The 114,086-nt window shown below is 59.0% G+C and carries 104 protein-coding genes, 1 CRISPR repeat array and 1 riboswitch (1 of these 106 cut by a window edge); of the genes, 36 read left to right on the top strand and 68 right to left on the bottom strand.

Annotated features, from left to right (window positions below; genetic code table 11):
• On the top strand, positions 1-1,027 hold the 3' portion of the coding sequence (locus tag ACR2TX_RS03610; RefSeq protein ID WP_240506846.1) for a sensor histidine kinase. It extends 446 nt beyond the left edge of the window; only the last 1,027 of its 1,473 coding nucleotides appear in the window; its start codon lies beyond the left edge, outside the window; the stop codon is at positions 1,025-1,027.
• Positions 1,028-1,639: a hypothetical protein gene (locus ACR2TX_RS03605; protein WP_240506844.1), complete on the top strand. Its 612-nt coding sequence runs from the start codon at positions 1,028-1,030 to the stop codon at positions 1,637-1,639.
• Between the two features lie 244 nt (positions 1,640-1,883).
• On the opposite strand, the gene ACR2TX_RS03600 is transcribed toward ACR2TX_RS03605, so the two are convergent.
• Both ACR2TX_RS03600 and ACR2TX_RS03595 read right to left on the bottom strand, forming a co-directional pair.
• Complete coding sequence (locus ACR2TX_RS03600) at positions 1,884-2,333, bottom strand: hypothetical protein (protein ID WP_077731714.1); 450 nt, start codon at positions 2,331-2,333, stop codon at positions 1,884-1,886.
• Between the two features lie 186 nt (positions 2,334-2,519).
• Positions 2,520-3,197: a TetR/AcrR family transcriptional regulator gene (locus tag ACR2TX_RS03595; protein WP_168175482.1), complete on the bottom strand. Its 678-nt coding sequence runs from the start codon at positions 3,195-3,197 to the stop codon at positions 2,520-2,522.
• A 77-nt stretch (positions 3,198-3,274) separates the two neighbouring features.
• Here ACR2TX_RS03595 and ACR2TX_RS03590 point away from each other — a divergent pair, with 77 nt between their 5' ends.
• Complete coding sequence (locus ACR2TX_RS03590; protein ID WP_434131236.1) at positions 3,275-3,955, top strand: DUF3280 domain-containing protein; 681 nt, start codon at positions 3,275-3,277, stop codon at positions 3,953-3,955.
• 148 nt (positions 3,956-4,103) lie between these two features.
• Positions 4,104-4,613: a DUF2380 domain-containing protein gene (locus ACR2TX_RS03585; protein ID WP_133717856.1), complete on the top strand. Its 510-nt coding sequence runs from the start codon at positions 4,104-4,106 to the stop codon at positions 4,611-4,613.
• A gap of 46 nt (positions 4,614-4,659) precedes the next feature.
• Here the strand turns inward: ACR2TX_RS03585 and ACR2TX_RS03580 are convergent, their stop codons facing one another.
• From ACR2TX_RS03580 to ACR2TX_RS03560, 5 genes are all read right to left on the bottom strand, one after another.
• Positions 4,660-6,156 (bottom strand): ABC transporter permease/substrate-binding protein, encoded by a 1,497-nt coding sequence (locus ACR2TX_RS03580; RefSeq protein ID WP_434110301.1) that lies wholly within the window; start codon positions 6,154-6,156, stop codon positions 4,660-4,662.
• Positions 6,153-6,905 (bottom strand): ATP-binding cassette domain-containing protein, encoded by a 753-nt coding sequence (locus tag ACR2TX_RS03575; protein ID WP_156880847.1) that lies wholly within the window; start codon positions 6,903-6,905, stop codon positions 6,153-6,155. The genes ACR2TX_RS03580 and ACR2TX_RS03575 overlap by 4 nt, the downstream gene beginning before the upstream one ends.
• A 128-nt stretch (positions 6,906-7,033) precedes the next feature.
• On the bottom strand, positions 7,034-7,297 hold the full coding sequence (locus ACR2TX_RS03570) for a hypothetical protein (protein ID WP_434110299.1): 264 nt from the start codon (positions 7,295-7,297) through the stop codon (positions 7,034-7,036).
• Between the two features lie 108 nt (positions 7,298-7,405).
• Positions 7,406-7,675 carry a hypothetical protein gene (locus tag ACR2TX_RS03565; RefSeq protein WP_156880796.1) on the bottom strand — a complete coding sequence of 90 codons (270 nt, stop codon included), beginning with the start codon at positions 7,673-7,675 and terminating at the stop codon, positions 7,406-7,408.
• A gap of 948 nt (positions 7,676-8,623) precedes the next feature.
• A complete protein-coding gene (locus tag ACR2TX_RS03560) occupies positions 8,624-9,589 on the bottom strand; it encodes a helix-turn-helix domain-containing protein (protein ID WP_434110297.1) in 966 nt (321 codons plus the stop codon).
• 178 nt (positions 9,590-9,767) lie between these two features.
• Between ACR2TX_RS03560 and ACR2TX_RS03555 the strand changes: the two genes are divergently transcribed.
• Positions 9,768-10,214 carry a hypothetical protein gene (locus ACR2TX_RS03555; RefSeq protein WP_077731761.1) on the top strand — a complete coding sequence of 149 codons (447 nt, stop codon included), beginning with the start codon at positions 9,768-9,770 and terminating at the stop codon, positions 10,212-10,214.
• 25 nt (positions 10,215-10,239) lie between these two features.
• Here ACR2TX_RS03555 and ACR2TX_RS03550 read toward each other — a convergent pair whose 3' ends face one another.
• The 7 genes from ACR2TX_RS03550 to ACR2TX_RS03520 form a co-directional block, all read right to left on the bottom strand.
• Complete coding sequence (locus tag ACR2TX_RS03550; protein WP_077731704.1) at positions 10,240-10,764, bottom strand: DinB family protein; 525 nt, start codon at positions 10,762-10,764, stop codon at positions 10,240-10,242.
• Positions 10,765-10,831: 67 nt separating this feature from the next.
• A complete protein-coding gene (locus ACR2TX_RS03545; RefSeq protein WP_434110295.1) occupies positions 10,832-11,752 on the bottom strand; it encodes an EamA family transporter in 921 nt (306 codons plus the stop codon).
• Positions 11,749-12,399, bottom strand: coding sequence for a glutathione S-transferase family protein (locus ACR2TX_RS03540; protein WP_434110293.1), 651 nt, complete (start codon positions 12,397-12,399; stop codon positions 11,749-11,751). The genes ACR2TX_RS03545 and ACR2TX_RS03540 overlap by 4 nt, the downstream gene beginning before the upstream one ends.
• Before the next feature lie 30 nt (positions 12,400-12,429).
• Positions 12,430-13,629, bottom strand: a complete 1,200-nt coding sequence (locus ACR2TX_RS03535; protein ID WP_434110291.1) for a PLP-dependent aminotransferase family protein — start codon at positions 13,627-13,629, stop codon at positions 12,430-12,432.
• Positions 13,626-14,435: a PhzF family phenazine biosynthesis protein gene (locus ACR2TX_RS03530; protein WP_434110289.1), complete on the bottom strand. Its 810-nt coding sequence runs from the start codon at positions 14,433-14,435 to the stop codon at positions 13,626-13,628. Before ACR2TX_RS03530 ends, ACR2TX_RS03535 begins: the two co-directional genes overlap by 4 nt.
• A gap of 280 nt (positions 14,436-14,715) precedes the next feature.
• The gene (locus ACR2TX_RS03525; RefSeq protein WP_434110287.1) at positions 14,716-15,309 is read right to left on the bottom strand and encodes a glutathione S-transferase family protein; all 594 of its coding nucleotides are present in this window, start codon (positions 15,307-15,309) and stop codon (positions 14,716-14,718) included.
• Complete coding sequence (locus tag ACR2TX_RS03520) at positions 15,296-16,276, bottom strand: DMT family transporter (RefSeq protein WP_347258675.1); 981 nt, start codon at positions 16,274-16,276, stop codon at positions 15,296-15,298. The genes ACR2TX_RS03525 and ACR2TX_RS03520 overlap by 14 nt, the downstream gene beginning before the upstream one ends.
• A 128-nt stretch (positions 16,277-16,404) precedes the next feature.
• Here ACR2TX_RS03520 and ACR2TX_RS03515 point away from each other — a divergent pair, with 128 nt between their 5' ends.
• A complete protein-coding gene (locus ACR2TX_RS03515; RefSeq protein ID WP_133717865.1) occupies positions 16,405-17,835 on the top strand; it encodes a PLP-dependent aminotransferase family protein in 1,431 nt (476 codons plus the stop codon).
• 262 nt (positions 17,836-18,097) lie between these two features.
• Here ACR2TX_RS03515 and ACR2TX_RS03510 read toward each other — a convergent pair whose 3' ends face one another.
• Positions 18,098-18,901 carry a helix-turn-helix domain-containing protein gene (locus tag ACR2TX_RS03510; RefSeq protein WP_168183764.1) on the bottom strand — a complete coding sequence of 268 codons (804 nt, stop codon included), beginning with the start codon at positions 18,899-18,901 and terminating at the stop codon, positions 18,098-18,100.
• A 143-nt stretch (positions 18,902-19,044) separates the two neighbouring features.
• On the opposite strand from ACR2TX_RS03510, the gene ACR2TX_RS03505 reads away from it, so the two are divergent.
• The 3 genes from ACR2TX_RS03505 (at position 19,045) to ACR2TX_RS03495 (ending at position 22,285) form a co-directional block, all read left to right on the top strand.
• Positions 19,045-20,139 (top strand): DUF3047 domain-containing protein, encoded by a 1,095-nt coding sequence (locus tag ACR2TX_RS03505; RefSeq protein WP_347259229.1) that lies wholly within the window; start codon positions 19,045-19,047, stop codon positions 20,137-20,139.
• Positions 20,140-20,196: 57 nt separating this feature from the next.
• The gene (locus ACR2TX_RS03500) at positions 20,197-21,087 is read left to right on the top strand and encodes a LysR substrate-binding domain-containing protein (RefSeq protein WP_434110284.1); all 891 of its coding nucleotides are present in this window, start codon (positions 20,197-20,199) and stop codon (positions 21,085-21,087) included.
• Between the two features lie 412 nt (positions 21,088-21,499).
• Positions 21,500-22,285, top strand: a complete 786-nt coding sequence (locus ACR2TX_RS03495; RefSeq protein WP_347258852.1) for a methyltransferase domain-containing protein — start codon at positions 21,500-21,502, stop codon at positions 22,283-22,285.
• 460 nt (positions 22,286-22,745) lie between these two features.
• Here ACR2TX_RS03495 and ACR2TX_RS03490 read toward each other — a convergent pair whose 3' ends face one another.
• The 3 genes from ACR2TX_RS03490 to ACR2TX_RS03480 form a co-directional block, all read right to left on the bottom strand.
• Positions 22,746-23,177 carry a hypothetical protein gene (locus ACR2TX_RS03490; RefSeq protein WP_077732799.1) on the bottom strand — a complete coding sequence of 144 codons (432 nt, stop codon included), beginning with the start codon at positions 23,175-23,177 and terminating at the stop codon, positions 22,746-22,748.
• A 32-nt stretch (positions 23,178-23,209) separates the two neighbouring features.
• Complete coding sequence (locus ACR2TX_RS03485) at positions 23,210-23,737, bottom strand: GNAT family N-acetyltransferase (RefSeq protein WP_434110281.1); 528 nt, start codon at positions 23,735-23,737, stop codon at positions 23,210-23,212.
• A gap of 77 nt (positions 23,738-23,814) precedes the next feature.
• On the bottom strand, positions 23,815-24,783 hold the full coding sequence (locus tag ACR2TX_RS03480; RefSeq protein ID WP_156880804.1) for a LysR substrate-binding domain-containing protein: 969 nt from the start codon (positions 24,781-24,783) through the stop codon (positions 23,815-23,817).
• Between the two features lie 119 nt (positions 24,784-24,902).
• On the opposite strand from ACR2TX_RS03480, the gene ACR2TX_RS03475 reads away from it, so the two are divergent.
• A complete protein-coding gene (locus ACR2TX_RS03475) occupies positions 24,903-25,706 on the top strand; it encodes an SDR family oxidoreductase (protein ID WP_434110279.1) in 804 nt (267 codons plus the stop codon).
• A 560-nt stretch (positions 25,707-26,266) separates the two neighbouring features.
• Here ACR2TX_RS03475 and ACR2TX_RS03470 read toward each other — a convergent pair.
• The 6 genes from ACR2TX_RS03470 to ACR2TX_RS03445 all read right to left on the bottom strand — a co-directional run bounded on the left by ACR2TX_RS03470 (position 26,267) and on the right by ACR2TX_RS03445 (position 33,838).
• Entirely contained in the window at positions 26,267-26,857 is a 591-nt protein-coding gene (locus tag ACR2TX_RS03470; protein ID WP_434110277.1) for a hypothetical protein, read from the bottom strand.
• 167 nt (positions 26,858-27,024) lie between these two features.
• Entirely contained in the window at positions 27,025-28,698 is a 1,674-nt protein-coding gene (locus ACR2TX_RS03465) for a hypothetical protein (RefSeq protein WP_434131234.1), read from the bottom strand.
• Positions 28,695-29,498, bottom strand: a complete 804-nt coding sequence (locus ACR2TX_RS03460) for a VPLPA-CTERM sorting domain-containing protein (RefSeq protein WP_156880807.1) — start codon at positions 29,496-29,498, stop codon at positions 28,695-28,697. Before ACR2TX_RS03460 ends, ACR2TX_RS03465 begins: the two co-directional genes overlap by 4 nt.
• 119 nt (positions 29,499-29,617) lie before the next feature.
• Positions 29,618-30,454 carry a hypothetical protein gene (locus tag ACR2TX_RS03455; RefSeq protein ID WP_434110272.1) on the bottom strand — a complete coding sequence of 279 codons (837 nt, stop codon included), beginning with the start codon at positions 30,452-30,454 and terminating at the stop codon, positions 29,618-29,620.
• Between the two features lie 82 nt (positions 30,455-30,536).
• Positions 30,537-30,615, bottom strand: a riboswitch (cyclic di-GMP riboswitch).
• A gap of 706 nt (positions 30,616-31,321) precedes the next feature.
• Entirely contained in the window at positions 31,322-32,077 is a 756-nt protein-coding gene (locus tag ACR2TX_RS03450) for a class I SAM-dependent methyltransferase (protein WP_434110270.1), read from the bottom strand.
• A 48-nt stretch (positions 32,078-32,125) separates the two neighbouring features.
• Complete coding sequence (locus ACR2TX_RS03445; RefSeq protein ID WP_434131231.1) at positions 32,126-33,838, bottom strand: hypothetical protein; 1,713 nt, start codon at positions 33,836-33,838, stop codon at positions 32,126-32,128.
• A 467-nt stretch (positions 33,839-34,305) separates the two neighbouring features.
• Here ACR2TX_RS03445 and ilvB point away from each other — a divergent pair, with 467 nt between their 5' ends.
• The 3 genes from ilvB to ACR2TX_RS03430 all read left to right on the top strand — a co-directional run bounded on the left by ilvB (position 34,306) and on the right by ACR2TX_RS03430 (position 37,189).
• On the top strand, positions 34,306-35,973 hold the full coding sequence (gene ilvB / locus ACR2TX_RS03440; protein ID WP_434131228.1) for an acetolactate synthase large subunit: 1,668 nt from the start codon (positions 34,306-34,308) through the stop codon (positions 35,971-35,973).
• A 3-nt stretch (positions 35,974-35,976) separates the two neighbouring features.
• Positions 35,977-36,285 (top strand): acetolactate synthase small subunit, encoded by a 309-nt coding sequence (gene ilvN / locus ACR2TX_RS03435; protein ID WP_077732769.1) that lies wholly within the window; start codon positions 35,977-35,979, stop codon positions 36,283-36,285.
• 451 nt (positions 36,286-36,736) lie between these two features.
• Positions 36,737-37,189 (top strand): beta/gamma crystallin domain-containing protein, encoded by a 453-nt coding sequence (locus ACR2TX_RS03430; RefSeq protein ID WP_077732770.1) that lies wholly within the window; start codon positions 36,737-36,739, stop codon positions 37,187-37,189.
• Positions 37,190-37,481: 292 nt separating this feature from the next.
• Here the strand turns inward: ACR2TX_RS03430 and ccmI are convergent, their stop codons facing one another.
• From ccmI to ACR2TX_RS03395, 7 genes are all read right to left on the bottom strand, one after another.
• Positions 37,482-38,675: a c-type cytochrome biogenesis protein CcmI gene (gene ccmI / locus ACR2TX_RS03425; RefSeq protein ID WP_434131226.1), complete on the bottom strand. Its 1,194-nt coding sequence runs from the start codon at positions 38,673-38,675 to the stop codon at positions 37,482-37,484.
• 6 nt (positions 38,676-38,681) lie between these two features.
• Entirely contained in the window at positions 38,682-39,134 is a 453-nt protein-coding gene (locus tag ACR2TX_RS03420; RefSeq protein ID WP_086133613.1) for a cytochrome c-type biogenesis protein, read from the bottom strand.
• A complete protein-coding gene (locus ACR2TX_RS03415) occupies positions 39,131-39,664 on the bottom strand; it encodes a DsbE family thiol:disulfide interchange protein (RefSeq protein WP_434132399.1) in 534 nt (177 codons plus the stop codon). The genes ACR2TX_RS03420 and ACR2TX_RS03415 overlap by 4 nt, the downstream gene beginning before the upstream one ends.
• 354 nt (positions 39,665-40,018) lie before the next feature.
• Positions 40,019-41,995, bottom strand: coding sequence for a heme lyase CcmF/NrfE family subunit (locus tag ACR2TX_RS03410; protein WP_434131224.1), 1,977 nt, complete (start codon positions 41,993-41,995; stop codon positions 40,019-40,021).
• Entirely contained in the window at positions 41,992-42,447 is a 456-nt protein-coding gene (gene ccmE / locus ACR2TX_RS03405; protein WP_086133611.1) for a cytochrome c maturation protein CcmE, read from the bottom strand. The genes ACR2TX_RS03410 and ccmE overlap by 4 nt, the downstream gene beginning before the upstream one ends.
• Complete coding sequence (gene ccmD, locus ACR2TX_RS03400; RefSeq protein ID WP_077732806.1) at positions 42,444-42,614, bottom strand: heme exporter protein CcmD; 171 nt, start codon at positions 42,612-42,614, stop codon at positions 42,444-42,446. Before ccmD ends, ccmE begins: the two co-directional genes overlap by 4 nt.
• Positions 42,615-43,142: 528 nt before the next feature.
• Positions 43,143-43,982 (bottom strand): class I SAM-dependent methyltransferase, encoded by an 840-nt coding sequence (locus tag ACR2TX_RS03395; protein WP_086133610.1) that lies wholly within the window; start codon positions 43,980-43,982, stop codon positions 43,143-43,145.
• A gap of 221 nt (positions 43,983-44,203) precedes the next feature.
• Between ACR2TX_RS03395 and ACR2TX_RS03390 the strand changes: the two genes are divergently transcribed.
• Positions 44,204-45,220 carry a methyltransferase gene (locus ACR2TX_RS03390; protein WP_434131222.1) on the top strand — a complete coding sequence of 339 codons (1,017 nt, stop codon included), beginning with the start codon at positions 44,204-44,206 and terminating at the stop codon, positions 45,218-45,220.
• Here ACR2TX_RS03390 and ACR2TX_RS03385 read toward each other — a convergent pair.
• The 18 genes from ACR2TX_RS03385 to cyoE all read right to left on the bottom strand — a co-directional run bounded on the left by ACR2TX_RS03385 (position 45,201) and on the right by cyoE (position 69,328).
• Positions 45,201-47,900 (bottom strand): PAS domain-containing sensor histidine kinase, encoded by a 2,700-nt coding sequence (locus tag ACR2TX_RS03385; RefSeq protein ID WP_434131220.1) that lies wholly within the window; start codon positions 47,898-47,900, stop codon positions 45,201-45,203. The two genes, ACR2TX_RS03390 and ACR2TX_RS03385, sit on opposite strands and share 20 nt — an antisense overlap.
• Before the next feature lie 1,448 nt (positions 47,901-49,348).
• A CRISPR array of direct repeats spans positions 49,349-51,821; the repeat unit is 29 nt; unit sequence CGGTTCATCCCCACGTATGTGGGGAACAG.
• A gap of 91 nt (positions 51,822-51,912) precedes the next feature.
• Positions 51,913-52,224: a type I-E CRISPR-associated endoribonuclease Cas2e gene (cas2e, locus tag ACR2TX_RS03380; protein ID WP_434131218.1), complete on the bottom strand. Its 312-nt coding sequence runs from the start codon at positions 52,222-52,224 to the stop codon at positions 51,913-51,915.
• Entirely contained in the window at positions 52,205-53,125 is a 921-nt protein-coding gene (gene cas1e / locus ACR2TX_RS03375) for a type I-E CRISPR-associated endonuclease Cas1e (protein WP_434131216.1), read from the bottom strand. Before cas1e ends, cas2e begins: the two co-directional genes overlap by 20 nt.
• A gap of 12 nt (positions 53,126-53,137) precedes the next feature.
• A complete protein-coding gene (locus ACR2TX_RS03370) occupies positions 53,138-53,626 on the bottom strand; it encodes a DUF3368 domain-containing protein (protein WP_434131214.1) in 489 nt (162 codons plus the stop codon).
• The gene (locus ACR2TX_RS03365) at positions 53,607-53,945 is read right to left on the bottom strand and encodes a type II toxin-antitoxin system prevent-host-death family antitoxin (protein WP_077732527.1); all 339 of its coding nucleotides are present in this window, start codon (positions 53,943-53,945) and stop codon (positions 53,607-53,609) included. The genes ACR2TX_RS03370 and ACR2TX_RS03365 overlap by 20 nt, the downstream gene beginning before the upstream one ends.
• Before the next feature lie 39 nt (positions 53,946-53,984).
• The gene (cas6e, locus tag ACR2TX_RS03360; protein ID WP_434131212.1) at positions 53,985-54,776 is read right to left on the bottom strand and encodes a type I-E CRISPR-associated protein Cas6/Cse3/CasE; all 792 of its coding nucleotides are present in this window, start codon (positions 54,774-54,776) and stop codon (positions 53,985-53,987) included.
• Positions 54,766-55,533, bottom strand: coding sequence for a type I-E CRISPR-associated protein Cas5/CasD (gene cas5e / locus ACR2TX_RS03355; RefSeq protein WP_434131210.1), 768 nt, complete (start codon positions 55,531-55,533; stop codon positions 54,766-54,768). Before cas5e ends, cas6e begins: the two co-directional genes overlap by 11 nt.
• 17 nt (positions 55,534-55,550) lie before the next feature.
• On the bottom strand, positions 55,551-56,657 hold the full coding sequence (cas7e, locus tag ACR2TX_RS03350) for a type I-E CRISPR-associated protein Cas7/Cse4/CasC (RefSeq protein ID WP_434131207.1): 1,107 nt from the start codon (positions 56,655-56,657) through the stop codon (positions 55,551-55,553).
• A gap of 42 nt (positions 56,658-56,699) precedes the next feature.
• Positions 56,700-57,245 carry a type I-E CRISPR-associated protein Cse2/CasB gene (gene casB, locus ACR2TX_RS03345; RefSeq protein ID WP_434131205.1) on the bottom strand — a complete coding sequence of 182 codons (546 nt, stop codon included), beginning with the start codon at positions 57,243-57,245 and terminating at the stop codon, positions 56,700-56,702.
• Between the two features lie 21 nt (positions 57,246-57,266).
• The gene (gene casA, locus ACR2TX_RS03340) at positions 57,267-58,862 is read right to left on the bottom strand and encodes a type I-E CRISPR-associated protein Cse1/CasA (RefSeq protein ID WP_434131202.1); all 1,596 of its coding nucleotides are present in this window, start codon (positions 58,860-58,862) and stop codon (positions 57,267-57,269) included.
• A 136-nt stretch (positions 58,863-58,998) separates the two neighbouring features.
• A complete protein-coding gene (locus ACR2TX_RS03335; protein ID WP_434131200.1) occupies positions 58,999-59,157 on the bottom strand; it encodes a hypothetical protein in 159 nt (52 codons plus the stop codon).
• A gap of 225 nt (positions 59,158-59,382) precedes the next feature.
• Entirely contained in the window at positions 59,383-62,133 is a 2,751-nt protein-coding gene (gene cas3, locus ACR2TX_RS03330; RefSeq protein ID WP_434131197.1) for a CRISPR-associated helicase Cas3', read from the bottom strand.
• 50 nt (positions 62,134-62,183) lie between these two features.
• Positions 62,184-62,450: a type II toxin-antitoxin system RelE/ParE family toxin gene (locus ACR2TX_RS03325; protein WP_434131195.1), complete on the bottom strand. Its 267-nt coding sequence runs from the start codon at positions 62,448-62,450 to the stop codon at positions 62,184-62,186.
• A 64-nt stretch (positions 62,451-62,514) separates the two neighbouring features.
• On the bottom strand, positions 62,515-62,787 hold the full coding sequence (locus ACR2TX_RS03320) for a type II toxin-antitoxin system Phd/YefM family antitoxin (protein WP_434131192.1): 273 nt from the start codon (positions 62,785-62,787) through the stop codon (positions 62,515-62,517).
• A 799-nt stretch (positions 62,788-63,586) separates the two neighbouring features.
• Positions 63,587-65,950 (bottom strand): endopeptidase La, encoded by a 2,364-nt coding sequence (lon, locus tag ACR2TX_RS03315; RefSeq protein ID WP_434131190.1) that lies wholly within the window; start codon positions 65,948-65,950, stop codon positions 63,587-63,589.
• An 8-nt stretch (positions 65,951-65,958) separates the two neighbouring features.
• Positions 65,959-66,363 carry an Hsp20/alpha crystallin family protein gene (locus ACR2TX_RS03310; RefSeq protein WP_086135113.1) on the bottom strand — a complete coding sequence of 135 codons (405 nt, stop codon included), beginning with the start codon at positions 66,361-66,363 and terminating at the stop codon, positions 65,959-65,961.
• Positions 66,364-66,580: 217 nt separating this feature from the next.
• The gene (gene recJ, locus ACR2TX_RS03305) at positions 66,581-68,323 is read right to left on the bottom strand and encodes a single-stranded-DNA-specific exonuclease RecJ (protein ID WP_434131187.1); all 1,743 of its coding nucleotides are present in this window, start codon (positions 68,321-68,323) and stop codon (positions 66,581-66,583) included.
• Positions 68,324-68,413: 90 nt separating this feature from the next.
• Positions 68,414-69,328, bottom strand: coding sequence for a heme o synthase (gene cyoE / locus ACR2TX_RS03300; protein ID WP_077732518.1), 915 nt, complete (start codon positions 69,326-69,328; stop codon positions 68,414-68,416).
• 83 nt (positions 69,329-69,411) lie between these two features.
• On the opposite strand from cyoE, the gene ACR2TX_RS03295 reads away from it, so the two are divergent.
• The 5 genes from ACR2TX_RS03295 to ACR2TX_RS03275 all read left to right on the top strand — a co-directional run bounded on the left by ACR2TX_RS03295 (position 69,412) and on the right by ACR2TX_RS03275 (position 73,649).
• Positions 69,412-70,794: an insulinase family protein gene (locus ACR2TX_RS03295; protein ID WP_086135115.1), complete on the top strand. Its 1,383-nt coding sequence runs from the start codon at positions 69,412-69,414 to the stop codon at positions 70,792-70,794.
• Entirely contained in the window at positions 70,784-72,097 is a 1,314-nt protein-coding gene (locus ACR2TX_RS03290; RefSeq protein WP_434131185.1) for a M16 family metallopeptidase, read from the top strand. The genes ACR2TX_RS03295 and ACR2TX_RS03290 overlap by 11 nt, the downstream gene beginning before the upstream one ends.
• Complete coding sequence (rsmD, locus tag ACR2TX_RS03285; protein WP_210023749.1) at positions 72,094-72,663, top strand: 16S rRNA (guanine(966)-N(2))-methyltransferase RsmD; 570 nt, start codon at positions 72,094-72,096, stop codon at positions 72,661-72,663. Before ACR2TX_RS03290 ends, rsmD begins: the two co-directional genes overlap by 4 nt.
• Positions 72,660-73,157: a pantetheine-phosphate adenylyltransferase gene (coaD, locus tag ACR2TX_RS03280; protein ID WP_077732514.1), complete on the top strand. Its 498-nt coding sequence runs from the start codon at positions 72,660-72,662 to the stop codon at positions 73,155-73,157. Before rsmD ends, coaD begins: the two co-directional genes overlap by 4 nt.
• A gap of 243 nt (positions 73,158-73,400) precedes the next feature.
• A complete protein-coding gene (locus ACR2TX_RS03275; protein WP_077732513.1) occupies positions 73,401-73,649 on the top strand; it encodes a YfhL family 4Fe-4S dicluster ferredoxin in 249 nt (82 codons plus the stop codon).
• A gap of 278 nt (positions 73,650-73,927) precedes the next feature.
• Here the strand turns inward: ACR2TX_RS03275 and ACR2TX_RS03270 are convergent, their stop codons facing one another.
• Positions 73,928-76,282 carry a Lon protease family protein gene (locus ACR2TX_RS03270; RefSeq protein WP_434110242.1) on the bottom strand — a complete coding sequence of 785 codons (2,355 nt, stop codon included), beginning with the start codon at positions 76,280-76,282 and terminating at the stop codon, positions 73,928-73,930.
• 41 nt (positions 76,283-76,323) lie between these two features.
• Positions 76,324-76,734, bottom strand: a complete 411-nt coding sequence (locus ACR2TX_RS03265; RefSeq protein WP_077732511.1) for a hypothetical protein — start codon at positions 76,732-76,734, stop codon at positions 76,324-76,326.
• A gap of 305 nt (positions 76,735-77,039) precedes the next feature.
• Between ACR2TX_RS03265 and gap the strand changes: the two genes are divergently transcribed.
• Genes gap through ACR2TX_RS03250 form a run of 3 tightly spaced genes read left to right on the top strand, consistent with a single transcriptional unit; the run spans position 77,040 to position 80,566 of the window.
• A complete protein-coding gene (gene gap, locus ACR2TX_RS03260; RefSeq protein ID WP_210023750.1) occupies positions 77,040-78,053 on the top strand; it encodes a type I glyceraldehyde-3-phosphate dehydrogenase in 1,014 nt (337 codons plus the stop codon).
• A gap of 18 nt (positions 78,054-78,071) precedes the next feature.
• Complete coding sequence (gene pyk, locus ACR2TX_RS03255; RefSeq protein WP_434110239.1) at positions 78,072-79,508, top strand: pyruvate kinase; 1,437 nt, start codon at positions 78,072-78,074, stop codon at positions 79,506-79,508.
• A gap of 59 nt (positions 79,509-79,567) precedes the next feature.
• Positions 79,568-80,566, top strand: coding sequence for a class 1 fructose-bisphosphatase (locus ACR2TX_RS03250; RefSeq protein WP_434110237.1), 999 nt, complete (start codon positions 79,568-79,570; stop codon positions 80,564-80,566).
• A gap of 277 nt (positions 80,567-80,843) precedes the next feature.
• On the opposite strand, the gene ACR2TX_RS03245 is transcribed toward ACR2TX_RS03250, so the two are convergent.
• Positions 80,844-81,092, bottom strand: a complete 249-nt coding sequence (locus tag ACR2TX_RS03245) for a twin transmembrane helix small protein (RefSeq protein ID WP_077732507.1) — start codon at positions 81,090-81,092, stop codon at positions 80,844-80,846.
• A gap of 63 nt (positions 81,093-81,155) precedes the next feature.
• Between ACR2TX_RS03245 and ACR2TX_RS03240 the strand changes: the two genes are divergently transcribed.
• The 3 genes from ACR2TX_RS03240 (at position 81,156) to ftsY (ending at position 84,734) form a co-directional block, all read left to right on the top strand.
• Entirely contained in the window at positions 81,156-81,881 is a 726-nt protein-coding gene (locus tag ACR2TX_RS03240; protein ID WP_434110235.1) for an SURF1 family protein, read from the top strand.
• Positions 81,882-81,909: 28 nt separating this feature from the next.
• Positions 81,910-82,512 carry a hypothetical protein gene (locus tag ACR2TX_RS03235; protein ID WP_133717581.1) on the top strand — a complete coding sequence of 201 codons (603 nt, stop codon included), beginning with the start codon at positions 81,910-81,912 and terminating at the stop codon, positions 82,510-82,512.
• A 209-nt stretch (positions 82,513-82,721) separates the two neighbouring features.
• On the top strand, positions 82,722-84,734 hold the full coding sequence (gene ftsY, locus ACR2TX_RS03230; RefSeq protein ID WP_434110233.1) for a signal recognition particle-docking protein FtsY: 2,013 nt from the start codon (positions 82,722-82,724) through the stop codon (positions 84,732-84,734).
• 109 nt (positions 84,735-84,843) lie between these two features.
• Here ftsY and gspD read toward each other — a convergent pair whose 3' ends face one another.
• From gspD to gspE, 11 genes are all read right to left on the bottom strand, one after another.
• Positions 84,844-87,195, bottom strand: a complete 2,352-nt coding sequence (gspD, locus tag ACR2TX_RS03225) for a type II secretion system secretin GspD (RefSeq protein ID WP_347257317.1) — start codon at positions 87,193-87,195, stop codon at positions 84,844-84,846.
• A 425-nt stretch (positions 87,196-87,620) separates the two neighbouring features.
• Entirely contained in the window at positions 87,621-88,301 is a 681-nt protein-coding gene (locus tag ACR2TX_RS03220; RefSeq protein WP_077732503.1) for a hypothetical protein, read from the bottom strand.
• Between the two features lie 3 nt (positions 88,302-88,304).
• A complete protein-coding gene (gspM, locus tag ACR2TX_RS03215; protein ID WP_077732532.1) occupies positions 88,305-88,937 on the bottom strand; it encodes a type II secretion system protein GspM in 633 nt (210 codons plus the stop codon).
• Positions 88,861-89,967, bottom strand: coding sequence for a PilN domain-containing protein (locus ACR2TX_RS03210; RefSeq protein WP_077732502.1), 1,107 nt, complete (start codon positions 89,965-89,967; stop codon positions 88,861-88,863). Before ACR2TX_RS03210 ends, gspM begins: the two co-directional genes overlap by 77 nt.
• Positions 89,968-89,983: 16 nt before the next feature.
• Positions 89,984-90,898 carry a general secretion pathway protein GspK gene (locus ACR2TX_RS03205; RefSeq protein ID WP_166642577.1) on the bottom strand — a complete coding sequence of 305 codons (915 nt, stop codon included), beginning with the start codon at positions 90,896-90,898 and terminating at the stop codon, positions 89,984-89,986.
• 5 nt (positions 90,899-90,903) lie between these two features.
• Positions 90,904-91,548 (bottom strand): prepilin-type N-terminal cleavage/methylation domain-containing protein, encoded by a 645-nt coding sequence (locus ACR2TX_RS03200; protein WP_077732500.1) that lies wholly within the window; start codon positions 91,546-91,548, stop codon positions 90,904-90,906.
• The gene (locus tag ACR2TX_RS03195) at positions 91,548-91,964 is read right to left on the bottom strand and encodes a type IV pilus modification PilV family protein (RefSeq protein ID WP_077732499.1); all 417 of its coding nucleotides are present in this window, start codon (positions 91,962-91,964) and stop codon (positions 91,548-91,550) included. The genes ACR2TX_RS03200 and ACR2TX_RS03195 overlap by 1 nt, the downstream gene beginning before the upstream one ends.
• Positions 91,954-92,553: a GspH/FimT family protein gene (locus tag ACR2TX_RS03190; protein ID WP_276205421.1), complete on the bottom strand. Its 600-nt coding sequence runs from the start codon at positions 92,551-92,553 to the stop codon at positions 91,954-91,956. Before ACR2TX_RS03190 ends, ACR2TX_RS03195 begins: the two co-directional genes overlap by 11 nt.
• 6 nt (positions 92,554-92,559) lie before the next feature.
• Positions 92,560-92,997 carry a type II secretion system major pseudopilin GspG gene (gspG, locus tag ACR2TX_RS03185; RefSeq protein ID WP_077732498.1) on the bottom strand — a complete coding sequence of 146 codons (438 nt, stop codon included), beginning with the start codon at positions 92,995-92,997 and terminating at the stop codon, positions 92,560-92,562.
• A 61-nt stretch (positions 92,998-93,058) separates the two neighbouring features.
• On the bottom strand, positions 93,059-94,276 hold the full coding sequence (locus ACR2TX_RS03180) for a type II secretion system F family protein (protein WP_077732497.1): 1,218 nt from the start codon (positions 94,274-94,276) through the stop codon (positions 93,059-93,061).
• Positions 94,277-94,281: 5 nt separating this feature from the next.
• Positions 94,282-96,042, bottom strand: coding sequence for a type II secretion system ATPase GspE (gene gspE / locus ACR2TX_RS03175; RefSeq protein ID WP_133717586.1), 1,761 nt, complete (start codon positions 96,040-96,042; stop codon positions 94,282-94,284).
• 657 nt (positions 96,043-96,699) lie between these two features.
• On the opposite strand from gspE, the gene lpxD reads away from it, so the two are divergent.
• Together lpxD and xth are read left to right on the top strand one after the other, a co-directional pair.
• Positions 96,700-97,761: a UDP-3-O-(3-hydroxymyristoyl)glucosamine N-acyltransferase gene (gene lpxD / locus ACR2TX_RS03170; protein WP_077732733.1), complete on the top strand. Its 1,062-nt coding sequence runs from the start codon at positions 96,700-96,702 to the stop codon at positions 97,759-97,761.
• A 1-nt stretch (position 97,762) separates the two neighbouring features.
• Positions 97,763-98,530 carry an exodeoxyribonuclease III gene (xth, locus tag ACR2TX_RS03165; RefSeq protein WP_156880831.1) on the top strand — a complete coding sequence of 256 codons (768 nt, stop codon included), beginning with the start codon at positions 97,763-97,765 and terminating at the stop codon, positions 98,528-98,530.
• Positions 98,531-98,571: 41 nt separating this feature from the next.
• On the opposite strand, the gene ACR2TX_RS03160 is transcribed toward xth, so the two are convergent.
• The 4 genes from ACR2TX_RS03160 to ACR2TX_RS03145 are packed head-to-tail and all read right to left on the bottom strand — an operon-like array spanning position 98,572 to position 104,391.
• A complete protein-coding gene (locus ACR2TX_RS03160) occupies positions 98,572-98,892 on the bottom strand; it encodes a P-II family nitrogen regulator (protein WP_077732735.1) in 321 nt (106 codons plus the stop codon).
• Between the two features lie 13 nt (positions 98,893-98,905).
• Positions 98,906-102,007: a CusA/CzcA family heavy metal efflux RND transporter gene (locus ACR2TX_RS03155; RefSeq protein ID WP_156880832.1), complete on the bottom strand. Its 3,102-nt coding sequence runs from the start codon at positions 102,005-102,007 to the stop codon at positions 98,906-98,908.
• A 3-nt stretch (positions 102,008-102,010) separates the two neighbouring features.
• Entirely contained in the window at positions 102,011-103,141 is a 1,131-nt protein-coding gene (locus ACR2TX_RS03150) for an efflux RND transporter periplasmic adaptor subunit (protein ID WP_077732737.1), read from the bottom strand.
• Positions 103,138-104,391, bottom strand: coding sequence for a TolC family protein (locus ACR2TX_RS03145; RefSeq protein ID WP_086135126.1), 1,254 nt, complete (start codon positions 104,389-104,391; stop codon positions 103,138-103,140). Before ACR2TX_RS03145 ends, ACR2TX_RS03150 begins: the two co-directional genes overlap by 4 nt.
• A 252-nt stretch (positions 104,392-104,643) precedes the next feature.
• Here ACR2TX_RS03145 and ACR2TX_RS03140 point away from each other — a divergent pair, with 252 nt between their 5' ends.
• Positions 104,644-104,823, top strand: a complete 180-nt coding sequence (locus tag ACR2TX_RS03140) for a hypothetical protein (RefSeq protein WP_139841141.1) — start codon at positions 104,644-104,646, stop codon at positions 104,821-104,823.
• A gap of 329 nt (positions 104,824-105,152) precedes the next feature.
• Here the strand turns inward: ACR2TX_RS03140 and ACR2TX_RS03135 are convergent, their stop codons facing one another.
• On the bottom strand, positions 105,153-105,845 hold the full coding sequence (locus ACR2TX_RS03135; protein WP_077732740.1) for a ComF family protein: 693 nt from the start codon (positions 105,843-105,845) through the stop codon (positions 105,153-105,155).
• 74 nt (positions 105,846-105,919) lie between these two features.
• On the opposite strand from ACR2TX_RS03135, the gene bioB reads away from it, so the two are divergent.
• The 8 genes from bioB (at position 105,920) to ctaD (ending at position 113,932) form a co-directional block, all read left to right on the top strand.
• A complete protein-coding gene (gene bioB, locus ACR2TX_RS03130) occupies positions 105,920-106,936 on the top strand; it encodes a biotin synthase BioB (protein ID WP_077732741.1) in 1,017 nt (338 codons plus the stop codon).
• Between the two features lie 35 nt (positions 106,937-106,971).
• Positions 106,972-108,207, top strand: coding sequence for an 8-amino-7-oxononanoate synthase (bioF, locus tag ACR2TX_RS03125; protein WP_434131179.1), 1,236 nt, complete (start codon positions 106,972-106,974; stop codon positions 108,205-108,207).
• A complete protein-coding gene (gene bioH, locus ACR2TX_RS03120; protein ID WP_347257319.1) occupies positions 108,204-109,010 on the top strand; it encodes a pimeloyl-ACP methyl ester esterase BioH in 807 nt (268 codons plus the stop codon). The genes bioF and bioH overlap by 4 nt, the downstream gene beginning before the upstream one ends.
• Positions 108,997-109,842, top strand: coding sequence for a malonyl-ACP O-methyltransferase BioC (gene bioC, locus ACR2TX_RS03115; RefSeq protein ID WP_240507097.1), 846 nt, complete (start codon positions 108,997-108,999; stop codon positions 109,840-109,842). Before bioH ends, bioC begins: the two co-directional genes overlap by 14 nt.
• Positions 109,833-110,540, top strand: a complete 708-nt coding sequence (gene bioD / locus ACR2TX_RS03110) for a dethiobiotin synthase (protein ID WP_077732744.1) — start codon at positions 109,833-109,835, stop codon at positions 110,538-110,540. Before bioC ends, bioD begins: the two co-directional genes overlap by 10 nt.
• Before the next feature lie 125 nt (positions 110,541-110,665).
• Positions 110,666-111,154 carry a DUF2244 domain-containing protein gene (locus ACR2TX_RS03105; RefSeq protein ID WP_434131175.1) on the top strand — a complete coding sequence of 163 codons (489 nt, stop codon included), beginning with the start codon at positions 110,666-110,668 and terminating at the stop codon, positions 111,152-111,154.
• A 40-nt stretch (positions 111,155-111,194) separates the two neighbouring features.
• Positions 111,195-112,316 carry a cytochrome c oxidase subunit II gene (gene coxB / locus ACR2TX_RS03100; protein WP_077732746.1) on the top strand — a complete coding sequence of 374 codons (1,122 nt, stop codon included), beginning with the start codon at positions 111,195-111,197 and terminating at the stop codon, positions 112,314-112,316.
• Between the two features lie 29 nt (positions 112,317-112,345).
• A complete protein-coding gene (gene ctaD, locus ACR2TX_RS03095) occupies positions 112,346-113,932 on the top strand; it encodes a cytochrome c oxidase subunit I (RefSeq protein ID WP_086135132.1) in 1,587 nt (528 codons plus the stop codon).
• Positions 113,933-114,086 lie beyond the last annotated feature (154 nt).

Genomic DNA, 114,086 nt, shown 5'->3' with positions numbered 1-114,086 from the left:
CGACGACCAGGCATTTCAAGGTTTGCATGCGGCGGCTAATGCTTTGTGGCAGGAAATCTCGGAACAGGTCGACCGGGAGGCGAAACAGCTCTACGCACAGTCGAGATCGGTTCAGCAGGATCTGGTGATCAAGGCAGGATTTCTCTTGCCTACTTCGGTTGCCGTCATCCTGTTCTTGCTGACCTTGCTCAGCCGCTCGGTCCGGCAGTTGGACGAAGCGATCCGAAGGCTGACGGCGCGGGATTTCGGAAAGCCTATCAGCGTGGCGGGGCCGCAAGATCTTCGGTATCTCGGCGATCAATTGGAATTGTTGCGGACGCGCCTGCGCTCGCTCGAAGAGTCGAAACGGCAGTTGATGGATAATGTGTCGATCGAGATCGAGACGCCGCTGGCCCGGATCGTCGAAAGCGCGGAACAGCTCGAGATGATGAGTGACGAAGCCGGTCCTGAACAGCGCGAAATCGGCCGGACGCTGACCACGAACATTCAAAAGCTGCAAGAGTTGTTGGCGGAGCTGACCCGCTACAACCGGCTTCACGAGGAACCGGAACAGAATGTCGCCGAAAGCGTTAAGATGCAGGATCTGTTAAGGTCCGTCATCGCGGATCACCGGCCTCGCCTGCAAGCGAAGTCCTTGACGGTCAAGGAATTGGTCCAGCCGGTCGAGGTGTCCGGCGATCGGGACCAGCTACAAACCATTATTGACAACCTGATTTCCAATGCCGTGAGCTACTCGCCCGTAGGCGGCGAAATTCGAATCATTCTCCGCGCCGTGGGGGGCAACATGGAGCTGGAGGTCGAAGACGACGGGCCCGGTATCGACGAAGAGGAAAGCAAGCATGTATTCGAACCGTTTTACCGGGGCAAGGCCGCGTCCAGCCTCGCCACCGAAGGTACCGGAATGGGATTGGCCATCGCCAGCGAGTGCGTCGCCAATCAGCGCGGAAAGATCGAGGTTCTCGAACCGCGGCAGGACAAACAAGGCGCTCGCATCCGGGTTCAATTACCGCTGGTCGAGGCTGCCTGAATGAACATGCTTGTCCGCAGTACAGTTTTAATGGGGCTCTCGGTGTTGGCCGGCTGCGCGGAATTCTACCCGGACCGCTACCGGGCTTCGTATTACACACCTTCCCACGATGCCTATTCGCGATCGGATATCGACGAACTGCTGGGCTTCGGCGCCGCGTTCGCCAATAAAACCGCCGCATCTCGCGCCGAGGAATGCCGGCGGATGCTCAAGCATTACCGGCAAAATCCGGACGTCGGCGTGCGCTTGCACCTTCTGATTGCGCGAACGCTTTCCGAAGCCTGCGGCGACACGACCAAGATCTTGGCGTCCGTGGGGGCCATACCCCCCGAGCGGATGCCGGACGGAAGGGTACAGAACCTGGTTGCCATTCAAATGGAGACTCTGAAGCGGGCCGGGAGTCTGTCGAGAAAAGCGGTAGCCGCGGAACGAAAACCGGACCGCAAACAGGCGACGGTTTGTGCCCCGGACTCGAAGACGGTCGATAAGACCAATCCCCCGACCGACGAGGCGAAAATTCTTCGGGAGAAACTGGAAGCCATCAGGGCCATCGAGAAGAGCATGGACGCGCCGACGATCGACACCGAGGGTGGCGAGGGGGGAGGGAAGTAGCCAGGGGCTTTGCCGTACCCCTCGGGCACTGCGCTGTTCGCCGGCTCCCTGCTGGCCGGTGCAGCGCCTTGACACCCTTGCGACAAAGGCGTGCGAGAAATGTGGGCTAATAGTAGGTCGGCAACCCCTTGCCGACGAAGCCGTTTTTCCGACGGTTGCGTCGGGAAAGGATTCCCGACCTACTCTCCCTTGGACCGCTAAACCGGACCGGAAAGTATTGTAAGGCCGTAACCCGCCGAGCGGCCTAGCCTTTGCCGCCGACAAGCGCATCGATCTTCGCAAGCAGCCTTCCGAGCGGGGTGCGGCTGAGCGCCAGGCCGAGGCAAACGCCGATGCCGTTGGCGACCATGTCGACCGGATCGAATGTACGCACGTTGCTGAGTCCTTGAAGAAATTCCAGTCCGATCCCCAGGAAAAGGAGAAACAGCGGCCAGCGCCAACGGGGCAGGAAGGCCTGTCGAAACCAGTACGTCAGCGAGGCATACGCCAAGGCATGTTGCGCCTTGTCCCAAGCGAGCAACGGCGTGGGCGGCTGAGGCGGTTCCGGCGTCAGGCTCAGCCAGACCACGACGGCGACCATCAGCCAGCCGATGCCTTGCCAGAGGCGGGGAAGGTGTAAGGGGCGGCGTGCTTCGCCGCTGGCCGGAGGTCTATGTTTGCGACGCCCGACCGTTTTCCGAAGTCCTGTTCCCATGCAGATGAATGCTTTCCTGGAGTTAAACGGCGGATTCTAGCAATTCTGCGGACGCGGAACTTGCTGGACATTTCGAATAGGGACGTCTCCGTCGGCTGGTTGCACAGGCTGAGGTGGAGGCACCGGAGGCGGCGATCGAAGCGCCACCTAGCGAAGCCGCTGCTCTTTCAGAACGATAAAACGATCTCAGCGTGCCGCGATCGCCGCCGCTTCCTCGGGAAAGATTTCGCGCATGATGCGCTCCGCCGAAGCGGTGTAGTCGTGCCGGGTCGAGACCGGTTCCCAGGGAAGCCCGTCCAGCAGGGTCCGCAAAACCAGCCGGACGTTGTTCTCCAGGTCGCCGATCCCCATGTTCCGGTAAGGGAAGTTGAAGGTTTCGAACATGAGTTCGCCGTAATGCAATGCCCAGAAACCGTAGACCAGGTCCTGCGGCGCCATGGTCCCCGGCAGCTTCAAGTCGCCGTTTTCGATGGCTTCGTCGATGACGATGACGACCCGGTCGATCACGTCCTTCATGAGCTCGTTTTGAGCCGCGTGGCTCTCCGGCGAGATTTTTTCCCGGACGCCGGCGGACTTGACCGTGTAAATGCTTTCGTATTCCACCGGGTACAGCTTGGCGTAGAAGTGGTGGGCCAGGTGTATGGCCAGCAGCCGTTCGCGGCTGTTGCCGCGGAGCTTCAGCGCGCGATCGAAAAAGTCGCGCCAGGTTCGGAGTCCGCGTATGCAAAGGTGCATCAGCACCTCCTCCTTGCACTGGAAGTGCTGGTAAATGGTGCCCTTGGAGTACTCGGTCAACTCCGCTATCCGGTCCATCCCGAAGTTGCTGAAGCCCTGTTCGGCGATCAGCTTCGCCGATATGTCCAAAATTAACTCCTTCCGGGCGATGATTTCACGTTGCTTTCGGGTTAATTTCGTCATGATTTTGACGGTATGGATAAATTTTGACGAAACGTCAATTGTTATGCTGTAATCTGAGCCGTAGCTTGGGCGAAGAACTCGCTGTGACCCAAGCAGCGTACCCGGTAAGAAGGCTGGATTTCAATGAGGCGATTCCGATGCATCGTTCCCCGTTCGTTCGGCTGATCTCGATTTTTGCAGTTCTGGTGCTAGTCCATTCCCCCGTCTGGTCTCAGAACAGTCCTCCGGCCGAGCGGGCGTCGACGGGTGAAAGTCCTGATCTTAAGACGCTCGCAGTGCTGGACTTGGAACTCACCGGCGATCTCGGCGACAGCACGCGGGAGGCCGAGTGGAGCAGGCGGCTCGCTGTCATGACCGAGGTTTTGCGGGACGATCTGAGCCGCAGCGGGTTGTACCGGGTGGTGGATCATGGGCCGGCTCCCGAACTCGTCGCCGAGCTGAAGTCGGCCCGCTATCTGCATGCCTGCAACGGCTGCGAGCTGGACATCGCCCGGCGGCTCGGCGCCGAGCGGGTTCTCGTCGGATGGGTGTTCCGAATGAGCAATCTGGTCCTCAGCCTGCACATCCAAATCCGCGACGTCGCCACGGGGCAAACCCTGATCAACCGCGCCTTCGATTTTCGGGGTGACAAGGACGAATCCTGGCGCCGGGCCATAGCCTATTTCGTCCAAGACCTGCGGGAAAGGCCGCCAAGAAGGCAATAGCTGTCCGCCTTGGGCTTTCCGGTCCAACTTCCGGAGAAAGCAAGCATGCTCGAAAAGCTGAATGTGACGAAAGCGATCGATGTGCCCGGCCACGAAGTTTGAACAGCGATCAGCGGCATCGAGCAGGATTTACGATAGGAGCATAGTCATGTCTGTCTTAAGCAAGATCATTTCAGTCCTTACTCTCGCGATCCTCGTTTCCCTTCCGGTACGCGCGAATTCCAGTATTGGGGTTCTGGATTTCGAGTTGAACGATGTCACCTCGAATCCGGGCGTTGCCGAAGAAGTGGAAAGAACGGCCTCGCTGAAACGGTTACTGGAGGAACATTTGAGTGGCAAGGGCTATCGCATCGATGCGACCGACCCGGCCGCTCAAGCCGCCGCCACCAAGGGGTTCGGATACCTCTGGGATCATTCGGACGAAGCGGCGGAGCTCGGGAAAAATAGCGGGAGCGAGTTCGTCGTGGTCGGACGGTTGCACAAGCCGAGTTTCCTGTTCGTCTATCTCATGGCGCATTTGATCGATACCAAGACCGGCAATGTCGTCGGCGACTTCATCGTCGAGGTCAAGGGCCAACAGCAGAACTTCACCGCCAAGGGCATCGAGAACCTGGCTCGGCAGATCGATACGAGACTCAAGACGGTTAGCGGGTCGTAAGCCCCGGCGGGCTGCGAAAGGTTGTGCAACGCCGGGCGGTTTCCGGTCACCCGCGCAACCCCTTTGGTACCAGCCGGCGTTCGGCGAGCTCGAAGACGCCCTCGATCAATAGCGCAAGCAGGGCCGCAGGGACAGCCCCTTGGAGGATCAATCCCGTATCGTCCAGGCGAATGCCCGTGAGAATCGGCTGCCCATATCCTCCCGCACCGATCAGCGCGCCAAGGGTCGCCATGCCGACGTTGATCACGGCAGCCGTCCTGACTCCGGAGATGATGGTGCGCAAGGCCAGGGGCAACTCCACCAGTCGTAGCCGGGCGAAGCGGGGGAGGCCGAGCGCATCGGCCGATTCGAGCAGCGGACCGGGAATGTTCTGAAGCCCGGTACAGGTATTGCGCACGATGGGCAGGAGGCTGTACAGGAACAGAGCGGTGATGGCCGGCCAGGCTCCGATTCCGAGCAGCGGGATCATGAACACGAGGAGCGCCAGCGACGGTATCGTTTGAAGAATCCCGGTGGCTCCAAGTACCAGCCTTCCCAGGCGCGGTCTACGCGCGCACAGAATACCCAGCGGAATGGCCACGAGGATGGCGGCGGCCAGCGAGATTGCGACCAGAGAGAGATGTTCGAGCGTGTGGCGCCACAGGCTGGCAGCCAAGCCCTCGACCTCGCCGTCGGACGCGATGGCTAGCCGTTTCCGCAGGAAGTCGGCGGCCACCTTGCGCTCCGATACCTTGCCGAGCTTGGCCGCCGCGTTCATGGCGGTCATCTCTTTCTCCGAAATCCGGCCTTCCAGTTGCCGGAGTACCGGAAGGACGGCCGGCAGGCGTTCGGCGAGGTCGGCCCGGTAAAGAAACACGGCGCGATAGTCGGGGAAATAGCCTCGGTCATCCTCTAGCACCCGGAGCGAGTAGTATTGAATCTCCGCGTCGGTGGTATAGAGGTCGGTCACATCCAGGCGGCCGCCGGCAAGGCCGCGATAGGCGAGCCCATGATCCAGACCCACGACCGCTTGCTGGGGTAAGCGGTAGGCTCGTTTGAGCCCGGGCCATCCATCCGCCCTAGCCATGAATTCGTTGCTGAAACCGAACTTGAGCTCCGGGTGGTCGCGCAGCTCGGAGATGGTGGTGATTCCCAAGCGGTCCGCGCGAGCGGTCATCATCCCGAGGGCATAGGTGTTGTTGAATCCGAGCGGCTCGGTCATCGACACGCCCTGTTCCGCCAGGACCCTGCGCAGCGTCGCCAGGTCCCGCTTCCCTTGTAGCCGGCCGCCCAGAACCTCCTCGATCAGAGTCCCGGTATATTCGGGATAGAGGTCGATCTCGCCATCGATCAAAGCCTGCCAAAGGAACCGGGTCCCGCCGAGCTGCTTTCGGTGTTGCACGTCGATCCTCGCGCTTTCGAGGATCTGGGCGGCGATCTCGCCGAGGATCACCGATTCCGTGAACTCCTTGGAACCCACGGCCACACCTGTCGTCTCCCCGGCTTCAGGAGCCGAGCCGTAACCGATCCACAAGCTCAAGAGCAGGATCAGCCGGTAGATCATGTCGCCCGTTGCACAAGTCCGTCGACCAGGCTGCGCTGCGCCCGCACGAAGCGCGCGACGTACTCGGTGGCCGGCGAATCGATCAAAGCCGTCATCGGCCCTTGCTGTTCGATGGAGCCCTCGCGCAGCAGCACGATCTCGTCGGCAAAATGGCCGGCCTCGCTCAGATCGTGCGTCACCATCAGAACGGTTTTCCCGAGAGCGGTGAACAGCGTCTTGAGATCGGTCTGGAGTTCGTAGCGGATCAGCGGGTCCAGTGCGCCGAGCGGTTCGTCCAGCAGCAGGATCTCGGGGTCCAGCATCAGCGCCCGCATCAGGGCCACTCGTTGCCGTTCGCCTCCGGAGAGTTGGGACGGGTAGCGGTCGAGCGCTCCCGTAGGCAGGCGGACCAGTTCTGCGAGTTCGATCATCCGCGCCTCTGTTCGCGCGGATGACCAGCCGAGCCGGCCCGGCATCAAGGCCACGTTGCCGCGGGCGGTCAAGTGCGGAAACAGTCCGCCCTCCTGGATGACATAGCCCATTCGGCGGCGCAGTGCCAGAGCCGTCGAGGCGGTGACCGGCGTGCCCATCAACTCGACGGTGCCTCGGTCCGGGAGGACCAGGCCGTTCGCCAGCCGGAGCAGAGTGGATTTGCCGCAGCCGCTCGCGCCGATGATCACCGCCACCTGCCCCTCGGGAATCGAGAGATCGATGTCGCGAAGCACGGCAACGCCGTCATAGCTTTTGGTGACCCGTGACAGTTTGAGCATGCGGCGATAATACCGGTTAATAGCCTGAATTTCGTGGACCCGCCCTCTAAATTTGTTCCGCGACAGGACAGGGTCGATTGTCGCCGGCTTCCGATGCGCGACTCGAAACGGTTCGCGGGTCGTGTAGCTCATTTTGGCACTGCGAGTTTGCGCAACGCCTCGCGAGTTCGTTCATCGGCCACGGATAAGCGCAGTTTCCGTTCAGTCGCCGCGGCAAACCGCGGAGAGGCCGCCCCCGAAGCGATCATGTGGAGCGCGGTTCGCAGCTCATCGATCAAAGACCAGTCGGCATCGGTCATGCCGGATGAATCGGGATGTCGCGAGCCCCGAATCCAGCCATCGATGTCGCCGTCGAATCGTTGGTATATCTCGAGCTTTTCAAGGGTAATCATGATCTATGAGAATGCGTTTTGAACTCAGCACCAAAAGTAATATCGCAAATAGATTGATACCAAGCCCTCTCGGGTTTGCGACATCTTGTATGGAACCTTCCAGCATATTCAAAGGTATGGCGAATCCGGGATCCAATTTGAAAACGAAGTTTTCACCATAAATGAAAACCACCTGTAATGAATAAAAACCATTACGAGCTGTCTTCCGATGGAAAGGCGAACCGCGGTTAAAATCCCGCCGGAAAATCCGATAATCCCGAATATAAGACATGGGATATTGAGATGTTGATGATCGCGGATGGAAATAAAGCTGCCGGATAATGCGGATGCGGAAAGCAGGAGCGTGATTGCCGAAAGTGCAAGTTGTTTCTTTTTCATGGATCTCTCTGCAAGGCAGGACGACGCAATAGCGAACTCAATTCCACTTCTCCATTCACCCGATGCCGAATTTTTTCGATGGAACGATCAATCGTGCCGAATCTGCGCGCAGGCATTTAGAGCGTTTTCATCTCGCTCGTACGGCAAAACAGGCCTGGCAGGAGTCGTTGGCGCCTTCGGCTCGGGTGAATGGATTCAAGCATTTGTAGGTCGGCAATCCTTTCCCAATCGCAAACGGTCGCTTTAGTCGCGACCCTTCCGACGAAGACGCTCCGGCCGGGACGTGGCGTCGGGAAGGGATTCCCGATCTACGGGGATGCACGGTCGTAGGTCGGCAATCCCTTCCCGACGAAGACGCTCGGCCGGAGCATGGCGTCGGGAAGGGCGGCTTCGGCGCTCCAATCGCAAACGGTCATCCCAGGAGCGCTGGGATGACCCTTCCAATTGCAAACGGCCTGGCCGGGAGCGCCGGCCACGCCCTTCCCGAAAACGCCGTTTGCGATTGGAAGGGGGACTTTGGTGCTCCCAAAGTTCCCGTTTGCGATTGGAAGGGTCGCGACTAAAGCGACCGTTTGCGATTGGAAGGAATTCCCGACCTACTCGCCAGTGCCCGTACAGTAGGTATGAAAATGCTCTATTAACCCGGCCTATAAATATAGGCCGGGTTAATCCGGGGCAGGGATGCCCCGGCGCGGCGACAAGCCGCGTGAGCCCAGGCCGGGCGTGTACCGGCCTGGGCGGCGGCCCGAAATACCAGGAGGGTATTTACGGGCCTGATTAATAAGTACATTCAGGGAAGTCTTGCGGCATAGGCAACCTGCAGGACAACCCCGCCAGTCAAGCCAATCTGTCGAGATCCCGCAAATATTTGCGGAATGTACTTAGGCCTATTCCTGTAGGTCCCAAAAACCCTTCGACTCGGGGCGAACGGTCTACCGAGATAGGCTCTTAGAGTTCCCGCTGTCGATATTCCCGCGGCGAGCAGCCGAAGCGCTGCTTGAAAGCCCGGCTGAAATGCGACAGATCGTTAAACCCCCAGCGGAGCGCGATTTCGGACAAGCTGTGGCCTACATGCGCCGAGTCGAGCAGGTTTTTCGCGCAATTTTCCAGCCGGCGCCGCCAGACATGGCGCATCAGGGAGGTCTCCTCGTCCTTGAAAAGATCGTTGATATAGCGGGCCGACAAGCCCACGCCGCTCGCGACCGATTCGACATTCAGGCCGGGGTCGGAAAGGTGCCGCTCGACGAACGCCTTGACCCGGTAGAGGGAGAGCGAACGGCTGCGGGAGAGATGAAAGTTCGCGGGACGCACCGAATTTATGGCGAGGGTCAGCAGGCCGAGCGACTGTTCGGCAAGGGCGGAGAACTCGTGCGGATTCAAGCGGCCCGCCTGGCTGGCGGACCCGCGAAGGAACATGGACGCCACGGCGCCGATGCCGTCTTTTCCGGGAATCCGGCGCGCCGTGCAGTGCTCGATTCCGGCAATTCTGTCTCTCAGCATCGTGCGCGGAATAGAGACGATCAGTTTCGAAAAAGTCCGCGGGCAGTAGATGCGGTGGGGCCGGGTGGCATCGTAGAGGGTGATGTCGCCGGGTCTTAGAAAAACCTCCCGTCCCTGCTGTTCCAGGGAGTATTGGCCCGAGAGCAACACCACCGCGAAATAGGCGTCCTGATCGGATCGATACGGCTCGCCCGGCAGCCGTTCGATGCCGATGGCGTTGGACCGGATAGCGGAGAGGCGCAGGTCTTCCCACGGATATATCGTCATCTCGTTGAACAATGCGCCGTCGGCGGGTGGGCTGATTTCCACCTTGACGTACTCCCGGCCAATGACTTCCCGCAGCCAGCCCTGCCTCTCGCTTCTGGGCACATCGGCTGTGGATAGCGTTAAGGCCTTGGTATTCGATGTGTGCATGGATCAGGTTCGCGTTTTTCTCGATGGCTCCGGATAGTAGGCGTGCGGCAAACGGCTGTAAACGGCGAAACCGCCGTTTCAGTCAAGTTTTCTTTCCGTCCCGATCCAGCGGACAAAGGCGGAAATATTCATACTGCGCGGCACCGATTTGTAACCGGAATTCACGATGAGATTGACGATGCAGCAAGATTCAGGACTCGCGGGAAACATGATATTGCTCAGAGGCGCCGCGCTGTGGCTGTTGATGGCTCTGGTTCTGGCCTGGTGCATGGTCGGCCTGGGATTCGGTCTGCCCGTGCTGCCGGCCATTTTTCCGGGCAAGTTCACCCGCCTCTTGCAGGCGCATCTGGATTTCCTGCTCATGAGCGCCCTGATTTTCGGCTTCTATGCCGCCAGAGTGCCGCTGCCCTGGCATGTGCGCTGGGCCATGGTGGTCGGTGCCTTCACCAATTCCAGCCTGTTTTTGATGCAGGCGATGTTTCCGGTGCTGGATACTCCCACGCCCTCGGACGGTTTGTTTCCGGCGGCGTTTCGGCTGTTTTTGCTGGCTAGTATCGTCCTCACCAGCTACGGTTTCGGCAAGGGGGCGGTCATCGTATTGCGATCGACATTCAGGAACGATTGAAGCTCGACGGACGCCCTCCGGCGCATCACCCTGACTCGGCCGGATCGAGTTCGCAGAGGCTGGGCAGCCAGGGGAGGTCAGTGACGCCGTAGTCGAGCCCCAGTTGGCTCAGCAAGGTCGTCAGTTGTCCTCGGTGGTGGGTCTGATGGTTGAAGAGATGTGCGACCAGCAGCCAGAAGGGCCGGGTGCGCGTTTTACGGTCCGAAAGGCTGGTATAGGTGAAGGGCTGAGCGAGACGTTCGGGAGAGAGTGTCCGGGTCCAGTCGAGAATCTTCCGGTCCATCGTCTCGCGCTCCCGCCGCAAGTCGTCGAACGCGGAATAAAGTTCCTGGCCCAGGGCTGCCGTTGTCAACGGCAGCCCAGCCAAGCGTCCCATCCAGATGAGGTCGGCATGGAGCAGGTGATTGAGCGTGCCGTGAATCGAGCCGAAAAAAGCGCCGAGATCCTTTTTCCGGAGTTCGTCGGGAATTTCGGCGCACACCCGGTAGAGCTTCTCGTTCATCCAGGCGTTGTATTCGGCCATGGTTTCGTAATAGCTGAGCTCGTACATGAGACTATTGCTCCAATCTGCGTTTTCGTAGCCCGTATGCAGCGCAGCGGAATACGGGGAAAGAGGATTATTCGTTCACCGCGACCACCGCTTCCTTGCGGGCTCTCGACCGGCCGGTGCTATTGATGAACACCACCGATCCGATGATGATCGCCGATGCCGACAGGATGCGCGGGGTCAGCGGTTCCTGCGCGAACCAGTTGCCGAGGAACACCGCCACCAGCGGATTGACGTAGGCGTAGGTCGCCACCAGCGGAATCGGCGCGTTTTGCAAGAGCCAGGCGTACGCGACGAAACCGATCATAGACCCGAAGGCGATGAGATATGCCAATGCCAGCCACGAGTCGGTGGAAACCTCCGAAAAGCTGAATCCCTTCAATTCGCCGTTCATGGCGCTCGCGGCCATTAGGGCGCAACCGCCGGCCAGCATTTCCGCGCCCGTCGTCATCAAGGCGGACTTCGGCAGATTCATGGTTTTGCCGCAGATCGAGCCGAGTGCCCATAGAAATCCGGCGATCAGGAGCGCCGCCACGCCGAGAGCGTCCAAATGCAGGTCGTCCGAGAATTCCGACGGGCCGACCAGCAAGTAAATCCCGGTGAAGCCGATGGCCAGCCCGGCGATCACTCGGGCCGTCGGTCTGACGCCGTTCGGCCTGAGCGCGTCGGCGATCACCATGAACATCGGCACCGCGCCGATAATCAGCGCTGCAATGCCCGATGGAACGGTCTGCTCGGCCCATGAGACCAGCCCGTTGCCGCCGAGGAGGAGCAAGGTGCCGACGATGGCTGCCGATCGCCATTGGCGAAGGGTCGGCATGGCATCTCCGGCCGCGCGTCGCCAGATCAGCAAGATCACGCCTGAAACGAGGAAGCGGAGCCCGCCCGACAGAAACGGCGGAAGCGTTTCCACCGCGAAGCGGATCACCAGATAGGTCGAGCCCCAAACGAAATAAACCGCCAGCAACGCTAGCCAAATCCTCGTTTTCATTCCTCGAACGCCTGGATGACCTCGGTTTCCGATTTGCCGGCCTCGATCCATTCAACCATGGCAGGATGGCCGAGCACCGTATTCACGTAGTCCTGCGCCACGGGACCTGCATCGAGCCGATAGGTCCAAAAACGCAAGGCCACCGGTGCGTACATGGCATCGAGGACGGTGAAGCGGCCGAACAGCCAAGGACCGTCATTCGCGTGCCGCTCCCGGCAGTCCTGCCAGATTTGCCCGATTCGGGCGACGTCCTTTTGAGCGTCCTCGGGCAATTCCTTGGCAACCGGTTGTCGCCGGCAGTTCATGCTGCAATGTATGCGCAAGGCCTGAAAGCCCGCGTGCATTTCCGCCGCGAGCGAGCGGGCCTTTGCCCGGTCGGAAAGAGCTTCAGGCCATCCGCCGGTCTTCGGGAATCTTTCGGCCAGATATTCGAGTATGGCCAGGGAATCCCAGACAGTAACCCCATCGTTCACCAGTACGGGCACTTTTCCGGACGGCGAATAGGCGGTGATGCGGCTTGCCGTGTCTTCTCGATAGAGGGGAATCCGGACCTCTTCGAAGGGAATGCCGTGGTGTTTCAGAAACAGCCAGGGGCGCAGCGACCAGGAGGAATAATTCTTGTTGCCGATGACCAGGGTCAGATTCATGAGAGACAACTCCTTTTCGATGAAAAAAGTTCAGATGGACAAGGACGGGCTGTTCGTGCGGTTTCCACCGCGGTCGGTGATTTCCCCCAGAATTTCCGCGATCAGGCCGATGCCCCGCTCGATGTTTTCCGGAGCCGCATGGCTAAAGTTCAGGCGCAAGGCCGGGTAACGCTGGTCTCTTGCGGGAAAGAACGGTTCGCCCGGCATGAACGCCACGTCGCGCGTGAGGGCCGCCTGGAGCGCCGCCAGGGTATCGCACTCGCGGGTCAGACGCAGCCAGAAGAACAGGCCGCCGGCAGGCGCCCGCCACTCGGCGAGCCCCTCGAAATGGCGCAGGAGGGCGGCCTGCATGGCGTCGCGCCGTTCCCCGTAGACCCGGATCATCCGCGCCATGTGTTCGTCGAACCCGGCCGAGCTCAGAAACCGCGTGAGCCAGGCCTGGCCGATGCGGTTGGTATGCAGATCGCTCGACTGCTTCAGCCGCACCAGTCCGGAGAAGAGTTCCGGCGACGAAGCGAGATAGCCCACCCTGAGGCCCGGCGCGGTGATCTTGGAAAAGCTCCCGAGATAAACCCAGGGCGCCCGTTCCAGATAGGCGCAGATCGGGGTACGGTCGACCGTCTGGTAGACCAGGTCCCGGTACGGATCGTCTTCGATCAGGGGCACGCCGGTTTCGTCCAGAACCTGGGCTACCGCGCGCCGGACTTCGTCCGAGTAGCAATACCCGGAAGGGTTCTGGAAAGTCGGGATCAAATAGACGAAAGCCGGTCGGCGACGGTCTATGGCCAGGCGCAACGTATCCGGATCGACGCCGTCGGCGGACAGCGGAAGTCCTTCGAATTCCGCGCCGTACACGCCGAGCGCCTGGATCGTGGCGAGATAGGTGGGCGCTTCCAGCAAGACCTGCGAGCCTTCGTCGACGAACAGCTTCCCGACCAGGTCGATGCCCTGCTGCGAGCCGGATGTCACCAGCACCCGATCCGCGTTGCAATCCACCCCCAATGTGGACAGGTTCTGCGCGATCAGGCTCCGCAAGGCAGGTTCGCCTTCGCTGGGGCCGTACTGGCGGTAGTCGTCGGCGAGGCCTTCGAAATCCAGGGACGGCATCAGTTCGTCCGCGGGCAATCCGCCGGCGAAGGAAATCACGCCGGGCCGCTGGGTGACTTGCAGGATGTCGCGGATCAGGGAACTGGTGAGCCGCTCGGCACGGCGGGACAATCGAAGCGTCATGGGATCGTTGATTCCTCGGTAAAGGATTGAAGCAGTATTTCGCCTTGCAGGTATTTTACGGCCCGGCCCGAGATGAGAACGCGTTCCCCCCGCAGTTCGCATTCCAGTTCGCCGCCCCGGCTGGACAGTTGTCTCGCGGAGAAGCGGGTTTTCCCGGTGCGCTCCGCCCAGTAGGTCGTCAGCAGGCAGTGGGCCGCGCCGGTCACCGGATCTTCCGGAATGCCGACCTTGGGTGCGAACATGCGCGAAACGAAATCCACCGAGCGGCCCGGCGCCGTGACGATGACGCCCATGAGGTCGAGCTTGGCCAAAGCCGAGAAGTCGGGCTGCAAGGAGCGTATGTCCTCTTCGTCGGCAAAAACGCAAAGGTACATGGCGCCGCGCAGGACTTCCAGGGGATTGCGTCCCAACCCTTCGGCCAGGAGGTCCGGGCAATCGCAAATCATGCCGTGACTCGCCGGAAAATCCAGCGTCATGAACTCGTTCTCGCGGCGAACCCGGAGCTCGCCGCTGCGGCTGTCGAAGATCACTTCCCGCAAGGCCGGCTCCATTTCCCGGAACACCACATGGGCCGCGGCCAGAGTCGCGTGGCCGCACAGGTCCACCTCGACCGTGGGCGTGAACCAGCGCAAGCTGTAACGCCCGTTCCCGCCGACCAGGAAAACGGTCTCGGAAAGATTGTTTTCCGCGGCAATCGATTGCAGCGCGGAATCGTCGAGCCAGCGACCGAGCACGCACACGGCGGCCGGGTTGCCGCCGAACAGGCGATCGGTGAATGCATCGATCTGATAGATGGGAATACGCATGGATTTTTTTACCTTCCTAGAGCGTTTTTTATTGCGGCTTGGCGGCGAGCATCGGAGATGCGTGGGTCGGCAATCCTTTGCCGACAGAGCTCCCGCCGACGGGCTGCGTCGGCAAAGGATTGCCGACCTACTTCGTGCGCTACGCCAAACCGAAAAATGTTGGTTTAGTAGGCCGGGAATCCTTTCCCGGCGTAACGGCTCGACCAAGCCACCTTGAGTCGGTGGGTTACGTTCCGCTAAGCCACCACAATAAATGTTCATTCAAATGCCGAATGGACTATCAGAGACCGGACATGCCCACGTAACCGGGCAAGGACCGGATGCGTGCGATCCATTGCCCGATGTGTGGAAATTCGTCCAGTACGACGCCGCCTTCCGGAGCGAGAGCGACGTACGGATAACAGGCGATATCCGCTATGGTTGGGTGGTCGGCGGCGAGCCATCGATTTTTTTCGAGATGATTCTCCATGACGCCCAATCCGGATCTTCCCAGATCCTGGCATTGCGCCAGATCCCAGGGACGGTTGAATTTGGTTACCGCCCGAGCCCGTGCAAGCCCGTACAGGATTTCGTTTTCCGACAAGGCCAGCCACTGCATGACCCTGGCCATCGTTTCCGCCTCGGTAGGGAGCCACCGTTCGCCCCCGTATTTTCTGGCCAGGTACACCAGAATCGCCATGGAGTCCCATACGACGGTGCCGGCATCGTCCAGCACCGGAACCTGGCCGCGCGGATTTAAGGCCAGGAAGGCCGCCTGCTTGTGTTCCCCCTTCATCAGGTCGACGGGTATGGATTCGTAGTTCACCCCTGACAATGAACAAAACAGCCTTATCTTGTAGCAGTTACCCGATAATTCCATGTCATAAAGCTTCATGATCGTTCCTCATTAAGATTTGATTTTTCTCGGTCCGTAATGTCATTGAATGGCGAATTCGGCGGCCTTCGCGCTTGATTTCCGCCGACTGCCGCATCGGAGAGTGCTGACTGACCCAAAGGCTTGTCACTACGACGGCAGCCACGCCGAGCAGCGAACCGCTCAACGCCTCCCCCAGCCATAACGCGGAGGCGCCCAAGGTCAGGAATGGCTGCAGCAGTTGTATCTGGCCGATCTTTGCGATACCGCCCACGGCCAGACCGCGATACCACAATATGAATGCCAGGAACTGGCTGACCACGGCGACATAAGCGAACCCGGCCCAAGCGTCGAACGGCGCCGAGAGATCGGTATGCGCCATGATCCAGCACAGCGGTCCCAGCAACCAAGGCACCGACAGCACCAGGGCCCAGCTGATCACCTGCCAGCCCCCCAGAATGCGGGTCAGCCTGGCGCCCTCGGCATAACCGAGCGCGGCCAGCAAAGACGCCACGAACAGCCAGAGATCGCCCGAGCGAAGGCTGCCGCCCCCGGCTTCGAAGGCGAACGCGAACACCGCGGCCGCACCGATCAGCGCCGCGATCCAAAAGCGTCCGGGCAGCCGCTCGCCCGCCAACCACGCGCCGAAACAGGCCGTGGCCAAGGGCGTGACCGAAAGCGCGATGCCGCCGTGGGACGCCGGCAGTTCGCGCATGGCCCAGGCCGAAAGCACCGGGAAGCCGATGATGACCCCCAATGCGACCAAGGCTAAGCCTCGAAGCTGATGACGCTTCGGCCAAGGTTGCCGGGTGACCAGCAAAGCGATTGCCGCCAGTCCAGACGCAAGCACGCCGCGTCCAAAGGCAACGAACCAGGGATCGAGATGCAGGACGGCGACGCGCGTTGCGGGCAAGGTCAGACTGAAGCCGGCAATTCCCAAAATAGCGAGAAGCCAACCCCGGCGTATCTTCGACGTGTTCGACTGCATGACAACCGATTCCCCGAGCGTGTTTTCGTAGCGTGGTGGCCGTACAATAAATTGCCGCCGGCGGACAATACAGATACAGTTGACGATCCGTTCGGCCATCCTGTACCGGTCGCGGAGCCATAACAATCATGAATTCCCTCAACCTCGATCCCCACGACAGCCGGCCCTTGATCGAACAGATCGTGGCGGGCATCAAGCAGCGCGTCGACGAGCGCGCCTTGCGGCCCGGCGCGCGCCTGCCGTCGATCCGGCATTTCGCGAACGAGCACCGGGTCAGCAAGTTCACCGTGGTCCAGGCCTTCGACCGGCTGGTGGCGATGGGCTATCTGAAATCCCGGCAGGGGTCGGGTTTTTACGTGGCTCAACGCTCGGAATCCGGCGCTGCGGTGAATCAGTCCTGCCGGCTCGAGCGGGCCATGGACGTGCTCTGGCTGCTCCGCAACGCCTTGCAGGAACAGCCGCACATCGCCATGCCCGGCGCCGGCTGGCTGCCCGGCGAATGGATGGACGGCGAGGGCATTCAGCGCAGCCTCCGCACCCTCGCCCGCAAGAGCGGCACCTATCTGACCGGATACGGTCTGCCGGCCGGCTACGAACCGCTGCGGTCCCTGCTGGCGCGGCGGCTCGACGATCAGGGCATCGGCTGCTCTCCCCGGCAGATCGTCACCACCCGCGGGGCCACTCATGCCCTGGACCTGATCAGCCGGCTGTTCGTCAAACCGGGCGACGCCGTGCTGGTGGACGATCCCGGCTATTACACCCTGTTCGGTTACCTGAAGCTTTCGGGGGCGCGGCTGGTCGGCGTACCCTGGACTACTCAGGGGCCGGATACCGCCGCGATGGAAAGCCTCATCGAGGAGCACCGGCCCAAGGTGTTTTTCACCAACACGCTGCTCCACAACCCGACCGGCGTCAGCATTACCCAGGCGGTGGCCTACCGGGTTTTGCAACTGGCCGAGCGCTACGATCTGATGATCGTGGAGGACGATATCTACGGCGATTTGTTGACCGGACAGGCGACGCGCCTTGCGACGCTCGACCAGCTGGAGCGGGTGCTGTTCGTCAGCAGTTTTTCGAAAACCGTTTCCGCAAGTCTCCGGGTCGGTTTTCTGGCCTGCAAGTACGAAATCGCCGAGAGTCTCACCGATCTCAAGCTCCTGACCAGCCTGACCACCTCGGAAATCGACGAGCGGCTGGTCTACGAACTCCTTACCGACGGCTATTACCGGAAACACCTGGAAAAACTGCGCTCACGCCTCCGCAAGGCGCGCGGCGAGGCGGTCAGAAACCTCGAAAGCAGCGGGCTGGAAATTTACCAGGACGCGGAGGACGGACTGTTCATCTGGGCTCGCCGCGATGCGTCCGAGAATGCCACGTCGCTGGCCGCGGCGGCGGCCAAGCAGGGCATCATGCTGGCACCGGGCGCTCTGTTCAGACCTCAGCAGGAAGCCTCGCCCTGGCTGCGCTTCAATGCCGCGGGTTGCGGGAATCCGGCCATTTTCCGGTTTCTGGATGAGGGGCTTGCCGGCCGGGATTCCGGAACGGATTTCGACGACTGAAACGTGCCCGGCGGAAGTCGTTGGCGCCTACAGTCAGGATAGATCGACTCAAACCTTCGTAGGTTGGCAACCCTTTGCCGACGAAGACGCTCGGTCGGGATGCGGCGTCGGGAAAGGATTCCCGACCTACCGGGCGGCACGGTTGTAGGTCGGCAACCCTTTGCCGACGAAGACGCTCGGTCGGCAGGTGGCGTCGGGAAAGGATTCCCGACCTACGGGGCGACACGGTTGTAGGTCGGCAATCCCTTGCCGACGAAGACGCTTATCGTTTATCCACCATTTCGGGGCTCACTTCGAAGCGGCCGATATTCCTGAAAACGGGCGCGGGGTTCACGCCGAAGGTATCGCGAAAGCTGTGGCTGAAATGCGTCGCGTCGGCGAAACCCGCGTCCAGCGCGGCGCGGGTCAGAGTGTCGCTGGCATGCAGCAGTTCCAAGGCCGACACCATCCGCTTCCACAGACGGAATCGACGGTAAGGCAGGCCGGTGCACTGGCGGAACAGATGAAGGAAGCGGGAGGGTGAAAGGTCGACCAGCTTCGCCAACTCCTCTTGCGAGAAATTCCGGTCCGGCTCGCGGCAAATTCGCTCGATGACCTGCCGAATGCGTTCATCCAACTCGATCGGCGGCTGATCGCGGGTATTCAGCAGCCGATCCAGGCGCTGTTCGACGGCGATACGGTTCGGGTCTTCCTCGTGGACCCAGCGAAAGCATTCGATCGTTTCCGCATCCTCGAAAAACCTTACTGTCGTTTCCGAATACGGAAAACGCTTCCGGAATCCTGTCGCGTCGGGGCCGTTTCGCTCCACGAACAGCTTTCCGTGCACGCCGCCGGCCATATCCAGGGCATGCCGAATCCCCGCGGGCACCACCGCGCAACGGCAACTCCGCCATTCGCCGTCTGCCAGCCTGATCCGAAACGGGCGATAGATGCCCACGTGCAGCACGTTGGCGCCATAGACGTGGGTTTCCAGATGCTGGATCGGACCGCAATAGAGTACCCGTCCGTGTCCCATGTAAAGCTGCGAAGTCCCGGGATAAAGCGCGCGCATAGCCAGTTTATGCAAGTCCTGTCGGCGAGACGTGAGTACAATCCCGAGCGCCGGCCATAGGCGGAGACGGTCTGGCGGCTCGGCAATCCATAGTGATACGCCGTCCATCATAATGAACCGGAACCGGCGTTTTCCAGAACTTTTCCGGGAGGATTTCCATGAACGACACATTGACACGCACGGAATTTCAATCGCGTTTCGAGGCTTTGCTGAGCCAGCTCTCAAAGGACAATATGATCGATTACGCCTTCATCGATATTCCCTCGGATCGAAAACCCTGGCTGGATACCGGCATCGACTTGTCCGCGGGCGAGCGGGTGACCACCTTTGCCGTGGGCAAGACCTGCCTCAAGGGCACCGATCTCTGGTTCGGCGCCGATTTCCAGCTATGGTGCCGAATCGGTCCGGACGGCGAAATCTTCCGCGGCACCCGAGCGAGCAATACCTTCGCCGTAGAAAAGCCGGATCGGCTGTATCTCGCCAGCTATTTTCCCGGCGAATGGGCCACCCGAACCGGCGAGTTGGCGACGCCGGACGAAGTCTACGAGCAGGCGAGCGGTTGCCTGGCGGCCTTGATCGTACGCTGGCGGGTCGAACCGATCGAAGGGCTGAAAAGGCTGGCGGCGCTCGGCGACGTGGACGGCCTAGTCGCGTCCGAAATCGACCGTTTGACCGATCCGGTCGTCCCGCCGCCAGGTTGGAACTATCTGTGGTTCGTGGGGCCTGCGGAAATCTACCGATCCTGCCGGACTCCGGAAAAGGAACCGGCCATCTGCTGCCACACCCATCGCGATGTGGGTTTGTTGCAGAAGGACGTTTCCCTGCCATTCGAGCCGAACACGCGCTTGCGCTGGGCCTGGCGCATGGATCGCCTGCCCTCGGAGGTGCGCGAGGACACGCTCGCGACCCACGATTACATGAGCATCGCCGTGGAATTCGACAACGGCCAGGACATCACCTATTACTGGAGCGCCGAGCTGCCCGTGGGCACCGCCTACCGCTGCCCGATTCCCACCTGGACCGCGCGCGAAACCCATGTGGCGATCCGTTCCGGCCGCGAGGGTCTGGGCGATTGGTTCAACGAGGAGCGCGATGTCCACCGCGATTACCTGGACTTCATCGGCGGCCCGCCGCCGGCTCGCATCGTGCGGGTGTGGCTGATCGCAGTGAGCTTCTTTCAGGGGCGGGAAGGAGAATGCCGGTATTCCGGCATCGAGTTCGTGACGAGGGAAGGGGTGACGTCGATACAATAAGCCCGGCTGCGTCGTGGCGGCTTAACGCAACGGCGTTATCGTTGACGGGACCAATCCATGCATTTCGATTTACGCGATCTCGAACTGTTTGTCGCCGTGGCCGAGGCCGGCAGCATTGCCAAGGCGGCCGAGCACTGTCATACGGTCGCTTCGGCCGTCAGCAAGCGGCTGTCGGATCTCGAAGCGGGGTACGGTACGGCGCTGCTGGTGCGGAGCAGCAAGGGCGTCGCGCCGACGCCGGCCGGCCTTGCATTGCTCGTACGCGCCCGCGCCGTCCTGCATCAGGCCGGGCAACTGGACCGGGAGCTGCGCGGCTATTCGGCGGGAGTTCGAGGGCAGGTGCGGGTATTCGCCAACATCTCGGCCATCGTGGAATTCCTGCCTTCGGCGCTCGCCTCGTTTCTGTCGGCCCATCCGGAGATTCAGGTACACCTGGAAGAGCACGTGAGCGGCGTCGTCGTCCGGGCCGTAGCCGACAATCTTGCCGATTTGGGCATCGTGAGCGAGATAGCCGCCGAGGACGGGCTCATGATGATTCCGTTCCGCGAAGACGAACTGGTCTTGATCGTTCAGCCGGACCATCCGCTGGCTTCGCGCGAGCGCGTCGATTTTTGCGAGACGCTGGACTCGGATTTCGTCGGGCTCCACAGCGACAGCTCGCTGCACTACCGGCTACTCCGCGCCGCCGCCGATGCGGGCCGGCCGCTCAATCTCAAGATACGGGTTACCAGCTTCGACGCCGTCTGCGCCATGGTGGCGGCGGGGCTCGGCATCGGCGTGGTGCCGCGGGCCGCCACGACGCCTTATACCGCATCGCTGGGACTGGTGCCGGTCGTTTTGAACGATGACTGGGCAAAGCGCCGGCTTCATCTCTGCGTCCGTTCGCTGGAGGGGTTGTCAGGGGCGGCGCGGCTGTTGTTGGATCATCTCGCCGGAGGAGCGGCTTAGAGCATCCACGGTCCTATGGGGCGGCCGGCTGCCGCAGGTCGGAAATTCCTTTCGGACACAGCTCAGTCGGCAAAGGATTGCCGACCTACGATCGTGCCGCTGTGGCATCTACGGTTCTGTGCGGCGCCACAGCTGCCATAGGTCGGAAATTCCTTTCCGACACAGCTCAGTCGGCAAAGGGTTGCCGATCTACGACCGTGTCGCTCTAGGTCGCGAATCCCTTCGCGACATTAGGCCGCTCGGCCCGCGGCTTGATTTCCAAGGCGGTATCCGCGACCGGATCATCTCGCCGGCGGGGCGGTTTGATTCGGGCCATCGCGAGACGCGATGGCGACATCGCCAAACATCGTTTTTCCTCCATGCGTTCTTTCGGCATTCTTGCTCACACCTGTTCATTACGAGGAGAAAAACGATGTATCGCTGGAACCCGGAAGACTATGCCCGCCATTCGGCCGGTCAGGAAGCTTGGGCGCGCGAACTGTTGAGCGGCCTGAACCTGCGCCCGGACGACCGGGTGCTGGACATCGGCTGCGGCGACGGCCGAATCACGGCGGAACTGGCGCAGCGGGTGCCGTTCGGCGGCGTGGTCGGCGTCGATCTTTCGGAAGACATGATCGGCTATGCAGCAAGACGGTTTCCGGCGTCGGATTACCCTAACCTCGAGTTCCGGCAGGCGGATGCCCGGACGCTGCCTTTCGACGAGGAATTCACCGTGGTCTATTCCAATGCCGCTTTGCACTGGGTCCGGGATCATGAGCCGGTATTGGCCGGCATCGCCCGTGCGCTGAAGCCGGGCGGCCGCTGCCGGATGGAGATGGGCGGCCGGGGCTCTGCCGCCGCGCTGATCGCGGCGTTCGAGGCCGTGGCGGACGGTCCCGTGTGGCGGGAGAATTTCGAGAACTTCGAATCGACCTTCGGTTTCCACGATGCGGAGAGCTATCGCCGCTGGCTAGGGGAGGCGGGGCTCGACGCCGAGCGGGTCCGGCTGACCGACAAGGACATGGTGCATGCCGGCCGCCAAGCCTTCATCGGTTGGCTGCGCACCGCCTGGCATCCCTACACGTCGAGAGTCCCGGCGGAGCGGCGGGGGCTCTTCATCGACGCTGTCGCCGAGCGCTACCTGGCCGGAAATCCTCCCGACACCGCGGGACGGGTCCATGTCGCCATGGTGCGGCTCCAGGTGGAAGCGAAAAAATGAGCCGCTTTTGGCTGAAGGGCAAAGGTAGATGGAAATTAGAGCTGCGACTCTGAAGGATGCGCCGTTTATCAGCTCAGCGCACTTCTTCGCGAGCTTGAGCGTTTTCATCTCGCTCGTACGGCAAAACAGGCTTGGCGGAAGTCGTTGGCGCCTTCGGCTCGGGTGAATTGCTTCAAGCATTCGTAGGTCGGCAATCCTTTGCCGACGAACCCGTTAGCCCAACTTCACCGTCGGGAAGGGATTCCCGACCTACTCGCGAGTTCCCGTACAGTAGGTATGAAAATGCTCTTACCGGCAGGTTCATCGCGCATGAGCTGTCCGAAGAGGCGGCGGGCCGTTTGCTCGAATCGATGGATGAATGGGCAATCCGCAGCGGTCGACGTTTCAGGGGTGATTTGTATACCCATGAAGCTGGAGCTGGCGGCCAGACGCTTCGGAAGTGAGGAAACCCGTGGGCAGCCTACGATGTTTTCGGGTAAAGCCAGCCGGCCAGAATCCCATAAACGGCGAACTCGACCACGCCGAACAGAAACCATTGTGCCGCCAGGCTTCCCGGAATGGGGTACAGCAGGTATTGATTGAGATCCACCAAGAGTCCGGCGAGAACGGCGAAGGACAGGCCGTGAACCAGCCCTTCCTTGATGCCGCCGTTCCGTGCGCAGCGAATGTAGCTCAGGACGAAGAGCAATGCGATGCCGGCCGTGAGCAGCAGCGACAGCCACAAGCTCCTTTCCGCCTCCGGCCTGGCGATACCGGCCAACGCGGCATCGGCGTCGCGGAGAATCACCATGTGGACCAGACCGTTCCAGAGCAATGCGAATACGAAGATGGCGGCGGTCGCGAGAAGAAGACGTCTTGGGTTCAGGTTCATGTCTTGGTTCGGTTTGAGCATGATGGATTCGGGAGAAGGAAACGGCAGGCCGATTATACGTCGATGTTTTCCTCGACATAGGCGTAGAGGACCTGGTCGATAAGGACGCCGTCCTTGAAGGCGGCACGCCGCATTACCCCTTCCCGTTTGAACTCGGCTTTCTCCAGCACCCGCATGGAGGCCGGATTCCACGCAAACACGCGGGCTTCCAGGCGAATCAGGCCGAATCGCGACATAATTTCCGGCACGAGCGCGCGGGCCGCGGCCGTAGCAATCCCCCGTCCCCAATACGGCTCGCCGAGCCAATAGCCGAATTCGGCGGATTTGGCATAAATGCCCTCCCGCGGGTCGATGCCGATTCCGCCGATGGCGCGGCTGTCCACTTCGATGGCCCATGAGGTGCGGACGGGCATCCCGGCGACATGAGCTATCCACCAGTTCGCGTCTCTTTCCGTGTAGGGATGGGGGAATCGGTCGGTCAGATTCCGCCATATCTTGCGATTATTGGCGAGCGCCACGAGATCGGCCTTGTCGTGCTCCGACCAATCGCGGATCACGCCATGCTCGAATTCGGTCCGCATGGGTTTTCTCCTGGGTAAAAACCAACAATATCTATTCACTGCATAGGGGAGCGTCGGTGTTGGCTCTCAAACCGGCTTTACGTGCCCTGAACTCGATGGGTGTCGTCTATCGACGGATTCGCCTCGACCCGCACGATGCTTTTCACCGCCTCGCGCAGCCAGATGTGGCCGGGGTCCCGGTCGTGGCGGGCGTGCCAGAGCATCGAAACCGTGAAGGTCTCGATCTCGATCGGCGCGGGGCTCAGGGTGAGCTTGAACGCTTCTGCGCAGCGCCGCGCCATGGACGCCGGCAGGGTGGCGATGGCGTCGGCCTCCTTGAGGATGAAGGGCAGGGCGGAGAAGCGCGTGGTTGAAAGTAAAACCCGCCGTCGCAAATTTCGGCGCGCGAGCGCTTCGTCCACGACGCCTTCGAAGCCTCCGGAGAAGGACATCAGGAGATGGGGCAGGGCGAGATAGTCTTCCAGGCCGATGGGCGAGGGTATGCCCAGCCGCGCGCCGTCGAACAGGCACACATAGCCTTCCCGGTAAAGGTTCTCCTGGCGGTGCCAGCTCGCCACGTCCGTGAATCGCGAGACGCCGAGGTCTATTTCCTGGTTGTCCAGTAGTTTCGCTCCCTGTTCATGCCCCGCGAGACGGATCGCGACACGCACACCGGGCGCCTCGCGCTGGATGCGCTCGATCAGGCTCGGGGAGAGCGCCACCTCGATGCTATCCGGCATGCCGAGGCGGAAGCTGCGCTCGGCGGTGGCCGGATCGAAGCGCGGAGTCCCGTACATTTCCCGATGGATGATTTCGAGCGCCGGACCGAGCTGTTCCGCAAGTTCCAAGGCCCTGGCAGTCGGCTCCATGCCTTTCGCCGTTCTCAGGAAAAGCTCGTCCTTGAACATTTCCCGTAGTCTCATCAGCGCCGCGCTCACCGCAGGCTGGCCGAGATATAGGCGGCCGGCCGCCCGCGTCACGCTCCGTTCCTTCAGGAGAGCGCTGAATACCGGCAGCAGGTTCAGGTCCGCCTTTCTAAAATCGATTTCGTTGATGTTTTCAATCATAACAATCGATTTGAATAATAGAAAAACGATCCTCAGAATTCAAACCGCGGCGGAAAGCTCTAAGAGCTCTAAACAGTGCTTTTAGAGCGACCCGCAGTCTCTATCGTTCGGAGGTCACCATGTCTTATCGCAAAAAAGCCCTGATTACGGGCAGTTCCCGTGGCATCGGGAAGGGTATCGCTCTCAAACTCGCCGCTCAGGGCGCCGATGTCGCCATTCATTATTACCGCAACCGGGAGGCTGCCGACGACACCCTGGCCGAAGTGCGCCGGCGCGGCGCGGACGGATTCATCGTCCAGGCGGACATTTCGAACCCGGCCGAAATCGCCCGGATGTTCGATGAAGTCGGCGAGCGATTCGAGGGGCTCGACATATTTGTAGCCAACGCCCGGCCCGAAGCCGCCGAATTCTTCTATCCGCCCCTCGAAATCACTCCCGTACAGTGGGATTCGGCCTTCGATTCCCAGGTCAAAGCCTTTCTCGTCGCAGTGCGGCAGGCAGTGCAGCTCATGCGCGACGGCGGCCGAATCGTCGCCATAACCCACTCGCCCGGTGGCCGCACAGGGAGCCTGCAACCCTGGGTTGCCATGGGTTCGGCCAAGGCGGCGCTGGAGTCGCTCGTCCGCTACTTTGCCGTGGCTTTGGCCAAGCGAGGCATCACGGTGAATGCGGTCAGTCCCGGCTGGATCGAGGACAGCGTGCTGAACAGCCTGCCCGAACCGGCACAGGGCGCCATCCGGCGCTGGCATACCCGCGGCTGGACTCCCATGGGCCGGCTCGGCACGCCGGCCGACATCGGCAATGCCGTGGCCCTTCTCTGCTCGGAGGATGCCGGCTGGATTACCGGCCAGGTACTCTTCGCCGACGGCGGCGCGTCCCTGATGGACGCCGGACATCCGCCCGAGCTGCAGCTCGGCTGGTGACCATAGCCCTGCTATTCGTTTCTCCGGCGTGAGCCGAGCGAACTCGGTATGGCGGAGCGTCGCCGAGAAATCGTACGGGGAAACAATCTCGCGGGCTGCGGATGCGCTTCCGGCGAAACCGGTTGCGAGGATGCCGGATTTTCCTATCCGCCTTTGGGTGGGGAATTCCGGCGTTCTCGCCGTCAGGCCGGCCGTTCATAGTTCCAGGCGCACGCCGGCTACGGGATTCATGCCCCGCGCATCCGCTCCGGAGCCGGGTTCCCGGTAGTTCTTGTCCAGCCTGCTCTCCAGGTCCAACTGTGACGCCCGGTGCCGATTCGGCTACCGGCGGGCGCGCAGATTCAGGGTTGCCCGGCTGGCTCGGAAACAAACCGTGCGGTCCTTTATTGATCAGGCCCGTAAATACCCTCCTGGTATTTCGGGCCGCCGCCCAAGCCGGTACACGCCCGGCCTGGGCTCACGCGGCTTGTCGCCGCGCCGGGGCATCCCTGCCCCGGATTAACCCGACCTATATTTATAGGCCGGGTTAATAAACACCTATCTTCGGTGCTGAGAGCCGATCAATTCGTTGTACGCGCCCGGCCGCGAAAAACCGCGGCCAAACCGGTGGCCATCAGCCAGAACGCGGAAGGCAGCGGAACCGGGGAAACCGTCGTGGACGAGACACTGGCCGCCAACGCATTTCCGTCCGCGTCGCCGAGTGCGTTGACGGCCAGTCTCAATGGGCTGCTGCCGGCTTGCCGGAAATTAAAATTAACTACCGCCAGGGTAAAACTGTCGGCCTGCAGGGTATTCAAGTCCTCCGGCGAATCAAAGGACAGTTCGAACAGGTTCAGCACCCCGCTACCGCTTGACCCGACCGAAGTGACGTTTGCCCCGAAATCGAGAACATCCAGTTCGTCCCCTAGCACCGGATCGCCGAAACTGGTACCGACATATTCCAAATGGCTGCTATCGAAATTGAGATCCAGATCGTAGCTGCCTAGCGAGGGCGCTTCGCCGGCGCCTAGTCCGGATATCGTGATGCCGACCGCGACCGACCACCCGGTTCGGCCCACCGGCATGACCCCCAGTGTGATCGCGGACTCGGCGAGTCCCGATGCGGACAGCAACAGCGCAGCTATTAAAGGCTTACAGTAACGGTCGAGCATCTTGATAGTTTCCTGTTAACGAGTTCCTTGAGGGAAAGATTTCGGGAAACTCCGATCCGGTTCTTGGCCAAGTTCAGGACGAACGATCGCTCGTCGACGACGCGAACCATGGGCAGAAACCGGGTTTTCCGAGTTTCCGTCGATGGATAGGGCGAGGTATCCATGCCTCACTCGGCTGCGCACCGAGGACGGGTACACGACAAGGTCAGCTTGCGGGCATCGAGCGCGTCGATCGTACCGTTCTTGTCGATATCGCGGGGATCGTCCGGACCGGACGCGGATTGATTCCGCACGGCGAGGATCAGGTCGATATCCAGGCGATCGATATCCCCGTCGCCGTCCAGATCGCCGGCCAGCGGGGTCGTTTCGCACGAATCGGGAATATGATCGGCATCGGCGTCACCGGCCCGGCCTTGTTCGATATCCAGAACGTCCGACACGCCGTTTTCGTTGCAGTCCGGAAACACGTTCAGATAGTACACGTCCTGCTCGCCGTTGAAGGTTGCGGTATAGGCAACGCTTGCGCCGTCCCTCCTGGAAACCAGGGTCGAATAGTCCCCCATCTTTTGGGAAGCGTGCGGATAGCCGATCGTGGTATCGAAAGGCTGGCTGACCGGAACGTTTTTGCTCCACGTTGCGCCGCCGTCCCATGAATACGCGTAATACAACCGCGAGACGTTATAGCTGCCGCTATCGCGCGTGTCGTACCAAACGGCATCGATGCGCGAGTTCGGAGCTACCCCCATCATGCCGAACCATTGCCACGAATCTTTATTGGGTTCGTCGTCGTTGACCCTGATCGGCGCCGACCAGGTCTCGCCGCCGTCGCTGCTTCGGACGAATTTGATGTCCAGATTGTCTTCGCCGGGCGGATCCACCGTCGCCAGCACATAGACCTTGCCGCGCAACGGCCCGTTGGATCGGTCGACGTCGACTTGAACGTCGCCTATGGGACCGTACCGATTCGGATTGTTTCGAAAATTGAATAAAGGCGCGGGACCGCCGATATCCAGGATCTGCGTCGTAAAGGTGGGTGTCGAATCCGGATCTCGCGCGTCCAAGGACTTCGAGAAAATGTGCTGGTAGTGGTTTCGATTCTGGGTCTCTTCGTCCCATTCACTGGGTTCGAGCCGTCCGGCGATATACAACTCGCCTTCCGGCCCCACCGCCATGGTGCCGAAACTCGGGTTACCGGGAATCCCCACCGGTAGTTCGAAGCTCGCTCCGCCGTCGATGGAACGGGTGAAACAGTAGTCATCGCCGGTTTCGCGCCAGTTGACGTAGACATGGCCATCGCCGATTCCGCCGCTACGGTCTACCGCGAGCTGGCCTTTGTCGCCGCCTCGTCCGTGGGCGAATACCGGTTCTTGCCAACTGCGCCCGCCGTCGGTCGACTTGATGACTTGAATGTCTTCGATATAGATGCCTTGCTCGTCGAAACGCAGACTCTGAAAGTAAAAGTTCCCCTGAGCATCCACATCGATGACCGGATTGCTTCGGCCTTGTCCCGGCGTCAACGATCCCGGAAAGGTCCAGCTGGAACCGCCATCCTGGCTATGCGCCCAGCCGCCTTGGCGAAAGGAGGACTGCACGGAGTCGAACTGACGCCAGGCGATGACGATGTTGCCGGGGTCCAGCGGATTGATGGCCATGGTGGGCTCGTTGGCCGCATCGCCGGTAATGTTTTGACCGGCCGCGTCGACGTTGACCTGGATGCTGATGTAAGGACCAAAAGCGGAATGCGTCGCTGCGGCGTCGGCGCATGCGAACGCCAGTATCCATCCGGACCACACCGCGGCATGCCGTCCCGGATGTGGATTGCGTAAACCGGACCGTATCATGCGCGGTAACTCCGGGATCTGCCGAACAGGCCGAATCCGGCGAGACCCGATACGAACAGCCACACCGCGGCCGGAACCGGTACCACGGTGGTTTGAAAACTGAAATCGCCGACGATCGCGCCCACGGTGCCGCCAAAATGCTCCCATCCCGGCCCGACCCCGAGTTCGCCCGACAGGGTGAACGAATTCGGGTCGAGCCCCATCGCCACGTTGAACAAGTTGAAGGATTCCGATCGGAAAGAATAATGGTTATAGAGCGTCCAGCCCGATTGGCCGGTATCGGCATCGATGTTGGCCGCATCGAATTCCAACGTGTAGTCTCCGGAGACGATGCGGTTGCTCGGCGATCCGGTATCGATCCGGAAACGGCTGACGCCGCCAAGACCGATCGCGCCGGTGACGCTGCCCGCGAAATCGCCCGGATCGAACGTCAACGTGGTCGGCTTGGTTCTCCGGCCGACCGGGACGTCGACGGTAGCGCCGTTGACGGCGAATTCGAGACCCGTGGCCGGGATTTCGCCGACGCCCGGCACAATATGATCTTCCAAAATTTGCGCGTTGTTGCGCACCGCCGCGGCTTGTGCATCGAAAAATTCCTCCAGATATATGGAAGGCGCATCGGTCGCGTCCAAGGAGACGGCGGCGGCCAGCGCATCCCGGTCCAGGTTCATGATCAATGCGCCGCCGGAAACGGTGGCGGCGGTCGCCGTTGCCGGAAGGAATGCCAACCATGCGGCTAGAAATGTCAAACAGGGTGCAAGAGTTTTGCCGAATCGCGAGAGTCGGTGGCGTGTAGTCATGAGGATAAGTCCGTAACAGGTCGAAGGTGGGAGCGTTTATCCGGCCGATTGGCCGGATAAACGCGATAAACGGCCCCCGGGCGGCTCGGCAGCCCGGGTCGACGGCCTCTATTCGGCGATCAAGCGGATAAAGCCGCCTGGACCGACTTTCGGCGGGCGCCGGCCAGCAGGCTTAACAAGCCGCTGCCGAACAGCCAGACCGCTGCCGGCACCGGAACCACGGCAGGCGAAACCAGAGTGAAGGTAGCGGCTTTACCGGCGGAGTTCGAGCCGTCGCCGCCGAACAGGAAAGCGGTCATATTGGGTGACCACCAGAGTTCCCCGGTCATGAGCAATTCATCGCCATTGGTGGTAACGCTGATGTTGCGGGCATCGTAAGTGGACGTTCTGAAGCTCGTGTTGTTCCACAAGGTCCAGCCGCTGTTGACGCCGTCATTTCGATTCGCGTTGTATTCGAAGGTGTAATCTCCGGACGTCAATGTACCCGTGAAACTGCCACGGGTCATCACGACACCGTTCAACCCGATCTGGCCGTTGGCGATAAAGGCGGACGAGTCGACCAAAGCATCCTGACTGGCGTCCCAGGTCAACGTGGTGGGCTTGTTGGCGCGGCCGCCGGCGCCCGTTGGAATTCCGGTGCCGGTCAGATCGGCGGGATTGACGACGTATTCGAGCGTTGACGGCGCGGGGTAGGTGTTGGTGGGCACCGTTATGATATCCGCAATGGTCGAGTAAGTATCGGCCACCGCCTTGGGAAAGAAGTTCGCGACATAATATTCGGTTAACCCGCCAGGACCGATGGTTAGTCCTTCCAACAGGTTGTTCGGGTTGTCATAGGTAACGCTGAAAGTTCCCCCGTGCAACACACCGGCATCGGCCGAATTGGCCATGATCAGGGCAGCCGCTGCGAGAATGGTCTGTCGGATCTGCATTTTCTTGACCCCAAATTTTTGCATGGATTTTTTCCTGTGATTTGAAACATCGAGAGGTTGTGCGGCAGGCTCGAGAAATCCATAGCCCTTGAATAACTCTCACAGGAGAGGCGGCCCGGCCGTCTTGAATACCAAGACCCGCGGCTTTCCGAGTCCGCCTCGCGGCGGAGGTGGCGAAGGCGTCTCGTCCCTGAGACCGATATCATCCTGGGCCAACGGACAGGCATGCGCCCAACCGCCAGTCGTCGCTGATAAGAACCGCCGAAATGACAATGACAATAAGGCTCGAAAACTGGCGTTCTTATCGGGCAAGTCAAGCTGCTAAAGCAGATACCGTGCCAGTGAGCAGGGGTATTCCGAGACTAACAAGCTGTAATTTGAAAATACCGGGGAACGGTGGAAGCAAAGCGTAATTTACCTGGGAACACATGCCAATTTACAGGCATGTCACGGGAAAGAGGCAGCGAGTATCAGTGCATTAACAAATGTATCGTTAATGCGTAGGTATCCCGGCGCCCATGGCGGATATCAATGCGCGACAAACCGCATTATGTGGGGAGCAGGTTAAATGCCACAATTCAATGCGCATGACATCATCATAATCTGTTGTCTTATTTGACATTAATCGTCTGTCCTGTGAAATCCCGCAAGGCTTAAGGCATACAACGTAATTATTCGATGGCAATCGACAAATACACCAGGGATATTCGGGACAAACTGCGAGATTCATGCTTTTGCGGGAATATTTCCCGATATTTGTAATCCATGGACTACGTTCAGCGGACCATGGATTATTGGACTTCGTCTGGGCCGCCAAATCAGCATCATTTGCCGGCCGCACAAACGGTCGCTGCGTGCTTGAAGATACCTTGGTTTCTTCGGTTCTCGTGCCTATCCTTCAGGAAGCAGTCCTTCATCCGATCTCTTGTAGGCGATGTATGCCAAGCGTCGTTGAGCCAGAGGATGGCGGCCGTAATGGGGTGAGACGGTCACCTCGAAACCGGCGCCGGCGAGAAGACGTTCGATTTGGGCGCCGCCCAAAACGCCGATCCGGTGCCGCTCCTCGGAACGGCGGTAGCCGTGGCCGCCTTTCCTGAACACGGTAATGTCCCGAATCAACAGGTTTTCCTGCGGCTGTTCGGATATCTCCACCAACACCGCCCAATCCGGCCCTTTGCGCCAGGAGCGATAGTGCATGGGTTCGCCGTCCGAGCGGACAAGGATGTCGAATGCGAAAACGCCGCCTTTCGGCAGACAGGAAGCGATGTTCCGGAACAAGCGGTCAAGGCGCGCTTCCGACGGCGCTCCGTCGGCACAATAGTTCAGGGCTTCGCCCAGGGCCGTGACCGCGGCGCAAGGGCGGAAGTCCACATCGTACAGCGATGCGGTTTGAAACTGTGCTTCGGGCGCTGTACGCCGGGCCAGTTCGATCATCGGCGCGGAAACATCGACGCCCAAAACCGAATATCCGTGCTCCAGCAGTTTCCTCGCCCAGGTTCCGCTTCCGCAACCCAGATCGATTATCAGGCCGGAATCGAGACCCGCGGCGCGGAACAGCGCCAGCAACTCATCGCCGGCGCCATCCACCAGATCGGGGAAGCCGACGTGATGAACATAGGCGAGATCTTCCTCATAGAACGGCATCATCGTTTCGAAGCATTTTTTCGACTGGAATTCCGCCAACCCATGGGGCGGTCAAAGCCGGTCCATCCCGATGGGTTCGCCGTTATCGGCACGGGTTTTGGTCAATCGCCGTTCCGCGTCTGCTGCGGCGCTGTCCTTGCCCTGCTTTCGATACACCTCGGTCAGCGCCCAGAGCGCCCAGGCGTCATTCGGCGCTTCTCGGAGCGAAATATCGAGCTCCCGCTCCGCCCCCGCCAGATCGCCCTGGAGAAACCGCAGCGCGCCTACCGAACGGCGTATCGGGTAGTACCAGTAGGGCGGTTCCATATAGGGCAGCTTTTCCTGAAGCGCCGCCGCTCTTTCGAAGGCGGCGGCGGCGTTTCCGAGATCGCCTTCGGCCTGGGCGATGCGCGCCGAAAGCACGTCCTGGGCAATCCGAACAATGTCCGCCGCCGGGACGCCGGCTTCCGTCAATCCGGAAAAATCCGCCGTTTTGGCGATCCCGGTCAAGGCGTCGAGTTCGAGCCGCGCGTCCTGCGGCGCTCCCTTGGCCGCCGCCGCAACGCCACGGGTATAGCGCCACATGGCTTGTACGTACGGGAACTCCGAGCCCGGATCGGCCATTTTCAGGACCGTTTCGGGCGGACTGAACTGGGCGTGGGCGAAGTATGGCGCGGCCTTGACCGGTTGTACCCACGGCACCGCACGGACCGTCTCGTCGGACAGCACGCCGGCGAGTTTCTCCGCCGCCGCGAGAGCGGTTTTGCCGTCGCCCGCCATCTGCGCCGAAACCATCAGGAAATGAACGTTGTGCGGATAATAGCCTTGCGCGTAGATGCCCTTTGCGCCGGTCTCCTTCAAATAGGCCTCGTCGACTTCGATGGCGGCGCGATTGGCTTCGAGAGCGTCCCGATAGCGGCCCAGCCGGTAGTAAAGGTGTCCCGGCATGTGGACCAGATGTCCCGCGCCCGGCATCAGACCGGCGAGGCGTTTCGCATAAGCTTCCGCCCGTTCGGGCCGGTCGGAAGCCTCCATCATGTGGATGTAATAATGAACCGCGCCGGGATGGTCGGGGTTGTTCGCCAGCACCCGCTCCAGGACCTCTACGATTTCCGCCGTGCGCCCCTTGGGTTTGCGGCCTTGGTCAGCCCAGTAGTCCCAGGGCGCGAGATCCATCAGGCTTTCCGCGTACAACGCGGCGATCTCGTCATCCTCGGGGAAACGCTGGGCGAGTTTGCCCATCGCCGTGGCGTAGGCTTGGTCCAGGCGCTTCCGGTCGGTCTTCGGATTCTTGTCGTAGCGTTTCGCGAGCGCCTCGATCAAGGCTTGCTCCTTGGGGCTCGCGTGCTTGGCAAGGGCTTTCGCCCGCTCGATCGCGGCCCAGGCCGGGCCGACCGCGGAAGGCTCCATCGGCGCATTGATATTCGGTCCCAACACCAAGGCTTCGCCCCAGAAACACATGGCGCACTGGGGATCGAGTTTCTGCGCCATGCGGAAGGCCCGTTGCGCCTCCAGATGGTTGAAGGCATAGGCCAATCTCAAACCCTGATCGAAATATTGCTGGGCGCGGGTGTTGCTCGTGGTGATCTTGTAGCTCAGCGTGCCGAGGTTGTCCCACAGGGGCGGTTCGCTATCGACGTAGACAGCCTGGGCGGCAGCCGTGTCCTTGGGATAATGCCCCGCTTCGGTGTGAACATGGCCCGTCGTTTCGGCGGCAAGTGCCGGTTGCGTGCCGATCAGCAGCGAGGCCAGCAGGCCGATGCCGACGGTATCGGAAAATTTCATGATCCCCTCCTCGTTAAGCTTAGGCTTGAATGCGTTCCGTCGAACGGGAAACGCGATTATCGTAAAAACGACCGTTCATTGCTTAGGCGTAAAAACCAAACTCTCGGGTTCCGGGTTTGGTGATTTCCGCTCGCTTTTGTTTGCCGTTATACCGAAGCGGTCACATTGTGGCAGTGAAATTGTAACAACGGCTTGCGCGAAGAGGCCTCGCTGAGCCAGAATAACCTTTCGACACGCTCTGAATATTTACTCGTACCCGATCCGATCCATGAATCTCCGTCACTTCGCCATTCGTCGCATCGTCGCCCTCGTGGTGGTCGTCGTCGTGCAAGTGGTGATGTGCGCGCCGTCGTGGGTTGGAGATGAGTAAGTAAACGACCTGATTCAACAACCCCCGCCGGCGCAAGCCGACGGGGGTTTCTTTTTTGGGGCCTCCGCCGGACTCCGGCTCTACCAAGGAGAACCCCATGACGATACTATCCGGCGCCCAACTCACCGTTCGCCTCCTCGAGCGGCAGGGCGTGCGCGTCGTTGCCGGCATTCCGGGCGGCGCGAATCTGCCGATCTACGATGCCTTGTCGAAATCCGCGCAAATCCGCCACGTCCTCGCCCGGCACGAACAGGGCGCGGGCTTCATTGCCCAAGGCATGGCGAGGGTCACCGGCGTTCCCGCGGTGTGCATGGCCTCGTCCGGACCCGGAGCGACCAATCTGCTGACCGCTATCGCCGATGCCAAGCTCGACTCGATCCCGCTGGTGGCGATCACCGGCCAGGTGCCGCGCGGGATGATCGGCACCGACGCCTTTCAGGAGGTCGACACCTACGGCCTGACGATTCCGATCACCAAGCACAATTTTCTGGTGGACTCGGCGGCGGAACTGCTCGAGGTGATGCCGAACGCCTTCCGCATCGCGGCTTCGGGACGTCCGGGGCCGGTGTTGATCGATATTCCCAAAGACGTGCAGACGGAGTCGATCGACGTGAACGCATGGCCCGAACCCGGCGCGCCGGACCCGGCTCCGCCGGTCGATATCGCGCTCGTCCAGCGGGCGGCGGATCTGATCGAGGCGGCGGAGCGGCCGATTCTGTACCTCGGCGGGGGCATCATGCACGCGGGGGCGTCGGAAACGGCGTCGGCCCTGGCCGAAAAATCGTCGCTGCCGACCGTGATGACTTTGATGGCGTTGGGCGCATTGCCGGTGGACCATCCGCTGTCGCTGGGCATGCTCGGTATGCATGGGGCGCGCTGTACTAACCTGGCGCTGGACGAATGCGATCTGCTGATCGCCGTCGGTGCCCGTTTCGACGACCGGGCGACGGGCAAGGTCGCGGCGTTCTGTCCGCACGCGAAGGTCATTCACATCGACATCGATTCGGCCGAGCTGAACAAGATCAAGACGGCCCACGTCGGCATCCGGGGCGACGCGGCGGCCGTGTTGCAAGAATTGCTGCCGAGAGTGCGGGGGCAAGACCGGGACTCGTGGCTGGCCCGCGTCGCCGAATTGAAGCGGATGTTTCCCCTCGTCACGCCCGGCATAGCCGACCCGCGAACCCATTACGGCTTGATACGCGCCGTGGCCGAGAACCTCGACGACGAGGCGATTGTCACAACCGACGTCGGCCAGCACCAGATGTGGGTGGCACAAAGCTATCCTCTGCGCCGCCCGCGCCGCTGGCTGACCTCGGGCGGCCTGGGCACCATGGGCTTCGGCCTCCCGGCCGCGATCGGCGCGGCGCTCGCCGAGCCGGACGCGGCCGTGGTCTGTTTCTCCGGCGACGGCAGCATTCTGATGAACGTGCAGGAGCTGGCGACCGCCGCCGAGGAGGACGTCAACATCAAGGTGGTGCTGATGAACAACAACGCTCTCGGTTTGGTGCACCAGCAGCAGACGCTGTTTTATGGCAAGCGCATCTATGCGTCGCGGTTTCGTGCCGCGCCGGATTTCGTCCGGATCGCCGAAGGCTTCGGCCTGCGCGCCGTCGATCTCGATACGGCGGAGAACCCGAAGGAGGTCCTGCACCAAGCGCTGACCACTCGCGGCCCATGCCTGATCCACGCCGGCATCGACGTCGAGGATCAGGTATTGCCCATGGTGCCGCCCGGTGCTGCCAACATAGAGATGATCGGAGGCTGAATCATGGACGGACAGTCTTTATTCGAACAACGGACGTCGGCGCGGACCGTGCTGGAGCTCGACGTCGTCAACCATCCCGGCGTCATGTCCCACGTGGTCGGCCTGTTTTCGCGCCGCGCCTACAATGTCGAGGGCATCCTCTGCATGCCGGTGGGTGCCGGCGCGACCAGCCGAATCTGGCTGCTGGTCAATGAAGACGCGCGCCTCGCGCAGATGGTCAAGCAATTGGAAAAGCTGGAAGATGTCCTGAGCGTACGGCGTCATGGCGCGGATCACGAAGTGTTCGAGCGGTTGGAGGAGTTCTTCCGCTAGAGCGTTTGGTGGCGGCTGCTTGTGAGCCACCGTCTTGCGCGTCGATCCCGTTTGTCGGCAAAGGATTGCCGACCTACAACCGTGCCGCCCCGTAGGCCGGGAATCCTTTCCCGGCGCAGCGGGTCGGCAAGTGCGTTCGTCGGCAAAGGATTGCGGACCTACGACCTCCACCTTTCAGGCAGTCGTTCTCTAGTTCGGGAGTTCCGGCCAGTCTTATGCCCACACCGCGAACGATGTGACTGATTATCGAATCTTGCCGACCGGGGTTCTCAAGCGTAATCTGGACCTGAGCCGCAGATCCAAGTTGACGGACCGAGGTTTGGCAAAGATTTAGGAACTCGTAACATTCAGAAGGACTCCAAGTTTGCGGGGCTGCATGCCAAGGAAGGGCGCAAACGACGGTCCGTTGCGGCTGTTTGCAGACCAACCTTCGAAATATAGGGAGTTTGCCATGTATACCAAGTTCGCTCCTAGGCTTGGCAGGTTCACATCTTTTCTTTTCGCGGCTGTTTTGTTGTGGTCCGCGAGTTGGGCGGCAGCTGCGAAGGAATGCTGGCTGGATCTCTATGATAAGGCGGATTACCAAGGTTCCCACGTTCGCTTGAAAGGACCCGTCGAACTGTCCAACCTCAAGTCACTGAGCGGCGAGGACTGGAGCAATCGCATCGAAAGCCTGGTTGTTGGTCCGGATGCGGAGATTTATGCCTTTCGGCAGGAAAATTTCGAGGATACACCCCAGGGACCGATCTATCACCAGAAAGAGCTTCAAGCTTTGGGAGAAAAGGACATCGGGAGTGCCCAGGATTTGAAGATCAGTTTCGGGCCCGGAACCAAGGAACACCATCTGGGCGACCTGAATTTCCACCGCAATATCAATTCGCTAAAGGTCCAGTGCCGGCGGTGAGACCGGGGTGTGCGGTTTGAAGAGACCCATTGTCGGCAAAGGATTGCCGACCTACAACTACGATTTCTGCGACCTGCCCCAAAGTAGGTCGGGAATCCTTTCCCGACGCCGACGGGCGGCCAACGGCTTACGTCGGCAAGGGATTGCCGACCTACAACAGTGGGAGCTGGGTTTAGCCCGCGACTCAATGCCATTCGATATCGCGGGCTAAAGCCCGCTCCACAAGATCCTCCATGATCCGCCGTTCAGAACTGGATGCGGTGTCGCAACCGGGAGCAGGTTAGCGCCCAGTCTATTCGCCGACGATCCGGTCGACGACGATCTTGTAGCTGCCGTTATCCTCGGGCGCCACGGCTTCACTCAAGCCTTGCAGGTCGCCGGCCTCGGCCTTCGGCTGTCCGCTCTTCGAAATGCGCGCCCCGATCACGATGCGGTCGGCGGTAGAGAGCGTCATGCCCTGCATCATGGACATGGAGTCGTCCAGCACGACTTTTACCGGCAGGTCTTTTGCCTGCTTGCGGACGACCGCCAAAGGCATGGGGGGGCCTTCGGCCGCACGGGCGAAGACGAAAAGGGCATCGTCCGGCGCAACCCGGCTTTTCAGATTTTCCGCCAGGGTCACCGTAACGCGGATCTGTTTGCCCGCGCCCTTTGCGGCGGCGGGTTCCGACGGCGTTGTTTGGGCGGGGAGTCCTTGGACCTGGGCGATGTATCCCTCAATCTGCTTGGCCTCTTCGCTGCCAGGCCCGAATTGCTTTTTCAGTCTTTCCCAATACTCCACGGTCTTGGCCGCGTCCTTCCGTTCGGCGGCGGCGATTCCCGCCATCCAGAGCGCGGTTTGGTGATCGGGATTCTTCTTCAGGATTTCGTCGACGATTTCGGACGGCTTGCCGGCCATGCTGCCCTGATGGGTTTCGGCCAATGCCTGGGCATACAAAGCCTTGACGTCCAGATCCTCGGGGGCGAGCTTGAGGGCGAATTCATAGGCCGTTACCGCCTTGTCCGGCTGATCGGTCGCTTGCAGCGAGCGGGCCAGCAATACCCAGCCCTCCAGATCGTTCGGCTGCTTGGCCAGCCTTTCCGCCAGCTGGCGTATGCTGTCCTGGACATCGGCCATGTCGTTCGGCGCACGTGCGCCGATCAGGTCGATGCGGCCCAGCGCGAGGTAAAGCGTCAAGGCCAGTACCGGAACGATCGCGAGCGTGGCCAGGACGGCCGAGCGGCCGCGGGTGCTCGACTGAGCTTTCGTCTCTTCGGCAGCCTCGAGATCCCCGAGCAGATTCCGTTCGGATTCCGCGGTCAGGCGCTCCAGATCCTCGGGGCTTGCCGCTTCCTGGGCGAGTTCGGTTTGCCGCTGCCGGTGCAGAAGGAGATTGAGCCGCGCCCGGTTTATCCGCCCGCTGCCGGTCTTGCCGAGGAGCGCGGGAAGGAAAAAGACGTAGCCCACTATCAAAAGCAGTACGGCCGAAAGCCAGAAACCCGTCATCGATATTTACCCTTCGAGATTGTTTCGAAGCCGCTCCAGGCGCTTCTTTTCTTCATCGGTAAGCGTCAGGTCCTCGCCCGTGTTGCGGCGTCTCACCTGTCGCCATAGAAAAGCGCCTCCGCCGGCCAGAAGCAGGAACGGCCCGACCCACAGAAGAGCCGTCGTCATTTTGAAAGGCGGGCGATAGAGCACGAAATCGCCGTAGCGATCGGTCAGGAATTTGACCGCTTCCTCTTCGTTCTTGCCGCTTTGGATGATGGTGTAGACCTCGTCCCGCAGGTCCTTTGCCAGATCGGCATCGGAATCGGCCAGGGACTGGTTCTGGCAGACCAGGCAGCGAAGCTCTTCGATCAGGCGCTCGTAGCGCTGTTGCTTGGCCGGATCGTCGAACTCGCGGATTTCGATGGCTTGAACGGTAAAGGGAAGAATCAGCAGGAACGGCAGTAACCGATGCATCATGAAGACTTGGCCTGTAATTGGCGGATCAGGGGGAGTAGTTTCTTTTCCAGGATTTCGGGCGTGATCGGTCCGGTCTGCTTGTGGCGGATGATGCCGTCGCGATCGACGACGAAGGTTTCCGGCACGCCGTACACGCCCCAGTCGATGCCGGTCTTGCCTTCGGGATCGAAGGCGCTCGCGGTATAGGGATCGCCGAAGCGCTGCAGCCAGGTTAGGGCGTTATCCCGCTCGTCCTTGTAGTTGAGGCCGTAGATGGGAACGATGTTCTGCTTGGCGAGTTGCAGCAGCACCGGGTGCTCTTCCCGGCAGGACGTGCACCAGGACGCCCAAACATTCACCAGACTGACCTGACCCTTGAGATCGTCGCTGCTCAGGGTCTTGCCGGCATCCGCCACCTGGGGCAGGGCGAACATGGGCGCCGGCTTGCCGATGAAGGGCGAAGGCACTTCCTTGGGATTCAGAGTCAGACCGATGCCGAGAAAGATCACCATGACGGCGAACACGGCCAATGGAATGAGATAGCGCATGATGGGTTATGAATATGCCGTTACGGAAAGAGACGTACTATAAATCAAGTGCTATGTAGCCCGGGATAAGCCTGTCCTAAGTAAAGTAGGTCGGCAATCCTTTGGCGACAAACTGTCGGGAAGGGTCGTCCTGGCGCTCCAATCGCAAACGGTCATCCCAGGAGCGCTGGGATGACCCTTCCAATCGCAAACGGCCTGGCCGGGAGCGCCGGCCAGGCCCTTCCCGAAGACGCCGTTTGCGATTGGAAGGGGCCGATTAAAGGCCCGTTTGCGATTGGGAAGGGATTCCCGACCTACGATTCTATTTCGGCCCACAAAGGATAGAGTCCGCATGCTCGACGCTAGTGATCTTTACTGTCACGCCGGCTTGCTTTCCGCCGACTCGCTCCAGGCTTCCGCCTGGCGGGTCGCCAAACGGTAGCGGCGGTCCGCGGCGGAGAACAGGCCGCCGGTCATCATCAATAATCCGCCCAGCCAGATCCAGCGGATGAACGGCTTGTAATAGAGCCGCACGCTCCAGGCACCGGCATCCATCCGCTCGCCGAGAGCGACATACAGATCGCGGGTGAGGCCTGGATCGATGGCCGCTTCGGTCATGGTATTGCGCTGCACGCGGTAAATGCGCTTTTGCGGCCGGAGTTCGGCCGCCTCCCGGTCGCCCCGCTGCACGCGGAAATCGCCTTGCTGAGCGATGAAATTGGGGCCTTGCACCTCGGTCACGCCCTTGAACGTAAACGTGTAATCGCCCAGTGTCGAAGACTCGCCCGGTGCGAGCCGCACGATCTTTTCCTCGCTGTAGCGGTCGGACAGGACGACGCCGGTGAGAAATACCGCGATGCCGATATGGGCCAGGGTCATGCCGTACACGCTGCGGGACTGCGTCTTGAGGCCCTGAATCGCGGTTCCGCGCAGACGGACCCGGTTCCAGAGGCTTAACAGCGCGCTGGCCGCGAGCCAGAACGCCATGCCGAGTCCCGCCATGGTCTTGATGTCCTTGGCGTCCCAGAAAACCGCGGTGGAAACCACGCCCAGCACCAGGCTTCCGAGAAACACGTGGCGCACGCGCCGCCCGATCTTGCCGAGGTCGGCCTCGCGCCAGGCGAACATCGGTGCGATGCCGGCCAAAAGAAAAATGGGCGCCATCAACGGGCCGAACACGCTGGCGAAATACGGCGAACCGACCGAAATCTTGCCCAGCTGCAAGGCGTCAAGAATCAGGGGATAAAGCGTTCCCAGCAGAATACTCGCGGCGGCCGTGACCAGCAGGACATTGTTCAGCAGCAGAAGATTTTCCTTGGACACGAAGCCGTAGCGGACCCGGTCCTTGACCGTCGGCGCCCGGACCGCGTAAAGCAGCAACGAACTTCCGACCACGATGGCCAGGAAGACCAGGATGAACAGTCCTCGCGCCGGGTCCGAGGCGAAGGCGTGCACCGAGGTCAGGACGCCGGAACGGACCAGGAAGGTTCCGAGAAGGCTCAGCGAAAAGGCGAAGATGGCGAGCAGCACGGTCCAGGCCTTGAAAGCGCCGCGCTTTTCGGTGACCGCCAGCGAGTGGAGCAGGGCGGTCGCGACCAGCCAGGGCATGAACGAGGCGTTTTCCACCGGGTCCCAGAACCACCAGCCGCCCCAGCCGAGTTCGTAATAGGCCCACCAGGAACCGAGCACGATGCCGAAGGTCAGGAACACCCAGGCGATCAGGGTCCAGGGCCGCGACCAGCGTGCCCAGGCCGAATCCAGGGAACCGCCGAGCAGGGCCGCGATGGCGAAGCTGAACGCTACCGAGAGCCCGACGTAGCCCATGTACAGCATCGGCGGATGAACCGTCATGCCGATGTCCTGCAGCAAAGGATTGAGATCGTTGCCGTCGGCGGGCGGCGGGAAGTGGCGCTCGAAGGGATTGGAGGTCAGCAGAATGAACAGCAGGATGCCGACGCTGACCAGGCCCATGACACCTAAGACGCGCGCCAGGAATTCCTCGGACAGGCTGCGGCTGAAGATCGTCACCATCACCGTCCACAGCCCCATGATCAAAGCCCAGAGCAGCATCGAGCCCTCGTGGGCGCCCCAGGCGGCCGAAATGCGGTAATAAAGGGGCAGGGCGGTATTGGAGTTCCGCGCCACGTAGAGCACGGAAAAATCGTGGCTTACGAAACTCCCGATCAGGCAGAGGAAGGCCACGGCCAGAAAGAAGAATTGAGCGCGCCCAGCGGCGCGCCCCACCGCCATCCAGACCGGCACGCCACGGGCCGCGCCCAGCAGCGGAAACACGGACTGCAACAGCGCCATGAACAGCGCCATGATCAAGGCGATATGCCCCAGTTCCGCGATCATTTCTGGTAGTCCTTATAACTGGTGGACACCTGCCCGCTTTGCTTCAGCGCGTCGGCGACTTCCGGCGGCATGTAGTTCTCGTCGTGCTTGGCGAGCACTTCGCTGGCCTCGAACACGCCTTCCGCGTTGATCTGCCCGACCGAGATGATGCCCTGACCCTCACGGAACAAATCGGGCAGGATTCCGGTGTAATGGATGGGAACCGTAGAGGTTCCGTCGGTGACCGAGAAGCGTACCGTCAGGCTGTCGGGTTCGCGCTGAACGCTGCCCTGAACCACCAGTCCGCCCACACGGAACGGGTAACCCTTGGGCGCTTCGCCGGCGGCGACCTGCGAAGGGGTATAGAAGTACAGCAGATTCTTCTGGAATGCGGTGAGCGCGAGAAAAGTCGCGATGCTGACCCCGATCAGAATCAGCCCGACCACGATCATGCGGCGGCGGCGCGGGGTCATGACCGTCTACCCTCCTGCTTCGCCCGGCGCGCGATGCTCTTCATCACCTCGGATTTCCGGCGTACCGCCCAGAAGAGATTGAGGCCCAAAACGACAAACATCAAACCGTAGGACGTCCACACATAAAAGCCGTAGCCGCCCATGGAAAAAAACTGTTGCCAATTCATGGAATCGATTGAAGCTCGTTAAGACTGTTAACCCGTTATTAAACCATATCGAGCCGATAATAAATGCTCGATTGAACCAAATCGTGAAAAACTAATGGAGCCGGACAGTTCTCAAGATGTCGATCGCTCGATCGGACCGCCTGAGGTCGGAACAGTTCCTTGGGAGTCGTTCGCCAAGGACATTCCGTTCTGCTTGAAAACGACCGCAGATTGTAGGGTGGGTTAGGCATGCACTGCCACAAACTATTTTATGCCGCGGGACTCTCCGCACGCCGTAACCCACCAGGCGAGGCCGCGGAACCGGTGGGTTACGGCGCGCCGAAACACCAGCGAACATTGCTGGCTCGGTGTAATTCCAAATCGCTTTCAATCAGGCATTAATTTTTGTAGGGTGGGTTAGGCCGCGAGGCCGTAACCCACCGAGCGACCTCGGACCTGTCCTGAGCCAAGTCGAAGGGTCGGTGGGTTACGCTCCGCTAACCCACCCTACGCCGGAATCGGAACTTGACGCCTCGACTGAATAGTTCCTTAGCCGGGTTTCTCGAAAGCCAGCACCAGATAGCGCAGCAGCCCCAGGTGGCTCGCCCATTCGGCGAACAGGGTCTCGATGATCGCCGACACCGTTTTCACCGACATGTCCTTGGCCAGCTTCCGCACGAAATCGTAGGTGGGCAGGGTGTTGGACGTAATGTCTTGTTCGTGCCGAACGATGAATCCGGTTTCCTCGGCCAGGCGGCGATAGTCCCGCAAGGTGCTGTGAAACTTGCAGCGCCCGTAAAAACCGGCCGAGGCCGGCCAGCGGGAAGCGACAGTCATGGCGGGGCGCAATAACGGTGTCGGGACGAAGTCCGACAAGGCCAACCGCCCGCCGGGTTTCAGCACCCGATACGCTTCCTCGAAAAACCTTTTCCGGCTCGGGAAATGGAAAATGCATTCAACTGCCAAAACGGTGTCGAAACTTTGGTCCGCAAACGGCAGGGTGCAGGCGTCGGCCTGAACCCAGTTCAAGACGTTCCCGGACCCGGCTGAGACGCGTTCGCTCGCGCGCCGCAGCTGCCGCCGATCGATATTCAGACCGGAAACGTCGATGTCCCGGAATCGCCCGTTGAGGCTTGCGACCGTGCCGCCGAAGCCGCAGCCCGCATCCAATATCCGCTGGCCGTCATCGACCTCGGCCGCCGTATAGACCAATTCGGTAAGCCGTTCGGCCGCTAGCGCGAAATCTTCCGGCGAGACATCCGCCTGCTTGGGGTCTGGCCAGTATCCCCAGTGGACATGACGTCCGAAAGCTTGATCGACGGCCGGATGGCCTCGATCCAGGAGATTCAAAAGGGCGTCGAAATAAGGGAGTTTGACCGGGCTGGACATGAGTTCTTGTGGAAACGGGATGGGACCGTATGCCTGTATACTACCAATCGGGCGGGCAAAAATGAAAAATCCGTCGTCGACACAGCTGTCGGCAAGGATTGCCGACCTACTTGTTCTAGCGATGCGGGCTTGGTAGGTCGGCAATCCTTTGCCGACACATGCGCTAGTTCCCAAGCTCCGGCTTGGGAACTAGCGGAAAGTTCTCTCTCACACCGACACCCATGAATCCCCAAGCTTCGGCCCTGGACAAATTTCTCGAGCAACACGCCGTCGAAAGCAAAGGCGATGTTCTGATTTTTCGCGCCATACCGGGAGACTATCTCCGGCGCTTGGACGGACACTCGATACTGTGCCAGCAAACTTACAAGCCGGAAGCAGATGCGCTAGTCAAGCTCGGCTTTAAAGTCGTCGCCGATCCCGATGCGCCGTCCGGTCTCTGCATCGTTTTTGCGACCAAGCACAAGGAAGAGACCCTTTACCACATGGCGCGGGCGGTTTCCCTGCTGAGCGAGGGCGGGACCCTCGTGGTTGCCGCCGCCAATGACCTGGGCGCGTCCTCGCTGGAAAAACGCTGCGCGGAACTGCTCGGCGTCGTTCGATCGTTCAGCAAGCATAAATGCCGGGTATTCCGCGGAACAAAGGAAACGGCCCGGCTCGACCAAGCGCTGCTGGCATCCTGGCTTGGCGCCGGCGAACTTCAGCCGATTCCGGGAACGGATCTGGTGAGCCGCCCCGGCGTATTCAGCTGGAACCGCATCGACCCCGGCTCGCGCCTGCTCGCCGAGTATCTGCCGGATGATCTGACGGGACGTGGCGCCGACCTCGGCGCCGGTTACGGCTATTTGAGCCGGATGCTGCTCGCTCGTTCTCGCTCCGTCGCCGAGCTGCACCTGTTCGAGGCCGAATGGAAAGCGCTGGAAGCTGCCCGGCGCAACCTCGCCGCGTTTGCCCACGGTGTTCAGCTACATTTCCATTGGCACGACGTCACTGCGGGGTTGCCCATCGACCGGCTCGATTTCGTCGTCATGAACCCGCCGTTTCACTCCGGCCGGGAGGCGGAGCCCGGCCTGGGCCAGGCATTCATCCGCGCGGCTCTGGCTTCCCTCAAGCCCGGCGGCCGTCTCTACGTCGTCGCCAATCGGCATTTGCCTTACGAAAAACTGGTTCGGACGTACGCCGAGCATGAAAAAACGCTAGCCGAAGCCGGCGGCTATAAAGTCATGGAAGTGCGGAAATAAGGGGGAGATGGACAATAAACTCGCTGCCTTTGCCGGGGCCTTCGCTTTTCGCCTCGATCCTTCCCTCATGCAGTTCCACGATTTTCCGAACGATGGTCAAGCCTAGGCCCAGCCCGCCTTGCGCGCGGTCCAGGGTACGTTGGCCTTGGGTGAAAATATCGAATAGATAGGGCAATAAGGTGCCGGGAATACCTTCTCCCGTATCGCGCACCGAGATCACCGCGCCGCCGTCGTCGCGGGTAACCGTCAGCCAGATTCGCCCTCCCTGCCGGGTGTACTTGGCCGCGTTGTTGAGCAGATTGGACACCACTTGGGTCAGGCGCACGGGATCGCCCTCGAGCGGCATCGGTTCATCGGGCATCGAAACGGACAATGTATGATGCTGGGCGTCGATATACGATTGGCTGGTCTCGATCGCCTGTCGTACGACCGTGGCGATATCCAGCGGAGTCTTGTGCAGGGTCAGCTTGCCCTGAACGATCCGCGACACATCCAGGAGGTCGTCGACCAGCCGAGCCAGGTGGTCCACCTGCCGGTCCACCATGTCGCGAGCCCAGAGTATCTTTGGATTGTCCAAGTCGAGCCTGCGCATGATCTGCACGGCATTGCGGATCGGAGCCAGAGGGTTCCTAAGCTCATGGCCGAGCATGGCGAGGAATTCGGTTTTCCGCTGGTCGGCTTCGCGGAGCATTTGCTCCGCTTTTTTGCGCTCGGTGATGTTCGTATGCGAAATCACCGCCGCTCCGGGCGGCGCTCCGAGCGGGGTGACTTGCATGACGAACCAGCGTTCCCGATCCGGGGCATGGCAGGGATACTCGATCGCGAAACTTTCCCGCTCGCCTTTCAGCACGCTCAGAATGCCGGTGTATGCCGTTAGGGCATCGTCCGAAACTCCGCCGGAACTGGTGCGGCACACCTTCAGATAATTCGCTCCGATATCCGTATTCGGGACCGGTGTTCCGGGTTGCGGACCGTTTTCGCGCGCGAAGCGCTGCCAGGCTTGGTTGACTGCCAGGATGTTTCCCTCCCGGTCGACTACGGCTACGTGCTCGAGCAGCGAGTCGAGTATGGCGCGATTCAGAGCTTCGCTGGCTTGCAGCGCTTCCTCGACGCGCCGGCGCTCGGTAATGTCGATGCCGATGCCGCCGACGAATTGGGTCCCCGCGGGATCTTCGAACGGAAACTTGAAAACCCACCAGCAGCGGCGTTCCCCGGTGAGATCGGGGGTTGTTTCAGTGGTCTCGACCGTCTTGCCGCTGATCAAGGCCTCCCTGTCGTTCTTTTGGAACTGCTCTGCAATCTCTCGCGGCCAAAGTTCGAAATCCGTTTTTCCGAGCCAATCCTCCGGTCGCACTCCGAGGCGGTCGTCACGAACCTTGCTCATGTACACATATCGTCCTTGCGTATCTTTCATCCAGGCTACGGCCGGACTATTGTCCATGAAAGCATGAAACCGCGTTTCGCTTTGCACGAAGTCCCGCACCAGCGGCGTAATATCGGCCAAGGCCGCGACAGCGCCGCGCGGGGAGCCGCCACTATCGAACAGCGGCGTTGCCCGGCCGGCGAGGTAGTGACGTTCGCCCGTGGGAAAAACGAACTCCAGCGAGGTTTCCTCGACCGGCTGATCTGCCGCGATCGCCCGGCGCAAGGTCGATTCGACGGGCGTGAGCGGAGCCTCGGTGCTGCGGATGGTTGATTCGGATGGGCGCCCTGCCGTCTCGCCGACATTCGATTCGGCAGCGACACCGGTGAAAGCCGCTGCGGCAGGATTGCCTCTTACAGTGCCGCAAGCGGCGTCGTCGGCAATCCATACGGGTATCGGAACCGCATCGAACAGGACGGACAGTTCTTCGTTGCTTTGGCGCAGCGCCTCTTCGGCTTTCTTGCGCTCGGTGATGTCGCGGATGAAGCCGTGCGCGAGGATGCTGCCATCCGGTTCGAGTTTGGGCACGGCGCTTCCTTCGATCCAGATTTCGCCCCTGATCGGGTGTCGCACGCGCCATTCGGCTTGCCAATCGGACAGGGCGCGCGCCGATCCGGCGATCGTAGCGCGCAAGTATTCGAGATCGTCGGGATGAACCAGGGCGAAGGCGGGTTCCGCATCATCCGCTAAGTTCTCGGGCGGAATGCCGTAAATTTCCGTCCATCTGGGGCTGGCGTAGGGAAGGCAAATGGTGCCGTCGGGTTTGAATCGAAAGGAGCAAATGGCCAGCGGCACCGTGGCCACGATGTTGGCCAACTTTTCCTCCAGTTCGGATCGCCTTTTTTCGGTTTGCCGATGTTCGGCGATTTCGGTCCTGAGCTGAGCCTTTCGTTCAAGTACCTCATGCAGCGCCCGCCGTTCCATCGTTCGCAAACGCGCGACCACCAGACTCATCAGCGTGCCAACCGCCAACAACAACACTACGCGGAGTCTCTCCCTTTCTTCGACGATGAACAGCGAATCGACAGGTTCTTCCAAAAAGTAGGCCCCTACGGCGGCGCTTAACACGGTGGCAAGGAACCCGGCTCGAAACCCGCCTAGCCAAGTCGCGAACAGAACCGCGACCAGAAAAAGAAGCAGGGGAGGCGCCCCCCAGAAGATCGGCTGAAGAGTCTTTAATATCAGCATTACGGCGAACGTCGCCAATACCGCCAATACATAGCCGTTCAAAAAAAGGCGTTTAAGGTGACGCACCATCTTTCTACCGCTTTTCCTGCGGAATTTAACAAATTTATGAATCTTACCGCTCCGGGTTTCGAGTTGCCGGGAAATCCGACAGAAATTTCTCGACAATTATCTCGTCCGCATCCAGACATTCGTGGAGCGTACCCGTGCGTTCAACCTAGAAATGGCTGTTGGACGTGCCCGAGTGTGCGGCGGGCTGGCCGGATGGCGAGCCTGTCCTGAGCCCGAGTCGAAGGGTATGCCCAGAGCCCCGTCGAAGAAGCGCGAGACGGGGAGCGGTGCCGGCGCACAGCCGCGACCGGGTAGTCTCCCGCAACCAGGATCGGGTGCGTAGCGGCTCCCCTCAAACGTTGAGGAAGCTGAAAGCCGGAACACTCGGGATTCATGAGACTTTTTGAGTCGATCCGAGCGGTGAAAGGCGGTTTTCAAGTTCAAGAGTTTGAACAAAGGCGAAATCGCGTCTGAATATGGGCGTGCACTCTTTGCTCTGAGCGAACATGAGTGGAGACGCGTCGGGCAAATATATGAAGATCAACCGAAAACAGCAGGCTGTAGGCATATTGAAACGAATATTATCAAGGACAGCGCGCAGCGCTTGAACTGGTAGAACAACGTACGTGGAGGCGAGCCGCGCGCATAGGAGCCGCGGACGCCCGCCCCGGACGGGCGGGCTGGCTGAGGCCACAGGGAAGTGTACTTGCGGTGCCCTGGAACGGACTACCAGGTTCATCCCCACGCATGGGGGGGTGAGCGGCGGGCGTAGGAGCCGCGAACGCCCGCCCCGGACGGGCGGGCTGGCTGAGGCCACAGGGAAGTGTACTTGCGGTGCCCTGGAACGGACTACCCGGTTCATCCCCACGCATGGGGGGGTGAGCGGCGGGCGTAGGAGCCGCGAACGCCCGCCCCGGATGGGCGGGCTGGCTGAGGCCACAGGGAAGTGTACTTGCGGTGCCCTGGAACGGACTACCAGGTTCATCCCCACGTATGTGGGGGTGAGCGGCGGGCGTAGGAGCCGCGAACGCCCGCCCCGGATGGGCGGGCTGGCTGAGGCCACAGGGAAGTGTACTTGCGGTGCCCTGGAACGGACTACCCGGTTCATCCCCACGTATGGGGGGGTGAGCGGCGGGCGTAGGAGCCGCGAACGCCCGCCCCGGACGGGCGGGCTGGCTGAGGCCACAGGGAAGTGTACTTGCGGTGCCCTGGAACGGACTACCCGGTTCATCCCCACGCATGGGGGGGTGAGCGGCGGGCGTAGGAGCCGCGAACGCCCGCCCCGGATGGGCGGGCTGGCTGAGGCCACAGGGAAGTGTACTTGCGGTGCCCTGGAACGGACTACCCGGTTCATCCCCACGCATGGGGGGGTGAGCGGCGGGCGTAGGAGCCGCGAACGCCCGCCCCGGATGGGCGGGCTGGCTGAGGCCACAGGGAAGTGTACTTGCGGTGCCCTGGAACGGACTACCCGGTTCATCCCCACGCATGTGGGGAACAGTGGAGGACTACTCGCGGCTGCGGAGAAAACAACGGTTCATCCCCACGTATGTGGGGAACAGATCGCTCAAAAGATAAGGACTCCTGATAAGGACGGTTCATCCCCACGTATGTGGGGAACAGTGGTCGTGCCGATCGTGCTCTGCAACGCTGTTCGGTTCATCCCCACGTATGTGGGGAACAGTTTATCCGTTTCAGTTTCATAAAAAGATCAGGCGGTTCATCCCCACGTATGTGGGGAACAGTGACGGCTTTGGGTGCGCCGTCCCGGTCCCATCGGTTCATCCCCACGTATGTGGGGAACAGTCCGGCTGGCTCAACAGCATCTGCCTTTCGATCGGTTCATCCCCACGTATGTGGGGAACAGGAGCCAGATTGATTTCGTGAAATCCGCGAGCCCGGTTCATCCCCACGTATGTGGGGAACAGCTCGATTGGGGCGCTGTGGTCCTCGGGCGTGTGCGGTTCATCCCCACGTATGTGGGGAACAGTAATCGGCAAGACCAACTATCAGGGTTGCAAACGGTTCATCCCCACGTATGTGGGGAACAGTTCAAGCTAGTCGAAAGCCAAAAAGCGCCGTACGGTTCATCCCCACGTATGTGGGGAACAGGTACGGCCTGGGACGCAACGGATTTCGCCACGGCGGTTCATCCCCACGTATGTGGGGAACAGCCGCCGAACCGCCTCCCGAGTTCAGAGAATGGCGGTTCATCCCCACGTATGTGGGGAACAGGTCGGGCAGCATGGAGGCGACGTTGCCGACCCGCGGTTCATCCCCACGTATGTGGGGAACAGCGCCGCATTGGTCGTAACCTCATGTTGGGAAACGGTTCATCCCCACGTATGTGGGGAACAGATGCCACTTTGCTATTTCCGCCCAGAGGATATCGGTTCATCCCCACGTATGTGGGGAACAGGAATCGTAGATGCAGCCGTAGACAAATACATACGGTTCATCCCCACGTATGTGGGGAACAGACTGTAATTCGATATTTAGTCGGTCAATTTCTGCGGTTCATCCCCACGTATGTGGGGAACAGGCATCACGTGATATGCAGTTGGTGAAGATGCGCGGTTCATCCCCACGTATGTGGGGAACAGGTGCTTTTTGGTATCAATAGCCTGCTCAGTGGCGGTTCATCCCCACGTATGTGGGGAACAGCAATTGAAATATCGCGTTCATAATCAGATTTCCGGTTCATCCCCACGTATGTGGGGAACAGATAAAGCTCTTTCCCCCGGTAGATATCTCGACCGGTTCATCCCCACGTATGTGGGGAACAGGGTTCCGGCGGTCGGTTCCACCAGGATGTAGGCGGTTCATCCCCACGTATGTGGGGAACAGGGAAATACAACATTCCGGTTGTTGGTAAGTTTCGGTTCATCCCCACGTATGTGGGGAACAGTTGTCATTGGCTACCCCCGTAGATAACTACCACGGTTCATCCCCACGTATGTGGGGAACAGCGAGGTGGCCGGCCTACCCGAAGCGGGCATGCCGGTTCATCCCCACGTATGTGGGGAACAGCATCAACGATAGTTTTACCCGCCACGGATGGCCGGTTCATCCCCACGTATGTGGGGAACAGGATTCATTCGACTACGCGACGCGCCCGGTTATCGGTTCATCCCCACGTATGTGGGGAACAGGGAGGGCCGCCATCTTTAGGCAACAGTTCGACCGGTTCATCCCCACGTATGTGGGGAACAGCTCAGAGTATTCCGTCGAATCTTGAGGACTCGCGGTTCATCCCCACGTATGTGGGGAACAGATCTCCGCTTCAAGCGTCTGCACCCTCAATGCCGGTTCATCCCCACGTATGTGGGGAACAGCGCGCCACCCTGTGAACGCCGACCACCGACGCCGGTTCATCCCCACGTATGTGGGGAACAGTAATCGGCGGTCGGGAAGTCGCCGTCGCTGATCGGTTCATCCCCACGTATGTGGGGAACAGTCCGACTGAAAGGGCACAAGCCCGTCTCAAAGAGGTTCATCCCCACGTATGTGGGGAACAGAGCATTGGGTTGAACGGGAAGCCGAACATTACCGGTTCATCCCCACGTATGTGGGGAACAGCATCGAGAGCGATTTCTTTTAATCTGCGATCCCGGTTCATCCCCACGTATGTGGGGAACAGTATTGCACTCGCCACAGCATCGGTGTTGATGACGGTTCATCCCCACGTATGTGGGGAACAGCATCGAGAGCGATTTCTTTTAATCTGCGATCCCGGTTCATCCCCACGTATGTGGGGAACAGTATTGCACTCGCCACAGCATCGGTGTTGATGACGGTTCATCCCCACGTATGTGGGGAACAGAGTGCGCCGAGATATGCAGTAAAGTGCATTTACGGTTCATCCCCACGTATGTGGGGAACAGATCGTCCGGCGGGTTTTTTACAAATCTGGGGCCGGTTCATCCCCACGTATGTGGGGAACAGACCATTTCTAACTCATTGTTAGAATTGGCAAAAATCGCCGGTCGAAATTCTACCGGCGATTCGCCGCTTTGAAAATGAAAAATCCGGGTTGTTAAAGAGCATTATTTCCCTCTCCGTTGGCCGGTTCGGGAGGATAGAAGGACACCAGTTTCAGGCCGTCCAGTTCGACCGGCATGCGCCGGTTCTTGCCGAGGGTTACGAAGTCGAAGCCCGATTCCGTATTGGTGGACCATACCATCACGGCGTTGCCGTCTCCGAGGCCGGCTTCGACTTGCGTCCAGAGCATCTCGCGCATACGCTTCGACAAATCGCCGACGTAAACGCCGGCGCGAATTTCCACTAGCCACACGCCCAGGCGGCCGCGCAGCCGGGGAGGAACGTTTTCAACCACGATGACCAGCATCGCCGAGACTCTTGGGGTTGGGGATGGCGGGGCCGACGGCGTCTTCCGGGGCTTCCGGCGGTTCCAGGCCGCCCGCGGCGAGCATGTCTTCGATGGTGGGGATGATCTGCTGGAGGAGCTTGGTTTGCCGGAAGACGTCCCGGCAGGCGAGGCGGACGGCGCGTTCCGGTTCGCCCGGCTGCTGGGAGGCGATCTTGAAGGCGACCGGCACGACAGTGTCGAATTTGAAGAGGTCGGCGATGTCGTAGACGAAAGACAGAGGCTTTCCGGTGTGGATGAAACCCACCGCCGGCGCGTAACCCGCTGCCAGCACTGCGGCTTCGGTGATGCCGTACAGACAGGCGGTGGCGGAGCTGACGCAACGGTTGGGCAGATCGCCGGAGCCCCATTCGTCGGCGTCGTAGTTGCGGTGCTTCCAGGTGACGCCGTAGCGCTTGGCGAGCAGTTCGTACAGCTTTCGGACCCGCGCCCCCTCAATGCCGCGGAGCTGCTGGACACTACGCCGCTCCGGCGGCTTTTCCTTGAACCGGAACTCGTACATCTTGCGCACCACCTTGAGCCGGGCGTCCTCGTCCAGGGCTAGCTTGGCCTGATACAGGAGACGGTCGGAGCGCGCGCCGCCCGGCTGCCCCGAGGCGTAGAGCCGAACCCCGGCTTCGCCCACCCAAACCAGCAAGGTGCCGACCCTCGCCGCCAGCGCCGCCGCCCGGTGCGACACCCGCGTGCCGGGTTCCAGCATGATGCAGGCGATGGAGCCCACGGGAATGTGGGTGCGCACGCCGGTTTTGTCGATCACCACGAACGAGCCGTCGAGCACGTCGATCTCGCCGTATTCGATGAAAATGAGCGAAATGCGCTCTTTCATGGCGATGGGTTTGAGGGGAGGGAGAAGGTCTGTCATGGCGTATCAGCCTCAGTCTTCGCCCGCAGCGGCGAGTACGGCCGCGCGCAGATCGGGGGCGATAAAGTAGCCCTGGGCGCGCAGCACGTCCATCGGTACCGCAACGGTGTCGATATACCCTTGCCGCTTCGCCAGCAGCAGTAAACCGCAGACCCCCACGACCGGCACACCCAACCGCCGCGCGGCACGGCGTCCACGCAATTCGTCCACAAGCAGGTGGGCTTGTAACTGATGCGCAAGCGCCAAGGCGGCGGTTTCACCGGCATCCAGGCGCGGAACCGCAATTCCTTCGGGCCAGGCCGCATCGTCCACCACGTCGAGTTGCCCTCCCTCGACGAATGTTTTTATCGCCTGTGCGTCGGGCCGCCGTGCTTGGGCAAGGCATTCAGCGAATACCGTGGACGGCAACACCGCGCGCGTGAACAATCGAACGGGCAAATCCAAAAGACCGAGTTTGGCGAGCGCGATGAGCGGACCGCTATCAGCGACGAGACACGTCATCCAGGTCCGCCAATTCCTGACGCAGGTCTTCCGGCGAATAACGCACCACCGGTATTTCACGCGCCGAACATTCTTCCATGAATTCGGCCAGCGTCATGCCAGCCAGCTTGGCGGCCTCACGGAGCGACAGTGCTTCCTCATCGAACAGCTTCACCGCCAAGGCCACATTCACACCCTCGCGCAACAGGAAGTCATCGAAGGGTACGGCTACGAAGATCGGCTGCCCATGTTTGGTGACGACGGAAAGCTTGCCCGCTTCGGCATCGCGTACCAGTTCGCCGGTCCGGTCGCGCAAGTCGCGGATCGTAAAGGTGTGCATGATGTCTTCTCCAAATATGCCCACAAGTAGGGGAACAATTTATCCCAAGCGCCGTACTAACAGCAAACCGCAGCCGAAGGCTTTGGCAGGGCCGATGCCGTGGAATAACGCTTCATTTTTGAATACTACGGGGTCAGTTACGATCAACGATCCTTCGTAATCCAAAACGCTGAATTCGATAGTTTCTTTTGATTTGGATTTCACAGTTCTATATTGTCGATAGCCGGAAATTTCCACCGCAGATACGAGTTCACCTGTGAATTCATCCTCTATCCAAGGTATTTCAAAACCTTTGGAAGCTGCTTGCCTTGTCAACCACTGAATAGCGGCGGCTTTACCTAGTTCGAAGGCTTGCCGCCGTAGCTCCGCACCTTTTAATCCCGCTTGCTTCAACTCGTATTTAGGTCGCATAAATACGTCATCCCGTTTGCGTTTTTTGGTGATTTTTTCTGTCAATCCCTTTGCGCTACGGGTCTGTTTGAAAGCGGCTTCTTCTTCCGGTGTGCGGTTTACCTTTCGATGGCTTACCGCGTTGGCGCGCAATCGGAAAGCGAATTTGTCCCCTGACTTGATAGCTGGCGCATAATCCTTGGTTTCCACGCGGAGCAAACCCGGAACGCTTTGCGGCTCCCGTACGGATACTAGATAAAACAAAGGCCAACCGTTCTGGCGCTCTTCGCGGAACAGGAAATCCCGCTTGGCTTCCGCATTATCTGGAAACAAATGCCAAAGTAATTGATGGCTAACGTAGGCGTTTTTCATCATCAGATCGATGAGCCGGTCCCGGTCTAATGACTCGGCATTCTCTACATGTACGCGGCTAAGATACATGGTTGCCCCCTGCAAGACTCATATGCTCCTCACGGCTATCGAACTGCCATCGGGAGCGGCTTGTAGGTTGATCGTAACGTTGTGTGCTCTGAACCGCTTCCATTCCGGCGTTTTCGGTTTCCTCCCAGAAGTAACGAATGGTCCCGACAGGTAGTAACTCATTCTCGATAGGTGAAGGACAGATAATATTCCCGGCAGCCATGTAAAGCGCGCAAAAATGGGTTTTATCCAGGGCTGTTCGCAAATCAGGAAAAGTCAACACACGCGCTTGTACAGGCGCGCTCAAGGGACAGGATTTTCGTCCGAGATAAAGATGGAACTCCGGTCTAGCCAGTTTGTTAACGAGATGCTGCAAGGTATAGGGAAGGGTATTCTGCTTGCCCCATACCGCCACGATAGCTAACGAATCACAGCGGTATTCGCGGCTGGAAAGTATGGTTCCGATCTTATCGGAACCGGCTTCTAATTCCTGCTTGCGGGTAAAATACCGGACATTCTTTTCCGCCCTGGGGACCTGCGCGGTGTGATAGTCCTTCAACAGGCTGCCGGGTGTCAGCAATTTAACGCCTATACCATAAGCTGAAGCCAATTCTGTCTGTCGTTCATCCTCATCGCGCCGAATTCCGAGGGCCGCTGCCATAAGCCCGAGAATGGCGGATTTGCTTGGGTGGGTCGCGCTGTGCCGGGATTCGCCGATGGCGATTTCTCCCCAAGCTGCCATCGGGCCATAGAGCCGGAAAACCAAATAATCCTTCATGTTCGGTTCTCCCTTGTTCATCGCGCCGCAAACTCGATAAGCGCCTTCAAACTTCCTACGCCATTTTCTTTTTCAACATTGAAGTAGTACCGTTCATCGGCGCAGGGGCCATAAACCTGATCCATGTTTTTCTGCTGCCGTTCCATCGCTTGGATAGCGCTGTTCAGCATATCGACACCGGTGATAGGTTTGAGAAAAGCGACGGATAACGAACGTGGCTGTTGCGGGCCTTTTTCCGCCAGCGCATAGGAAGCATGGGCGCGGGACGCATAACTGTTCTGCTTGCCAGAAGGCGCGATTTTCGCCGCACAGGAAATCAAACCGGCGATGGCTTTGCGGGCCAATTCTTCATTGCCGGAAAGATTTTTGATCAGCAGGTCGCGGTTAATGCAGAGATAGAGATAAAACAAGCCGGCGGCAAAACCGAATTCGCCGATATGGGCCGAACCTGCATCCAGCTCGTGGGTATTGAGATCGTCCACCGCCGTGAAGTAATCGTCTTCCACGGCGACTCTGTGTACGGTAATGGCGTGAGCTACCTGGGCGGCAGCTTCGACATTGAAGATCGGCTTGGAAGCCAACATGCGTCCGAATAACGCGATATCGACGGCTTGGGTATCTTTAGTCAGGAATCCCAATTCTTCGGAATCGGGAGCGCGCTTTTCGTGAGCCAGCTTATCTACCAAAGCATCTATGGCTTCCTGCTCGGAGCGGCTGACATGAACCAATTGCTCAATTTCCAGTTCTTTGAGCAAGACCTTGATCTTTTCCGGCTCAGGGAGACTTCCTGCTTTCCTTTTTTCCTCGGCCGTAAGAGATTTCAATTTGCCGAATTTATCGGCGATGGCTTTTGCCCATTCCAGCGCGTCTTCTACAGAGATTCCGGCCTTTTGCAGGCGATCATACGCTTTGACGCCCAAGAGTTTAGTGCGAGTTCCGATGTGTCCATCGAGACTTTCCTTGAACAAATCTGAAACGCGCCAAGCGCGTTTAAGGCTTTGCGAGGAAATCCGCAAACGGTCCTCTCCACCCATTTTGGCCGTTTTCGGTTTTCCAGTATCGTCACGGTTCAGATTGGACGGCGGATAAGAAGTGAGAAAATGCAACTGGATAAATTGGGTCATGACTATTTTCCTTATTGTTGAATGAATAGATTAAGCGAATGTCTATTTTTCAAGTTCAAGCGTTTTACTGTAGTAATCCTTAGCTAGTTCAAAGGGTAGGCGGCGTACTTCGGGAATATCAATTTCGCCATTGAGTTTTTGTGCCCAAAGAAAAATGGTGTCGGCTAAAGAAATGACGTTGACTTCGTTTCCCAAGAGATCGACTGCGCGTCGTAAATTGATGAATAGCTCATCCCAATTGGTAACCTTTTGCATTTTCTGAAAACGAAATTCCGACATTACCGGACGGGCCAAGCCGTCTTTCGGAGTACCGAGTTGGGCCGCAAAAGAATGGCCCGAGCATTTTTCGACGCGGGCCAGCAAAGCCGCTAGGACAGCCAGCGCTTCGGGATAACGTTGGCTCCAATATGGCAACCGACGGCACAATCGAACGAACATAGGGCCGGCTCCGGCAAATATTTGGTCAATGTTGTCGCACCGTCGCAATTCCGCCCGTTCCCCCCGATGATTCGCGTTTTCCTTGGAGATGCCTTGAAGCTCTTCCCACCAATCGCGCAAGCCTTGCTTATCGTAATAAGGTTTACTCATGATTTTCTCCATTTATGGGAATTAGGCTGCTTTGCCAAATTTGGCGAGTTGTTTGATCTGCTTGCCCTTGACGAGCCAATCCACCAACTCGTTACGGGCTTGGATGATTCGCTTCATACTCATGTCTTCAAAATTTCCGGACGTAGCCCACAGATCAAATAAATGGATGGCTTGGTTGGTTAATTTTTCCCTCCAAGCAAAGTGAAGAGCGGATTGATCGGTGCCGTTTTGTAAACAGTCCAGTAAGCCTTCCAAATTTCGGTAGAAATCCGGTTCGGTTTCCTGCCAGAAGGCACTGTCCAGAAAAGAAAAGTCGCCTTGGGCGTCTTGAAGCCGCTTAAACCACGCCGTTTTGATTGCGCTGCGGAGATTTTTCATAACTTCGACGGCGGTATCGACCCATAAGGCGACTGTTTCCACCAGGGTTTTCCGGTAGCTTTCGGGAACCCGGTAAACCGGCATCAAGCTTTCATACCAGCAGCGCACATTGGCGTTTTCGGCGTCGTAGCCGAACAACCATAACTGCGGTTTACCCGCGGCTTTTATATGGGATTGCCGACGATCAATGAATATCTTTATTACCTCGGCCGGCTGATTGGTATCGACCGTTAAATTCACATTAAGCCAATGGCGATAGCAGAACCCGCCTGGCTGTCCTTTCATGCTGATAGGTGGCTTTTCATGCTTGGCGTCCAGATAGTAGGGTGTCAAAGGATGTTGCCAGGCACCACTGTAGTTCACGCCGCCGCCTAGCCGGCGATATCCGGTAACGAGGTTTTCGCTTGGTTCGCCAGTGAGTTGGCAAGTTTCTGCTTCCCCGGAGAATTGCAGCCGAATACGGCGCGGCATGGCCCAGAAGACTTGCAGGGGATGGCAATCCTGCGGCGTCGTGATTTCTCCTTTGGGACTGACCCGAGTTTTCGCCATCCAGGGAAAATAGTCGGCGCGGGCGGTTTTTCGGAGATTGCCGGGAAGCGTGCGGATTTTTTCCTGTGTCAGGACGTTCAACCACAACTTTTGCCAAAGAGTGGATTTGCGGTGTTCCTGATTGAGCATCACCAGGGTCGTCAATGGACCGTTGCCGCGCAGTCCCACCCGATGCTGTCCCCAGGCGGGAACGCCATTGATTTGAACGGTGAATAAGGCAATCGCCGCCCAATACGGGGAAATGTTTTGAATACTCCCCTGCTTGACGAATAAATCGGCGTTTTTCTTGCGGGTATTTTCGCTGAGTACGCCGCCGATAATATCTTCCACGGGCAACAATTCCGCCTGCATCAGTTCCTCGGCGTCGTAGTCCTGCATAAACGCCGGTCCTTCTCCGTCAAGTTCGAAACAATCCTTGTAGACCAGGAACTTTTTTTCGAGGTATTCGGGAGATGGCGGCTCATCCCAAAAATCCTCCCATTCCAATTCGCTATCCGGTGCGGCGGCGGTATGCAAGAGGCCGAGCAGGAATTGATATAGGGCAGCCTTGAAATCGGGGCGGGGAGCGAAAACATCGACGATGGGGTTATTCTCATAGCCATCGGTGATTTGATGGGGAGCGATTTTTTCCGATGTCTCGCTTCCGTTAAGGCGAATAACAGTAATCCACTGGTCTTGAAGAAGGTTCATTTTGTCTCCCGAAAACAAAAATAGTCAGTTCCCTTTGTTCCCGCTTTAGAATTGGAATGCGAGGAAACGGCGTGTCGTTCCCGCTCCGCCTCCATGGCACCTCAGAATCTCCAATCCAAGCGGGCTGGTGAACGGCTTAGGTCATCCGCAAAATCAAAGCTTCGGCCAGCAATAGGCTAAGCAGTAGAGAAAGGATCGCTACAGTTAATGCCAGTATCGGAACTCCTGGCGGTCCATTGCTGTCTCTGGCACGTTTTCCCAAAAAAAGATTCAATAGCTCAACAAACAGTGCCACGCGAAACCTCCTGCTCATGAGTAATCGAGAACAAGACGATAACGCCGAGCAGATAGCAGGTCAATATTAAAATAAGTAGGGTACGGAAGTTAAAAGGCAAAAATTTTGGTAAACTCTCGTATTCCCCACATCCGTGGGGATGAACCGTAGGGAACGGAAGTTACCTAATATGGTGAATTAATGTTCCTCACGTCCGTGAGGATAGATTGAGGAGGTAACCCCTCCTCAATTCCCTTTAAAAATAAACCCTTGCATGGAATCGTAAGAAATATCTACTGAATTCCCTGTTTTGTCCTGGACCCTTCCCCGCCATCCTCCTTGTTCATCCGACTCCAACGGCAAAATCAAGTCGGATGCATGGAACTTGACATTCCGTTGCTTTAAATCATCCACCATTCGCTGATGTTCAGCGTCAAGAGCAACACCGCCGATACAACGCTCGGGCAGCTTTACGCTGCTCAGATCCCAAGGAAAATCGCCCGAGTACAAGGGGCGAAGTTCACCGTTTTCGATGTAAGCCAAGTAAACGGTTTTCTGCTCATCACCGAGCCGCGTTGGAATGCGGACTTCTTCATCCCAAAGCCCGCTGTGGGTATAGCCTTCGTCTAGGTTCAAGGCGTTGAAATCAGCTTGGCTGACTTTGGCCTTTTTTTCGCCATCCACTTTCAAATCGCTGTCGCTCAATGTTTCCGGAAAGCTGGAAATTCCGTCATACACGTACTCGATTAGTCGGCGGGCATCCTTGGGCATGCGGAGCAATCCGTTTACCCGTAGTGCCTTATGAGTCAGCCAAAGCTGGGCGGTATTGGGGTAAACCCAACAAGCTTTCGGAAAAGCCGCTCGATACCAATCGGATTTGGGCGCTTCGGTAAAACTCGGAGCATGGATATAAAATACCGGACGAGGACGCAAATCCTTAAGCTGTCCTTGTGGAAGCCGCTTTCCATTTAAGTCTCGGCGATGGCGGTGTAGACGACCGGCGCGTTGGATGAGGAGATCGACCGGGGCTAAATCGCTGATGATTGAATCCAGATCGACGTCGAGAGATTCTTGAATCACTTGGCTCGCCACGAGTATTCGCCCGCTTCTATCCTCCGATTTGGATTTGGTGCCGAACCAACCTAAGACTTGTTCTTCCCGATCCAAACGATCCTTGAGAGCAAATCGGCTGTGAAACTGCGACAGGCGATTTGTATCTATTCCCGCTGTTTCGCTCAGGTTGTAAAAGGATTTGCGCACATCGTCCACGGTATTCCTTATCCAACAAACACAGCGGCCTTCATCGGCGGCACTCTTAATGAGATCAATGACTTGTGATTCCCGATCAAGAAATTCCAACTTGATCGCGCGTCGGACTTCGCTGCGGGTTTTGATGCGGGATTCGGAAAGTTTCTGTCGGGTCAGGTGCGTGACGAGCGGATAAGGGCTCTGGGTGGAAACGGTTTGAAAATCGCCTTTCAGCCCCTCTTGGAAGGCGTCAACGAGTTCCTGCCGCATTTTGCTCGGCAGCGTAGCGGACAGGAGAATGGCGCTGCCACCCATACGTGCGTGGCCCTGCAAGACGGTTTGCAACAAACGGTGCATATAAACGTCATACGCATGTACCTCATCAACCACTAACACTTTTCGGCTCAGGCCATACAAACGCAGGGATTGATGGCGGGCGGGAAGGACTGTCAGAAGTGCCTGATCCAGCGTTCCGATGCCGGCATCAGCCAATAGCGCCTTTTTGCTGTTGTCCGCCAGCCAAGCGGCGCATTGAGCCGAAGCCCCCGGCTGGCCGGAATAGTTCAACCCGTCGTTGGCCTGGTTAAGTATTGAATCGTGGAATAGCTTGGACAAATGCCGTGCGCTGTGCGCTAGCACCAAAGAGGGCCTTTCATCCGGTTCGTATAGTTTGCGGTAGCATTCCGCCATGCGTTCGTACATGGCATTGGCCGTTGCCATGGTGGGCAGACCGATATAGAAACCATCGGCCAAACCTAACGCCATCAGGCGTTGAGTAAGGATGAGTGCCGCTTCGGTTTTCCCTGCACCGGTGACATCTTCCAATATTAAGAGTTGCGGCTCCGCCTCCAATATGTGCTCGTGGCAAAAGCGTTGCAGAGGTGTCGCGTTGTCGATGTAAGGAAAAAGTGGCTCGATGCCCGCGTAATGCGCCACTTTTGCCGGCAGCACAGCGGCTCTGAGTAAAGCTTCCTCGGCGCGGGGTAGCGCATATTTCCGCCAATAGTGGTCCAAATCCGTTTTTTCGGAGCAATAATGGAATATCTCACGATTCGAACCGATCCAGTCGCACAAGACCGCAAGTCCCGCCAGACGCCAGGAATGAGGCTGAATCGCTTTGGCAAAATCCCTGTTCTCCAATAGCTTTGCAAGCTGGGTTGCGTCCGGGGCGAGCAGGGTTAAGCAGTCCTGCCAAAAGCACTCCGCCGCCGCCAAATCATCTTCGGCAAAGAAGGCATCGGTTCTCCAATTATGATCGCCGTTGCAGATATTGGGCGGCTCACCGTGATGCCCCGTGACCAGCTTCATCCATCGGTCGAAAAACCATTCTTTGCCTTGCCGGAACGCGCGGCTTTTCGGCTCCATACCAAGAAAACCGGCATCGGAAAACTTGCCCAGAAGGTATTCATGCCAAAACAAGAAACCGAGGCTGTCATGGCGTAATGCGTAATCCTTGCGTTCGGTTTGCCCTGTCAGCTTTTCGTGAAGCTCTTGCTCCAAACCCTGAAAAGAGATGGCGAACTTTCCTAGATCGTGCATCGCAAGACAAAACGTAAGCCATTGCACAAAAAGTCTTAGAGGCATGGCCAAGTCGTTGGCGAGTTGCTCTGCTAGACGCGGATGCCTTTTCAAGAACACTTTCCCCACCGCCGCCACATCCAGACTGTGATACGGCAAGAGGTGATAAGGCGTTCCCGCTTCGCCTTCTTTACGGGCCTTCCCCCAATATTTCCAATACCCATTTTCCATTTCCTATCCCCCAATAACCAAAAACGGCGAAATCGCTTCTTATGTTTCTCTTACAATCGCTTCCCCAATAACCGTCGCGCCAGCAAAGTCTGCATGTCGCGCCGTCCGTCCGCGATCAGCATGACATAGACGGTATCGTCGATGGTTCGATAAACGATTCGGTAAGGCTTGAAGAATAATTCGCGGTATTCATGAATGCCGAGGGCCGATAGCTCTCTCGGGTAGACGCCCTGCTTGGGAAATTCCGCGAGGCTATCGAAAACATGCTGGATTTCGTCCAGCACGTGAGCGGCGCGTCCGGTGAATCCTGTGTGCAAATGTAGTCGAACGGATCTTCGAGGTCATCGGCGGCATCAGCGGTCAAAAGAACGCGATGAACCATCACTCTCGTCCCTTGTTGCGTAATCGGCCGATAACATCGGCCGGTTCCTGCACGTTGCCGGCTTCGATCTGCCGGGTTCCGAGCGCCAAAATTTTCAGCAGCGCCAATGTTTCCTCCGTTTCCTCATAGGTTTTGACGTCCTGGATAACCGGCTTGGCTTCGCCGTTCTGGGTAATTACCAGGGGTTCGCGTTCTTCGGTGAGTTGGCGTATGACCTCGGCGGCGTGGGCCTTGAGATGGCTAATGGGCTTGATCTGTTTGGAATATTTCATTGGTGGGTTCCGGATTAAAGCAGTTTCCATTCGTACGTAAGGATTGATTGCAAATGGGCTTGGTGTGGGAGCGGGCTTTAGCCTGCGATCAGGCGATTATCGCGGGCTAAAGAAGCCCGCTCCCACGAGCCGTAAACCACTCCGACAGCCGCTCTAAAGAGGAGGACTGGATTTAGTCTTAATTTGGTTCCTTATCAATCCGAAGCGGAGTGGCGTATAGGGTTCCAACTGCCGCTACATCGATGCAGTGATATGGCAAAAGGTGATAATTCGCCCGATCACCGGATTCGCGTCGAATTACTGCCCAATATTTCCAATAAGCACGATCAGCGGCCATCTCTTATCTCCCATGCAATGTAAACCTTATAGCATGGGTAGTGGCTCACTAGGTGAGCCTGTGCGGATGCCTGTATGTCAGAAAAGGCTGAAATTTTTGTAAGCGAATGCTTACGTCATGTATCGGAACGAGACTCTGGGGCGGGGGTTTGGGAGGTGAGTGTTTGAAATACCGATGGGATGTCGGTTTGCTCACTTGGTTTATGGACGAGTCGCCCTCACCCGGCCTGCCGGCCACCCTCTCCGAGAGAGAAGAGGGTTTCTACACAAATCGTCATCTCGGCATTGCGAACGATGCGCTTCACTGCGTTCAGCACATCCTACGAGCTCTGATTAAGTCCTTCGACAGGCTCAGGACGAACGGTAACGTATTGATTCCGTTCGTGGTGAGCTTGTCGAGCCATGAACGGAATCCACTTGTTCATAGCTTCCTTTACTTGGGCGATCGCATAGACCGGTATGCTCAGCCATTCAACCCGCCCAGTGTTTCCTTCAGCGCGTCCTCCACCTGTTCCAGCCAGATGAATTGCAGTTTCTCCTTTGCTTCGGCGGGGATTTCCTCCAGTTCCTTTTGATTGCGGGCCGGCAGGAGGACACGGGTGATGCCGGCGGCGAGGGCGGCGAGCACCTTTTCTTTGATGCCGCCGACCGGCAGGACCAGGCCGCGCAGGCTGATTTCGCCGGTCATGGCGGTGTCGTTGCGGACCGCCTTTTGGGTGAGCAGGGAGACTAGGGCGACGAAGATGGCGACCCCGGCGCTGGGGCCGTCTTTGGGCGTGGCTCCCGCGGGGACGTGGATGTGGATGTCGCTTTTTTCGAATACTTCGGGCTGGATGCCGAGATCGGCGCAGCGGGCCTTGGCAAGACTCAGGGCGGCTTGGGCGCTTTCCTTCATGACATCGCCCAGTTGTCCGGTCAGCGTCAGTTTGCCGGTGCCGGGAGCGCGGCTGGCTTCGATGAAGAGAATGTCGCCGCCCACTGGGGTCCAGGCGAGGCCGGTGGCGACGCCGGGCACGCTGGTGCGCATCGCGACTTCGCTTTCGAAGCGCCGCGGGCCCAGAATGGTCGGCAGAAGCTCGGGGGTCACCGTCAGGCGCTCGATTTCGCCTTCGGCGATGCGGACGGCGGCATGGCGGAACACGGCGCCGATTTCCCGTTCCAGGTTTCTTACGCCGGCTTCGCGGGTATAGTCGCGGATGATGGCGGTGAGCGCCTCGTCGGTGATCTCGCATTGATCGGGGTCCAGGCCGCAAGCTTCGGCCTGCTTGGAAACGAGATAACGCCGGGCGATCTGAAGCTTTTCTTCGGTCGTGTAGCCGGGTAGGTGGATCACTTCCATGCGGTCGCGCAAGGGACCGGGAATCGTGTCGAGCATGTTCGCCGTGCTGATGAACATGACGTGGCTGAGGTCGAACGGAACCGCGAGATAGTTGTCGCGGAAGGTGCTGTTCTGCTCGGGATCGAGCACTTCCAGCAGGGCCGCGGAGGGATCTCCGTGGAAGCTGGCGCCGAGCTTGTCGATTTCGTCCAGCATCATGATGCAATTGCGCGCGCCGGCCTTACGGATGGCCTGGATGATGTTGCCGGGCAAGGCGCCGATATAGGTTCGCCTGTGTCCCCGGATTTCGGCCTCGTCGTGAACCCCGCCCAGGCTGACCCGTACGAATTTGCGGCCGGTGGCGCGGGCGATGCTTTGTCCCAGGGAGGTTTTGCCGACGCCGGGCGGCCCGACGAAACAGAGGATCGGGCTTTTTCCCGCAGGATTCAGTTTGCGTACCGCGAGATATTCGAGAATCCGCTTTTTGATCTTTTCGAGGCCGTAGTGATCTTCATCCAGGACCTGCCGCGCCTCGGCGACATCCAGGCGGTCCTCGGTCTCCACCGACCAGGGCAGTTCGACCAGCCATTCCAGATAGCTGCGCACCATGGAGTGCTCGGCGCTCGCCTCGGGCATCCGTTCCAGCCGCTTCAGCTCCTTCATCGCCTGATTTTCGGCCTCTTCGGGCATTTTCGCCTTGGCAATGGCTTCGTACAGTTCGCCGATTTCCTCGGTGCGTTCGTCGGTTTCGCCCAGTTGCTTTTGAATCGTCTTGAGCTGTTCGCGAAGCAGGAATTCGCGCTGGCGCTCATCCATGGTTTGTTTGGTCTGGTCGCTGATTTCCTTGGAGATGCGGAGGACCTGAATGCGATGGCGAAGAAGGTTCGAGATTTTGTCGAGCCGTGTCTGAGCGTCCAACGTCTCAAGGATTTCCTGCTTTTCGGCGATCGCCAAATCCATGAATGAAGCCACCAGGTCGGCCAGCGTGTGTGCCGAGGATACCTGTTGAACGGCGTTCAACAATTCCGGCGGGGCCTGAGGGAGCAGCGCCAGTACTTCGGCCACTTGGTTCTTCAATTGCAGCAGACGGGCCTCGATGGCGGGCGTTTCGATCTCTTGTTCCTTGATCGGCTCGATGCGGGCTGCGAGAAACGGATACCCTTCCAGGAATTCGAGGATACGAAAGCGTTGCTCGCCCTGGCAGACAATGTTGTGCGAGCCTTCCGGCCCGGTCACGTAGCGCAGGATGGCGGCCTGGGTGCCGACCGTATAAAGTTCGTCCGGCTCGGGTACGTCTACTTTGGGGTCCCGCTGCAGCAGGATTCCGACCGAGGTGTCCCGGCGAAGCGCATACTGGGCCGCGGCAATGGAGGGTTCCCGCCCGACGCTGATGGGAACGATGACGCCCGGGAAAAGCACGATATTCCGCACCGGAATGATCGCGATGGTATCCGGAGGTAGGATTACAGCGGACTCGGAGTGTTTGTCTGATCGTTGTTCGGTTTTCATGGCGGCAATCAATCCGTCTTAAAAAGAGGAATGGTCAGACAGCCGTTTGCGTAAATCGGGTCACCGGGACGCAATCGCCAAGGCGGCAATTGGATGCGCCGCTCGAAGCGGCCGTAAGGTATTTCCAGGCGATGGATGACGGCGCTATCCGGGGCGATCTTCAAGGACCTTTCGCCGGATATGACGACTAGGTCCTCGGTTACGGCGACATCGATGGCTTCCGGAGGCACACCCGGCAATACGACCGTGATGGTGATCGCATCGCGGGTTTCGATGATGTCGACGGGCGGTTCCCACGTCGGCCGGGAGGCGATAAGTCTATGGACTTGAAAGAAGCGCCGATGGAGCCGCTCCGCCTGTTCCAGCAGTTCGCAGGCTTGCGCCCACATCCAGGTTGTCGGACCGTGCGACATGACAATAATCTCGCAAAAGCGGGCTTGAAGCCGTACATGGCGAAAGCCGACGCGAAGCCGAGAATTCGGCCGCGGATATCCGTATCCGACTCATGAACTCCCTTAAAAGACTCCCGTTTCGGTGAACCCGTGGGAGAGGCTGTGCCGTACTCAGGTTTCGCCGCTTCCCAATCGCAAACGGGCCTTTAATCGGCCCCTTCCAATCGCAAACGTCGCTTTAGTCGCGACCTTCCATGTACTCCATACGTAATTGGACGTTTCGGCCGTCGCGAAATTCATTGATATCGAGCCGATAGACGGCTCGAAGGCGTCGGCAGGCCAGCCAATCGGCTGGTTGGTCGACGAAAAAGGCAATACCGTCGATCAGCTTGTCCGAGTTCGGGATCTTGAGGAGAAATTTGAGATGGCGGTCTCCGACGATGCGGCTTTGCGCCACGTCGAATTCGCCGTCGAACAAGGGTTCGGGAAAGCCTTGGCCCCAGGGGCCCGCTTGGCGCAGCAGTTCGGCAACTTCCAGCGCCATTTCGTGGGCTTCGAGCGGCCCGTCGCTGTGTATCGCGTGGTCGAGGTCCAGGTCGGCCAAATGGCGAGCCACCTCTTCCTCGAACAGCTCGGTGAAGTGCGCCAGGTCGTCCCGGTGGAGACTCAGGCCCGCGGCCATCGCGTGTCCGCCGAATTTCCGCAGCAGGTTCGGGCAGCGCGTCGCGATATCGCTCAGGACGTCGCGGATGTGCACGCCCGGAATCGAGCGCGCGGAGCCTTTGATCTCGTCGCCGTCGGTACGGGCGAAAGCAATCACCGGCCGATTCACGCGGTCCTTGATCCGGGACGCCAGTATGCCGACCACGCCCTGATGCCAGGAATCGTCGAACAAGCAAAGTCCCGGCTTAGTCGCCAAGGAGGTATCGAGGTCTTCGAGATGAGCGAGCGCGTCGAGCTTCATCTGTTCCTCGATCTCGCGCCGATCCCGGTTCAGCTGGTCGAGCCGGACGGCCATGGCGCGGGCGGCATCGGCATCGTCGGTCAGCAGGCACTCGATGCCGAGGGTCATGTCTTCGAGCCGGCCGGCCGCGTTGAGCCGGGGCGCGACGGCGAAGCCGAGGTCGGCTGCCGTGATGATGCGTGAATTGCGCCCGGAAACCTCCAGCAGCGCCAGCAATCCTGCGTGGGCTTGTCCCGAGCGGATGCGCTGAAGTCCCTGATGAACCAGGATGCGGTTGACGTGATCCAGCGTCACCACGTCGGCGACCGTGCCCAGAGCCACCAAGTCCAGCAGTTGCGCGAGATTCGGCTCTTCGGCACCAGTTCGAGCGAAATGGCCGGCGGCTCGAAGTCGGATTCGCACCGCGGAAAGGACATAAAACATCACGCCGACGCCGGCCAGATATTTGCTCGGGAAAGGATCGCCGGCCAGATTCGGGTTGACGATGGCGTCCGCGCCGGGAAGCTCCGACCCCGGCAGGTGATGATCGGTGATGAAGACCCGCATGCCGCGGGCTTTCGCCGCCGCCGTGCCTTCCAGGCTGGAGATGCCGTTGTCGACGGTCAGGAGAACGTCCGGAGTACTTTGGGCGGCCATCGCGACGATCTCCGGCGTCAGACCGTAGCCGTATTCGAAACGGTTGGGTACGAGATAGGAGACTCGCTCCGCGCCGAGCAACCTCAGTCCCCGGACGGCCACCGCGCAGCCGGTGGCGCCGTCTGTGTCGTAATCGGCGATGACGAGAATGCTCTGATTTTTTCGAATCGCCTCCGTCAGTTGATCGGCCATGGCTTCCATGCCGCTCAACAGCCAGGGCGAGGGGAGTTTTGCCAGCGAGCGGTCCAGTTCCTCGGCGACGATCAGCCGGCGCGCGGTGTAAATGCGTTGCAGCAGCGGCGGGAGATGGGAAAAGGCTCGATCGGGAAGTTGATCCGATCCGCGGGGGACGATTTTCTTTTTAACCGGGTAGTAAGGCATTGGGCGGCAAATGGGTCTGTGGAGAGCTGTCGTAGGTCGGAAATCCCTTTCCGACACGCCGTCGGCAAAGGATTGCCGACCTACACAATACTACCGAGTCAAGCCCGCAATGAGCGGAACGTAATGATCGATCAACAAGGCCGAAAATATCCCGACCAGATAGACCAGCGAATAGCCGAAAGTTTTCATGGCCAGCTTGTTGTCTGCCTCTTTCTTGAGGCGAATCGCGTAGTATAAAAATCCGATTCCGAGCCCCACGGCCGCTCCCAGATAAAGAAAGCCGCTCATGCCGGTGAGATACGGGAACAGGCTTACGATCACCAGCAATATGGTGTAGAGCAGGATGTGCAGCTGCGTTACCTCCACGCCGTGGGTCACGGGCAGCATGGGGATGTTCACCTTGGCGTAATCGTCGCGCTTCGCGATGGCATAGGCCCAAAAATGGGGCGGGGTCCAGGTGAAGATCAGCAGGAACAGCAGCAGGGCGTAAGGGTGCACCCCGCCGGTCACGGCGCACCAGCCGAGCACCGGCGGAGCCGCGCCGGCCGCGCCGCCGATCACGATGTTCTGCGGAGTCGCGCGCTTCAGATAGACGGTGTAGATGAAGGCGTAGCCGATCAGCGAAAGAAAGGTCAAAAACGCGGTTAGCGCGTTTACGAACAGGATCAGAATCGCCATCGAGAGCGTGCCCAGAGTGGCGGCGAAGATCACCACCTGGTTCGGCTGAACGTGCCCTGAGGGCAAGGGGCGGTTCTGGGTGCGCGCCATTTCGGCGTCCGCACGGCGGTCCAGGAAGTGGTTGAGAGCGGCTGCGGACGCGGCGGCGAGACCGATGCCGAGGCTTGCCCACAACGAAACCGCCAGAGGAGGGAGTTCCGGAACGGCCAAAAACATGCCGATCACGGCGGTGAACACGATGTGGCCGACTACCTTGAGTTTGCACAGGGCGAGATAGGTTCGCCAGGAAACGGCATTCGTGGATTCGATATCAGTCGTCGAGTTCATCGTTTCGCTACGGTCTTCGTTTACAATACCGGCTGGTTCGGCAACCTGCCGTTCAATCCTCAACACATTCAGGAGAGCGTCAAATGCAGTTTCGCGGACTCCGTCTGGCCTTGCTGGTATTACCGTTGTCGCTTCACGCTGCTGAGCCTGCGGTTCACGAGTTCCGGCTGGATAACGGGTTGAAGCTTTTGGTCCAGGAAGACCACCGTGCGCCGGCAGTCGTTACGCAGGTTTGGTACAAAGTGGGCGCAAGCTATGAATACGGCGGTATCACCGGCATCTCGCACATGCTCGAGCATATGATGTTCAAGGGTACCGAGAAACACCCGCCGGGCGAATTCTCCCGTATTATCGCAGCAAACGGAGGTCGAGAAAACGCCTTCACCGGGCAAGATTACACGGCCTATTTTCAGACCCTGGAAAAAACCAGGCTGCCCGTGAGCTTCGAACTGGAAGCGGACCGCATGCGGAATCTGCTCCTGTCCGACAAGGAATTCAAGAAGGAACAACAAGTCGTCCTGGAGGAGCGGCGGCTGCGCACCGACGATCAGCCGCGCGCCAAAATGGAGGAGCATTTTCAGGCGGTTGCCTACACCAACAGCCCTTACAAGAATCCGGTCATCGGCTGGCCGGACGACGTCAGCGGATTGACGGTGGGCGATCTCAAGCATTGGTACGGACTTTGGTACGCGCCGAACAACGCCATCCTTGTCATCGTCGGCGACGTGAATCCGCAGGAGGTTTACGCACTCGCCAAGAAATACTTCGGTCCGTTGAAACCCAGCAAACTGCCGGAAATCAAGCCGCGAGGCGAGGTCGAGCAACTCGGGGCGCGGCGTATGACGGTTCGTCTGCCGGCCAAGCTGCCGTATCTCGTGATGGGCTACAAGACCCCCGCCTTGCGAACAATAGGCGAAGAGGATTGGGAGGCTTACGCGCTCGAAGTCGCCGCCGGGATTCTGGATGGCGGCAACAGCGCGCGGCTGTCCAGCCGCTTGGTGCGCGGGCAGCAGGTGGCGGCATCCGCCGGAGCCGGCTATAACCTTTATTCACGCTTGTCCAATCTTTTTACCCTGGAGGGGACGCCCGCCCAAGGCAAGACCTTGCAGGCACTGGAGAAAGCATTGGGCGAGGAAATCCGTCGCCTTCAGGACGAACCGGTTTCCGCCGCGGAACTGGAGCGGGTCAAGGCGCAGGTTCTGGCCCATCATATTTATCAGAGGGATTCCATGTTTTATCAGGCGATGCAGCTTGGCATGACCGAAACCGTCGGGCTCGGTTGGAAAACCGTCCAGGAGTATGTGGACAAGGTCAACGCCGTGACGGCCGAGCAGGTTCAAAAGGTTGCCCGGAAATACCTGATCGACGATCGGCTGAGTGTGGCCTATCTGGAGCCGTTGCCCATGCCCGAAGGCGCGAAGGCGCCGGAAGAAGCCGCACCGATGGGAGGTGATCATGTTCGTTAAGCGCATGTCCCGATGGATCGTGTTTCTGTTCTTGTTGATCAGCGCGCCGGTTTACGCCGTGCCGGAAATCCAGCATTGGGTCTCGCCGCAGGGCGGTCGGATCTATTTCGTGCCGACCGAAGGCTTGCCGCTGCTCGACGTTCAGGTCGTGTTCGACGCGGGCAGTGCCCGCGACGGTGAAAAATTCGGCCTTGCCGCTCTCACGTCCGGCATGCTCGACACCGGCGCGGGAGACTGGGATGCCGATGCCATCGCCCAGCGGCTCGAGAGCGTCGGAGCATCAATGGGAACCGGTGTTTCGCGCGATTCGGCCTATTTGTCGCTGCGCAGCCTGACCCATCCCGAGAAGCTCGGTGTCGCCTTGGATACGGCCCGGGAAGTCTTGGCTCACCCCCGTTTCGAGCAGAAAGACTTCGACCGGGAGAAAAACCGGACGCTGCTCGCGATCAAGCAGCGCGGCGAGGAACCGGACGAACTCGTCGAGATCGCGTTTTTCCAAGTACTGTACGGTAACCATCCTTATGCCCATCCGCAGGAGGGTTTCGCCGAAACCGTGGCGCCATTGACCCGCGAGGATCTGGTCGATTTCCATAAACGCCACTATGTGGCGAGCAATGCCATCGTCGTGATCGTGGGCGATGTGAAACGGGCCGAGGCTGAAGCTGTCGCCGAAAAACTGCTGTCGGGCCTCGAAAAAGGCTCGGCTCCGCCAGCGTTGCCTGCGCCCGCGCCGCTGCAGTCGGCCGAAATCATCAAACAGCAGTTCCCGTCGGAGCAGACTCATGTGCGTGCCGGAGTTCTAGGGATGACGGCGACCGATCCCGACTATTTTCCGCTTTACGTGGGTAACCACATTCTCGGCGGCAGCGGCCTGGTTTCCCGCGTTAGCACGGAAGTCCGCGAAAAACGAGGGCTTTCCTACAGCGCCTACAGCTATTTCATGCCGCTTCGGGAACTCGGGCCTTTCCAGATGGGGCTCCAGACCCGCAACGATAAGGCCGAGGAAGCCTTGCGCGTCGCTCTCGACACCATCAAGGATTTCGCCGCGAACGGACCGACCGATAAGGAACTGGAAGCCGCCAAGAAAAATATCATCGGCGGTTTCGTTTTGCGCCTGGACAGCAATCAGAAACTCACCCTGCAGGTGGCCAACGTCGCGTTTTACAACCGTCCTCTTGATTACCTCGCCACGTTTACCGAGAAGGTGGAGGCGGTGACCCGGGAGGATATCAAGCGCGCTTTCCGGTCCCGGATCGATCCGGGCAAGATGCGGACCGTGCTGGTCGGCGGCGGGGCGAAGTGAAGAATGAGCTCCGCATCATCGCCGGCCGTTTCCGCAGCCGCAAGCTCAAGTTTCCCGATGCTCCCGGACTCCGGCCGACGCCGGACCGGGTCCGGGAAACGCTGTTCAATTGGTTGCGGAACGACATCGAAGGCGCTCGCTGTCTCGATCTATACGCGGGTAGCGGCGCGCTGGGATTCGAAGCCGCTTCGCGCGGCGCCGCCAAGGTCGTGCAAGTGGAACGGGATGCGTTAGTGTGCGGAGCTCTCGAACGGAATCGTGCGCTATTGAACGCCGAGGCGGTGGAAATCGTCCAAGCGGAAGTCGGGCGTTTCTTGGAGGGTGCGGGGCAGCCGTTCGATGTGGTTTTTCTCGACCCGCCTTTCCACCAGGGCTTGGTCATTCCGTGCTGCCGGGCGCTGGAAGAGAACGGTTGGCTCTCATCCCACGCTAAAATCTATGTGGAAACCGAGAGCAGTTTTCGGCTCGAGAGTCTTCCGGAAAACTGGCGGACTTTGCGCGACGGCAGGGCGGGAGAAGTCGGCTACCATTTGTGCGAACGCATCTCTTCCGGTCACTTCCCATGATCATTACCGCGATCTATCCCGGAACATTCGATCCCATCACCAATGGCCATGTCGACCTGGTGACGCGCGCCGCCCGCATCTTCGATCGAGTGGTCGTCGCCGTGGCGGAGAATAAGAACAAGACGCCGTTGTTCAACCTGGACGAGCGAGTGGAATTGGCGCGAGCTTCGTTGCAGGCGGTGGGAAACGTCGAAGTTCTGGGCTTCGATACCCTGCTGGTGAACTGCGCGAAAAAGTGTGGCGCCACCGTGATTCTGCGCGGATTACGTGCAGTGTCGGACTTCGAGTTCGAATTTCAATTGGCCGGCATGAACCGCCATCTTTGCGCGGAATTGGAGACGATGTTTTTGACGCCCAGCGAAAAGTACGCGTTCATTTCGTCTTCGGTGATTCGCGAAATCGCGAAGCTAGGCGGGGACGTGTCGAGTTTCGTGCCGGAACTGGTGCGGGAAGCATTAGTCGCAAAGTACGCTAGTTTCCCAGACGCGCCTTAAAAGCTACTACGCGGTTCGAGAGCGGCGTTGCGAAGGTGTGGGACCAAATCCGCCGGGAGCGGATTGGGACGTGCGGAGCACAAGGCGTAGCCCGAGCCGGCAGGAAGCGGCGAGCACTCGTCATGTACTCAATGCACACTCCGGGCCTTGTGTTGCGGCTCCCATCCGTGGGAGCCGCCCCGAACGGGGCCTGCCTTCGGACCGCTCGCGACGCTTTTGGAACACGTTTTTAGTGAGATTGTTATGGCTCTGATTATTACCGACGAATGTATCAACTGCGATGTGTGCGAGCCGGAGTGCCCGAACGGCGCCATTTCGCAGGGCGAAGAAATTTATGAAATCAATCCGGCGCTCTGTACCGAGTGCGTCGGGCATTTCGATAAGCCGCAATGCATGGAAGTGTGCCCCGTGGACTGCATTCAAAAGGATCCGGATTACTCGGAAGACCGCGATTCCCTATACGAAAAATATTTGGCTTTGACCAAGGGGTAAGGCGCTACACGAAGCGATGCAGGTCCGGATAAGGCCGACCGTTGTTCCAAAATTGAGTTGGTCTGGAACCCCTTTCGATGTCTTTGTCGGCAAAGGATTGCCGACCTACGACTCTCCCGATCCGCATCACTAAACCGCGGTGAAAAATGCACTAGCGGCTTATCCCGGTCCACATCAGACTTAGCGTAGGTCGGCAATCCTTTGCCGACGAATGTGCCCGCTACACTGAGTCGTGTCGAAGGGGCGGCAGCCCTCGCCGGCTCTCGACTTGAAACTCTTTAGAATTTCCGCTCCGCGTGCCTGGCCATCTGCCGCAGCTTGGCCACGGCGAGTCGATTGATGTCCTCGGCCTTTTGCCCGGTCAGCAGTTCCAGGGCCTGATCCACCGAGTTCACCGCATGAACCGCGAACTCGCGGCGGCGGACGGCGTCGACGACGTCATCCTTCAGCATCAAGTTGCGGATGTTGACTTTCGGGATGACGACGCCTTGTCTGCCGGTAAGCCCCCGTGCTTCACACAGGCGAAAGAAGCCCTCGATTTTTTCGTTGATGCCGCCCACCGTTTGTACCTCGCCGTATTGGTTGATGGAGCCGGTGACGGCGAAGGCCTGTGCGAGCGGTATCCCGGTGAGAGCGGAAATCAAGGCGCAAACTTCGGCGAGGGCCGCGCTGTCGCCGTCGACATAGCCATAGGATTGTTCCAGGGCGATGTTGGCGGAGATGGCCAAGGGGAATTCCGTGGCATATTTGTGGCCCAGATACCCGGAAAGAATCATGATGCCTTTGGAATGTATGGCCTGCCCCAGTTCGGCTTCGCGTTCGATGTCCACTACGCCGCGGCTGCCGGGATAAATGGTGGCGGTGATGCGCGCCGGCATGCCGAACCGCACGTCCCCGATTTCCAGTATGGTCAGGCCGTTGATCCTGCCGACCGAGTCGCCGTCGGTGTTGATCAGAATGGTGTCGTTCATCATGTCTTCCAGCAGAATCCGGCTGATGCGTCCGAGCCGTTCTTCCTTGGCGGCCAAGGCTTTTTGGATATGCCGTTCGGCGATTGTCTCCGCGCCTTCCTGCCCACGGAATTGCTCCGCCTCGGCGACCAGTTCGAACACATCGTGCACGCGCGCGGAAAAGCGCTCCTGGTGTTCCGCCTCCCGTGCGCTGAACTCGATCAGCCGGGCGACGGCATCGGCCGTTATGGGCTTGAACCCGTCGGCTTCGGCATGGGTTTTGATGAGCCGCGCAAAATCCAGCACCGATGCGGACGTCAGCGGGATATCGTCGTCGAACTCCGCGAGAACCCGGAACAGTTCGTTGAACTCCGGGTCCATGGACTGGAGCAGGTAGTAAAGTTCGCGAGAGCCGACCAGAACGAGCTTGACGGACAGCGGGATCACGTCCGGATCGAGTGTCGGAGCGACGGAGGGTTGCTCTTCGGCGGGAAGCTCGATCTTGATTTGCCGGGCCTTGAGCGTTCGCTTCAAGGTCGGCCAGACGTGGGGCTCGGCGAGCAACTTTTCGGCCTCGATGATCAAATAGCCTCCGTTGGCCTGGTGCATCGCGCCCGGATAAATCAGGCGGTAATGCGTGGTCAGGGTGCCTTGCTCGCTGATGTATTCGAGGCGTCCGAACAGGTTGGGGTGATTGGGATTTGCCTCGTAGATCACGGGCGCCCCGATATCGGGGCCGTGGCTGACCAGCAGCCGCGGGGCGTATTGGGTGATCAGAACGGCTCGTCGTGTTGATTCTTCATGCGCCTCATGGCCTCGGTCTTCGGCCAAGTGTTCCGCGACCACGCGAGGCAGGTTGCGGCGTATGTCGGCCAGATACTGGAGTATCGCCGGCAGGTCGGCATACTTTTGATGCAGGCCGGCCAATAGGGGCTCTATGGCTTCGTCGATGGTGGAGGCATCGAGCTGTCGCTGCCGGTTGATGCTTTCGCGCTTCCATTGCGGCATTTCCGAGAGGAGTTCGTTGAGATAGTCCTCCAAATCCCGGACGTGGCTGTGAAAGCTGGACTTTTCGGTATCCGGCAAGGCGGCGAAGTCGTCTTCGTCGGCGGGCTTGCCGTTAACCAAGGGACTGAACACTACGGTGTCGCCGTCGCGGAAAAGGGCCATCTTAAGGTCTTTCGCGCGCCGTTCGACTTTGTCGACCGCTTGGTTGTAACGTTGCTTGACCTCCCGATCTATGGCCGTTTTGCGCCTTTGATAAGCCGGATTCTCGAAGGCAGCCGGAAAGGTTGCGAGCAGATTGTCGACCAGCATTTCGATATCGGCGAGCAAGGATTTTCCCTGGCCCGGCGGAAGTTGCAGGGCAAAAGGCTTGCGCGGGTCGTCGAAATTGTTGATATACGCCCAGTCGCTCGAAGACGGCCGCTCCTTGGCTCGCGCTTTGAGGTAATGGGTCACCAGCGAAAGCCGCCCGGTTCCGGCTTCGCCCATCACGTAGATGTCGTAGCCCGGTCTTTGCATGGCAACGCCGAAGGCGATGGCCGTCTGCGCCCGGCTCTGTCCCAGCATGCCGCGAAAGGATTCCAGGTCCTCGGTCGTGGCGAAGGGCAGTTCCTCCGGTCGAATGCGAGCTTTGAGAGCTGCGGGAGGAAGTCCGGACATTCCGTAAGAGTTCGTCATCGGGGATATGCTGGCAGCGGTATTTTTTGGCGGTCGGAAAGCTATTTCAACGGAACGATCTTGGCTTCCGATGTGGAAGCACTCCGCATTTTCCGGTCCATCTGCTGTAGTGCGCGCGGAAATTCGCTTTGGATGCGCGGCATGATCTTCAGTGAGTCTTCGGTGTAATAAACCGCGTCGTAAGGGACCGGCTGGTCCAGGGCGCTGCGCTCCGAAGATCGAAAATTCTGCCAGGCGAGCACGATATTGCTGCGGGAAACGGCGCCATCCAGAAAGACGGTTTCCTCCGGATCGATCACGGCCAGATACTGCATGCTGCGGATAGGGACGAACAAAGCCTTTTCGCCGCTTCGATAAAGCAGGGTTCTCGACCGGTTGTAAACGACGGCGGCCAGATTGCGCCTTTCCCGCTTGAGCTCTCGGGTACGATAAAAGATTTCTTTCGTGTACATCTCGCCGCCCTCGCAATAGGTTCCAGCTTACGCTAACGCTTAGCCCGGCCAGTTTCAATCATCTGGAATACAAAGTGTGAGTTTGCTATATTCGAAAGGCAGACTTGTCAAGAAAGCCGGGATGTAAGCACTGCTGGCGTCCCACTTCTGGTATGAATTTAGTGGAAAGCCCCGGCATGTCGAGTCAGTTCTCACTCTCCGTTCCAAGTGCCAGCGTGAACGCGTCCGGACGAGGTCAGTCCAATTCAAGAATCATAAAAGACCATCTCATCAGCACCGTTACCCTTTGAGTTTGGAGAAAAACTATGACGATAAAAGTTGCTATCAACGGATATGGCCGTATTGGGCGAAATATCCTGCGGGCGTTGTACGAGTCGCGACGGACCGGGGAAATTCAAATCGTGGCGATTAACGATCTGGGCGACGCCAATACCAACGCGCACTTGACCAAATACGATACGGTACACGGACGCTTTCCGGGAGAAATTTCGGTGGATGGCGACTACATGATCGTCAACGGCGACCGGATACGCGTGTTTGCCGAGCGGGATCCGGCCAAGTTGCCCTGGCGCGATCTGGGCATCGATGTCGTCCACGAGTGCACCGGTATCTTCACCTCCAAGGCCAAGGCATCGGTCCATCTCGAGGCGGGGGCGAAGAAAGTGATCATCTCGGCACCGGGGGGAGAAGACGTGGACGCCACCGTCGTTTACGGCGTCAACCACCAGACTCTGAAGGCAACCGACACGGTGATTTCCAACGCCTCCTGCACGACCAACTGCCTGGCGCCGCTGGTCAAGCCTTTGCACGAGGCGATCGGTGTTCAGCACGGTCTGATGACTACGATCCATTCCTACACCAACGATCAGGTGCTGACCGACGTGTACCACAAGGATCTGCGTCGCGCCCGGGCCGCCACGCAATCGATGATTCCCACCAAGACCGGCGCCGCGGCGGCGGTCGGATTGGTGTTGCCCGAATTGGCCGGCCGGCTGGACGGTTTCGCGATTCGAGTCCCGACCATCAACGTTTCGCTGGTCGATCTCACTTTCGTCGCGTCGCGCAAGACCAGCAAGGACGAGGTCCACGAGATCATGCGCAAGGCCTCGGAAGGCTCGTTGAAGGGGATTCTCGGTTACAACGACCTGCCCTTGGTATCCATGGATTTCAATCACGATGCCCGCTCCTCGATTTACGAGGCGACCCTCACCAAGGTCATGCAGGGCAACATGGTCAAAGTACTGGCCTGGTACGACAACGAGTGGGGCTTCTCCAACCGTATGTTGGATGCCACGGTGGCTTTGATGGAAGCTAGCTAGACACGAACGATTAATTAAATGAGACGAACCAAGATCGTAGCGACTTTGGGACCGGCGACCGACGATCCGGCCATTTTGGAACGGGCCATAAGAGCGGGCATTGATGTCGTACGGCTCAATTTTTCCCATGGCGACGCCGAAACCCACAAGAAGCGCGCCGAAGCGGTGAAGGCGATCAGCCGCAAGCTGAATCGGCATGTCGGCATTTTGGTCGATTTGCAGGGACCCAAAATCCGGATCGCGCGTTTCCAAGGGGACGGCAAGGTTCATCTTCGGGAAGGCGCGCGCTTCGATCTCGACACGGCTCTCCCCCCGGACCAGGGCGACGAACGTCAGGTCGGGTGCCTGTATTCCGATCTTCCCAAGGACGTGAAGCCTGGCGACGTTCTGTTGCTGGACGACGGCCGCATCGAATTGGGCATCGACAGGATAGAAGGCTCGCGGATCGTCTGCCGGGTGGTCGTCGGGGGCGAGTTGTCCAACCACAAGGGCATCAACAAACAGGGCGGCGGCTTGTCCGCCGCCGCGCTGACCGACAAGGACAGGGAAGACATCAACACGGCCGCCGAAATCGATGCCGATTACCTCGCCGTATCCTTTCCGCGATCCGCCGCAGATATCCGTGAAGCGCGGGACTTGCTGCGCGCCGCCGGGGGAGAGGCGGGGATCGTGGCCAAGATCGAGCGCGCCGAGGCCCTGGAGCCGGGCGTGATCGAGTCCATCGTCGATGCATCCGACGCCATCATGGTGGCGCGCGGCGATCTCGGGGTGGAAATCGGCGATGCCCAGTTGCCGTGGGTCCAGAAAGATCTGATCAAGCTGGCGCGAAGCCGGGACCGTGCGGTCATTACGGCCACGCAAATGATGGAATCCATGATCCACAGCCCGATGCCGACTCGTGCGGAGGTGTTCGATGTGGCCAATGCGGTGATCGATGGCACCGATGCGGTCATGCTTTCCGCCGAAACGGCCAGCGGCAAATATCCGGACAAGGCGATCGCGGCGATGGTCCGGATATGCAAGGAGGCCGAACTGCACCCGCGGGTTCGGCAGTCCACCCATCGTATCGACGAGACGTTCGACTACATCGACGAAGCCATCGCGATGGCGTCCATGTATATCGCCAATCACTTGCCGGTTAAGGCGATCGGCGCGCAGACGGAATCGGGATCGACGCCGCTGTGGATGTCGCGCATCAGTTCCGGCATCCCGATTTACGCATTGACCCAGCACGAAAAGACCTGCCGCAAAGTGACTCTCTATCGCGGCGTTTATCCCATCAGCTTTTACAGCACGACATCCGACCACGCGGTGCTGAACCGGGAGATCATCAACGAATTCCTGAGCCGCGATCTGGTCAAGCCGGGCGACCTGGTCATCCTGACCAAAGGTGATCTTACCGGCGTGCGCGGCGGTACCAACGCCTTGAAGATTGCCCGAGTCGGCGCCGTATAACGTGCGGGCCGCCGTTCGGGGCTGTCGATTCCTGCTTTTTTCGTCATGAGGGAGAAAACATGAACGGCGACTATTTGACGCGATTTCTCATCCACGAGCAGCGCAAAAATCCGAACGCCACGGGCGAGTTCACCATGCTGCTCAGCGATATCGCGACCGCCTGCAAAGCGATTGCGCACGAGGTGAATCGCGGTGGTCTGGCCGGCAATCTCGGTATCGCGGGTTCGGAAAACATCCAGGGCGAAGCGCAGAAGAAACTGGACGTGATCTCCAATGAGATTTTCATCCGATCGCTGGAGTGGACCGGCCATCTTGCGGCGATGGCGTCGGAGGAAAACGACGAAATCATCCAGATTCCGCCGAGTTATTCGAGGGGCAAATATCTGATTTGCTTCGATCCTCTGGACGGGTCGTCCAATATCGATATCAACCTGACGGTCGGTACGATCTTTTCCATCCTTCGGGCGCCCGAAGGCCGGGACAACCCTACCGAGGCGGATTTCCTCCAGCCGGGGACCAAGCAGGTCGCCGCAGGTTTCTGTACCTACGGTCCGACCACCCTGATGGTGCTGACGACCGGCAATGGCGTGAACGGCTTTACCTTGGACCGGGATGTGGGGGAATTCGTTTTGACGCATCCCAAGATGCGGATTCCCGAGGAAACCTCCGAGTTTGCCATCAACATGTCCAATCAGCGCTATTGGGAAGAACCGGTCAGGCGTTATATCGAGGAATGTCTCAAAGGCAAGGACGGCGGCCGGGAGAAGAATTTCAACATGCGCTGGGTGGCGTCTATGGTCGCGGAGGTTTACCGCATTTTGACCCGGGGCGGCATCTTCATGTATCCCTACGACACCCGCGACGCCAGCAAGCCAGGCAGGCTGCGCTTGATGTACGAGGCCAATCCGATGAGCTTCATCGTCGAGCAGGCGGGAGGGGCCAGTTCGACCGGGCGCCAGCGGATCATGGACATCGAGCCTGCCGGCATCCATCAGCGCGTCCCCGTGATTTTGGGATCAAAAGCGGAAGTCGAGCGGGTGTTGTCTTATCACCTGTAATCTATCGGTAGGCATTCATCTCTCCCTCTGGGACATGGCAGAAACAAGGTTCCGATTCATGTTTCTGGCGTAGGGTGGGTTAGGCCGCGAGGCCGTAACCCACCGAGCGACCTCGAATCGGTGGGTTACGCTCCGCTAATCCACCCTACAGTCTACGGCCAGCCAAAATCCATAGACTGCGAAATCCCTAATTCATGCCTGCGCCGGGTATCATAGTGTTGTTGAGACGATGCGAGAATGCGCGCGGCGAACACGCGTTGCGCATCCGCTCCGGCGATTAAGGCTGCCGCAAACCTTCGGTTTGCCCTTGGTTTCCCTGCTGGACTTTAGGAAGGCCGTGGGGATGCAGAAGGCCGAAGCGGTAAGCCAATAGCAATAAGATGAACAGGCCGATGGATAAGCCGATGCGCACCGTCAAGGCTTTGACCGTTCGGGGAGAACGGGTGCGGTCCTTGACGAGATAAACCAGGGCCGTGCCTAGGCTTCCGACGATGACCAGGAGGAGCAGAATGATGAGAACTTTCACAACTAGATTGTCTTTTAGTTTGAGGTGGTGCGGGCACCGGATGTTTTCACCCGGAGGTGGCGATTGCGCGATTATAGCTTCAAACCGGGGCTGACTGCTTCGCTGATAGCGATCATGGTCCTTCCCCTGTTCATTTCCTTAGGCGTTTGGCAGTTGCATCGAGCCGACGAAAAAAAAAGCTTGATCGCATTGCATCAGCAGCGGATGCAAGATGAACCGCTGACCTTGGGTGCCGAAGAACCGAACTTGGAGGATGTTCGATACCGGCGAGTCATCGTTTCCGGGGAGTACGACGTGGAACATCAATTCCTATTGGATAACCAGGTCCACCAGCAGAGCCCCGGATATCACGTATTGACTCCTCTGCGCATTGCCGGAACGGACTCGGCGGTCTTGGTGAACCGCGGCTGGATACCCATGGGTGCAAGCCGAGCCGAACTGCCCGATGTGGATATTCGTCAGGCTAGCGTACAAATCGCCGGCTCGGTGGACCGCTTTCCGGGCGTTGGTTTAAGGCTCGAAGGCGCTGAAATACCCGCGGCTGGCTGGCCGGCCGTGGTCCAGGTCGTCGATCCTGAACGCATCGGCGAGCGGTTGGGCTACACGGTCCTTCCCTATCAGGTTCTGGCGGATGAAACGGTGGACGAAGCTTACATCCGGGCTTGGAAGGAAACCCGCCTCGATCCCGGAAAGAACCTGGGATACGCGCTTCAATGGTTTCTGTTCGCGTTAATCGGCCTGGTGTTATATGTTCGCCACGGCGTCAAATTACAGCCTCGAAGGCAATAATTTCCCTAATTTTTCACCCATTCTTCCCATGTCTACCGCAAAGAACTCTCTGTGGCGAAATCGCGCCCTGATCATTTTTATCGCCCTAATATCCATTATTCCTTTCGGGCTGGCTTGGTACTACGCCAAGAATCCGCAGCTGATCACCAAGCGCAGCAACTACGGCAGCCTGATCCAGCCGCCGAGCCCTATCGATTACGGCGAATTGCTCGCGCACCCCGTCCGTGGAAGCGAGCTATTGTCGGAGATCAAAGGTCGCTGGGTGATGCTCCACGTGATTCCGGATAGGTGCGGCGACCCTTGCGCGGAAACGATTCATAAGACCAAGCAGATCCGGCTCATGCTGAACAAGGAAATTCCGAGGGTGCGCCGTTTGCTGCTGCTCGGAAACGATTCCGCCGCCGCCGATCTCGCTCCCGTGCTCAATGACGATGAAACCTTGCTGGTGGCGGTGACGAGCGGGGCGTTATCGCAGAAATTGGCCGCCGCCGTCGGAAAGCCTTTGACCGAGGACATGGTGATTCTGATCGATCCGTTCGGGAATGCCGCGCTATGGTACGACTCCGGGTTCGATCCTTACGGCATGCTCAAGGATTTAAAGCATTTGCTTCGCGCATCCCAGATCGGCTGAATCGGATGCCCAAGCCTTCGAAACATTCTCCGATGCGGTTTAGCGCCCTGGTAGGTCGGGAATCCTTTTCCGACGCCGCGGGTTGACAAACCGTTTTCGTCGGCAAGGGATTGCCGACCTACGGTGGTGAGAAATGCTCTAAAGCAGAACCTTTAATCGTTCCGGATCGTCGTGCTGGAACCTCGAAACGACAATAACAAAGTGGGACTATGTTCAGAAATCTAACGCTTTTTTCCCTGGTTCTCGCCTTCTTTGTCATGGCGATGGGAGCCTATGTCCGCATTTCGGATGCCGGGCTAGGGTGTCCGGATTGGCCCGGCTGCTACGGAAAGATGATCGTCGAAGAGCCGCAAATCGCCGAGGCGTTGCGGCAGACGCCGTTCGACGCGGCCAAAGCCTGGAAAGAAATGATTCATCGCTATCTTGCCGGAGCCTTGGGCGTTTCGGTTTTGATACTGGCGGGACTCGTATTCCGGGTGCGGGAAAACCGAGGCAAGGCGATCGCATTGACTTACGCAAGCCTTGCCCTGGTGGTCGGACAAGCGCTACTCGGCATGTGGACGGTGAAATTCCTGGTCATGCCAGCGATCGTCACGGCCCATCTGATGGCGGGGTTCGTGACGCTTGCCCTGTTGTATTGGTTATACCGCACGGTGAGTCCGCAGATTCTGCCGGTCGGGGACACCCGTTGGCTGCGCCGCTTGAGCGGTTTTTCTTTGCTGTTGTTGTTCGCGCAGATTTTTCTGGGCGGATGGACATCGTCCAATTACGCTGCGCTGTCCTGCCCCGATTTCCCCACGTGCATGGGTTCGCTGTGGCCGGATGCCGATTACGTCGACGGCTTTACGCTTTGGCGGGGTACCGGTCCCGACTATCAGAGAGGCGGATTGCCGCTGGACGCCCGCATCGCCATCCATTGGGCGCACCGTATCGGAGCCGTCGCGGTATTTCTGGTCCTCAGCCTGTTGGCCATGGGCATTACCTCGAATCGTAAGGTGCCCCACCTGAGCAAGGCCGGTGTGCTCCTCAGCTTTTTGCTGCTGGCGGAGATCAGCTTGGGGATCGCAGCGGTGCTGCTGCGCCTGCCGGTCGCCGTGGCGGTCGCGCACCATGCCGTGGCCGCGCTGCTTTGGCTGAATGTGCTCCATGCCTATCTTTATCTCCGCCTGCCGCGCCGAGTCGAAGCCGAAGAGCCCGCGCGCGAGGAAGCCGTCGAGCGCATCGGTGTCGCGCCGCCTGCCGAGGTCTTGCCGCCGGTCGTCCCGCCGGTTCCCGTCGAAAAGGTGCCTGCGCGGCCCACGCCGGAGGGCATGTTCGTTCGGCTCAAAAGCCAGCTCGGGAAAACCCGCAGCGGTCTGACCGGATTTCTGGGTACGCTGGCGCTCGGCAAGAAGGCCATCGATCGCGACGTCTTGGAAGACATCGAGTCCCAATTGCTCATGGCCGACGTCGGCGTGACGGCGACTCAGGACATTATTCGCCATCTGACGGAAAGTCTGGAGCGGGATCAGCTAGCCGATGTCGGCACCTTGGCGGCCAGCCTCCGCGAGTATTTATACGATGTCCTGCGGCCCGTCAGCGTTCCGCTCGACATTCCGGTCGAGACGCGGCCGTTCGTGATCCTGGTCGTGGGCGTGAACGGCGTGGGCAAGACCACGACCATCGGCAAACTCGCCAAGCGTCTTCAAAACCAAGGCCACAGCGTCATGCTGGCGGCCGGCGATACTTTCCGCGCTGCGGCGGTAGAGCAGTTGCAGACCTGGGGCGAGCGGAACAACGTCCAGGTGATCGCCCAGCATACCGGGGCCGATTCGGCTTCGGTCATCTACGACGCGGTGCAGGCGGCCCAGGCGCGGGGCGTCGACGTGCTCATCGCCGATACCGCGGGACGTCTCCACACGAAATCGAATCTCATGGAGGAACTCAGCAAGATCAAGCGCATCATGGGCAGGTTGGACGAGACCGCGCCGCATGAGGTGCTCTTGGTGCTCGATGCGAGCACCGGCCAGAATGCGATTTCCCAAGCCAAGCTGTTCAACGAAGCGGTCGGGCTGACGGGCATCGCGCTCACCAAGCTCGACGGTACCGCCAAAGGCGGCGTTATTTTCGCCTTGGCCAAGCAGTTCGGGCTGCCCATCCGGTTCATCGGGATCGGCGAAGGCATCGATGATTTGCAGGATTTCGATGCGCGGAAATTTGTGGACGCGTTGTTCGCGGAGTGATCGGAGATCTACTCGCGGGAAAATGCGGTGAAGCCGTTGGCGTCGATATGACCAAGACGAGCGATTCAAGCCCGGACTGCGCAATCGGAAGCGCCGTGCCGGGCGTGTTTTAATCCCTGGTCTTGAGTCTCAGCTCGCCGAGCCGGCCTGTTTCTTCGAAAAGTCCGGTGAGTTTTCGTTTAAATTCGTTAGTAATCGGCCCCATATCCTTTCTCTCCTGAACGACTCTGGGAGTCAGGAGCACGACAAGTTCGGTTCGATTGCGGACCTTGTTGGTAGTTCCAAACAAGGCGCCAATAAAGGGAATCTTGCTTAGGAAGGGTATCCCTGTTAAGTCCTTGGTCTGATTGTCTCTAATTAGGCCGCCCAAGGCGACGGTCCCGCCACTTCCGACGGCAACTGCACTTTCAATCGCTCGCTTTGAGATGATGAAGGTATCTGTGTTTCCCACTCTGGTTTGCCTTGGCGTACTGACTTCCTGCGTGATTTCTAGGGTCACCAGTCCTCCTGCGTTGACTCGAGGGCGGACATGTAGGATGACGCCGGTATCGACATATTGAAAGCTGCTGGTTATGGTCGGCTGGTTGGTGACGCCGACGCCGGCAAGCCCGGTAGTTTGGGCGGTCGCGAGGGGAATGGTGTCACCCACGTTGATCTGTGCTTCCTGATTATTCAACACCATCAGGGAGGGCGAGGAAATCACGTTGACCTTGTTCTCGCTCGCCAAGGCATTGAGGACGATCCGGATGTCCTTGGCGCTATTGACGAAGGCATAGGAAAAGCCACCTCCCGCAGCCGCGGCAGCCGTCGTAAGCGCTTCAGCTGTTAAATCTCCCGTGCTGCCCAGTGCATACGCGCCGCTGCCTTGATTGAACAGCCACTGGAGCCCGTATCGTAATTGGCCGTCAAGGCTCAGCTCGACGATCGAGGCATCGATCAGTACCTGTAAGGGTACTCGATCCAATTCTTTGATCACCGCCTCAATTTCCTTGTACTCCTGCGCCTTGGCGGTGATGATCAGAGCGTTATTCGCCGGATCTGCAACGATGCGCATACCGGCGAACTCGGCGACAGCGGCTCCACGCGCGCGTCGGGTGCCGTTGACATCTCGTCCTCCGATGCCTCCCCTTGTTCCGGTGCCGACGCCGGTCCTGGTTCCGAGTCCCCCGGTTCCGGTTCCCAAGCCGCCGGTTCGGCGAGAACCACCCATAGTGGTAGTGCCGACGGTATCACCGGCGGCAGAGCCTAAGCCGCGGGTGGATTGAGATGTTCCAGTGGTTCCGAACGAGGATCCATCCTGATCGCCGGCGCCGCCTGCAGCACCGAAGGCGCCGATTTCAGTGCCTGTCATTCCCGGGCTTATAGAGGGTCTTGGCGCTCTCCGCTGCGCCGCTCCCTCGCCGAAAATGCCGCTGAGGGTCTCAGCTAATTCCACGGCATCCACGTTCTGCACCCGGTAAACATGGATGCCGCCTACTCGGGTGGTGCTATAGCGGTCGAGTCGTTCCACCCAGGTTTCCACCTCGTCCAAATAGCGCGGCTGGGGGGTCACCGCCAAAACGGCGTTGAGACGTTCGATAGGCAATAATCGGACTACGCCAGCCAAAGGTCCTTTGGCCGTGTCGCCCAACACTTTGTCCAATTCTTCCACTATCGTCGCAGGTTCGACGTTTCGAAGCGGATAAAGGCCAACCGACATGCCGCGCATGAAATCCACGTCGAAGAGGCGGATCGTATCGAGCACGCCTTCCAATTCCTCTCCGGTGCCGGCGAGTACCAGGATATTTCGGGTCTCATCGGCGCGGACGATGGACTTGGGCGGCATCATCGGTTCGATGACCTTTTGCATTTCCTGCACGCCCACGTAGCGCAGCGGTACGACCCGCAACTGATAGCCTGAGGGGAGCGCCTGGCTGGGTAAGCCGAGCCGGGCACCGGGAGCGTTGATCGTCGCCGTGGCGTCCGGTTCGATGCGGTACAGGTTTTGCTCGCGAATCAGTACCGCCCCGTTCATTTTGAGCAGCATTTCCAGCGTGGGGATCAGCTCCGCATCGGCAAGGGGACGCGCTGTCTGGAGGCTTACTTTGCCTGCTACCTTGGGGCTAAGCACGTAATTGACTCTCAGCATGTCGCCTAGTATGACTTTGGCCACTTCGCCCAGGTCGGCATCATCGAAATTCAACGTGTATTTTCCCTCTTTCGGAGGCCGTTTCTCGACGGGCGCGCCGGGGCCAATCACGCTGCCGGACGGAGGGTAATACTCGGGTGGTCTCGGCGGTTCTTGGGCAAGCGGTTCAGTTTGTAGGGGAACGGTCTCAGCCTCGACTTTCTGACCCTCGGTCGTTAAATTCGCCGGTAAGGACGGCGGTCTCAGTGCACTAGGCTTAAGGTATTCGCATCCAGAAAACCCCAAGGCAAGCACCAGCGGTGCTACGACGAATCGATTTGTTGTTTTGCGCATGGACTCTTTTCGTTTTTGATGTCTGGTCGTCAGTCTATCTAAAGCATTGTTTTGCAGGATGCGGTGAATACCCGAACCGCATTCTACGATTTATCACCATGATTCAACACGAATGACTACTCGGTAAAATCTCGAAAAATCGCCATTCCGGCATCTTTCGAGCAGAAAAGTGAAAGCAAAGGTTTCTTTCTCTCCCCGGATAAGACGCAGCACGTCGACCACTTGCAACGACTCCGCCCTCCATGAAGGCAGCTGAAGCAGAGCATACCGGATGCGCTCCAGGAAAGAACCGCCATCTGATCATGGCTACAGCCATTGATGACGCCGGAACGGGAAGGTTTCCTCTTTGCATCAAAAAAGCCTCATGAGTGGATTTTTCACGCCCTCATGAGACTCGGTATTCCTAATCGCTGAAGATATTGTTACTACTCTACGCCTTCGGCTTCTTCCTCAGCCGTTTCCTCTTCCTCTATGACTTCGGGTTCTTCCTCTGTTTCTTCAACCGCCGGAGGAGGCGGAGGCGCAGGCGGACGTGTCGCCGGCCTCGGAGGTGATGGCTGCTGCGGGACTTGCTGAGGCTGTCCTGGTGTCGCCTGAGCGGGTGCAGTCTTGGGTTTGGGTTTGAGCAGCATCAGCTCTCGTTGTTCGTCGTCACGTTGCAGCGTTACTTTATCCGGGGCGAACTCGACCAATGTCCAACCTTCGATCGAACCGTTTTTCTTCAAGCGTTTGTACTTGCCTTTGGCGTCTACCAGGAGGGCAGTCTTGTCGGTCGGAGTGAAAGCGATCCCCATCAGCTTCACGGTCAGAGGCATATCCGGTGTCGCCGTAGCCGTTGTTTCCCCTCCTTCCGCTCCGGGGCGGCGGCCTTCCATGAATAACGGGCGCTCGACGATCGTTTCGTATTCCTGAATGTCGGGCAGTTCGAAATCTTCGGCGTCGACCGGCTCGGTTGCTTCCTGACTCGCGGCTTTTTCCGAAGGTGTCGCCGCGATCGATCGCTTGTTTTTCAACACCGCCGATTCGACGGCGACGCCGATGAGCAGCACACTTGCAATGCCGGCCAAAATCAAACTGAGTAAATTGTCGCGGGCCCACTTGGTCATGGCTTAATTGCCCTGCATGTAACCGATAACGTCAAAGTCCACGCTCAGCTTATCGACCGGCTGGGACTGCTTGGTCGCCGGATTGCGCGGCATCCGAATCGGCCGGATATTGATGTTCTCCACGAACAGCATGGGCTTCGAGGTCTCGATGCTGTGCAGAACATCCCGCAATACGTCAGTGCTGCCGTTGACACGTATCTTGACGGCGATTCGCGTGAAATTTTCTTCCTTCCGCTCGGGGATCACCTGGGTGCTGGTCAGCTCGCCGCCGGCTTGGCTTACGATCTCTTTGACCATCGACTGCAAATCGGCGGAAGCCAAGGCCGCAGTATCGCGCGCAATAAAGCGCTCGTCCTGCTGTCCCGCGGCTTTGATCTGTTCCAGCTTGGCGAGCAGCTCGTCCTTTTCTGCGGCGACTTTTTGATAGCGTTGCAGACGAAACCGTAAATCGTCGACGGTTTCGCCGTACTCCCGGGCAAGATCGACCAGCGGGGCAATCGCCACCACATAAAGCAGGGCGATGGCACCGACTAGGATTCCTAGGGCCAGGAGCTGCGGTTTACTCAGTTGCAGCCGGTTTTTCAGAAAACCTCCCGTTGACGACTTCGCTGGCGATTTGAAAACGTTCCAATCCACTGGCCATGTCTTTTGTCACCGGCGACACAAAACTGGTATTTTGAAAGAACGGCGATGCTTCTATCAGCCCGATCAAGGCCGAAGCGGATGGTGACTGTCCTTGTACGACCAGCCGGTGATCCCGGTACTGCAAGCCGTTGAGCCAGGTTTGATCGGGCATGACGTCGGTCAGCTCCTTGAGCATGTCCACCATGGCCGGCTCGGTACGCTTCTTCTGCTGAAGAAATCTCGTCTGGTGCACCAAATCCTCTACTTGTTGGCGCAAGGATTCGACTTCCTTGGCGGTCTTGCTGGCCTTTTTCACTTCCTGTTCCAGGTCCAGTGCGATCGATCGATTGGTCCAGATCGGCAGAACTCCCAGCGTGATCAAGAGCGATGCGATCAAAGCGGCAAGTGCCAAATTGATTCTGTATGGCCAAGGATTGCGTGGCGGCCGGTACTGCTCGGGCAATAAATCGTACGCCCCGATCGGGGAGTCGCCCGCCGCATCGACGACGTCCGGTCGCCATCCCCAAACCGCCAATTCTTCCAGCAAGGCATCCAATTTGTTGCGGGGCGCCAATACCAGTTCCGCCTTGATCTGCCGATTCGTCGGCGACCGCTCCAGCAGGCGCGCCGAGTAATAAACTTGATCGCTCTTGAATGGCGTCAGGCGATCCATTTCAAATGCCGCCACCTGATTCAGGTTTTCTTCGGCCGCCAACGGAAGCTTTAACGATTTCCGCAAGCACTGGCCTGGCGTCAAGCGCAGGATTGTTTTTGCCTCGGCCAGCGTCGGCATGCTTTCTATGAGGCGTTCCCGTTTTTGGCTGCCGCTCTCGTCCAAGCTGAAATAGCCGAGCGGGCGGTCTTCTTCATCGTTGTGGTAGACCGCATTCACGCCATCGTCATCCTTGGTCAATATCAGATATTCACTGGATGCACCGAGAAGTTTTCTCAATTTCGCCGGCACGAGAAAGGACAATTCGCCGCTCCACCAGCGGAAGAATCTTGCGGCATCGAGATTGATCGGCGTATCGAGTTTCAGCATGTGTACTGCATGTGTGCTATTGGTCGAGCGCTACGCCGACTGTCTGCGGTTTCCATCTCAGGAAAACGAAAGGGCTTCCCCCAGGGCGTCTCGCTTCCCGTCGGATGACGGCCATAGCCGGCGGATCGGAATGGTTTCGCGATATCGGGCGGGCGAGAATCGTGTAAACCGAATCCCCGGTCGAGTGGAACCGAATTCCGGGAATGGCGGGAAGCGGAGGAGGTGGTGTATTCCCGGTTCCGCTCTCACGGGCGGCGAGAAAGCTGTCCACCGCCTGGCTGTTTCCGTCGGTCAGGGCCAGTAAAACAGTTATCGAGGCCTTTGCCGGGTTGACGCCATCGACGTTATTGTAGACTGTGAAAAAGGGCTCCAATTTTTGGTATAGCGACGGTGTAATTCCCAAAACGCCGCGGAGTTCTTCCAGCACGAGAAAATTACGGTTTTGCGGCATCTGATCCAGCCCGGCGGCGCGGTATTCGGCGGACTCGGCCCCACTGAGACGCTTTAGGTCATCGCTGTCGCGCCAGTCGAAAATGGCATCGGCCAATTTTACCGCCTGATCTTCGTCTTGGGTCACTTTGGTCAATATAGTCCGTAGTGTCGATTCTCGGGCGGCGTTGAGATCGATTTTTCCTGCCTCGTCGTAAATGCGTACTTCGATGGGAACGCCGCCCAATGCCAGTCGATAAGGAGTGCCGTCCGCGCGCCATCGCTGCGCCGCATTCGGCAAACTCAGCATGAACATGGCGTAATGTATGCCGCCGTCGGATAAGGCAACCGCCTTGGCGCGTTCCCGGGAATTGGTCACCAATGAGGTTTCCCGCTGGGTCGACAGCGCGAAACTGCCCGCCATGATGGTCATCAAAGCCAGTATCCAGAGCACCAAAATCAGGGCTACGCCTTGCTGTCCCGTTCGTGCGTGAAACGCCATAGGCATTATCGGTGAGTTCGCAGCGCGATCACTAAAGGAGGCCAGGGTTCTTCATGCTCCGGTTCGATTTGCACTTGAATCAGCATCGGCAACTGAGACTGCTGCCATTCCGGCAGCCAAGTCGAATTGCTTGTTTGAGCGGTCTGAAGATTTTCCGGCAGGTAGGACAATTTGATTTGATCCAGATTTTCCAGCAGCAATACATCTTCGATCGGCTCGGCCGCTACGGTGGCTTCGCGCGAATTCGGGTTCGAGACGTACGGCCGCATGGCGACCTTCAGATCGTTATGTTGCCCGTCCCTAGCGACATATAATCTGAATCGATATAGACCGCCGGCCTTGACCTGCGGCGGCATTGTCGAAACATATTCGAGCCAATCCTCTCCGCCTCTCAAGGAAATGGCGACGCCTTCGGACTCTTCCATCTCGACCAGAGGCAAAGCGCTTCCGATGTGGTTGCGCAAAAAATTCTCCACGAGGAAAAGCCGGCTTGCCCGCGCCATTTTGTCCTCGCCGCTGTCCCAACTGGTTACCCCGATACGCAAACTGCCGAATAACAAAAGCATCATGACGCCGAGCAGAGTCGTGGCGATGAGTACCTCGATCAGAGTGAAGCCGGCGCTGGTCCGGTGCTTATGCGCGGTCATCATCAAAAACTGCTGATTCCTGCTGCTTTGTTAGGCAGCAGCCTGAGTGTCGTAAGCTCGAAGAAGCGGGGTTCATCGCCTTCCTCCCATTCTATGCTGAGATCCACCTGATAGGGCGCGACAGGCAAGTTCTCGGCAAACGGGATCTGTTCCTCCCCTTGATAGGGGGTTACGCGCATAGTCCAACGAAAAATCGCGTCGATTTCGCCGCTCGTTTCGCCCGGCTGCAAAGGGGTCTCCAAGTCGGCAGCCGCAAGCAGCGATTCGGAGATCACGACCGCGCGAGCGTACTTGTCGGCGAGTCCCGAGATTCGTCCGGCGCCGCCGAAAATACGGAGCAGCACGCCCAAAGCCAGAGCCAGGATGGCGAAAGCGACCAGGATTTCGAGCAAGGAGAATCCGCGTTGTTTAGTCTTCACGGATTACGACCTCCCCGGTGAGCCAATTCACGTCCACCAGGCGCTTTTTCCCGGCCGCCTCCAAGGTCACCCGCCCGCCGGTCGAGGAGCCGTCCGGGAAGAAACGGATATTGCCGATTCCTTCGTCTCCGGCTTCCCTCTCGGCGGTGTAAAGGCTGAGGCGGACGCTGTCGGGCAGTGAAAAATGTTTTCGGCGACCGCTGACCCGGTAGGCTTTGCGGTTCACGTCGAGCTCGAATGTTGCCTCGCGCGCTCCGCTGAGCGCCTGTCCGCGTGCATAGCGCAGGCCGGACGCGATATCCCGCGTGGCAGCCGTCAGCTGGGCACGGTTCAGAAGCGGCGTGACGTTCGGTACCGCCACCGCCGTCAGTGCGGCGGCTATAGCCAGCGCCAACAGCATCTCCAGCAACGTGAATCCGCCCGACCGTGAGGGGCCGCGGGCTTCGGCTCGGAACCTTGCGTGCGGACGCCGAACCTTGTGTTTGACCGCGCGAACGGGGTACCTCAGGCTATCGAGTTTTCGGTGCGCAAATGGATTTCTCGCCTGCTGCAGCGTCTTTTTTTCAAGCCCGAGGCATTCGAAGAACACGCCTTTCTATTCCCAGCTTACGATATCCTGGTCCTCGCCTTCGCCGCCCTCGGCGTTGTCGGCCCCCAGGGTGAAAAGATCGAATTTTCCGTGCTGGCCGGGCGAAGCGTAATGATAAGGATTGTTCCAGGGATCGACCGGGACCCTTTTCTTGCGGAGGTAAGGGCCGTTCCAGATTTTGGCGTTGCTCGGTTGCTCGATGAGCGCTGCGAGTCCCTCGTCGGTGGCCGGGTAGCGGCCCACATCCAACCGGTACATGTCGAGCGCGGAAGAGAGTTCCTCGATTTGCAGCTTGGCGGTTTTGGTCTTGGATTCTCCCAGGTGCTTGACGACCTGAGGCCCGACCAAGCCGGCCAGCATGCCGATGATGGCCAGTACGACCAAGAGTTCGATCAGGGTAAAACCGCGCTGAGCGCGGCCATGATGATGTCGATGTTTTTGCATAAGAGTACGAATCATAAGTAAAACGGAATCAGGTAAACGGGTGGATGGTATAAAAACCGTGTTAAAAAGCGAGGTCATTGACGCTCAGGATCGCCATCAAAATCGAGATGATGATTCCGGCGATCATGAGACCTAGGCCAACGATTAACACGGGTTCCAGCAGAGCCAGCATACGCTGTACGGAAATCTTGATCTCCTTGTCGTAAGTGACCGCGACCCGTTCCAGCATCTCGGCCAAATGGCCGGATTCCTCGCCCAGCTTGATCATCTGCATGGCCAAGGTCGGAAACAGACCGCTCTCGATCAGGGGCGCCGACAGGCTTCCGCCTCTTTTGAGGCTTTCCACGGCTACTCCGACTCCGTCGACGATCACTCGATTTCCGAGCGTCTCCCTGACGATGGTCAGGGCCGCCAGCATGGAGACACCGTTGGCGAGCAAGGTCGCCAAAGTGCGGCTGAAACTGGCGACTTCCAGTTTGCGGATCAGGTCTCCTACCAAAGGCAGGTTCAACAACCGGGCATCCCACACCTGGCGACGCTCCTGGTCCGCGAACTGATACCGAAAATAGCTGGCGATGCCCGCGATCAGCATCAGAAGCACCCACCAGTAGGATTGCAGTCCCTCTGCCACGCCGATTACGATTTGAGTCGGCACCGGAAGTTCCTTGCCGGCGGATTCGAACATTTCGGTGAACTGCGGAACCACGAAGGTCAACAGGAGCAACAACGACAAAACCGCCATGGTGACCAGGATGGCGGGATAAATCAGCGCGGTGGTGACCGTATCGCGGAGCTCCTTGGATCGTTCCAGATAATCCGACAAGCGCTCCAACACCAGTTCCAGCGCGCCGCCCGCTTCGCCGGCACGGATCAAATTGATATAGAACCGCGAGAAAACGCCGCCCTGTGCTTCCAGAGCGTCGGACAGCTGCGCGCCGCCCTTGACCGAATCCAGCACTTTGGCGATCAGACCGTTCAAGGCCGGTTCGTTCGCGGTCAGTTCGAGCAGCACGGTCAGCGCACGATCGAGCGGCAGCCCGGCGTGCAGCAGGGTCAGCAGTTCGCGCGTGAACAAGGCGATCTGTTTCTGGGAAATCCGGTTCTTGCTGCGCTTGAGGCTCAACCAGGCGAACGGCCGCGATTTCGCCGGCGCTACCCGAATCGGCAAGAATCCTTCGTTTTGCAGGGCCAGGATCAAGGTGGCTTCGTCGGCGGCTTCGCGCTCCGCTTCCACCGTTTCTCCATCCCGATCCACGGCCTTGTAGACGTAAAGAGCCATAATCCTCAGCTATCCGAAGTGACGCGCAGAACTTCCTCGATCGTGGTCAGGCCCATGACGGCCTTGCGCAAGCCGTCTTCGTACATGGTGTACATACCCTCCTGCAGGGCAAGTTCCTCGATCTGCCGCGACTGGGCATGGCTCATCACCAGACGGCGGATACCGTCGCTCATGACCAAGAATTCCTGGATTGCAAGGCGTCCGCGATAGCCGGTTCCGTCGCACTGCTCGCAGCCTTTGGGGTGATGCAGGACCACCGGACCATCGGCGAACCTCGCCAGCCTCATTTCTTCCACCATCTCGGCCATGGCGGGATAGGGCTCGCGACAATTCGGGCAGAGGCGGCGCACCAGGCGTTGACCCAGGATGCCGTTCACGGTGGAGGTGATGAGATAGTCCTCCAAGCCCATGTCCATGAGGCGGGTTACGCCGCCCGCGGCGTCGTTGGTATGCAGCGTCGACAACACCAAATGGCCGGTAAGCGCCGATTGCACGGCGATGCGAGCCGTTTCCAAATCGCGCATTTCGCCGATCATGATGACATCCGGGTCTTGCCGGACGATCGAGCGCAGGGCGTTGGCGAAAGTCAGTCCGATCTGGGGCTTGGTCTGGATTTGGTTGACGCCCTCCAGTTGATACTCCACCGGATCTTCGACCGTGATGATCTTGCGCTCGGGCGTATTGAGCTTGTGCAGCGCCGTGTACAGCGTGGTGCTTTTGCCGCTGCCGGTGGGGCCCGTTATCAGGATGATGCCGTGGGGAAGCGCCAGCACGTTCAGGAATCGCTCGAGCATGGCTCCCTCGAAGCCGAGGGACGAAAAATCGAAGACGATGCTTTCCTTGTGCAGGAGACGAATGACGACGCTTTCGCCGTACATGGTCGGTACGGTGGAGACGCGCAAATCCAGCTCCTTGCCCTGCACCTGGAGCTTGATGCGTCCGTCCTGGGGCAGGCGGCGCTCGGCGATGTTGAGCTTGGCCATGATCTTGATGCGCGAAATTACGGCCGCGGTGGATCTGACCGGCGGAGCTTCCACCTCGCGCAGCACGCCGTCGACCCGGAAGCGGACCTTGAGCCGCTGTTCGAACGGTTCGACGTGAATATCGGAGGCGCGCGACTCCACCGCCCGCTGCATGATCAGATTGACCATGCGGATTACCGGCGCTTCGGAGGCCAGGTCCTTGAGGTGCTCCACATCGGCCTCGTCGATTTCCTCGTCGCTGCCGAGGTCCTCGACAATCTGGCCCATCAGGGTCTTTCCGGAACCGAGTTGCTGTTCGAGCGCTCGGTCGATTTCGGACGGCAGTCCCACATACGGCCGCACGGGTTTTTCGCAGGCCAGGGCGAGGGCGGCCAATAGATCGCGATCGAACGGATCCGCCACCGCAACGATGAATTCATTATCTTGGGCGGCTATGCCGACTACGTGATTTTCCTTGAGAAAACGGATGGCTACGGTATCGGGAAGCGGCGAGGTATCGGGATAGTCCGCGGGCGACACCAGGGGCAATGACCCGACCTCGGCCAATATTTCCGCGGTATCGCGCTCGGACACGATGCCGAGCCTGGCCAGAAGCGCGGGCAGCTTCTGCTCGTCGGCTTGCGCCGCCAAGCGTTTTGCGCGGTGGATCTCCGCCTCGCGCACCTTCCCGCGCCTGACGAGTTCATCGGCAAAACGCTCGTACGGGTGTTCCACAATGGATTCCGCGTAGGTTGCCGGCGGATTTAGCTGTTGCGGTGCAATGGCCAAAGTCTTTTCTCGCATAAAGCAAAGCGCCTTAGACCTAAAAAGATCTAAAAGTGCCGGATCGGAACCGAAATATTTAATTTCTCAGCAGAAATCGAAGGGAATATTACACTAAATCGCCAATAACAATCGGTTTGCCGATATCCTTGGGCGAAATCCCAGCCGTTTTCGGCTTGCTCGGCGACAGTTGGTCCGAGTTTTTTCATTGATTTGACCAAGTGCGGTAAGAGTCGTTGCATGCCGGACCCTCTATGGTCGTGCCATAGGTCTTTTATCGGCGAAGGATGAAAAGCGGCGTTGCCCGGCAATCCGGGCGACGCGATATCGGATAGGCGGAGAAACGTACTCGTCCCACTTGAGCCGTGACCTCGACTGGGTTCGGCGCAGGCGGCCGATACCACGCGATGCCGGTTAGTGAAGATGACTAAGATCACCCCGGCAGGGAATGACGGCTTAACTTAAGTGCATTGCGATACCACGAAAGGGGTTGCCCGCCTTTTTCCGGCTTCATATTATCCTAGAAAGGGCAATTGACCGCTTCGATGGGCTCGAAGAACTTCATGAGTCCCGGCTATTCCGGCTTTTATCCGCTTCGCCGCTTGGGTGAAGCTGCGGCTCACCCGATTGCCGTTTCTAGGATTATTCCCGTTCAATCTTAAATACTTGGATTTATCTATGAATTTACTCGCCTCGGAAGTATTTGAGCGTTTCAGGACTCAGGGTCTGATCGTCGACCACCGCGGACCTGATCAAGTCATCCGCCGCCTCGCGCCTGTCGACGATTGCGCGCCCGGGGACTTGGTGTTCGTAGATCATGTGAAATATCTGCCCCAAGTCCGTGAACTGAAGCCCGCCGCAGTAGTGACTACCGAGGCGATCGCCGCAGAATTGAGCGATGCCGGGGCGTCTCTGCTGATCGCACCGAATGTGCGCCTGGCCATCGCGCTGCTCAAGCAGACTTACGGCGACCGCGACGTGCGGGATGTCGAATGGCCCCGGATTCACCCTTCCGCGGTGATTCACGAGAGCGTCGCGGTGCCCGAGGATGCGGTGATCGGTCCCGGCGTGGTGCTAGGCGCCGAGGTCAGTCTCGGCCCCGGCGTAGTGATCATGGCGAATACGGTGGTGGAAAAGAAGGCGAAAATCGGGCGGGAGACGGTGATCCATCCGCGCTGCACCGTCGGCTACGAGTGCGAGATCGGTGCCAACGTCATCCTGAAGGCCGGCTGCGTGATCGGCTCGGAAGGTTTCGGGTTCGCCCAGGACGAGCGCCGTCGCAATTACCGCATTCCGCACACCGGCAAGGTTATCGTCGAGGACCGGGTAGTGATCGGCGCCAATACCAATATCGATCGCGCCACCTACGGAGCCACCATCATACGCTCAGGAGCCGTAATCGATGCCCTGTGCCATATCGGCCACAACGTCGAAATCGGCGAAGACTGCATTCTCTGCGCTCATACCGGCATTTCCGGGTCGACCCGGTTCGGGAAAAGGGTCATCGCTTCCGGCCAGACCGGAACCCTGGACCATATTACCGTGGCCGACGACGTCGTGCTGCTCCACCGCGCCGGGCTCCACAACAGCATCAAGCAGCCCGGCATGTACGCCGGCGGGCCCGCCCAGCCGTTACAGCAATATCTGAAAAACATGGCGGTTTTTCCGCGCTTGCACGAGATGTGGACGCGGTTGAAGAATCTGGAGAAAAAAATGGCTGACTTGGCGAAGGCTGAGTGATATGAAAATCGCCACTTGGAACGTCAACTCCCTGCGCGTACGTCTGCCCCACGTTTTGAACTGGCTCGGGCGGGAACAGCCCGATGTGCTTGCCGTTCAAGAAACCAAAATGATCGATCCGGAGTTCCCGGTCGCGGAACTGGCCGAGGCCGGCTATCTCTCGGTTTACAGCGGACAGAAAACCTATAACGGCGTTGCGGTGTTCAGCAAGCTCGATTGTTGCGATCCGGTCACCGATCCGACAGGCTTCGACGATCCTCAGCGGCGCATTCTTGCGGTTACTATCGGCGACTACCGGATCGTCAATCTTTACGTGCCGAACGGCGGGGAGGTGGGTTCGGACAAGTACGCCTACAAGCTGGACTGGCTGTCCAAGATGCGCGATTACCTGCGCCTCGAATTCGAGCGTCACCCGCGCTTGGTCGTTCTGGGCGATTTCAACATCGCGCCCGAGGATCGGGACGTCTATGATCCCGAGTCCTGGCGCGAGAGGATTCTCTGCAGCACGCCGGAGCGGGAGGCGTTTCGCGCCTTGCTCGATTTAGGGTTAATCGACGTTTTCCGGCGCTTCGATCAGGCCGAAAAGAGCTATACGTGGTGGGATTACCGTCTCAATGCGTTCCGTCGCAACATGGGGCTGCGGATCGATCATATTCTGGTCAGTGCCCTGCTGGCCGACGATTGCTTGGGCTGCCGCATCGATGTCGAGCCCAGAAAGCTCGAACGGCCGTCCGATCATGCCCCGGTGGTGGTAGAATTCCGGGCCTGACCGGAGGCGGCTCACTTAACGGGTGAAAACGTCGCCGGATTCTACTCGATCCGAATTCGCTCAAAGCTTCCGGTCTCCGTGATCCACAGAATCCCGTCGCCGCGTTTTCCGGTGCGGCAGTTTTCACGGATGATTTGGACGATCTCATCCACCTTGTCGTCCGGGGCGACGATTTCCACCCGAACCTTGGGCGAAAAATCGGTCAATTCTTCCCGAATGCCGTGGCTGACTTCCGGTTCCTCGTGCTGGCTGCAACCTTCCACCCGGCTCACAGTCATTCCCGGAAAGCCGCGCATCTGGCGGAATGCGTTTCTGAGCTTGCTCAGCCGCTGGGGCTGGATGATGGCTTTGATCTCTTTCATGGACTCTCCTCTTTCAAGCTTCGATGCGTTTTTCTTCGAACCATCGGTACAGGGTCGGCAGCACCACCAGGGTGAGCAAGGTTGAGGTGATCAATCCGCCGATCACCACGATCGCCAGCGGGCGCTGGACTTCGGAGCCGGGACCTGTGGCGAACAGGAAGGGCACCAGGCCGAGCATCGCGACCGTCGCGGTCATCATCACCGGCCGGAAGCGCTGCCTGCAGCCTTCGACGATAGCGTCCGCCTGGCACAGCCCATCTTCCCTCAGCCCTCGAATATAAGACACCAGCACCACCCCGTTCAGCACCGCAATGCCCCACAAGGTGATGAAGCCGACCGAGGCCGGGACCGAGAGGTACTCCCCGGTGAGAAACAGCGAGAAGATGCCGCCCATCGACGCGAACGGCAGCACCAGAATGATGAGGGCGGCGAAGCGTAAGGAGTTGAACAGCAAAAACAACAGAAAGAAGATCGCCGCGATGGTGATGGGGATAATCACCATCAGGCGGTGCATGGCTCGCTCCAGGTTCTCGAATTGTCCGCCCCAGGTGACGTAATAGCCTTCCGGAAGCTTCACTTGCTCGGCGACGGCCTTTTGCAGTTCCGCGACGAAGCCGCCCAAATCGCGGCCCCTGACGTTCGCGCCGATCACCAGACGGCGCCGGGCAGTTTCGCGGCTGATCTGCGCCGGTCCGTCCACGACCTCGATGATGGCCAAATCTTCCAGCGGCACCAGGGCGCCATTGGGGGATTTCAGCAGTATTTGTCCGATGGCCTGCGGATTGTTTCTGAATTTTTCAGGAAACCGGACTACCGCCGAAAACCGCCGCTCGCCCTCGTAGATTTCGGTACTGACGCGGCCGCCGATGGCGGTCTCGATGATGTCGTTGATGTCGGCCACGTTGATGCCGTGGCGGGCGATGGCCTGGCGGTCGATATCGATGGTGAGATACTGCTGGCCGCTCACGCGTTCGACGCGGATGTCGGCGGCGCCTTCGATCGAGTTGAGCACCCTGATGATTTCATCGGCCTTTTGCTTCAGCACTTCCAGTTCGTCGCCGAACAGCTTGATGGCGATATCGGAGCGCACCCCGGTCACCATTTCGTCCACCCGGTCCGAGATCGGCTGCGCCATCACGATATTCACGCCCGGCAGCACCTTGAGCTTTTCGCGGATGGCGTCCATGACATCGTTCTGATCCCAGCCGTCCGGAAGCTGATCCTGGGGCTTGAGCGTCACGATAGGCGTGGATTCGTTTTCCGGCTGCGGATCGGTCGGGCTTTCGCTCCGTCCCAATTGTGAAACGGCTTTAGCCACCCCGGGCACTTCCATTGCCAGGCGCATGGCTTCGCTTTCGAGGCGGATCGACTCGTCCAGCGACATGCTCGGGACCCGGTTGATGCCGGGTACGATGGAGCCTTCCTTCATCTCGGGAATGAAGGACGTTCCCAGGAACGGAAACAGCAAGAGGCTGCAGACCAGTAAAGCTAGGGCGCTCGCAACTACCTTCAAAGGATTGCCCAGGGCAAAGTGCAGCAGCTTGAGGTAGGGTCGCTTCATGAATGCGATGATGCGCGTGTCGTGATCCGCCCCGCCTTTGAGAAGGTAGGAGCACAGCACCGGCGACAGGGTGAGCGACACGATCAGCGAGATGAACAGGGCGATCGCGATGGTGTAGGCGAGCGGCGCGAACATCTTGCCTTCGAGCCCGGTCATCGTCATGAGCGGCAGGAACACCAGGCAGATGATGCCCACCCCGAACAGCACGGGCGTGCCCACCTCGGCGGCGGCGCGCAGAACGATCAAGCTGCGGCTTTCGCCGGTTTCTTTAGCCTCGCCCAAATGGTGAAAGGCGTTTTCCACGACTACCACCGAGCCGTCCACCATGATGCCGATGGCAATGGCGAGCCCGCCGAGGGACATCAAGTTGGCCGAGATTCCGTAGTGGTTCATCGCCATGAAGGTAACCAGCGGCGTGATGATCAGCGTCGCCACCACGATCAGGCTGGAGCGGATGTCGCCCAAGTACAGGAACAGCACGATCACCACCAGGAAAATGCCTTCCATCAGTACCTTGGTCACGGTGTGGATCGCCGCATCCACCAGGTCGGTGCGATCGTAGAACGGCACGATTTTAAGACCGTCCGGCAGCATCCCTTGTTCGTTGATTTCGTTGATCCGTTCCTTGACCCGGCCGACGATCTCCTTGGCGTTGCCGCCGCGGAGCTGCAGAACGATCCCGCCCACGGCTTCCGTGTAGCCGTTCTTGATCACGGCGCCGGAACGTACCGCATGACCGATGCGTACCTCGCTGACATCGTGGATATAGATAGGCGTGCCCTCGATTTCCTTGAGGACGATGTTGCCGATATCCTCGACATCGTGAATCAAGCCGACACCGCGGATGAGGTATTGTTCGGCGTATTGCGGCAATTTGCCGCCGCCGCTGTTGGCGTTGTTCAGGGCCAGCGCGGTGTAGACGTCTTTTAGCGTCAGGCCGTAATGGCGCAAGCGGTCTGGATTGGGAAGGACCTGATACTGACGCTCCAAGCCGCCGATCGAGTTGATTTCGGCGACGCCGGGGATGCCGCGGAGCAGTGGGCGGACTACCCAATCCTGTATGGTCCTGCGCTCGGTCAGTTCCTCCTCGGTCAGGGCGCGTTCGCCGTCGTCGGGCCGCTCCAGGGTGTATTGGTAGACTTCGCCCAGTCCTGAGGAAACCGGTCCGAGAACGGGCGTGACGCCTTCCGGCAAGCGTTCCGCCGCTTCGATCAGCCGTTCGAGCACCAGTTGCCGGGCGAAATAGACATCGGTTTCGTCGTTGAAGACCAGGACGATCTGCGACAGAGCATTGCGGTTCACCGAGCGCATCTCGACCAGGCCTGGAAGCCCCGTCATGGCGATTTCCAAAGGAACGGTCACGAATCGCTCGACTTCTTCCGCAGAGCTGCCGGGCACTTCGGCGGCCACTTGGACTTGGACGTTGGTCACGTCGGGAAAGGCGTCGATGGATAGGTTCTGCATGGCGTTGAAGCCGAACGCGACCAGGCACAACGCGATGATGACGACTACCAGTCGCTGCTTCAGGGCGGCGCGGATCAAGTTTTCGATCATGGCCTACTCCAGCTCTTTGCGGATACGTTCGTTGTTCAGATGGAACGCGCCATCGACGACTATCCGCTGTCCTTCGGTCAATCCCGCGATGACCCGGCGGAGTCCGCCCAGATCCGGGCCCAAGGATACCGGTGTCAATACGAACTGGTCTTCGGTCGCATGCACGAACACATAGTCCCGGTCGCCGGTTCTCACGACGGCTTTGGCCGGGATATTGAGCGAGGTGATTCGGGGCCGATGAATGACCATGGTCGCCAGCATTTCCGGTTTGATCTTGCGTTCCGGGTTTTCAAGCTCCATGCGCACGGTCACCGTGCGAGTCGATGGATTGACGATATCCGCCACGTAGATCACCTTGCCGGTGATTTTCTGTCCGGGCAGCGCCGGAATCTGCACCTCGGCCCGGCCTCCTATTTCGACCAGATAGGCTTTCTGCTCCGGTGCTTCGGCTACGACCCAGACTTCGGACAGATCGGCGATCGTGAACAAGTCATCGGCGGGCTGGACGATTTGGCCTATGGAAATCTCCCGCTCGATGACCGTTCCCGACAGCGTAGCCGTGACCGGGATCACCGAATCGATCTGGCCGCTGTTCGACAGGCGTTGAATGGCGTTCTCGCTCATGCCCATTACCGCCAGTTGGTCCGCGCTGGCGCGGACTTCCACCTCGACTTCCGTCAATTCGCTTTCCCGCTCGGTGAGCTCCGCACGGCTGATCACGTCGGCTTTCAGCAGCCGGCGCGCCCGGTCGACCGCCAGCCGGTGCAGGTTCATTTGCGTCTTGGCTTTCAAATATGCGGCCTGAGCGATGCTCAGCTCGGTGCTGTTGATGGTCGCCAAGCGCTCACCTTGGCGCACGTTTTGTCCAATGAAGGCCATTACGTTGGTCACCCGGCCGGTGACGCTCGGCCCGACGCGAGCCACTCGGTGCTCGTTCAATGTGACCCGGCCCGGCAAATGAAGGGTTTCGCCGATTTCCGTCGATGTGACAGGTTCGATTTTGAGTCGTTCAAGTAATGATGGGGGCGCCTTGACGGCAATCTCGGCGGTCGTCTCCGCATTTTGGAGCTCCTGCTGTCCGAAGACGGGCCAGACGCCAAGTGCAAGCAACGCAAAAAATATGGGTTTTTTCATAACGGCTGATCCTGATAGTCCTGAGCCCGAAGCCGCTCGATTTCGAGCAGCGCGGCGTTCTTATCGAACAAGGCGTTGATGTAGTCGACGCGTACCGCTTGAAAGGTGCGCTGGGCATCCAAATAATCGAGAATGCCTCTTTCGCCGAGGCGGTAGGCGGCTTCGGCGACTTTCAGTGCCGATTCGGCTTCGCGCAGCAGGCCGGATTCGAAGGTCTCGATTTGCTGACTGGCGATGCGGAAGGCGGTAATCGCGGTGTCCAGTTCGTATACGAGGCTCAGTTGCTGCTGATTCGCTAGGGCGTCCGCCCGCGCCCGGTCGGCGGCGGCGCGGGCGATGGGGCCTTGCCGCTGATTCCACAGAGGAAGCGGCACGATGAGGTCGACCCGCCATTGCTCCAGGTGGGGCTCACGATAGACGCCGGCTTTTATGGTGGGTTGGGGATAGCGCAGAGCCTGTTCCAGTTCGAGCTGGGACTTGGCCCGGTCGACTTCCGCGCGCGCCTGAACTAGGGCCGGGTGATTTTGCAAGACGCTATCCCGGAGTTTATCGAGGTCGGGGGGAGGAATTTCGGACGGCAGTTCGCCGGCGATTTCTATCTTGGGAGGCAATGCGCCGCCGATAAAGGCGCGCAGGGCGGTTTTTGCCTGTTCTACGCGCAAGGCGGCGCTTTCCCGGTTTTTGGTGGCCCCCAACAGTTCCGCTTCCGCCTTGACCAGTTCGTAGCGGGAGGATTCACCGACCTCGACGCGCAACCTGATCTTATCGCGTATGGATTCGAGGAGCTCCCGATTGGCTTCCGTCATACGAAGCAGCTCCTGCTGCCGCAGCACGTTATAGAACGCCTGCTTGACCCGGGTCAGCACATTGAGGCTGACAACCCGGTAGGATGCGCTGGCCGCTTCCACACCGGCTTCGCCGGCTTCCCGGCGAGGGCGGCGGACATACGGGAGTTCGATGGGTTGAGCGATATCGACGCCGCCCAGAGCTCCCCTCAAGACCCCCGCATCCCGCGCTACCGATTCTCCGGCTCCCATTTGAATCTCGGGGTTGGGATAAGCCTTGGCGGTGATCAGATCGCCTTCCGCTCCCTGGACTTGGGCGCGGGCAGCGACGAGTTCGGGATTGTTTTTGAGGGTCAGGTCAAGTATTTGGCTCAGAGTCAGTGGCTCGCTGGCCACAGCCGGACCGAGCATGGCCAAGGCCAGCGATCCCCATAGACAAAGCGATTGCCGTCGGTGCAGAAACATTCATGTCCTCAAGCTTCTAAGTTTGGAACAGGCGCGATCACACGGCGGATCGGAGCCGCTGTGCTCGCTTCGGCGGCCGATCAATGCCTGCCGCCGATCAAAACAGAAGATGATGAATCAGAGTCGGCGCGGAGGTGGGACTGTCGGTTTGGAAATCCAGCCCGTCGTTACGTTCTCGCTGGCCGCGAGAATCTTCGCAAGAGGACGCGACAACGGATAACAGTAAAAAGGGAGCAGGTAACGGTCGGGGTCATGATCGTCGTCGTCGTCGGCGCACGTCTGATGTTTGGCGGATGGTACGCGATCTTTATGAGGATCGGACTTATTGCTTTCCTGTGCGACGGATTCTGCGGCAGCGGGTGCCAAATGAGGAAAATCGACAAGGAATTGGAAGCGGGAAATCAGAATGAGCGCGCAGAAAAAGGCGATTAGTACGACTAAGCCGATACGTTCCTTGGGAAAGGATGAATCGATTGTTGTGGATACCCAAGGCTGCATTATTTCTCGAACAAAATGACAGATCGGCCAGTGCAAAAGCGGATGTTATAACTCCGGAATTCTACCCATCGTTCCCATGGTTTACAAACCAAGAGCTTTTAATAATGTGTTCCACAAAACGGTGAAGCCTTGTAAGCACCAAGAATTTGGGGAAGCGTATCGGCTCATGCCAAAACCTCAATCCAAGAGAGCGAAGCGCAGCATGTTTGTGGTGCTTCAAACTAAGGAGATTGTTTTTTAAGGAAAATTATTCAAACCTCAGGTCAAGCCCGCGCACACGCCCAAACATCGACTCTAGCAACACCTGCCCGGCGTAACGCCCCGGCAAGCTCCTTCGCCGTTGCACCGGTGGTGATGACATCATCCAAAATGGCTACGTGCCGATGCTCGATCGGCGTTTCAACCGCGAAGGCGTTGCGCAGGTTCTTGCGGCGCTGTTTGGCGGGAAGTTCTGCTTGGGCGGCGGTCGCGCAGATGCGGCGGCAGCTGTGGAGATCGAGCGGAATGTCCAAGCGGCGCGAAACCGTACGTGCGATCTCGATGGCCTGGTTGAATCCCCGTTGGCGGTACCGGCTAGGATGGAGCGGAACCGGCATGATGGCGCAGGGCGTTTCTTTCAGTGCCGCCAGTTTTTCCGCCATTAGAATGCCCAAGAGCCGCCCGCAAGGATAACGGGCGCCGAATTTCAGCGAATGAATCAGGTGGCGGACGGGCTCCTCGTAACGAAACACGGCGAATGCCGAGTGGAAAACCGGGGGCTTTTTCTGACAGCTTCCGCAGAGGTGCGGCACGGGGGACTCGATGGGAATGGCGCAGCGCGGGCATGCCATGATGTTGTAAGGCAAAGATTGCCGGCAGCCCCGGCAAAGATCGATGCCATTGCCGCCCGGATCGCCGCATAACAAACAGGTGGGTGGATACAGCCAATTCTGTATAATGTTTGGCCACTTGTTCACGTTTTTCCGTTTTTGAAGTTGACAGCGTTCAGTCGCCGGTTCCGGCCATAGTTCAAGTCTTTCCCGGAGTAGCCATGAAAATAGCAGAAGAGTTCCAGTTGAATGCAGCGGCCCAAGCGTATTTTTCGGACAGTCCGCTGCGTCACGACTGGCGATTGGATGAGGTCGAGGCATTGTTTGCTTTGCCGTTCAACGATCTCGTCTATCGGGCGCAAACCGTTCACCGGCAACATTTCGATCCGAACGAGGTTCAGGTCAGCAGTCTCCTGAGCATCAAAACCGGCGCTTGTTCGGAGGACTGCGCCTACTGTCCGCAGAGCGCCCGTTACGATACGGATTTGAAGCGCGAAGATTTGATGCCTTTGGACGAGGTGCTGAACGCGGCGCGCGTGGCCAAAGACCAGGGCGCAACCCGGTTTTGCATGGGGGCGGCCTGGCGCAGTCCGAAAGACCGCGACGTCGAGCGGGTTTGCGAGATGATCGAGGGCGTGAAAGCTTTGGGACTGGAAACCTGCGTCACTCTGGGCATGCTCACGGACGGCCAGACGCAGCGGCTGAAAGAGTCCGGGCTCGACTATTACAACCACAATCTGGACACCTCGGAAGAGTATTACTCCAAGATCATTACAACCCGCACCTATCAGGACCGTCTCGATACGCTGGAGCGCGTACGCGATGCCGGGATCAACGTGTGCTGCGGCGGAATCGTCGGAATGGGGGAGAGCGACCGGGACCGCGCAGGGCTGCTTCTCGAATTGGCGAATCTGCCGAAACATCCCGAGAGCGTGCCCATCAACATGCTGGTTCAGGTGGAGGGCACGCCCTTGGCCGGGGCGTCCAGGCTGGATTCTTTCGTTTTCGTGAGGACGGTCGCCGTGGCGCGCATCCTAATGCCGAAATCGCGGGTGCGTTTGTCCGCCGGGCGTACGGATATGAGCGATGAAATCCAAGCGCTGTGTTTCCTCGCCGGCGCCAACTCCATTTTCTACGGCGAAAAGCTTTTGACGACGGAAAATCCGACCGTCGAGAACGATAAGCGGCTTTTCCGGCGCCTCGGGATTCGGATGTCCGGATGCGTCGATCACGCTTGAGCGTTTTTCCGAAAGCTCGGAATTGCTGAAAGTACATGTGGCGTAACTGGCTGCGCGGTCAGCTCGACGAGATCGAAAAGCGGGGGCTCTACCGTCGGCGCCGGGTCGTCGAAGGGCCTCAGGGCGCCGAAGTCACCGTCGACGGACGGCGTGTGGTCAATTTTTGCAGCAACGACTATCTTGGGCTCGCGAACCATCCGGCCGTCGTCGCAGCGTTCCGGCAGGGAGCCGAGCGCTATGGCGTCGGGGCCGGCGCGGCTCATCTGGTCTGCGGCCACGGTCGCGCTCATCATGCATTGGAGGAAGAACTGGCCGAATTTACCGGCCGGGAACGCGCCTTGCTGTTTTCCACCGGCTACATGGCCAATCTCGGCGTGATTTCGGCTTTAGCGAGGCGCGGCGATGAGGTTTTCGAGGATCGCCTCAATCATGCCTCGTTGCTCGACGCTGCGCTGCTTTCGGGCGCCCGGCTCAAGCGTTATCCCCATTCCGATCCTGCGGCGCTGGGGCGCGAGCTGGAGCTCTCCGCCGGAAAGCGATGTCTCATAGCGAGCGACGGAGTATTCAGCATGGATGGCGATCTCGCTCCGCTTCCCGCTTTGGCGGCGTTGGCCCGGCAACGGAGCGCTTTGCTGATGATCGACGATGCCCACGGTCTCGGGGTAACGGGCGACGGCGGGCGCGGCAGCCTGGCTCGGCTCGGTTTGACTCCGGACGATGTGCCGGTGCTCGTCGGCACTCTCGGAAAGGCATTCGGCACCTTCGGCGCATTCGTCGCCGGTAGCGCAGATCTTATCGAGTTTCTGATCCAGCGCGGCCGTACCTATATTTACACGACGGCCATGCCTCAAGCCGTGGCGGAAGCAACCCGGGCCAGCCTGCGCCTGATTCGGGAAGAATCCTGGCGGCGGGACAGAGTGAACGGTCTGGTACATCGCTTCCGCACCGGGGCTGCGCAGATAGGGCTGCGTCTCATGGAATCCGATACCCCGATTCAGCCGATCGTGGTAGGCGACAATCAAAGCGCCGTGCGAGCGAGCGAGGTCTTGCTGTCCGCCGGCTTCCTGGCCGCCGCCATTCGGCCGCCGACCGTTCCGGCGGGTACGGCGCGCTTGCGTTTCACATTTACCGCCGAGCATACCGAGGCTCAGGTGGACCGGCTTTTGGGGGCGCTGGCCGATCTGCCGCTTGAAACATTCGGCAGCAACGGGGGTGAGGATCGTAGTATGACCAACGAGGCCCTCCCGTCTCCCGCAGGTCATTCGGGATGAGAAAGCGAGATCTGTTGTACCGGGAAACTTTCGGTCAAGGGCCGGATCTCGTGATGGTGCATGGCTGGGGAATGCACAGCGGTATTTGGCGGGATTTTGCGGAGATGCTGGCCGCCAAGGCTCGGGTCACTTTGGTCGACCTTCCGGGGCATGGGCGCAGCGAAAACATCGCCGACTTTTCCATCGATCATCTTGCCGATGCCTTGATGGAGACCGCGCCGGAGCGTGCCCACTGGCTGGGTTGGTCGCTGGGAGCTTTGCCCGTGCTGCATATTGCGGATCAATACCCGACCCGCGCGAAAAGCATCATCGTCGTGGCCGGAAGTGCGCGTTTCGTGGCCGACTCGAAGAACCGCGGAGCGGAAAACGATTGGCCGGGCGTCGATCCCGCGCTGCTCGCGGAGTTTGCTTCAGCCTTGGAAGAGGATTATGAAGGCACGATCCGGCATTTTCTCGGGCTTCAAATCTTCGGCATGGAGAACGCGAGGCTACTGGTCAAGGAGTTGGCGGCGAAAGTGGCGGAATGCGATCCCCCCGATGGGGCGGCGCTGCACAGCGGGTTGAATTTGCTGCGGCAGGCCGATTTGCGCGAAGTCTTGCGTCGATCAATCGTTCCCAGCTTGATTATTCTGGGGGCGCGAGACCGATTGGTTCCCAAGTCCGCCGGGGCGTCGATGCAAGCGCTGAACCCTCGAAGCGAATTGCATGTGATCGATGGGGCGGCCCATCTGCCGTTTCTCACGCATCCCGCGGAGACCGCCTCGTTCATTACGGATTTCGTCGCAAGACATGATGGCTGTTGAATCTTTGCCAACCAGCGAATGCGGCTCCGACGGCCGTCCCGATAAGCGGTTGATCGGTCGTTCTTTTGGCGCAGCCGCGGAACGTTATGACGGACTTGCTGAATTGCAGCGCAGGGTAGGCGAGAAGCTGCTGTCCCGTTTGGCAGGTATGAGCCTCGGTCCGGAGAGAATCGTGGATGCTGGTTCCGGAACCGGGTATTTGGCGACACGGCTGATTGAGCTGTATCCAAAAGCGGATCTCGTGGCTTTGGATATCGCTGAAGGCATGCTGCGTTTCGCCAAGTCGCGGTATGGCGAGTCGGGGGCCGGACGGTTGGTATGCGGCGATGCCGAGGCAATGCCCTTTCGGGACCGTTCGATCGACCTGGTTTTTTCCAATGTGGCGATTCAATGGTGTTCCGGCCTCGACTCCGTATTTCGCGAAATCGGGCGCGTCTTGAGGCCGGGCGGCGTCGCTCTTTTCAGCACGTTTGGTGCCGAGACGCTGAAGGAGCTTCGGTCCGCATGGGCATCGGTCGACGATTACTCCCACGTCAATCGGTTCGGCGATTCTGCGGCGGTGAGGTCGGCCCTGCGAGAGGCGGGATTCCAGGAAATCGATGTCGCCGCCGAGGTCCATAGGCTGGAGTACGGCTCGGTTTATGAACTGATGCGAGAATTGAAGGGCCTTGGCGCTCATAATGTAACGCTAGACAGACCGCGCCATTTAACCGGCAAGGGCGCGTTGCGGCGCATGATCGCGGCCTATGAACGGCAATCGGGCGGCAGTGGTCTGGAGGCCACCTTCGAGGTCGTTTATGGGTGTGCCAGAGGTCCCGCGAAATGTCGTTGAAGGCGCGCGGTATCTTCGTGACGGGTACCGACACCGGTGTCGGCAAGACAATCATAAGCTTGGGGTTGATGCGGCTGTTACAGGACACGGGACTGAAAGTGGCGGCCATGAAGCCGGTGGCGACCGGAGCATTTTGGCAGGATGGACGGTTGGTCAACGAGGATGCCTTGTCGCTTCAGGCGAATGCGTCGATTCGGCCGGACTACAATCAGGTCAATCCATTCGTTTTCGAACTCCCGGTTTCGCCCCATATCGCCGCCAGGAAGGCGGGCCGAGAAATCGACTTTCAGCGTATTCTGCAGGTCTACGAGGAATTGGCCGGGTCCGCCGACTACGTGGTGGTGGAAGGTGTCGGCGGCTGGGAGGTGCCTTTGAACGAGCGGCAACGGGTGGCCGATCTAGTCAGGGTGCTCGACCTCCCTGTGTTGCTTGTGGTGGGTTTGCGTCTCGGTTGTCTGAATCATGCTTTGCTGACCCAGTGTGCGATCGAAAATGCCGGCGCGAATTGTATAGGCTGGATTGCCAACCAAATCGAACCGGATTTTTTATTGTCTACCGAAAATATCGAGACCTTGGATCATTCGCTCGATTGGCCGTTGCTGGCCGTCGTGCCGTTTAATAGTGAGAAAGAGTTTGTTGCGCGGGATATTTTCCCTACTGTGGTAAAGGATAAAATCTTGCATGCGCTGTATTCATAAGTTACAGTCTCGCGGCTTAAGCTGCGCTAGCTGCAGGCCGGTTTTCTCAGGTGTTTTTGGTTCTGTTTGAGCCCGGACTCGAGTTGGTGTCCGACTCATGAATCGTGCCGAGGTCGGAAGTTCGAATGATCGAGTCAGGACGGGATGCTAGGCCTGGCAGCCAACGATTCGTACTGACGCCGAATGCGTCCCTAAACGGTCGTCAAGCATCGTTTCTGATGCTCGGAATCGCCTTGGTGATGGCGGTTATCGCAGGGAGCTTTGCATCGATGGGTGCGTGGCTCGTGTTGCCATTTTCCGGGGCGGAATGGGTTCTATTGGCCTATTGCTTCAGGCTTGGTCTGAGAAACTGTAGGATTCGCGAAGTCATTACGGTCACGGAGACCTTGGTTCAGTTGGAGCGAGGTTATGGCACACCGGAGCAGATCTACCGATTCCAGCGCGCATGGGTTGCGCTCGATTGGACTGAATCGCCGATAAAAGGGTACCCAAGCCGTTTGTCGTTTCGCTCCCATGGAAAGGAAATTGAAATCGGCCGATTTTTGGCCGAGCCCGAGCCCGAGCGCGCGGCGCTCGCGAGCGAATTGCGAAAGATTTTGTTTGATAGCAAATGATTAGACACAAAGCATTTCTATAGACTGAGGAGAGGGCTCCGTGAATAAGATAAGACGACTGCTTGCTGGGTTGGGGTTAGTGTTATGGGGGGAAGCGCACGCCGACTATGCACTTAACATGACGCCGGGCGTCACCGAGGTCAGCCGCGATATCCACGATTTACACATGTTGATTCTGTGGATTTGCGTAGTGATCGGCGTAGGCGTGTACGGCCTCATGATTTACTCGATCATGCATCACCGGAAATCCAAAGGAGTGGTGCCGGCGCAGTTTCACGAAAATACAAAACTCGAAATCGTTTGGACGGTTATTCCTTTCCTCATTCTTTTGGGCATGGCTATCCCGGCAACCAGCGTGATGGTCAAGGCTTATGACACCAGTGGAGCGGACATGACCGTCAAGGTCACCGGCTATCAGTGGAAGTGGCGCTATGAATATCTCGACGAAGGCATCGATTTCTTCAGTACCTTGGATGCCAAAAGCAATGAAGCCCGCCAATTGGGTGCCAATATCGATCCCGCCTCAATCCCTAATTATCTGCTGAACGTCGATAATCCTTTGGTGGTCCCGGTCAACAAAAAGATACGGTTTCTGTTCACGGGCGCCGACGTGATCCACTCCTGGTGGGTACCTGACCTCGGCTGGAAGAAAGATACCATTCCAGGCTTCGTGACCGACGCTTGGGCGAAGATCGAGAAACCGGGCATTTACCGCGGGCAGTGCGCGGAACTTTGCGGCCGCGATCATGGCTTCATGCCTATTGTCGTAATCGCCAAGACCAACGAGGAATATAAACAATGGGTTGCCGAGCAGAAGACTAAGGCTGAAGTAGTCAAGGCCGAAGCGACCAAGGCTTTCACCATGGATGAGCTGATGGCGAAAGGGAAGGAGGTTTATAACTCCAGTTGCGCGGGTTGCCATCAGGCCAATGGCGAAGGCATCCCGGGAACTTTCCCGGCGATCAAGGACAGTCCGGTTGCGACCGGCTCGATGGATGAACACCTTAACGTCGTACTGAAAGGCAAGGGAGACATGATGCCTGCATTCGACGATTCGCTCAATCCGGTGGAAGTCGCCGCCGTAGTGACTTATCAGCGGAACGCCTTCGGCAATAACAAGGGCGACATGGTTCAGCCGTCCGAAATCAAGTCGCAACATTAATCGATTAACAGTAGATGAGGTGAAGTGCTATGTCATCAGCAGTGGCAACTCATGATGAGCATCATGACCATGGCCCCGCCAAAGGGATCATGAGATGGGTGTTCACTACCAACCATAAGGATATCGGAACCTTATACATGACCACCGCCCTGATCATGTTCCTGGTCGGAGGCGCTATGGCACTGGTCATTCGTGCCGAACTGTTCGCACCCGGCATGCAGTTCGTGGATCCGATGTTCTTTAACCAAATGACCACATTGCACGCCCTGGTCATGGTGTTTGGCGCGGTCATGCCGGCTTTTGCAGGCTTGGCAAACTGGATGATCCCGATCATGATCGGTTCGCCGGATATGGCTTTGCCCCGGTTGAACAACTGGAGTTTCTGGCTTCTGCCTTTCGCCTTGCTGCTCCTCGCGAGCACGCTGTTCATGGAGGGCGGTGCGCCGGCAGCCGGGTGGACGCTCTATCCGCCTCTGGTTCTCCAAGGCGGCGCGCATCTGCCGTTTGCCATCTTTTCGGTCCACTTGCTGGGTATCTCGTCGATCATGGCGGCGATCAACATCATCGTCACCGTGTTCAATATGCGCGCGCCCGGCATGACGCTGATGAAGATGCCGTTGTTCGTGTGGACCTGGGTCATCACCGCATTCCTCTTGATCGCCGTCATGCCGGTGTTCGCAGGCGCGGTGACCATGCTCCTGACCGACAAGTTCTTCGGCACGAGCTTCTTTAATGCAGCCGGTGGCGGCGACCCAGTGCTTTATCAGCACTTGTTCTGGTTCTTCGGGCATCCCGAGGTTTACATCATGATTCTGCCCTCGTTCGGGGTGATTTCCATGATTATCCCGACGTTTGCGCGCAAGCCGCTGTTCGGTTACAGCTCGATGGTTTATGCCACGGCTTCGATCGGGCTCCTGTCTTTCGTCGTCTGGGCGCATCACCAGTATACCGTCGGCATGCCGCTTGCCGGGGAGCTGTATTTCACCTACGCCACGATGTTGATCGCCGTGCCCACCGGGGTGAAGGTGTTCAACTGGGTCTCCACGATGTGGAAAGGCGCGATGACCTTCGAAACGCCGATGCTATTCGCCATCGCTTTCGTGGTCCTGTTCACGATGGGAGGCTTCACTGGGCTGATGATGGCTATTTCGCCTGCCGACCTCCAGTACCATGACACTTACTTCATCGTCGCCCACTTCCACTATGTGTTGGTGCCCGGTGCGGTATTCGCGCTCTTCGCGGCGACCTATTACTGGCTGCCCAAGTGGACCGGCCACATGTATGACGAGCGTTTGGGCAAGCTACATTTCTGGCTGTCGACCATCTCGGTCAATCTGTTGTTCTTCCCGCAGCACTTTTTGGGACTGGCCGGCATGCCGCGCCGGATTCCGGATTACGCGACCCAGTTTGCGGAATTCAATGCTTGGTCGAGTGTCGGTGCCTTCGTTTTCGGTTTCTCGCAACTGATTTTCGTTTACGTGATCATCAAGGCCATCCGCGGCGGCGAGAAAGCGACCGACGAAGTTTGGGAAGGCGCGCACGAGCACGGTCTGGAATGGACTTTGCCGTCTCCGCCGCCCTACCACACTTGGACGACGGCACCCGAGATCAAATAGGAAACGAAGCGGTCCCCGCCTCTAGGGCGGGGACTGTGGTTTAACGCTATGGATATTCGAAAAAAGAACGTACTGTTGGCGGTCGTCATCGCGATTATCGCGCTGATGCTCTACATCGGTGCGATCCTTAAATTAATTACTACGTCATCCGGTC

The organism is Methylocaldum sp. GT1BB (genome assembly GCF_051027545.1).
Classification (GTDB): Bacteria; Pseudomonadota; Gammaproteobacteria; order Methylococcales; family Methylococcaceae; genus Methylocaldum.
The sequence above is the reverse complement of the archived record's forward strand: the minus strand, read 5'-3'. Positions and strand labels throughout refer to the sequence as shown.

What these genes read in the sequence shown, in the direction of transcription:
- ACR2TX_RS03520 (WP_347258675.1), bottom strand. Translation starts at nt 16,276, where the DNA reads ATGCAGTCGAACACGTCGAAGATACGCCGGGGTTGGCTTCTCGCTATT.
- ACR2TX_RS03530 (WP_434110289.1), bottom strand. Translation starts at nt 14,435, where the DNA reads ATGCGTATTCCCATCTATCAGATCGATGCATTCACCGATCGCCTGTTC.
- ACR2TX_RS03370 (WP_434131214.1), bottom strand. Translation starts at nt 53,626, where the DNA reads ATGACGTGTCTCGTCGCTGATAGCGGTCCGCTCATCGCGCTCGCCAAA.
- gspE (WP_133717586.1), bottom strand. Translation starts at nt 96,042, where the DNA reads ATGCGAGAAAAGACTTTGGCCATTGCACCGCAACAGCTAAATCCGCCG.
- casB (WP_434131205.1), bottom strand. Translation starts at nt 57,245, where the DNA reads ATGAGTAAACCTTATTACGATAAGCAAGGCTTGCGCGATTGGTGGGAA.
- ACR2TX_RS03105 (WP_434131175.1), top strand. Translation starts at nt 110,666, where the DNA reads ATGATCGAGTCAGGACGGGATGCTAGGCCTGGCAGCCAACGATTCGTA.
- ACR2TX_RS03470 (WP_434110277.1), bottom strand. Translation starts at nt 26,857, where the DNA reads ATGCTCGACCGTTACTGTAAGCCTTTAATAGCTGCGCTGTTGCTGTCC.
- ftsY (WP_434110233.1), top strand. Translation starts at nt 82,722, where the DNA reads ATGTTCAGAAATCTAACGCTTTTTTCCCTGGTTCTCGCCTTCTTTGTC.
- ACR2TX_RS03295 (WP_086135115.1), top strand. Translation starts at nt 69,412, where the DNA reads ATGCAGTTTCGCGGACTCCGTCTGGCCTTGCTGGTATTACCGTTGTCG.
- casA (WP_434131202.1), bottom strand. Translation starts at nt 58,862, where the DNA reads ATGAACCTTCTTCAAGACCAGTGGATTACTGTTATTCGCCTTAACGGA.
- ACR2TX_RS03235 (WP_133717581.1), top strand. Translation starts at nt 81,910, where the DNA reads ATGTCTACCGCAAAGAACTCTCTGTGGCGAAATCGCGCCCTGATCATT.
- ACR2TX_RS03565 (WP_156880796.1), bottom strand. Translation starts at nt 7,675, where the DNA reads ATGAAAAAGAAACAACTTGCACTTTCGGCAATCACGCTCCTGCTTTCC.
- cyoE (WP_077732518.1), bottom strand. Translation starts at nt 69,328, where the DNA reads ATGAACTCGACGACTGATATCGAATCCACGAATGCCGTTTCCTGGCGA.
- ACR2TX_RS03500 (WP_434110284.1), top strand. Translation starts at nt 20,197, where the DNA reads ATGCATTTCGATTTACGCGATCTCGAACTGTTTGTCGCCGTGGCCGAG.
- ACR2TX_RS03515 (WP_133717865.1), top strand. Translation starts at nt 16,405, where the DNA reads ATGAATTCCCTCAACCTCGATCCCCACGACAGCCGGCCCTTGATCGAA.
- bioB (WP_077732741.1), top strand. Translation starts at nt 105,920, where the DNA reads ATGAAAATAGCAGAAGAGTTCCAGTTGAATGCAGCGGCCCAAGCGTAT.
- ACR2TX_RS03580 (WP_434110301.1), bottom strand. Translation starts at nt 6,156, where the DNA reads ATGATCTACCGGCTGATCCTGCTCTTGAGCTTGTGGATCGGTTACGGC.
- ACR2TX_RS03180 (WP_077732497.1), bottom strand. Translation starts at nt 94,276, where the DNA reads ATGGCTCTTTACGTCTACAAGGCCGTGGATCGGGATGGAGAAACGGTG.
- ACR2TX_RS03430 (WP_077732770.1), top strand. Translation starts at nt 36,737, where the DNA reads ATGTATACCAAGTTCGCTCCTAGGCTTGGCAGGTTCACATCTTTTCTT.
- ACR2TX_RS03205 (WP_166642577.1), bottom strand. Translation starts at nt 90,898, where the DNA reads ATGGCGTTTCACGCACGAACGGGACAGCAAGGCGTAGCCCTGATTTTG.
- ACR2TX_RS03605 (WP_240506844.1), top strand. Translation starts at nt 1,028, where the DNA reads ATGAACATGCTTGTCCGCAGTACAGTTTTAATGGGGCTCTCGGTGTTG.
- ACR2TX_RS03495 (WP_347258852.1), top strand. Translation starts at nt 21,500, where the DNA reads ATGTATCGCTGGAACCCGGAAGACTATGCCCGCCATTCGGCCGGTCAG.
- gspG (WP_077732498.1), bottom strand. Translation starts at nt 92,997, where the DNA reads ATGCAAAAACATCGACATCATCATGGCCGCGCTCAGCGCGGTTTTACC.
- cas2e (WP_434131218.1), bottom strand. Translation starts at nt 52,224, where the DNA reads ATGCTGGTCATCGTGGTTGAAAACGTTCCTCCCCGGCTGCGCGGCCGC.
- cas7e (WP_434131207.1), bottom strand. Translation starts at nt 56,657, where the DNA reads ATGACCCAATTTATCCAGTTGCATTTTCTCACTTCTTATCCGCCGTCC.
- ACR2TX_RS03210 (WP_077732502.1), bottom strand. Translation starts at nt 89,967, where the DNA reads ATGCTGAAACTCGATACGCCGATCAATCTCGATGCCGCAAGATTCTTC.
- ACR2TX_RS03390 (WP_434131222.1), top strand. Translation starts at nt 44,204, where the DNA reads ATGAATCCCCAAGCTTCGGCCCTGGACAAATTTCTCGAGCAACACGCC.
- ACR2TX_RS03160 (WP_077732735.1), bottom strand. Translation starts at nt 98,892, where the DNA reads ATGAAAGAGATCAAAGCCATCATCCAGCCCCAGCGGCTGAGCAAGCTC.
- ACR2TX_RS03385 (WP_434131220.1), bottom strand. Translation starts at nt 47,900, where the DNA reads ATGGTGCGTCACCTTAAACGCCTTTTTTTGAACGGCTATGTATTGGCG.
- ACR2TX_RS03395 (WP_086133610.1), bottom strand. Translation starts at nt 43,982, where the DNA reads ATGTCCAGCCCGGTCAAACTCCCTTATTTCGACGCCCTTTTGAATCTC.
- coaD (WP_077732514.1), top strand. Translation starts at nt 72,660, where the DNA reads ATGATCATTACCGCGATCTATCCCGGAACATTCGATCCCATCACCAAT.
- pyk (WP_434110239.1), top strand. Translation starts at nt 78,072, where the DNA reads ATGAGACGAACCAAGATCGTAGCGACTTTGGGACCGGCGACCGACGAT.
- cas3 (WP_434131197.1), bottom strand. Translation starts at nt 62,133, where the DNA reads ATGGAAAATGGGTATTGGAAATATTGGGGGAAGGCCCGTAAAGAAGGC.
- ACR2TX_RS03465 (WP_434131234.1), bottom strand. Translation starts at nt 28,698, where the DNA reads ATGATACGGTCCGGTTTACGCAATCCACATCCGGGACGGCATGCCGCG.
- ACR2TX_RS03270 (WP_434110242.1), bottom strand. Translation starts at nt 76,282, where the DNA reads ATGACGAACTCTTACGGAATGTCCGGACTTCCTCCCGCAGCTCTCAAA.
- ACR2TX_RS03220 (WP_077732503.1), bottom strand. Translation starts at nt 88,301, where the DNA reads ATGACCAAGTGGGCCCGCGACAATTTACTCAGTTTGATTTTGGCCGGC.
- ctaD (WP_086135132.1), top strand. Translation starts at nt 112,346, where the DNA reads ATGTCATCAGCAGTGGCAACTCATGATGAGCATCATGACCATGGCCCC.
- ACR2TX_RS03480 (WP_156880804.1), bottom strand. Translation starts at nt 24,783, where the DNA reads ATGATTGAAAACATCAACGAAATCGATTTTAGAAAGGCGGACCTGAAC.
- ACR2TX_RS03450 (WP_434110270.1), bottom strand. Translation starts at nt 32,077, where the DNA reads ATGATGCCGTTCTATGAGGAAGATCTCGCCTATGTTCATCACGTCGGC.
- ACR2TX_RS03600 (WP_077731714.1), bottom strand. Translation starts at nt 2,333, where the DNA reads ATGGGAACAGGACTTCGGAAAACGGTCGGGCGTCGCAAACATAGACCT.
- ACR2TX_RS03545 (WP_434110295.1), bottom strand. Translation starts at nt 11,752, where the DNA reads ATGAAAACGAGGATTTGGCTAGCGTTGCTGGCGGTTTATTTCGTTTGG.
- lon (WP_434131190.1), bottom strand. Translation starts at nt 65,950, where the DNA reads ATGAAAACCGAACAACGATCAGACAAACACTCCGAGTCCGCTGTAATC.
- ilvB (WP_434131228.1), top strand. Translation starts at nt 34,306, where the DNA reads ATGACGATACTATCCGGCGCCCAACTCACCGTTCGCCTCCTCGAGCGG.
- ACR2TX_RS03290 (WP_434131185.1), top strand. Translation starts at nt 70,784, where the DNA reads ATGTTCGTTAAGCGCATGTCCCGATGGATCGTGTTTCTGTTCTTGTTG.
- ACR2TX_RS03540 (WP_434110293.1), bottom strand. Translation starts at nt 12,399, where the DNA reads ATGAATCTGACCCTGGTCATCGGCAACAAGAATTATTCCTCCTGGTCG.
- ACR2TX_RS03200 (WP_077732500.1), bottom strand. Translation starts at nt 91,548, where the DNA reads ATGATGACCGCGCATAAGCACCGGACCAGCGCCGGCTTCACTCTGATC.
- ACR2TX_RS03460 (WP_156880807.1), bottom strand. Translation starts at nt 29,498, where the DNA reads ATGACTACACGCCACCGACTCTCGCGATTCGGCAAAACTCTTGCACCC.
- ACR2TX_RS03310 (WP_086135113.1), bottom strand. Translation starts at nt 66,363, where the DNA reads ATGTCGCACGGTCCGACAACCTGGATGTGGGCGCAAGCCTGCGAACTG.
- ACR2TX_RS03275 (WP_077732513.1), top strand. Translation starts at nt 73,401, where the DNA reads ATGGCTCTGATTATTACCGACGAATGTATCAACTGCGATGTGTGCGAG.
- bioF (WP_434131179.1), top strand. Translation starts at nt 106,972, where the DNA reads ATGTGGCGTAACTGGCTGCGCGGTCAGCTCGACGAGATCGAAAAGCGG.
- ACR2TX_RS03265 (WP_077732511.1), bottom strand. Translation starts at nt 76,734, where the DNA reads ATGTACACGAAAGAAATCTTTTATCGTACCCGAGAGCTCAAGCGGGAA.
- ACR2TX_RS03485 (WP_434110281.1), bottom strand. Translation starts at nt 23,737, where the DNA reads ATGCGGACCGAATTCGAGCATGGCGTGATCCGCGATTGGTCGGAGCAC.
- bioC (WP_240507097.1), top strand. Translation starts at nt 108,997, where the DNA reads ATGATGGCTGTTGAATCTTTGCCAACCAGCGAATGCGGCTCCGACGGC.
- ACR2TX_RS03555 (WP_077731761.1), top strand. Translation starts at nt 9,768, where the DNA reads ATGCAGCAAGATTCAGGACTCGCGGGAAACATGATATTGCTCAGAGGC.
- ilvN (WP_077732769.1), top strand. Translation starts at nt 35,977, where the DNA reads ATGGACGGACAGTCTTTATTCGAACAACGGACGTCGGCGCGGACCGTG.
- cas1e (WP_434131216.1), bottom strand. Translation starts at nt 53,125, where the DNA reads ATGACAGACCTTCTCCCTCCCCTCAAACCCATCGCCATGAAAGAGCGC.
- ACR2TX_RS03490 (WP_077732799.1), bottom strand. Translation starts at nt 23,177, where the DNA reads ATGCTCAAACCGAACCAAGACATGAACCTGAACCCAAGACGTCTTCTT.
- ACR2TX_RS03550 (WP_077731704.1), bottom strand. Translation starts at nt 10,764, where the DNA reads ATGTACGAGCTCAGCTATTACGAAACCATGGCCGAATACAACGCCTGG.
- ACR2TX_RS03365 (WP_077732527.1), bottom strand. Translation starts at nt 53,945, where the DNA reads ATGCACACCTTTACGATCCGCGACTTGCGCGACCGGACCGGCGAACTG.
- cas6e (WP_434131212.1), bottom strand. Translation starts at nt 54,776, where the DNA reads ATGTATCTTAGCCGCGTACATGTAGAGAATGCCGAGTCATTAGACCGG.
- recJ (WP_434131187.1), bottom strand. Translation starts at nt 68,323, where the DNA reads ATGCCTTACTACCCGGTTAAAAAGAAAATCGTCCCCCGCGGATCGGAT.
- lpxD (WP_077732733.1), top strand. Translation starts at nt 96,700, where the DNA reads ATGAATTTACTCGCCTCGGAAGTATTTGAGCGTTTCAGGACTCAGGGT.
- ACR2TX_RS03505 (WP_347259229.1), top strand. Translation starts at nt 19,045, where the DNA reads ATGAACGACACATTGACACGCACGGAATTTCAATCGCGTTTCGAGGCT.
- gap (WP_210023750.1), top strand. Translation starts at nt 77,040, where the DNA reads ATGACGATAAAAGTTGCTATCAACGGATATGGCCGTATTGGGCGAAAT.
- ACR2TX_RS03455 (WP_434110272.1), bottom strand. Translation starts at nt 30,454, where the DNA reads ATGCAAAAATTTGGGGTCAAGAAAATGCAGATCCGACAGACCATTCTC.
- gspD (WP_347257317.1), bottom strand. Translation starts at nt 87,195, where the DNA reads ATGCGCAAAACAACAAATCGATTCGTCGTAGCACCGCTGGTGCTTGCC.
- ACR2TX_RS03140 (WP_139841141.1), top strand. Translation starts at nt 104,644, where the DNA reads ATGATCGTCGTCGTCGTCGGCGCACGTCTGATGTTTGGCGGATGGTAC.
- ccmE (WP_086133611.1), bottom strand. Translation starts at nt 42,447, where the DNA reads ATGACCCCGCGCCGCCGCCGCATGATCGTGGTCGGGCTGATTCTGATC.
- bioD (WP_077732744.1), top strand. Translation starts at nt 109,833, where the DNA reads ATGTCGTTGAAGGCGCGCGGTATCTTCGTGACGGGTACCGACACCGGT.
- ACR2TX_RS03410 (WP_434131224.1), bottom strand. Translation starts at nt 41,995, where the DNA reads ATGATCGCGGAACTGGGGCATATCGCCTTGATCATGGCGCTGTTCATG.
- ACR2TX_RS03525 (WP_434110287.1), bottom strand. Translation starts at nt 15,309, where the DNA reads ATGAAGCTTTATGACATGGAATTATCGGGTAACTGCTACAAGATAAGG.
- ACR2TX_RS03585 (WP_133717856.1), top strand. Translation starts at nt 4,104, where the DNA reads ATGTCTGTCTTAAGCAAGATCATTTCAGTCCTTACTCTCGCGATCCTC.
- ACR2TX_RS03535 (WP_434110291.1), bottom strand. Translation starts at nt 13,629, where the DNA reads ATGACGCTTCGATTGTCCCGCCGTGCCGAGCGGCTCACCAGTTCCCTG.
- ccmD (WP_077732806.1), bottom strand. Translation starts at nt 42,614, where the DNA reads ATGAATTGGCAACAGTTTTTTTCCATGGGCGGCTACGGCTTTTATGTG.
- xth (WP_156880831.1), top strand. Translation starts at nt 97,763, where the DNA reads ATGAAAATCGCCACTTGGAACGTCAACTCCCTGCGCGTACGTCTGCCC.
- ACR2TX_RS03475 (WP_434110279.1), top strand. Translation starts at nt 24,903, where the DNA reads ATGTCTTATCGCAAAAAAGCCCTGATTACGGGCAGTTCCCGTGGCATC.
- ACR2TX_RS03155 (WP_156880832.1), bottom strand. Translation starts at nt 102,007, where the DNA reads ATGATCGAAAACTTGATCCGCGCCGCCCTGAAGCAGCGACTGGTAGTC.
- bioH (WP_347257319.1), top strand. Translation starts at nt 108,204, where the DNA reads ATGAGAAAGCGAGATCTGTTGTACCGGGAAACTTTCGGTCAAGGGCCG.
- ACR2TX_RS03570 (WP_434110299.1), bottom strand. Translation starts at nt 7,297, where the DNA reads ATGATTACCCTTGAAAAGCTCGAGATATACCAACGATTCGACGGCGAC.
- ACR2TX_RS03420 (WP_086133613.1), bottom strand. Translation starts at nt 39,134, where the DNA reads ATGATGCATCGGTTACTGCCGTTCCTGCTGATTCTTCCCTTTACCGTT.
- ACR2TX_RS03320 (WP_434131192.1), bottom strand. Translation starts at nt 62,787, where the DNA reads ATGAAATATTCCAAACAGATCAAGCCCATTAGCCATCTCAAGGCCCAC.
- ACR2TX_RS03250 (WP_434110237.1), top strand. Translation starts at nt 79,568, where the DNA reads ATGAACGGCGACTATTTGACGCGATTTCTCATCCACGAGCAGCGCAAA.
- ACR2TX_RS03445 (WP_434131231.1), bottom strand. Translation starts at nt 33,838, where the DNA reads ATGAAATTTTCCGATACCGTCGGCATCGGCCTGCTGGCCTCGCTGCTG.
- ACR2TX_RS03150 (WP_077732737.1), bottom strand. Translation starts at nt 103,141, where the DNA reads ATGAAAAAACCCATATTTTTTGCGTTGCTTGCACTTGGCGTCTGGCCC.
- ACR2TX_RS03560 (WP_434110297.1), bottom strand. Translation starts at nt 9,589, where the DNA reads ATGCACACATCGAATACCAAGGCCTTAACGCTATCCACAGCCGATGTG.
- cas5e (WP_434131210.1), bottom strand. Translation starts at nt 55,533, where the DNA reads ATGAAGGATTATTTGGTTTTCCGGCTCTATGGCCCGATGGCAGCTTGG.
- ccmI (WP_434131226.1), bottom strand. Translation starts at nt 38,675, where the DNA reads ATGACGGGTTTCTGGCTTTCGGCCGTACTGCTTTTGATAGTGGGCTAC.
- ACR2TX_RS03145 (WP_086135126.1), bottom strand. Translation starts at nt 104,391, where the DNA reads ATGTTTCTGCACCGACGGCAATCGCTTTGTCTATGGGGATCGCTGGCC.
- ACR2TX_RS03575 (WP_156880847.1), bottom strand. Translation starts at nt 6,905, where the DNA reads ATGCTCAAACTGTCACGGGTCACCAAAAGCTATGACGGCGTTGCCGTG.